The organism is Emticicia sp. C21 (assembly GCF_003418935.1).
Lineage (GTDB): Bacteria > Bacteroidota > Bacteroidia > Cytophagales > Spirosomataceae > Emticicia.
On record NZ_QVMT01000003.1, the window covers coordinates 288,357 to 403,699 of the forward strand.

The 115,343-nt window shown below is 39.0% G+C and carries 107 protein-coding genes, 1 tRNA gene and 3 pseudogenes (2 of these 111 cut by a window edge); 68 read left to right on the top strand and 43 right to left on the bottom strand.

What is annotated here, in order from left to right:
• A protein-coding gene (locus D0T08_RS08850) for an amidohydrolase family protein (protein WP_116982261.1) crosses the window boundary here: on the top strand, positions 1 to 424 show its 3' portion. The gene continues 857 nt to the left of window position 1, outside the view; 424 of the gene's 1,281 nt are visible here — the last part of the coding sequence; its start codon lies beyond the left edge, outside the window; the stop codon is at positions 422 to 424.
• Between the two features lie 76 nt (positions 425 to 500).
• On the opposite strand, the pseudogene D0T08_RS08855 reads toward D0T08_RS08850, so the two are convergent.
• From D0T08_RS08855 to D0T08_RS08865, 3 genes and pseudogenes are all read right to left on the bottom strand, one after another.
• Positions 501 to 1,405, bottom strand: a pseudogene (locus D0T08_RS08855) (helix-turn-helix domain-containing protein).
• A gap of 11 nt (positions 1,406 to 1,416) precedes the next feature.
• Positions 1,417 to 1,770 (bottom strand): hypothetical protein, encoded by a 354-nt coding sequence (locus tag D0T08_RS08860; RefSeq protein ID WP_116982262.1) that lies wholly within the window; start codon positions 1,768 to 1,770, stop codon positions 1,417 to 1,419.
• 26 nt (positions 1,771 to 1,796) lie between these two features.
• Positions 1,797 to 2,576 carry an SDR family oxidoreductase gene (locus tag D0T08_RS08865; protein WP_116982263.1) on the bottom strand — a complete coding sequence of 260 codons (780 nt, stop codon included), beginning with the start codon at positions 2,574 to 2,576 and terminating at the stop codon, positions 1,797 to 1,799.
• Positions 2,577 to 2,811: 235 nt separating this feature from the next.
• Here D0T08_RS08865 and D0T08_RS08870 point away from each other — a divergent pair, with 235 nt between their 5' ends.
• Entirely contained in the window at positions 2,812 to 5,043 is a 2,232-nt protein-coding gene (locus D0T08_RS08870) for a sensor histidine kinase (protein ID WP_116982264.1), read from the top strand.
• On the opposite strand, the gene D0T08_RS08875 is transcribed toward D0T08_RS08870, so the two are convergent.
• Together D0T08_RS08875 and D0T08_RS08880 are read right to left on the bottom strand one after the other, a co-directional pair.
• Complete coding sequence (locus D0T08_RS08875) at positions 5,030 to 6,220, bottom strand: hypothetical protein (protein ID WP_116982265.1); 1,191 nt, start codon at positions 6,218 to 6,220, stop codon at positions 5,030 to 5,032. The two genes, D0T08_RS08870 and D0T08_RS08875, sit on opposite strands and share 14 nt — an antisense overlap.
• A 152-nt stretch (positions 6,221 to 6,372) precedes the next feature.
• Positions 6,373 to 7,140, bottom strand: coding sequence for an H-type lectin domain-containing protein (locus D0T08_RS08880; RefSeq protein WP_116982266.1), 768 nt, complete (start codon positions 7,138 to 7,140; stop codon positions 6,373 to 6,375).
• Positions 7,141 to 7,470: 330 nt separating this feature from the next.
• Between D0T08_RS08880 and D0T08_RS08885 the strand changes: the two genes are divergently transcribed.
• The 3 genes from D0T08_RS08885 (at position 7,471) to D0T08_RS08895 (ending at position 10,008) form a co-directional block, all read left to right on the top strand.
• Positions 7,471 to 8,385 carry an ABC transporter ATP-binding protein gene (locus D0T08_RS08885; RefSeq protein WP_116982267.1) on the top strand — a complete coding sequence of 305 codons (915 nt, stop codon included), beginning with the start codon at positions 7,471 to 7,473 and terminating at the stop codon, positions 8,383 to 8,385.
• Positions 8,382 to 9,149 (top strand): ABC transporter permease, encoded by a 768-nt coding sequence (locus D0T08_RS08890; protein WP_116982268.1) that lies wholly within the window; start codon positions 8,382 to 8,384, stop codon positions 9,147 to 9,149. The genes D0T08_RS08885 and D0T08_RS08890 overlap by 4 nt, the downstream gene beginning before the upstream one ends.
• Positions 9,150 to 9,240: 91 nt before the next feature.
• Positions 9,241 to 10,008 carry an ABC transporter permease gene (locus D0T08_RS08895; RefSeq protein ID WP_116982269.1) on the top strand — a complete coding sequence of 256 codons (768 nt, stop codon included), beginning with the start codon at positions 9,241 to 9,243 and terminating at the stop codon, positions 10,006 to 10,008.
• 259 nt (positions 10,009 to 10,267) lie between these two features.
• Here the strand turns inward: D0T08_RS08895 and D0T08_RS08900 are convergent, their stop codons facing one another.
• The gene (locus tag D0T08_RS08900) at positions 10,268 to 12,205 is read right to left on the bottom strand and encodes a M1 family metallopeptidase (RefSeq protein ID WP_116982270.1); all 1,938 of its coding nucleotides are present in this window, start codon (positions 12,203 to 12,205) and stop codon (positions 10,268 to 10,270) included.
• A gap of 194 nt (positions 12,206 to 12,399) precedes the next feature.
• Between D0T08_RS08900 and D0T08_RS08905 the strand changes: the two genes are divergently transcribed.
• From D0T08_RS08905 to D0T08_RS08915, 3 genes are all read left to right on the top strand, one after another.
• Positions 12,400 to 13,236, top strand: coding sequence for a hypothetical protein (locus D0T08_RS08905; protein ID WP_116982271.1), 837 nt, complete (start codon positions 12,400 to 12,402; stop codon positions 13,234 to 13,236).
• A gap of 152 nt (positions 13,237 to 13,388) precedes the next feature.
• A complete protein-coding gene (locus D0T08_RS08910) occupies positions 13,389 to 13,808 on the top strand; it encodes a TlpA disulfide reductase family protein (RefSeq protein ID WP_116982272.1) in 420 nt (139 codons plus the stop codon).
• Positions 13,809 to 13,955: 147 nt separating this feature from the next.
• Positions 13,956 to 14,633: a hypothetical protein gene (locus D0T08_RS08915; RefSeq protein WP_116982273.1), complete on the top strand. Its 678-nt coding sequence runs from the start codon at positions 13,956 to 13,958 to the stop codon at positions 14,631 to 14,633.
• A gap of 2 nt (positions 14,634 to 14,635) precedes the next feature.
• Here D0T08_RS08915 and D0T08_RS08920 read toward each other — a convergent pair whose 3' ends face one another.
• The 5 genes from D0T08_RS08920 to D0T08_RS08940 all read right to left on the bottom strand — a co-directional run bounded on the left by D0T08_RS08920 (position 14,636) and on the right by D0T08_RS08940 (position 19,365).
• Complete coding sequence (locus D0T08_RS08920; protein WP_116982274.1) at positions 14,636 to 15,430, bottom strand: oxygenase MpaB family protein; 795 nt, start codon at positions 15,428 to 15,430, stop codon at positions 14,636 to 14,638.
• 11 nt (positions 15,431 to 15,441) lie between these two features.
• Positions 15,442 to 15,831, bottom strand: a complete 390-nt coding sequence (locus tag D0T08_RS08925; RefSeq protein ID WP_116982275.1) for a DUF2809 domain-containing protein — start codon at positions 15,829 to 15,831, stop codon at positions 15,442 to 15,444.
• A 196-nt stretch (positions 15,832 to 16,027) separates the two neighbouring features.
• Entirely contained in the window at positions 16,028 to 17,146 is a 1,119-nt protein-coding gene (locus tag D0T08_RS08930) for an FAD-dependent monooxygenase (protein ID WP_116982276.1), read from the bottom strand.
• A gap of 102 nt (positions 17,147 to 17,248) precedes the next feature.
• Positions 17,249 to 18,421 carry a pectin acetylesterase-family hydrolase gene (locus tag D0T08_RS08935; protein ID WP_116982277.1) on the bottom strand — a complete coding sequence of 391 codons (1,173 nt, stop codon included), beginning with the start codon at positions 18,419 to 18,421 and terminating at the stop codon, positions 17,249 to 17,251.
• Between the two features lie 86 nt (positions 18,422 to 18,507).
• Positions 18,508 to 19,365 carry a helix-turn-helix transcriptional regulator gene (locus tag D0T08_RS08940; RefSeq protein WP_116982278.1) on the bottom strand — a complete coding sequence of 286 codons (858 nt, stop codon included), beginning with the start codon at positions 19,363 to 19,365 and terminating at the stop codon, positions 18,508 to 18,510.
• A 144-nt stretch (positions 19,366 to 19,509) separates the two neighbouring features.
• Here D0T08_RS08940 and D0T08_RS08945 point away from each other — a divergent pair, with 144 nt between their 5' ends.
• The gene (locus D0T08_RS08945) at positions 19,510 to 20,415 is read left to right on the top strand and encodes an SMP-30/gluconolactonase/LRE family protein (RefSeq protein WP_158561224.1); all 906 of its coding nucleotides are present in this window, start codon (positions 19,510 to 19,512) and stop codon (positions 20,413 to 20,415) included.
• Between the two features lie 13 nt (positions 20,416 to 20,428).
• Entirely contained in the window at positions 20,429 to 20,815 is a 387-nt protein-coding gene (locus tag D0T08_RS08950; protein WP_116982280.1) for a DUF1398 domain-containing protein, read from the top strand.
• Between the two features lie 133 nt (positions 20,816 to 20,948).
• On the opposite strand, the gene D0T08_RS08955 is transcribed toward D0T08_RS08950, so the two are convergent.
• The 10 genes from D0T08_RS08955 to D0T08_RS09000 form a co-directional block, all read right to left on the bottom strand.
• The gene (locus D0T08_RS08955; RefSeq protein ID WP_116982281.1) at positions 20,949 to 21,809 is read right to left on the bottom strand and encodes a hypothetical protein; all 861 of its coding nucleotides are present in this window, start codon (positions 21,807 to 21,809) and stop codon (positions 20,949 to 20,951) included.
• The gene (locus D0T08_RS08960; protein WP_116982282.1) at positions 21,793 to 22,935 is read right to left on the bottom strand and encodes a hypothetical protein; all 1,143 of its coding nucleotides are present in this window, start codon (positions 22,933 to 22,935) and stop codon (positions 21,793 to 21,795) included. The genes D0T08_RS08955 and D0T08_RS08960 overlap by 17 nt, the downstream gene beginning before the upstream one ends.
• Positions 22,936 to 23,175: 240 nt before the next feature.
• Positions 23,176 to 24,045 carry a hypothetical protein gene (locus D0T08_RS08965; protein ID WP_147322736.1) on the bottom strand — a complete coding sequence of 290 codons (870 nt, stop codon included), beginning with the start codon at positions 24,043 to 24,045 and terminating at the stop codon, positions 23,176 to 23,178.
• A gap of 377 nt (positions 24,046 to 24,422) precedes the next feature.
• Positions 24,423 to 25,241, bottom strand: a complete 819-nt coding sequence (locus D0T08_RS08970) for a hypothetical protein (RefSeq protein WP_116982284.1) — start codon at positions 25,239 to 25,241, stop codon at positions 24,423 to 24,425.
• A gap of 157 nt (positions 25,242 to 25,398) precedes the next feature.
• On the bottom strand, positions 25,399 to 26,124 hold the full coding sequence (locus tag D0T08_RS08975) for an SDR family oxidoreductase (RefSeq protein ID WP_116982285.1): 726 nt from the start codon (positions 26,122 to 26,124) through the stop codon (positions 25,399 to 25,401).
• Positions 26,125 to 26,187: 63 nt separating this feature from the next.
• Entirely contained in the window at positions 26,188 to 26,415 is a 228-nt protein-coding gene (locus D0T08_RS08980; RefSeq protein WP_116982286.1) for a DUF3820 family protein, read from the bottom strand.
• Positions 26,416 to 26,607: 192 nt separating this feature from the next.
• Positions 26,608 to 27,981, bottom strand: coding sequence for a Gfo/Idh/MocA family protein (locus tag D0T08_RS08985; RefSeq protein ID WP_116982287.1), 1,374 nt, complete (start codon positions 27,979 to 27,981; stop codon positions 26,608 to 26,610).
• A gap of 181 nt (positions 27,982 to 28,162) precedes the next feature.
• Positions 28,163 to 28,546 (bottom strand): DUF3037 domain-containing protein, encoded by a 384-nt coding sequence (locus D0T08_RS08990; RefSeq protein WP_116982288.1) that lies wholly within the window; start codon positions 28,544 to 28,546, stop codon positions 28,163 to 28,165.
• Positions 28,524 to 29,321 (bottom strand): HipA family kinase, encoded by a 798-nt coding sequence (locus D0T08_RS08995; protein WP_116982289.1) that lies wholly within the window; start codon positions 29,319 to 29,321, stop codon positions 28,524 to 28,526. Before D0T08_RS08995 ends, D0T08_RS08990 begins: the two co-directional genes overlap by 23 nt.
• A 183-nt stretch (positions 29,322 to 29,504) precedes the next feature.
• Positions 29,505 to 30,176, bottom strand: a complete 672-nt coding sequence (locus D0T08_RS09000) for a TatD family hydrolase (RefSeq protein WP_158561225.1) — start codon at positions 30,174 to 30,176, stop codon at positions 29,505 to 29,507.
• A 36-nt stretch (positions 30,177 to 30,212) separates the two neighbouring features.
• Here D0T08_RS09000 and D0T08_RS09005 point away from each other — a divergent pair, with 36 nt between their 5' ends.
• Entirely contained in the window at positions 30,213 to 30,680 is a 468-nt protein-coding gene (locus D0T08_RS09005; protein WP_116982291.1) for a GNAT family N-acetyltransferase, read from the top strand.
• Positions 30,681 to 30,683: 3 nt separating this feature from the next.
• On the opposite strand, the gene D0T08_RS09010 is transcribed toward D0T08_RS09005, so the two are convergent.
• Positions 30,684 to 32,324 (bottom strand): CotH kinase family protein, encoded by a 1,641-nt coding sequence (locus D0T08_RS09010; RefSeq protein ID WP_116982292.1) that lies wholly within the window; start codon positions 32,322 to 32,324, stop codon positions 30,684 to 30,686.
• A 26-nt stretch (positions 32,325 to 32,350) separates the two neighbouring features.
• Positions 32,351 to 33,739 carry a DNA/RNA non-specific endonuclease gene (locus tag D0T08_RS09015; RefSeq protein WP_116982293.1) on the bottom strand — a complete coding sequence of 463 codons (1,389 nt, stop codon included), beginning with the start codon at positions 33,737 to 33,739 and terminating at the stop codon, positions 32,351 to 32,353.
• 299 nt (positions 33,740 to 34,038) lie between these two features.
• On the opposite strand from D0T08_RS09015, the gene D0T08_RS09020 reads away from it, so the two are divergent.
• Positions 34,039 to 35,568: an SBBP repeat-containing protein gene (locus tag D0T08_RS09020; RefSeq protein ID WP_147322737.1), complete on the top strand. Its 1,530-nt coding sequence runs from the start codon at positions 34,039 to 34,041 to the stop codon at positions 35,566 to 35,568.
• Between the two features lie 54 nt (positions 35,569 to 35,622).
• Here D0T08_RS09020 and D0T08_RS09025 read toward each other — a convergent pair whose 3' ends face one another.
• Both D0T08_RS09025 and D0T08_RS09030 read right to left on the bottom strand, forming a co-directional pair.
• Positions 35,623 to 38,391: a 3-coathanger stack domain-containing protein gene (locus tag D0T08_RS09025; RefSeq protein ID WP_147322738.1), complete on the bottom strand. Its 2,769-nt coding sequence runs from the start codon at positions 38,389 to 38,391 to the stop codon at positions 35,623 to 35,625.
• A gap of 71 nt (positions 38,392 to 38,462) precedes the next feature.
• A complete protein-coding gene (locus D0T08_RS09030; RefSeq protein ID WP_116982296.1) occupies positions 38,463 to 41,228 on the bottom strand; it encodes a 3-coathanger stack domain-containing protein in 2,766 nt (921 codons plus the stop codon).
• A gap of 158 nt (positions 41,229 to 41,386) precedes the next feature.
• Between D0T08_RS09030 and D0T08_RS09035 the strand changes: the two genes are divergently transcribed.
• Positions 41,387 to 41,800: a DUF6157 family protein gene (locus D0T08_RS09035; RefSeq protein WP_116982297.1), complete on the top strand. Its 414-nt coding sequence runs from the start codon at positions 41,387 to 41,389 to the stop codon at positions 41,798 to 41,800.
• 95 nt (positions 41,801 to 41,895) lie between these two features.
• Here D0T08_RS09035 and D0T08_RS09040 read toward each other — a convergent pair whose 3' ends face one another.
• Positions 41,896 to 42,903 carry a hypothetical protein gene (locus D0T08_RS09040; protein WP_116982298.1) on the bottom strand — a complete coding sequence of 336 codons (1,008 nt, stop codon included), beginning with the start codon at positions 42,901 to 42,903 and terminating at the stop codon, positions 41,896 to 41,898.
• A gap of 30 nt (positions 42,904 to 42,933) precedes the next feature.
• Positions 42,934 to 43,932, bottom strand: a complete 999-nt coding sequence (locus tag D0T08_RS09045; protein WP_116982299.1) for an RHS repeat protein — start codon at positions 43,930 to 43,932, stop codon at positions 42,934 to 42,936.
• A gap of 288 nt (positions 43,933 to 44,220) precedes the next feature.
• Here D0T08_RS09045 and D0T08_RS09050 point away from each other — a divergent pair, with 288 nt between their 5' ends.
• The 5 genes from D0T08_RS09050 (at position 44,221) to lptC (ending at position 48,299) form a co-directional block, all read left to right on the top strand.
• Positions 44,221 to 44,565 (top strand): hypothetical protein, encoded by a 345-nt coding sequence (locus D0T08_RS09050; RefSeq protein ID WP_116982300.1) that lies wholly within the window; start codon positions 44,221 to 44,223, stop codon positions 44,563 to 44,565.
• A 216-nt stretch (positions 44,566 to 44,781) separates the two neighbouring features.
• On the top strand, positions 44,782 to 45,573 hold the full coding sequence (locus D0T08_RS09055; RefSeq protein WP_116982301.1) for a ThiF family adenylyltransferase: 792 nt from the start codon (positions 44,782 to 44,784) through the stop codon (positions 45,571 to 45,573).
• Positions 45,574 to 45,575: 2 nt separating this feature from the next.
• Positions 45,576 to 46,418 (top strand): type III pantothenate kinase, encoded by an 843-nt coding sequence (locus D0T08_RS09060; RefSeq protein ID WP_116982302.1) that lies wholly within the window; start codon positions 45,576 to 45,578, stop codon positions 46,416 to 46,418.
• On the top strand, positions 46,393 to 47,691 hold the full coding sequence (locus tag D0T08_RS09065) for a hypothetical protein (protein WP_116982303.1): 1,299 nt from the start codon (positions 46,393 to 46,395) through the stop codon (positions 47,689 to 47,691). Before D0T08_RS09060 ends, D0T08_RS09065 begins: the two co-directional genes overlap by 26 nt.
• A gap of 5 nt (positions 47,692 to 47,696) precedes the next feature.
• Positions 47,697 to 48,299, top strand: a complete 603-nt coding sequence (gene lptC, locus D0T08_RS09070) for an LPS export ABC transporter periplasmic protein LptC (RefSeq protein WP_116982304.1) — start codon at positions 47,697 to 47,699, stop codon at positions 48,297 to 48,299.
• Positions 48,300 to 48,438: 139 nt separating this feature from the next.
• Here the strand turns inward: lptC and D0T08_RS09075 are convergent, their stop codons facing one another.
• The 5 genes from D0T08_RS09075 to msrB all read right to left on the bottom strand — a co-directional run bounded on the left by D0T08_RS09075 (position 48,439) and on the right by msrB (position 52,398).
• Entirely contained in the window at positions 48,439 to 48,843 is a 405-nt protein-coding gene (locus D0T08_RS09075; RefSeq protein ID WP_116982305.1) for a cytochrome c, read from the bottom strand.
• Positions 48,844 to 48,850: 7 nt separating this feature from the next.
• Positions 48,851 to 49,456, bottom strand: coding sequence for an SCO family protein (locus tag D0T08_RS09080; protein WP_116982306.1), 606 nt, complete (start codon positions 49,454 to 49,456; stop codon positions 48,851 to 48,853).
• 58 nt (positions 49,457 to 49,514) lie between these two features.
• On the bottom strand, positions 49,515 to 49,907 hold the full coding sequence (locus D0T08_RS09085) for a hypothetical protein (RefSeq protein ID WP_116982307.1): 393 nt from the start codon (positions 49,905 to 49,907) through the stop codon (positions 49,515 to 49,517).
• 49 nt (positions 49,908 to 49,956) lie between these two features.
• Positions 49,957 to 51,615 carry a DNA repair protein RecN gene (recN, locus tag D0T08_RS09090; RefSeq protein WP_116982308.1) on the bottom strand — a complete coding sequence of 553 codons (1,659 nt, stop codon included), beginning with the start codon at positions 51,613 to 51,615 and terminating at the stop codon, positions 49,957 to 49,959.
• Between the two features lie 279 nt (positions 51,616 to 51,894).
• Positions 51,895 to 52,398, bottom strand: a complete 504-nt coding sequence (msrB, locus tag D0T08_RS09095) for a peptide-methionine (R)-S-oxide reductase MsrB (RefSeq protein ID WP_116982309.1) — start codon at positions 52,396 to 52,398, stop codon at positions 51,895 to 51,897.
• A 338-nt stretch (positions 52,399 to 52,736) separates the two neighbouring features.
• On the opposite strand from msrB, the gene D0T08_RS09100 reads away from it, so the two are divergent.
• From D0T08_RS09100 to D0T08_RS28215, 5 genes are all read left to right on the top strand, one after another.
• A complete protein-coding gene (locus tag D0T08_RS09100) occupies positions 52,737 to 53,330 on the top strand; it encodes a C40 family peptidase (RefSeq protein ID WP_229238929.1) in 594 nt (197 codons plus the stop codon).
• 92 nt (positions 53,331 to 53,422) lie between these two features.
• Positions 53,423 to 56,548 (top strand): PD40 domain-containing protein, encoded by a 3,126-nt coding sequence (locus D0T08_RS09105; protein WP_116982310.1) that lies wholly within the window; start codon positions 53,423 to 53,425, stop codon positions 56,546 to 56,548.
• Positions 56,549 to 56,614: 66 nt separating this feature from the next.
• A tRNA-Ala gene (locus D0T08_RS09110) sits at positions 56,615 to 56,688 on the top strand.
• Positions 56,689 to 56,758: 70 nt separating this feature from the next.
• Positions 56,759 to 57,349, top strand: coding sequence for a phage integrase SAM-like domain-containing protein (locus tag D0T08_RS09115; protein WP_158561226.1), 591 nt, complete (start codon positions 56,759 to 56,761; stop codon positions 57,347 to 57,349).
• A 27-nt stretch (positions 57,350 to 57,376) separates the two neighbouring features.
• Positions 57,377 to 57,661, top strand: a complete 285-nt coding sequence (locus D0T08_RS28215) for a tyrosine-type recombinase/integrase (protein WP_116982312.1) — start codon at positions 57,377 to 57,379, stop codon at positions 57,659 to 57,661.
• 338 nt (positions 57,662 to 57,999) lie between these two features.
• Here the strand turns inward: D0T08_RS28215 and D0T08_RS09125 are convergent, their stop codons facing one another.
• Complete coding sequence (locus D0T08_RS09125; RefSeq protein WP_116982313.1) at positions 58,000 to 58,395, bottom strand: hypothetical protein; 396 nt, start codon at positions 58,393 to 58,395, stop codon at positions 58,000 to 58,002.
• A 767-nt stretch (positions 58,396 to 59,162) separates the two neighbouring features.
• On the opposite strand from D0T08_RS09125, the gene D0T08_RS09135 reads away from it, so the two are divergent.
• Positions 59,163 to 59,468 (top strand): hypothetical protein, encoded by a 306-nt coding sequence (locus D0T08_RS09135; protein ID WP_116982315.1) that lies wholly within the window; start codon positions 59,163 to 59,165, stop codon positions 59,466 to 59,468.
• A gap of 307 nt (positions 59,469 to 59,775) precedes the next feature.
• Here the strand turns inward: D0T08_RS09135 and D0T08_RS09140 are convergent, their stop codons facing one another.
• The gene (locus tag D0T08_RS09140; RefSeq protein WP_116982316.1) at positions 59,776 to 60,162 is read right to left on the bottom strand and encodes a carboxypeptidase-like regulatory domain-containing protein; all 387 of its coding nucleotides are present in this window, start codon (positions 60,160 to 60,162) and stop codon (positions 59,776 to 59,778) included.
• A gap of 416 nt (positions 60,163 to 60,578) precedes the next feature.
• Here D0T08_RS09140 and D0T08_RS09145 point away from each other — a divergent pair, with 416 nt between their 5' ends.
• Complete coding sequence (locus tag D0T08_RS09145; protein WP_158561227.1) at positions 60,579 to 64,175, top strand: M12 family metallo-peptidase; 3,597 nt, start codon at positions 60,579 to 60,581, stop codon at positions 64,173 to 64,175.
• Positions 64,176 to 64,296: 121 nt separating this feature from the next.
• On the opposite strand, the gene D0T08_RS09150 is transcribed toward D0T08_RS09145, so the two are convergent.
• The 4 genes from D0T08_RS09150 to D0T08_RS09160 form a co-directional block, all read right to left on the bottom strand.
• On the bottom strand, positions 64,297 to 64,941 hold the full coding sequence (locus tag D0T08_RS09150; RefSeq protein WP_116982318.1) for a hypothetical protein: 645 nt from the start codon (positions 64,939 to 64,941) through the stop codon (positions 64,297 to 64,299).
• 4 nt (positions 64,942 to 64,945) lie between these two features.
• Positions 64,946 to 65,455 carry an RNA polymerase sigma factor gene (locus D0T08_RS09155; protein ID WP_116982319.1) on the bottom strand — a complete coding sequence of 170 codons (510 nt, stop codon included), beginning with the start codon at positions 65,453 to 65,455 and terminating at the stop codon, positions 64,946 to 64,948.
• Complete coding sequence (locus tag D0T08_RS27560) at positions 65,452 to 65,628, bottom strand: hypothetical protein (RefSeq protein WP_158561228.1); 177 nt, start codon at positions 65,626 to 65,628, stop codon at positions 65,452 to 65,454. Before D0T08_RS27560 ends, D0T08_RS09155 begins: the two co-directional genes overlap by 4 nt.
• Before the next feature lie 193 nt (positions 65,629 to 65,821).
• Entirely contained in the window at positions 65,822 to 67,519 is a 1,698-nt protein-coding gene (locus tag D0T08_RS09160; RefSeq protein WP_116982320.1) for a serine hydrolase, read from the bottom strand.
• 349 nt (positions 67,520 to 67,868) lie between these two features.
• On the opposite strand from D0T08_RS09160, the gene D0T08_RS09165 reads away from it, so the two are divergent.
• The 5 genes from D0T08_RS09165 to D0T08_RS09185 all read left to right on the top strand — a co-directional run bounded on the left by D0T08_RS09165 (position 67,869) and on the right by D0T08_RS09185 (position 74,983).
• A complete protein-coding gene (locus D0T08_RS09165; protein ID WP_116982321.1) occupies positions 67,869 to 68,966 on the top strand; it encodes a PQQ-dependent sugar dehydrogenase in 1,098 nt (365 codons plus the stop codon).
• A gap of 199 nt (positions 68,967 to 69,165) precedes the next feature.
• Complete coding sequence (locus tag D0T08_RS09170; protein WP_116982322.1) at positions 69,166 to 69,807, top strand: DUF1080 domain-containing protein; 642 nt, start codon at positions 69,166 to 69,168, stop codon at positions 69,805 to 69,807.
• Between the two features lie 206 nt (positions 69,808 to 70,013).
• On the top strand, positions 70,014 to 72,896 hold the full coding sequence (locus D0T08_RS09175; RefSeq protein ID WP_116982323.1) for a PVC-type heme-binding CxxCH protein: 2,883 nt from the start codon (positions 70,014 to 70,016) through the stop codon (positions 72,894 to 72,896).
• A 134-nt stretch (positions 72,897 to 73,030) separates the two neighbouring features.
• Positions 73,031 to 74,197, top strand: a complete 1,167-nt coding sequence (locus tag D0T08_RS09180; protein WP_116982324.1) for a VCBS repeat-containing protein — start codon at positions 73,031 to 73,033, stop codon at positions 74,195 to 74,197.
• A gap of 96 nt (positions 74,198 to 74,293) precedes the next feature.
• A complete protein-coding gene (locus D0T08_RS09185; RefSeq protein WP_116982325.1) occupies positions 74,294 to 74,983 on the top strand; it encodes a DUF1080 domain-containing protein in 690 nt (229 codons plus the stop codon).
• A gap of 92 nt (positions 74,984 to 75,075) precedes the next feature.
• Here the strand turns inward: D0T08_RS09185 and D0T08_RS09190 are convergent, their stop codons facing one another.
• Positions 75,076 to 75,552 (bottom strand): hypothetical protein, encoded by a 477-nt coding sequence (locus tag D0T08_RS09190; RefSeq protein WP_116982326.1) that lies wholly within the window; start codon positions 75,550 to 75,552, stop codon positions 75,076 to 75,078.
• A gap of 270 nt (positions 75,553 to 75,822) precedes the next feature.
• Here D0T08_RS09190 and D0T08_RS09195 point away from each other — a divergent pair, with 270 nt between their 5' ends.
• Complete coding sequence (locus D0T08_RS09195) at positions 75,823 to 77,331, top strand: hypothetical protein (RefSeq protein ID WP_116982327.1); 1,509 nt, start codon at positions 75,823 to 75,825, stop codon at positions 77,329 to 77,331.
• Between the two features lies 1 nt (position 77,332).
• Positions 77,333 to 79,537 carry a hypothetical protein gene (locus D0T08_RS09200; RefSeq protein WP_116982328.1) on the top strand — a complete coding sequence of 735 codons (2,205 nt, stop codon included), beginning with the start codon at positions 77,333 to 77,335 and terminating at the stop codon, positions 79,535 to 79,537.
• A gap of 81 nt (positions 79,538 to 79,618) precedes the next feature.
• Here the strand turns inward: D0T08_RS09200 and mnmE are convergent, their stop codons facing one another.
• A complete protein-coding gene (gene mnmE / locus D0T08_RS09205) occupies positions 79,619 to 80,989 on the bottom strand; it encodes a tRNA uridine-5-carboxymethylaminomethyl(34) synthesis GTPase MnmE (RefSeq protein WP_116982601.1) in 1,371 nt (456 codons plus the stop codon).
• A gap of 170 nt (positions 80,990 to 81,159) precedes the next feature.
• Here mnmE and D0T08_RS09210 point away from each other — a divergent pair, with 170 nt between their 5' ends.
• The 3 genes and pseudogenes from D0T08_RS09210 to D0T08_RS09220 all read left to right on the top strand — a co-directional run bounded on the left by D0T08_RS09210 (position 81,160) and on the right by D0T08_RS09220 (position 87,789).
• The gene (locus tag D0T08_RS09210) at positions 81,160 to 83,877 is read left to right on the top strand and encodes a hypothetical protein (protein WP_116982329.1); all 2,718 of its coding nucleotides are present in this window, start codon (positions 81,160 to 81,162) and stop codon (positions 83,875 to 83,877) included.
• A 138-nt stretch (positions 83,878 to 84,015) separates the two neighbouring features.
• Positions 84,016 to 86,877, top strand: coding sequence for an NB-ARC domain-containing protein (locus D0T08_RS09215; RefSeq protein ID WP_116982330.1), 2,862 nt, complete (start codon positions 84,016 to 84,018; stop codon positions 86,875 to 86,877).
• Between the two features lie 226 nt (positions 86,878 to 87,103).
• Positions 87,104 to 87,789: pseudogene (locus tag D0T08_RS09220) on the top strand (DNA/RNA non-specific endonuclease).
• Positions 87,790 to 87,811: 22 nt separating this feature from the next.
• Here the strand turns inward: D0T08_RS09220 and D0T08_RS09225 are convergent.
• Together D0T08_RS09225 and D0T08_RS09230 are read right to left on the bottom strand one after the other, a co-directional pair.
• Positions 87,812 to 89,296 (bottom strand): TlpA disulfide reductase family protein, encoded by a 1,485-nt coding sequence (locus D0T08_RS09225; protein ID WP_116982331.1) that lies wholly within the window; start codon positions 89,294 to 89,296, stop codon positions 87,812 to 87,814.
• 122 nt (positions 89,297 to 89,418) lie between these two features.
• Complete coding sequence (locus tag D0T08_RS09230) at positions 89,419 to 90,312, bottom strand: thioredoxin family protein (protein ID WP_116982332.1); 894 nt, start codon at positions 90,310 to 90,312, stop codon at positions 89,419 to 89,421.
• A 262-nt stretch (positions 90,313 to 90,574) separates the two neighbouring features.
• Between D0T08_RS09230 and D0T08_RS09235 the strand changes: the two genes are divergently transcribed.
• The 33 genes and pseudogenes from D0T08_RS09235 (at position 90,575) to D0T08_RS09395 (ending at position 115,108) form a co-directional block, all read left to right on the top strand.
• A complete protein-coding gene (locus D0T08_RS09235; protein WP_116982333.1) occupies positions 90,575 to 91,807 on the top strand; it encodes an exo-beta-N-acetylmuramidase NamZ domain-containing protein in 1,233 nt (410 codons plus the stop codon).
• A 779-nt stretch (positions 91,808 to 92,586) separates the two neighbouring features.
• Complete coding sequence (gene rplC, locus D0T08_RS09240; RefSeq protein WP_116982334.1) at positions 92,587 to 93,207, top strand: 50S ribosomal protein L3; 621 nt, start codon at positions 92,587 to 92,589, stop codon at positions 93,205 to 93,207.
• A gap of 121 nt (positions 93,208 to 93,328) precedes the next feature.
• On the top strand, positions 93,329 to 93,955 hold the full coding sequence (rplD, locus tag D0T08_RS09245) for a 50S ribosomal protein L4 (protein WP_116982335.1): 627 nt from the start codon (positions 93,329 to 93,331) through the stop codon (positions 93,953 to 93,955).
• 35 nt (positions 93,956 to 93,990) lie between these two features.
• On the top strand, positions 93,991 to 94,278 hold the full coding sequence (gene rplW / locus D0T08_RS09250; RefSeq protein ID WP_116982336.1) for a 50S ribosomal protein L23: 288 nt from the start codon (positions 93,991 to 93,993) through the stop codon (positions 94,276 to 94,278).
• A 75-nt stretch (positions 94,279 to 94,353) separates the two neighbouring features.
• Positions 94,354 to 95,178, top strand: a complete 825-nt coding sequence (gene rplB, locus D0T08_RS09255; RefSeq protein WP_116982337.1) for a 50S ribosomal protein L2 — start codon at positions 94,354 to 94,356, stop codon at positions 95,176 to 95,178.
• 26 nt (positions 95,179 to 95,204) lie between these two features.
• Positions 95,205 to 95,483, top strand: a complete 279-nt coding sequence (rpsS, locus tag D0T08_RS09260; protein WP_116982338.1) for a 30S ribosomal protein S19 — start codon at positions 95,205 to 95,207, stop codon at positions 95,481 to 95,483.
• Positions 95,484 to 95,503: 20 nt separating this feature from the next.
• Positions 95,504 to 95,863 carry a 50S ribosomal protein L22 gene (gene rplV / locus D0T08_RS09265; protein ID WP_116982339.1) on the top strand — a complete coding sequence of 120 codons (360 nt, stop codon included), beginning with the start codon at positions 95,504 to 95,506 and terminating at the stop codon, positions 95,861 to 95,863.
• An 80-nt stretch (positions 95,864 to 95,943) separates the two neighbouring features.
• Positions 95,944 to 96,828 carry a 30S ribosomal protein S3 gene (gene rpsC, locus D0T08_RS09270; protein ID WP_116982340.1) on the top strand — a complete coding sequence of 295 codons (885 nt, stop codon included), beginning with the start codon at positions 95,944 to 95,946 and terminating at the stop codon, positions 96,826 to 96,828.
• Positions 96,829 to 96,922: 94 nt separating this feature from the next.
• Positions 96,923 to 97,351 carry a 50S ribosomal protein L16 gene (gene rplP / locus D0T08_RS09275; RefSeq protein ID WP_116982341.1) on the top strand — a complete coding sequence of 143 codons (429 nt, stop codon included), beginning with the start codon at positions 96,923 to 96,925 and terminating at the stop codon, positions 97,349 to 97,351.
• Between the two features lie 77 nt (positions 97,352 to 97,428).
• Positions 97,429 to 97,611 carry a 50S ribosomal protein L29 gene (gene rpmC, locus D0T08_RS09280; RefSeq protein WP_116982602.1) on the top strand — a complete coding sequence of 61 codons (183 nt, stop codon included), beginning with the start codon at positions 97,429 to 97,431 and terminating at the stop codon, positions 97,609 to 97,611.
• Positions 97,612 to 97,653: 42 nt separating this feature from the next.
• Positions 97,654 to 97,911 (top strand): 30S ribosomal protein S17, encoded by a 258-nt coding sequence (rpsQ, locus tag D0T08_RS09285; protein WP_116982342.1) that lies wholly within the window; start codon positions 97,654 to 97,656, stop codon positions 97,909 to 97,911.
• A 52-nt stretch (positions 97,912 to 97,963) separates the two neighbouring features.
• Entirely contained in the window at positions 97,964 to 98,332 is a 369-nt protein-coding gene (gene rplN / locus D0T08_RS09290; RefSeq protein WP_116982343.1) for a 50S ribosomal protein L14, read from the top strand.
• 103 nt (positions 98,333 to 98,435) lie between these two features.
• The gene (gene rplX / locus D0T08_RS09295) at positions 98,436 to 98,774 is read left to right on the top strand and encodes a 50S ribosomal protein L24 (RefSeq protein ID WP_116982344.1); all 339 of its coding nucleotides are present in this window, start codon (positions 98,436 to 98,438) and stop codon (positions 98,772 to 98,774) included.
• Positions 98,775 to 98,848: 74 nt separating this feature from the next.
• Positions 98,849 to 99,403, top strand: coding sequence for a 50S ribosomal protein L5 (gene rplE / locus D0T08_RS09300; protein ID WP_116982345.1), 555 nt, complete (start codon positions 98,849 to 98,851; stop codon positions 99,401 to 99,403).
• Between the two features lie 38 nt (positions 99,404 to 99,441).
• Complete coding sequence (gene rpsN / locus D0T08_RS09305) at positions 99,442 to 99,711, top strand: 30S ribosomal protein S14 (protein ID WP_116982346.1); 270 nt, start codon at positions 99,442 to 99,444, stop codon at positions 99,709 to 99,711.
• Between the two features lie 193 nt (positions 99,712 to 99,904).
• Complete coding sequence (rpsH, locus tag D0T08_RS09310; protein WP_116982347.1) at positions 99,905 to 100,306, top strand: 30S ribosomal protein S8; 402 nt, start codon at positions 99,905 to 99,907, stop codon at positions 100,304 to 100,306.
• Positions 100,307 to 100,434: 128 nt separating this feature from the next.
• Positions 100,435 to 100,995, top strand: a complete 561-nt coding sequence (rplF, locus tag D0T08_RS09315; protein ID WP_116982348.1) for a 50S ribosomal protein L6 — start codon at positions 100,435 to 100,437, stop codon at positions 100,993 to 100,995.
• Between the two features lie 55 nt (positions 100,996 to 101,050).
• On the top strand, positions 101,051 to 101,398 hold the full coding sequence (gene rplR, locus D0T08_RS09320) for a 50S ribosomal protein L18 (RefSeq protein ID WP_116982349.1): 348 nt from the start codon (positions 101,051 to 101,053) through the stop codon (positions 101,396 to 101,398).
• Positions 101,399 to 101,416: 18 nt separating this feature from the next.
• Complete coding sequence (gene rpsE / locus D0T08_RS09325) at positions 101,417 to 101,920, top strand: 30S ribosomal protein S5 (RefSeq protein ID WP_116982350.1); 504 nt, start codon at positions 101,417 to 101,419, stop codon at positions 101,918 to 101,920.
• An 87-nt stretch (positions 101,921 to 102,007) separates the two neighbouring features.
• On the top strand, positions 102,008 to 102,187 hold the full coding sequence (gene rpmD, locus D0T08_RS09330) for a 50S ribosomal protein L30 (RefSeq protein ID WP_116982351.1): 180 nt from the start codon (positions 102,008 to 102,010) through the stop codon (positions 102,185 to 102,187).
• A gap of 111 nt (positions 102,188 to 102,298) precedes the next feature.
• Positions 102,299 to 102,736, top strand: a pseudogene (rplO, locus tag D0T08_RS09335) (50S ribosomal protein L15); the annotation flags it as partial.
• Positions 102,737 to 103,176: 440 nt separating this feature from the next.
• Positions 103,177 to 104,511, top strand: coding sequence for a preprotein translocase subunit SecY (gene secY / locus D0T08_RS09340; RefSeq protein ID WP_116982352.1), 1,335 nt, complete (start codon positions 103,177 to 103,179; stop codon positions 104,509 to 104,511).
• A gap of 17 nt (positions 104,512 to 104,528) precedes the next feature.
• On the top strand, positions 104,529 to 105,350 hold the full coding sequence (map, locus tag D0T08_RS09345; RefSeq protein WP_199538141.1) for a type I methionyl aminopeptidase: 822 nt from the start codon (positions 104,529 to 104,531) through the stop codon (positions 105,348 to 105,350).
• Between the two features lie 55 nt (positions 105,351 to 105,405).
• Positions 105,406 to 105,624, top strand: a complete 219-nt coding sequence (gene infA / locus D0T08_RS09350; RefSeq protein WP_116982353.1) for a translation initiation factor IF-1 — start codon at positions 105,406 to 105,408, stop codon at positions 105,622 to 105,624.
• A gap of 158 nt (positions 105,625 to 105,782) precedes the next feature.
• Complete coding sequence (rpmJ, locus tag D0T08_RS09355) at positions 105,783 to 105,899, top strand: 50S ribosomal protein L36 (RefSeq protein WP_015027349.1); 117 nt, start codon at positions 105,783 to 105,785, stop codon at positions 105,897 to 105,899.
• A gap of 6 nt (positions 105,900 to 105,905) precedes the next feature.
• A complete protein-coding gene (gene rpsM, locus D0T08_RS09360; RefSeq protein ID WP_116982354.1) occupies positions 105,906 to 106,280 on the top strand; it encodes a 30S ribosomal protein S13 in 375 nt (124 codons plus the stop codon).
• Positions 106,281 to 106,393: 113 nt separating this feature from the next.
• Entirely contained in the window at positions 106,394 to 106,789 is a 396-nt protein-coding gene (gene rpsK / locus D0T08_RS09365; protein ID WP_116982355.1) for a 30S ribosomal protein S11, read from the top strand.
• A 228-nt stretch (positions 106,790 to 107,017) separates the two neighbouring features.
• On the top strand, positions 107,018 to 107,623 hold the full coding sequence (rpsD, locus tag D0T08_RS09370; protein ID WP_116982356.1) for a 30S ribosomal protein S4: 606 nt from the start codon (positions 107,018 to 107,020) through the stop codon (positions 107,621 to 107,623).
• Between the two features lie 120 nt (positions 107,624 to 107,743).
• The gene (locus D0T08_RS09375) at positions 107,744 to 108,733 is read left to right on the top strand and encodes a DNA-directed RNA polymerase subunit alpha (protein WP_116982357.1); all 990 of its coding nucleotides are present in this window, start codon (positions 107,744 to 107,746) and stop codon (positions 108,731 to 108,733) included.
• Positions 108,734 to 108,890: 157 nt separating this feature from the next.
• Positions 108,891 to 109,484, top strand: coding sequence for a 50S ribosomal protein L17 (gene rplQ / locus D0T08_RS09380; protein ID WP_116982358.1), 594 nt, complete (start codon positions 108,891 to 108,893; stop codon positions 109,482 to 109,484).
• Positions 109,485 to 109,723: 239 nt separating this feature from the next.
• Complete coding sequence (locus D0T08_RS09385; protein ID WP_116982359.1) at positions 109,724 to 110,854, top strand: hypothetical protein; 1,131 nt, start codon at positions 109,724 to 109,726, stop codon at positions 110,852 to 110,854.
• 123 nt (positions 110,855 to 110,977) lie between these two features.
• Positions 110,978 to 114,064, top strand: coding sequence for a T9SS type A sorting domain-containing protein (locus tag D0T08_RS09390; protein WP_116982360.1), 3,087 nt, complete (start codon positions 110,978 to 110,980; stop codon positions 114,062 to 114,064).
• 183 nt (positions 114,065 to 114,247) lie between these two features.
• Complete coding sequence (locus D0T08_RS09395) at positions 114,248 to 115,108, top strand: glycosyltransferase family 2 protein (RefSeq protein WP_116982361.1); 861 nt, start codon at positions 114,248 to 114,250, stop codon at positions 115,106 to 115,108.
• Between the two features lie 128 nt (positions 115,109 to 115,236).
• Here the strand turns inward: D0T08_RS09395 and D0T08_RS09400 are convergent, their stop codons facing one another.
• Positions 115,237 to 115,343 carry the 3' portion of a hypothetical protein gene (locus tag D0T08_RS09400; protein ID WP_116982362.1) on the bottom strand. The gene runs 1,135 nt beyond the window's last position, so 107 of the gene's 1,242 nt are visible here — the last part of the coding sequence; its start codon lies beyond the right edge, outside the window — the gene reads right to left on this strand; it ends in the stop codon at positions 115,237 to 115,239.

Below are 115,343 nucleotides of genomic sequence, written 5' to 3' on the forward strand. Positions count from 1 at the left end.
TTATGTGCCTACTATCATTGCCGGAAAAACGGTGGGCGATTCAGCAAAAGTACCGGGATATTATCACCCATTGGTAGTTCCCAAAGCCATTGAGACATCCAGACAAATTTCTGAAACTTTTGCCAAAGCTTATAAAGCAGGAGTAAAAGTGGCTTTCGGAACAGATGCCGGGGTATTTATTCATGGCTACAATGCGAAAGAGTTTCAATATATGGTAGAGGGTGGCATGCCAATGATGGAAGCCATTAAATCTGCCACGATTGTGAATGCTGAAATTCTGGGCATGAAATCGGAATTAGGCTCAGTAGAAAAAGGAAAACTAGCTGATATTGTAGCAGTAGAGGGCGACCCATTGAAAGATGCTAAAGCGATGATGAATGTAGCATTGGTGATGAAGGAAGGGAAGATTTATAAGGAGAAATAGGATAATAAGTATTCAATTATATATAAAAACTCGGCCCTATGCCGAGTTTTTTTTGCCTGAAACTGAACATTTACCTTCAATTAAACGACTGCCGGAATTCCAAAGGCGATTGATTGGTTTTGCTTTTGAACATTTTGCTGAATGATTGCGAATGTTCAAAGCCCAAATCATAGGCAATCTCACTGACGGTCAGGTCGGTAGTTGATAGCTTTTCTTTAGCTTTTTCAATCAGTTTTTCGTGTATATGCTGTTGGGTGGTTTGTCCTGTTAATTGTTTGAGTAAGCTGCTCAGATATTTGGTTGAAATGTTCAGTGTATCGGCAATATATTGCACGGTCGGGAGTCCCTCTGAGAGCAAATCTTCATTATTAAAATAGTCGGTTAAAACCTCTTCCAGACGGTCCACGATTTTGCTATTGGTGATTTTACGGGTCATAAACTGGCGTTCATAAAAGCGATGCGCATAGGTGAACAGTAATTCCAGTTGGGCAATGATTACATCCTGACTGAATTTATCCATGTTTGCATTGTATTCCTGTCTGATGTTTTCCACAATGCCATTAATGACGGTTTCTTCTTTCTCCGAAAGAAACAGAGCTTCATTGGCCGAATAATGAAAATACTCGTATTGCTTGATTTTTTTGGCAAGCGGTGTATTCCATAAAAATCAGGATGCAGGAATAAAATCCAACCTGAACGCTCGGCGCCTGTGGGTTGTTCGGGTGCTTTTATTAACTGACTCGGCGCTATGCAAGCCATTACACCTTCGTCAAAATCATAGGATTGTTGTCCGTAAAACATTTTATCAGCCCCTCTTTTGACAGATATAGAATAGAAATCGAACAATACACTTATTCCGGGTGCATCTTTTGTTTTGCTGTAATCGATAATGCTGATTAAGGGATGCGCGGGCTTTGGAAATTCCATATGCCGATGCAATTCGGTAATGGTTTTTACTCTTATGGGCTTTTTATATTCCATGATTGATAAGGTTAATTTTTAAAAGGGTATTTCAGCCATATCATGAGCAATGGCATAATCAGGAATGGAATTTCCATCAATGTCATTGTTATGTTTCCGGCACGTAAGGCTAATGCCATAATGGCAACGATAGACATAGCATTTAGTAAATTGCCAATGAAAAACGTTTTTGGAAACAGAACCAATAGACCTACAACAAACATAAATATACCTAAAAATGGTACAATTGTTTGAGGAATGCCTAAATCTGCCATCATTTTTGCAGATTCAGGATTGTCTTTGATAGTAAATGTGTCCCAGCCGTGTTTGAACGACAGGAAAACAGAGATTAGTAAGAGTGCTAATGAAATTATATTCTTTATCATTTTGGGGTTTGTTTTTATTTTTATTTTTATTGGTTTTTATACATAGTTGACGCACCCATTTTGGCTGCTTGCGAAAGCATAAATTCAGGAGCAAGTCTACTCATGACACGCATAAGTTTGGCTAGGCCGGGATAAATCTCCTCTTTATCGTTTTGCAATCCTTTGATTGCAGCGTCTACAATTTTATCAGGCGCCATCAAGGCGTTTGCACTAAAGCCATCTTCATTCTTGAATTTGTCGTTGAGTGGGGTTGAAGAACCAGGGGCTACCAATTCAATCACTTTAATATCAGTATTTTTTAATTGTACCCTTAGTGCCTTCGTATACGAGCGAAGACCAGATTTACTAGCTCCATAAATGGGCGATATTGGGAATGGCATCAGGGCGATACCAGAGGTCACGTTTAGTATGGCAGCCGATTTCTTTGTTTTCAGATGGGGTAAGAATTGCTGAACCATGCGGATAGGGCCTATCAGGTTAATTTCTATTTCGCGGGTAATGTCTTGCAGGTCGTGGTTTTGGTGCAAACTCAGTTTTCGCATTTCTCCGGCATTATTGATGAGAATATTTAGCTCAGGGAATTGCCTGGTAACCACATCATACAAACTAATAATATCTTCAGCTTTGCTTACATCGCTTTGTATAGTATGTACAGCCGGGAGCTTAGTTTTTACCTCCTGCAATTTTTCAGCATTTCGGCCTGTGATAATTACTGTATTACCTAAAGCAATCAGTTTTGAGGCAAACTCTAAGCCAAAACCTCCGGTACCTCCTGTTATTAAAATCGTATTGTTTTCTAGTTTCATTGTTTTCGTTTTTGTTGGGGCAAAGTTCAGGAGTAATCAGAAAACAGATGTAGCTGAATGTCGCAATGTTGTAGCCGAAAGGGTGAGTGTGGGTTGAAGAAGCGATTTGAAAAGGTTGATATACAAAAACGTTCAATAACTTTTTTAAAAAAATCTACCGATAAATGAATAATTAGGGTAGTTATGGTTTAAATTTACCTACCTATTGGAGTTTTATCCAACGCAACAGCATGCTATGAAAAATGCGGCCTTATATTTTTCTGTTCTTCTGACTATCGTATTTGCCAATAGTTATGCCCAATCTGTTCGTTTGCCTAATCTGAATGATACTTTCAAGGCAGCAGACCTTGCCCGCAAACCTGTGAATGCCGATAGTATTTTTGCAGCTACCAAAGGATTGTTTTACTCGCTTGAATCTAAAACCAGAAATAAAAGAGAAGATACGCTGATAGTGTTGGCAGCCGAACGAATTGCTTATATGTATTATAATAACCGGATAGCGCAGAAGAACCCGGATTCGATGATGCATTATGCAGAGAAACTGCTCAAATATGCTACGAATATCCAGTACAATACCCAGATTTTTAAGGCTTATGATTATATAGGCATTGCCTATACTATTAAAACTGATTATCAGAAAGCATTGGATATCAGTCTGGAAGCATACAAGAAAGCTTCTGATCTGAAAGGGGCCGATTTGATATTGTCGACTTATGCGTTAACCCGTATTGCCAGTAGCTATCAGCTTTTGCGTGATTATGAGAACTCGTTGATTTATCATAAAAAGGCTTTGGAGATTATCGGTATTTGCAGGGCTAATGATATGAAAACGGGCGTTACGCCTGAGAAAGTCAGTAAGTGGGCGTTGAGTTATGCCTATAAATATGATGATATCGGGGTGGTTTATGCCGAGCAAAAGCAGTATGCCGAAGCCTTGAAAAACTATCAGCAAGCGCTTGATTATATTCATGAAGGGAAGTTATCTACTTCTATTGAAATGGTTACATTGATGGAAATCGGGCGTTGCCAGATTCATCTAAACAAGATTGACGAAGGGGTAGCTAATGTCAGGAAAGCACTTAAATATTTTGAGGAAACCAATAATAGATTTTATCCTTTTGCTTGTTATACTTATCTGGCAAAGGCAGCTTATTTAAAAGGTGATTACCCGTTAGCGATTCAGTATGCCGAGAAATCGGAAGAATGGGCGCAGGCGGCAATGGCGATAAAACACGAGGCAGATAATTATGAAGTGAAGTATTTGTCGGCCAAAAAAATGCAAAAATATGATATGGCGCTCAATGCCTATGAGCGATACAATATCATGAATGATTCGATCAGTAATCGTCGGAAGTTGACACAAGTATTGAGTTTGCAAAAGAAAATGGAGACAGAAAGAGCCAGGGCAGAATTTGAACGGCAAGAGCTTTTGCAAAAAGCCATTATTGACTCATCATTACGAGCCAATGAAATATTATTGCTTAAAAACCGGAATGCCGAGGCTGAAAGACTGGCGCTATTTGAGAAGAGCGAACGAGACGAACTGGAAAGGAAGTTTCAGATAGAACAACTGAAAACTTCTTCGGAAAAAACACGATTGGTGCAACAGAGCCGTATCAGGAATTTATCTGATGAAGCTGAAAGAAAGCAGCAAACCCAACAATTTTTATGGATTGGGCTGGGGATGCTTGGTTTGCTACTTTTATCATTGGCCTGGAACTTCAGGAATATTCAGAAACGAAAAAGAGAAACCGAACTGATTAATGAGCAACTGGAACAAAAGGTAAGAGAAAGGACGGCAGAATTGCAGAAATCGTATGATGAAATTAAGGAGGCTATGCAACGTGGACAAACCATTGAGCGGAAACGCATGGCAGCCGATTTGCACGATAATCTGGGTAGTTTGCTTACGGCCATTAATATTTCTCTGGATAATATCAGTCCTGAACATTTGTCGGAAAGGGAGCAGAAGATTTATGCCAATATATTGTCAATGACTGAAAACGCTTATTCAGAAGTAAGGATTCTCTCGCATAACCTGATGCCCGAAGAACTGGAAAAAGAGGGACTGGAAAATGCCCTGAAACGCATGCTTCAGAAAATCAATCATAACCAGCGAATCCATTTCGATTTGGTGATTGATGAATTGACCTATCACAATAAGCATATAGATTTGAATGTCTATTCTATTTGTCTGGAACTGGTGCAGAATATCATCAAGCATTCAAGAGCTACCGGAGCTACTATTTATGTGGCACAAAAAGGGAAAGATTTGCTGTTGGAGGTAACAGACAATGGTCGGGGAATACAGGAAAACCAACAAAAAGGTATTGGCCTGAAAAATATTCAGGGCCGCCTGGAAGCCATAGGAGGGGAACTATTTATTAATTCAGAAATAGACAAAGGCACCAAGTTTACGATTCTGGTGCCTTTGATGCAGAACGAATTGCTGGTTAATAGCCGATAGCTATGCAATTCCAGGTAATGTTATAATCTAGTGCTGAATTATCAGTATTCACGATTTTGGCAGTACAAGAGGTTGTTCCACCCGAAAGATTGCAACCGCTTAATATTAATATTACCCTGTCTAGTTCTCCTGCCGTTCCTGAGGAAGAGGCAATATCAGCCACCATTACATGAGGTGTTGAAGTAAATCCACCATTAAATGCGATGGCTGTTACAGCAGAACCATGCGCTGGTAATATAGCATGAAAGTTAGCTGTCGTAAATTTATATATTCTTAGATTCGAGCTATTACTGGCATTATAGGCTACGCCTTTACCATTATTAACAGTAAGAGTGCCATCAACTGTTGCATTGCTACCCATCGTAACATTTCCATCTAAAGCACTGGTTCCGGTGACATCAAGGTTACGGCCTACTATTGCATCCCGATTAATATATCCGTCGAGATCTACATCAAAATTATTATTTACATATAAACTACCATTGACTTCGGCCTGACCTGTAGTAAAAGTGCCACCATCAAAATAGCTTGAACCAACTACATGAAGCTTACCTCCAGGACTAGTCGTACCAATCCCAACTAAGCCTGAACTTGTAATAGTTAACCTATCTGTATTACCTATAGCCAGATTCCATTTTGAGGTATATCCATCAAAATAATGGTAGGCTCTTGAACTATCATTGACAGAATAGCCATAAAAAGCCTTCCCTGTATTGCTGCTGGCATCAACATACATGCCTTCCAGATTAGTGCCTCCCAGATTACCTCTTACCGTCAGAAAGGTATTGTTGTTGGTCATATTCGCTGTACCAACCCCCACCTGACCGCCATGATGCAGGATGCTACCGTTTACTCCCCATTGATTGCCAAAAGAAGCTGCCTGCCATGAGGAACCATTATGATAATTGAACTGATTAGTGGAAGTGTTGTAAATTAATAAACCTGCTTGAGGAACACTAATAACATCCCGGTTGGCGGTTGTCATGCGTGGGAGTAAAACACCTTTATTGGTACTTCTTATATCCAGAATTGAAGTAGAATGTGGTATTTCATTACCTCCGATAGTGCTGATGACTGTTCCTCCAGGAGTATCAACAACTTTCGTGGTCTGAGCGAAAGCTATAGTAACTGACAAATAAAAAGCAAGGCTCAGATAAAGTTTTGTAGATGTTTTCATGAATATTTTTTTTCTACAAATGTCAGTGCCTGTATTATTCGAGTCAATCACGGTTTGCCGTGATATTTCTTCATAGAAATAACGAGTCGCAAAAGCAGTACAAGTTTATTACCCTTACTTTTGAGACAAGCCTTAAGTTTTGAAACGTTTGCTTAATTACCGATACAGATAATATTCCAGGTAATATTACAAGCTAAGTTATCCGTACCTGTATTTATTATTCTGGCTTTACAACCGGTAGTGGTGCACCCATATATAACTAATTGAAGATAGTAAGGTTGACCTACATCGCAACTAAACGAAACCATGTCTCCTACATACACTTTAGGAGGGTTAGTAAAACTCTCTGAAAATGGGATTGAGAGTTCTCCTGATATAATACCAGGCCCTATTCCCATTAGCTGGGTAAATTGCAGGGTATAATATTTTAGCTGAGAATCTCCACTCGAATTATATAGTATTCCCTTACCATTGTTTACGGTTAGCGTTCCGCTAATTGTAGCGTTTCCATTGACTGTCAGGAAAGTATTTGCATTTGTCATGGTTGAAGTACCAATCCCCACTTTTCCACTATGATAAAGGATACTTCCGTTTACACCCCATTGATTCCCGAATGAAGCTACTTGCCATGATGAACCGCCATAATAGTTGAATTGATTGGTAGAAGTATTATAAACTAATAATCCCGCCAGCGGGGAGCTGATAGCATCCCTGTTAGCTGTGGTCATGCGCGGGAGCAAAATACCTTTGTTAGTACTTCTGATATCTAAAATAGAAGACGAATGTGGAATATCTGCTCCGCCTGCATTACTAATAACTGTTCCACCAGATGATTCGGCAATTTTTACATTTTGAGCAAAAGCGCAGCTTCCTATGAACAAAAATGTGAGAAGAAGGTAAATTTTAGTTGGGGTTTTCATGAGAATAAGGTTATAATGAGTCTTCAAAAACTCTTCAAATTAGTTACCTTCTGCTTGTTTTTATAAATTGGAGTCGACTTTTTATTCTAAGGTACCCAAGCTATAAGCCAAAAGTGAGCTACTTTTAAGCTTTCAACTGACCATATTCTAATATCGATGAGCCTTCTATAGGGGATAAGTATTTGAATTCCTTGTTTTTATATCACTTACACGCTCATACCTTATTTTTAACCGCTCATCAAATAGTATGCATAATACCTTGCTTTGCCAAGTATTATGCACTACATTCGAATTCTTCAAATTCAGTAACTCTAAACAAAATCACCAATTATGATGAGCAATTACGTTTTACAAACAAAAGACCTTTGCTATAACTACGCAAAGGATGTTCAGACACTCTTCGACATCAATCTACAGGTACCCAAAGGAAGCATTTACGGATTTATCGGGCCGAATGGCTCCGGCAAAACAACTACGCTAAGCCTGTTACTTGGATTGATGCGGATGCAAAAAGGCAGCATCAGGATATTTGACAAAGAGTTGAAGGATGACAGAATTAATATTCTGAAAAAAATCGGCGCTTTAATTGAAAATCCGTCTTTTTACGGTCATCTGACGGCCAGAGAAAACCTGGAAGTTTACCGGAATGTATATGGCGTAGACAAAGACAGGATTGAGGAGGTATTACAGTTGGTAGATTTAAGCGATACAGGCAACAAGAAAGCTAGACATTTCTCTCTTGGTATGAAACAAAGGCTGGCTATCGCCTTAGCACTTCTGCCAAATCCTCAATTATTGATTCTGGATGAACCCACCAATGGTCTTGACCCTAATGGCATTATAGAATTACGCGAGCTGATCAAAAAACTGAATCAGGAACTGCATATCACTATTATTATCTCAAGTCATATTCTGGCAGAGGTTGAGAAGATGGTAACGCACCTGGGTATTATTTTTAAAGGAAAGATGCTGTTTCAAGGGACTTTACACGAATTGCATAGCTTTCAACACAATCAGGCCAGATTGAACCTGAATACTTCTGATAATGCAAAAGCGGCAAAGGTTCTACAGGCATTCAGCCCTGAATATACCCATGAGAGTTTTTCTTTAGCTTATAGTGGGATGAAGCAGATAGCAGAGATTAACCGGACATTAATGCACAACGACATTGATGTGTACCTCCTGCAACCTAAAGCAAACAACCTTGAGGAATTATTTATTGATATGACTACCCGACTATCATGAGCCTGGCTATTACCTTTCGTTCTGAATTACTGAAGACCAAACGTACTTCAGCTATTTACCTGACTGTTTTGGGCGCATTGATAGTTCCAGCCATAAAACTGGATGAGTTGCTGACAGTAACCGAGCCTCTGGCAAAAATGTATACTTATCCCTGGGAGTTTTACTATAAAAATGGTCTGCATATAGTGATGGGCTTATTACTACCATTCTATATGATACTTATGACTACTCTGCTGACACAGATTGAATACCGCAACAATACCTGGAAACAGGTATTCAGTTCTCCTCAATCTGAATTTATGGTTTTTCTCGGTAAATTCCTGAGCCTGCAATTGCTGATTGTTTCATTTCTGCTACTGAATGCGGTGTTGTTATTTGTGGTGATATTATTGGTGAATGTGATTGATCCACAGCTTGGTTTAATGAGTCAATCTTTCGACTGGCAACATTTGATTAAAACGCTGGGAAAAACACTTCTTTTAAGTACGACCGTCAGTTCGATACAGTTCTGGATGAGTCTGAGATTCAGGAATTTTATTCTTCCATTGGCCATAGGTATTACCTTATGGTTTGTGGGGCTTATGTTTATATTCGAATATAAGACACTATCAAAAGAATGGTTCCCGTATTCTTACCTGATGATGCTTGTTTTTCCGGACTATGCACATTTGCATGGCACACTATTGCTGAACGCGCTTCTTTTCACAGGTGTGTTTCTGTTAATAGGTTTTTTTGATTTCAAACGCAGAAAAGGGAAAGTGTGAATTAACCCTGACATGGTTATCAACCAAACCTTCTCAAATCTAAAGCGACCAAGCTTGAAGAATTATTTATTGACATGACAACCAACCTCTTATGAACTTAGCTATTACCTTCCGTTCTGAACTACTGAAGACCAAACGTACTTCAGCTTTTTATCTGACTGTTTTCGGCGCATCATTCATTACATTGATGGAGTTACTGGAGATGTTAACCACGAGTGATTCGGTGGCAAGATTATATCCTGACCCCTGGCAGATTTATTTCAGAATCAGTCTGCAAATGATGATTGGGATGATACTTCCCTTGTATATGATACTCATCTGTACCTTATTGGCTCAGATAGAATTCCGGAATAATACCTGGAAGCAGGTATTTGGTTCGCCTCAATCTGAAGTGGCTGTATTTATCAGCAAGTTTCTGAATCTACAATTTCTGATTTTTTCCTTTATACTATTGAATGTGATATTCCTGTTTCTAGGGGCATTTTTGCTTAATAGTATTGATCCGAAGCTTGACCTGTTCCATAAATACCTTGACTGGCAGCATCTTTTAACATTACTATCAAAAACATTTGTCTGTAGTCTGGCTATCAGTTCTATACAATTCTGGATGAGTCTGCGATTCAGGAATTTCATTCTCCCTCTTGCTATAGGTTTTGTCTTGTGGTTTGCCGGCATTATGATGACCTTTGAATATAAGACCATTTCAAAAGAATGGTATCCGTATTCCTACCTGATGATGATTGCTTTTCCCGGTTTTGAAGATAAGCATTCTACTTTAATACTGAATGCGCTTATCTTAACTTTTGGCTTTCTAATAGGAGGTTTTTGGGATTTTAAGCGAAGAAAGGGGAAGGGGTGAGAATTATTGTGGCACGGGTATACTCGTACGAATACGCCCGTGCCACGGTTAAGCGCTTAGTAGCCTATAACATTTACCTCAAAATTGTTTCCTGAATGATTTGCTTATTTCTCTGAGCGCATTAACTGTGGCACGGTTAGGTACTTGGTAGCATATAGTATTTATCTTAAAACTGTTCATTAGCACCTGTTTATTTCTCTGAGCGCATTAACCGTGACACGCGCCTTCTCGGACGAGTATACGCGTGCCACGGTGGATACTATCTTGGCCAAATGTTATCCTTTGTTTCGTTATCAGGGAAGCGGCCGTTGGGGTCTAGAGTGATTTGTTTGATTTTTCGTTTACCGAAGTTCATTTCAGCATCAAATGTACGGCTACCATTAAACCATACTGAAACCGGCCAGGTTACTATTGCCGTGTTAGCATCAATCATCTGGGCATTAGATAGGGTTTTGATTGCCGGGCCTTCTGCTTCAAATTCTACTTTCAATACTACCGGAGAAGGCATTTCTCCTGCCTGATGAACGGTCACAATGGTTTTATCTTTATTGGTTTTTACATCTTTAATTGAGCCATTTACCGAATCGGTGGTAAATAACCAATAGTACCAGAACCAGTCGAGGTTTTGCCCCAAAGCATTGTTCATGAAATACATATAATCCCAGGGTGTGGGGTGTTTGAAACTCCATACTCTGGCATACTCTTTCATAGCTTTTATCACGGCTTCGTCACCCACAATACCACCTAGCATAGAAAGCATCAATGGCGCTTTGCCATAGGTCTGGAAACGGTAGCTCTCTCCGGCATCGTTGGCGCTCCACATCATAGGTGCTTCATCTTCTGCACCGCTTTGTTTGCCATAGCGTTGGCCAAGACCATCCAGTTTATAAGGAACTCCCTTGCTATCAGCTCCCGAAAGAATATTCATATACTGATTAAAGCCTTCATCCATCCAACTGTAGCGGGTTTCATTATTACCTACTACCATTGGCCACCATTGATGAGCAGTCTCATGATCAGCTGCTCCCTGATTTGAATTAATTACCATCGGATACTCCATTCCGGCACTTGGGCCATCCTGCAAAGTCATTTGCGGGAATGGGTAAGGAGTCCATAGCGCAGAGTAAAACTCTAAAGCATGGCGGGTGATTTCTCCTGCTTTGGCAAACAATTTAGCTCTTTCGGGTAGGTAATACATATAGATAGGGATAGGCCCTTTGCCCGGAATAGTCGCTCGTGTAGCTTTCCAGACAAATTTTCCGGCAGTAGCCCAGGCAAAATCGTTTACCTTATCAGCTACAAAATGCCAGGTCAATTTATCACCCGGTGCAGTGGCTTTGCCTGCTTCGTCTTCGCTTACAATGGTTACTTCTTCGTTACTGTCCAAAACGGTTGTCAGACGTTTTCTGGTTGTTTCGTTCAATACCTGCTCAGGGTTTTGTAGTACACCAGTACCACTCACAATCCAGCCACCTGGTACGGTAATTTTTACGTCAAACTTACCGAAGTTATTATAAAACTCTGCTGGCCCAAGATATGGACTGGTTTCCCAACCCCATAAATCATCATATTTAGCCAGACGCGGAAACCATTGGGTAGGCTGAAAAAGTTTATCATCAAAACGTTGGGTCATGCGATGTCCTACTCCGGTTGCTCCACCCGGTAGCTTGGTATGCCAGGCTATTTCTACTTCAGCCGTACCTCCGGCCTTGATAGGCTCAGGAAGGGTTATATTGGCAATTGTCCGGTTCAATCCTCTCATGGATCTTTGGGCAATCTCTGTTCCGGCTACCTTAATGGCTGTTACTACCATTCCTTCGGTAGTTTCTGCAGGCGTTGAAAAACCACGAGGCACATCAGCACGGAAGATATTGTGATCGAGGCGGAGCACAATCGTTTTCAGTTCATCTTTGCTATTGTTATGCACCAGTATTTTTTCAGTACCGGTAATGACTTGTGTAGCAGGGTCAATACTTGCCTGAATGGTATAGTCGGCTTCCAGTTGCCAGTAATTCGGGCCGGGTTTACCAGTAAAATCTCTCGTACCTGCAGCAAAAGCCTTACGAATGGCATTAGTCATAGGTACGTCTTGACGGATACTACGCCTGGTAGTTTCGATGGATGTTCGCTGAGGAATAGTTTGCTGGGCAAAAAGAGATGAGGTCGTTAATAATAGAACGGCTGATAGGGCTCGCATGAGTTTGTTGAGGTTTATGAGACCCTAAATAAAGAAAATAATGGGAAAGAGGCAAGTTAAAAGTGATGAAGCTCACCCACTTACCTGATTAACATTTTTTAACTAGCCCGATTTTTTATTTCTGGAATATATATACAAGTTTGTAGCTAGTAAAGAATTGATAGAGAGGTTAAACTTTTAATCTGCATAACTATATGTTTAAATATATTTTAATTCTTCTTTCAAATACGCTTCTGTTTGTCAGTGCTTCCGGACAGACTATAATCAAAGGTAATTTCCAATCTTTTCCGTCAACTGACTACAGAATAGTTTTTAATCAAACTGGTAAGAATGATTTTCAGGGGGAAATTCTGGCTACCGGAAAGACCAATGCCAATGGCGAGCTTTCTGCCTCATTTCAATTAAATGCTGAACAACCTATCCTGCTTTTTATTTCAAATCAGTTTCTAAGACTTTGGGCCATACCTGATGCAACTTTAATTATAGAGGAAACCCATAAGAAAGAATTTCTTTTCTCGGGACCTACAGCAAAACAGAATAATTTTTTATATCAGTCAGGAATTATGAGATCCATGGGGGTTTCTCCGACTGTAACGGCAGACAGCTTTGCTCCTTTAAAACAACTGGAACACCTGGATAATATTGAACAGAAAAGATGGGAATTATATAAGACGAGCTTTGGCAAAAATGAAGCTTCGAAAGCGTTTTCTGACTATTGTAAAGGAGAAATATCGCATTTTTCGAATTTTAATAAAAACCAGTATATCTTACAGAACATATTCGGACAAAGAAAAATCAAGCAGGAAGACATTCCCTCAGGTTATTATGATTTCTGGAATAAATTTGAGCTTTTAGATGATAATTGTTTAAGTGATTTTTATAGAAATGCTATCGTTGATTATATTGGTTATACTGCGACTAAACGGCTACATCTTTTTAATGACTACTCTGATAGAGAAAAGTATAGTAAAACAGAGTTTGAAATTTTAGACTCATTACTGGCTGATAGTCCTTTGACAAAGAGAAAATAAAAGGCGACCAACTGATTTTTCTGATAAATTATTTTGACTTACCCCAATTAGTTGAATCGCAATTTAAGAGTTATAAGAAAGAATTTCCGAATTCTAAGTATATCAGCGTCATTCAAAAGAAATGGGATAAGAAAAATAAAAATACGCTTTCAATGCCTGAATTTGTTTTGAAAGATGATTCAGGTAGACCATTCGATATTAAGTCTATCAGAGGCAAGGTTGTTTATATAGATTTTTGGGGAAGTTGGTGTAAGGCCTGTATAGCTCAAATGCCAAACTCACTTATACTACAACAAAAATACAAAGACAAAGATGTGGCATTTCTTTTTATTGACTTTTACGATACAAAAGACAAATGGCTGAAAGCCATTAAAGATAAAAAAATAACAGGGTTACATATAAAGGCTGAAAAAGAAGATGAAAAATACTTCGACGAAAAATTTGGAGTAGATCAGGGGTTTCCACGATATGCGCTACTCGACAAAAACGGAGTTCTGATAACAAGCTCTGCCCCTCATCCAAATGATAAAGCCGTTGTGACTTTAATTGATAAGTATCTGAATGAGAAATAAAATCCTGTTTAGTTATCAAAGTATTGTAAAATCGTAGGCCGACAGTTCCACCTTATTCCGACAAAGAGAGTCCGGGAAAGCTTGGCAAAGCTTTATTAAAATTCTTATATTTGAATCAATAAGTGATTTTGCCTAATCTCTCAAGTAATGACTAAAATCCTGACCACTCTTGCATTATTTGCCTTGCTACTTCATTCGGTTTCTGCTCAGAAAGTCACTTATACTTTCGATTATCAGATTGATATGAAAGAAAGCAGGATATATACAGACTCGGTTCAATTTCCCAATGAACGATATATTAAAAGCACCTGGCTTAATAGTAAAGATCGGAACTATGTAGCCATGCTGCGCCATGACAAAGATTCAAGCCAAAGCAGACTGATTATATATGATTTTAATGCTTTAGAAATGTACGTTACATATCCTCATAGGCCTTGGAGAGCCATAGAAGTAAAGCCAATGGAAACCATGGGTTTAAACCTTGCTCAAGTAGAAACTCCTCTTTATTTCCGTCCTAACCTTGGCAGAAGAAAGAAAATTGATGGATATTCATGTAGAAAGATATGGGAGAAGAACCCGAGTTATTCTGATGAACTCTGGTTTACCAAAGATATTCCTGATGCGCCGGAACATTCTTTTCATGCTATTTATATGTTTGCTCTACACCAACCTAAGTATAGTGGCGTGGCTGTTGATTATCGTATGGATGATAAGCTATCTCGTTCACAAAAACACTTGATTGCCGCACAAAAAAGCATCAGGAAAGTTGTATTGGAGAATAATGTACTAATTGAACTTGAGGGTGATTTAAAAACTATAAAATAATATCAAACCAATTCCTCCTTCCTTTCCGGTTTTCCAATAGGTTTATAATTCAAATCATATATCTGCTGACTGTATTCGGCTGGAAGAAGAATAGTCTTTACCAGACCATCTAACCTGAGTTTTCGGGCTAATAAATACAGATCCAGTAATATTTTTCCTTTCGTTGAGGTACCAAATTTCAATAGTTCAGCTACTCTGGTTGGAACAACTAATTTCTGGCATTCTAATAAAATAAGGTAACGAGTTAAACCCAGGTGTTTTTTGTATTGCTGGTATAGGTCGGCCGTATAACGGCCATTCAGTAAATCTTCTTGCAGATGCACCTGGCGGTCATATTGCCAGCTTGCATAATCTTCAGGCAAATCTTTCAGTCCCATTCTTAAGCCTACCCGATTGAAAACGTTGAAAACCTCTGCTTTTTCTTCCTCACTCATTTTCCTTTCGAGCAATTCATAGGCGACAATGGCATAATCAATCAGCATGTATAACACATCCCGATAAGCCCAGTCAGGAATACGCGCACCACGGCTTTGCTCAACTCCCTGGTGGATACTATTGATTTTGTCAATGGCTTTGAAAGCAGTTTCGGTATCTGAAAAAACAATCCACTGGGCGTAGCGGACAGTTGAAAAAAGCCGACCTAGTGGATCAGAGGGTATCTTTCCGGTAAAATATAGCCAGTCTACTGCTTTGTTCAGTGCAAATTCTGCAGCCGATCCGGCAAAGATGAATAAAATCACATCTGAATTGCCCCATATCTTTCTCACTATTGAATTTTTGTCAACAAAATCGTTCATATCAATCTTATTTAGATACCTTGTTTTTGTGAAAATTTTACCCGTGGATATTCTACCAGAAGTATCGTCAGAAAGCCTAAAGTATAGGCCAGCATATCAACCCATGAGAAACCTGTGCCCAGGGCAACGGCTACAATTCTATATTTCTCCCAACCCATATAATATACAAAGTGGAAATATTGTAATGTTTCAATCAGATAGGCGAACAGGAGTGTGGCAGTAGCTGCTTTCAGGAAATGAGTATTCCAGAAAGTAAAAACCGCACAATAAACCAGAAACACCACCAGATAATCTCCGAAAATTGGCCTGAAGAAAGAATCATGTACATAGAGCGCAATCAATACTTCTATAATAAAGAAAGTAACCGCAAGTAAGCCATATCTAGGTCTGAAGATAAACATTAATATAGTATTAAAAGTACTTTGTATTGCAAAGTTAATTGATGATTTTAAAATAGCAAACAGATTGACTTAATATTTTTGATGTAAAATGATTTAATGATGGCAGGAGGAAACGCCAAGTAGGGGTTCAAAATTTTGAACCCCTACTGTCTCGTATTTTTTATATATTTCTGCAAAATAACCCGATAAATGAATATCAGAATCCTTCCAGATTTCTTTTACGAATGGCTTCTTCGGTAGCAGGCAAAAGCGATTCTAAACCCATTCTTACGGCTTCTGCTTGCACTTCTTCAATAAAAGGGCGAAAACTTTTATTATAATCCTGAAATGCACGTTCAAAATCTCCATTGTGTTTTTGAAAAGCATCAGCTAATGCGGCGGCGCCATCAATAGCCAATGAACCACCCTTTCCTGCGGCAGGAGAAGCACAATAGCCAGCATCGCCAACTAAAGCTACTCTTCCTTTAGTCCATGATGGCATTTTTATCTGGCACAATTTATCGAAATAAAAGGTCTTTGAATGCATTGCTTCCTCCAGTAATTCAGCGGTTCGCCAGCCCTCTCCGGTAAATTGCTCCAGAATAATCTTTCTTTGTTGTTCCTCATTCCGATAGTCATAAGGAATTTCTTTTTCTGAACGGAAGCAAAAAATGATGTCGGTCTTGCCATTGTAGGCATTCAGCATAATGCCCTTGTTGGGTACATTATAGAATTGCGTGGTATTCTCCCTAATCAGCAATTTGTTGACAATAGTGATAGAGAAGTACTGTCCCAGAAAATGTGAATATTCCGCTTCGTGACCAAACCAGATTCTTCTTACTGCTGAATGGATGCCGTCGCACCCGAACACCAAATCAAAAGCTTGTTTTGAACCGTCTTTAAAGGTAACTTCGATACTATCTTTTGTTTCGTCTAAGGCTTTGATACTATTGTTGAACATGAATTCAGTATCATGTTGCACGGTTTCAAATAACATATTGAGCAATACATCTCTTTCAATCTCAAAGGAATCGTCCGGCAATTCATCTCCAGCTTCTCTTAATACTGTTATTCCTTCGGTTATATCGTCTGCATTTTTAAATTCCAGCATTTCCATGCTTATTCTATTGGCTTTTATTGACTCAAAAAGCCCCATCCGCTTCACGGTGCCAACGGTATCCTGCTCTATATTTACAGGCGTTCCGCCTCTTTTAAGGCCGTTCCCAATTTCTACAATTGTTACTTGATAGCCTAGTTTATTCATCCAATAGGCCGTGGATAGTCCGGCGAAACTTGCCCCTGATATGAGTACTTTTTTATCTTTTAATGATTTCATTTTTTTACGTTTTTTTTGACATTGAGAAACAATTGTTGCAGGGTATTACCTGCGACAATCTTTAATTTGGAGATAGAATTTATCGTTAGAAGAAATACTGCTTTACTTCCCTAGCAATTTTTTACCAAGTGACAAATCCTTATCATCTATTACATTCTTTTTGAGCCATTCGGCGTAAGAGATTCCATCGGCTTTGGTGCTGTAGTAAAATTCGTTGGTGGTTATGGTATGCTGGGTGGCATGTCTGAGTGAGTCGTATCCCCAATCGGTTATGAAATAGTTATAATTGATACCGGATTGATGAAGACGGTTCATCGATGCCCGGGTATTGATTGACCACTCGTCGATAAAATGATTTGATTGGGTTGGCGTATGATTAAGAGACGCACTGAACCGTGGGAGAACTTCGTCATAGAGCGTATTGCTATGTAAATATTTTATCTGCCTTTTTGTAGAATCAGTGCGATCCATGAGGGCATCTTCAAAAATATCTTTACCAATTTGAAAGCCCAGGAAATGCGTGCTTTCACTTTGCCAGACCCTATCTAAAATCTCTTTCCATCGGTTAGAGGTGAGTAAGGCTCCGTCTGACAATTGATAAATCTTTTTACCTGAATAATGGTCAGCTACGAAGGGTGTCCAGAAAGCAGAACCATAGGCGCCTGCGCTTTCGCCTGCTACCATGACTTTATCGGGCTCTTTAAAATTAGCAAACACCCAATCTAATGCCGATAAACTGTTATTGCGACCATTATGATGAATTTCAAATTTTTTACCATCGAAAGTATAGGTATTTGTTATATTACCAATATGTAAGTCGGCCGTGCAATAAGGAATGAAGACAAAATTCCAGTCGCGAAACGCATTTGCCGGATTATCAGTATCTCCTATACCACCTACGGCCTTTGGAAAAAACCTGAGTAGTGAGGGTAAATAGAATGATTTCAGGTCTTTTGAATCGCTATCAAAAGCACTCATCAATGAAATAGGTTCTCCACAAGTGGTATCATCCCAGCAGGCACCTCCGCCTGAAAAGTAAATCACTAAATTTTTTGATGTACCTTTTCTTACAAAAATGGCAAATTCTGAGCCATCGCTGCATAGGGTATTTCCTTTAAATGGGATAGTATGCCACCCCATATCATGTACTTCATCTACTTTGGCAATGGCATCGGGGCGGGCGAAATAAATGAAGTAGAGGTAAAGAAACCCAATAATTAAAATGCTGATAATACTTAAAACAACCCATCTAAGAATCCCCAGGAACAATTTCATCGTCTTCTTATTTTTAGAAATTTAACGATACAAAATTGCATGATATAGCCCGAGAGGGCAATGGCAATAAGAAGGTAAGTATTGGACTAATCGAGGTTTTTGTTGCGAAAGGTCAGCGCAGACATTCCTGTAACTTTGGTAAACAGGCGTGAAAAGTAAGGGTAATCATCGTAGCCTAATGCAATGGCAATTTCTTTGACCGATTTGTCGGAATGATAGAGCAGGCGTTTAGCTTCCAGAATAATACGTTGCTGAATATGATAGGAGACCGGATGTCCTGTGGTTTCTTTGATACATTCGTTCAGGTATGGTGTAGATATATTTAATAATTGTGCATAATCTGTGGGACGTTTGAGCTGTGTATAGTTACGCTCCAAAAGTTCTCTGAATGATTTACCAACTATCTCAAATCTTGAAAGTTTGTCGGTAGATTTAGCTTGTTCTACATATTGAGAAATACCTATAGCCACTAATGCATTGCAGCTATCTTTGAGTATAGAATGATAGAGCCTGTCATTTCTCCGTTTGGAAAATCTGATGGATAAGTTTATCATTTCCGAGAGGATAGAGCCTGTTTCTTTGTCTAATACTAAAGGTTTGGCAGGTGTAATATCTTCCAGCAATTTCAGGTATTCGGCATTCAGGTTTTCATTACTGATGGCCCAACTGCTTACAGTGACATCTTCAAAGGCTATGGTACGATGCACTTGGTTTGGATGCATATAGATGAGAGTGGAGGGTGTGATAGTATACTTTTGAAAATCAATTTCCATAAAAACTGTACCACTCTCCAATAAGAAGAATGAATGCCGGTCGTGCCTCTCTGCATGATTCCATTCTTCCAGATTAGGTAAATCTTTAAAAGAAATTCTTTCAATGAGAATCCCGGTGCCGGAATCGTCATTCATCGTATTTACAGGAATAGATTGTCTTTTTTTACGCATTGTTTGTCAACTCAGTAGACAAAGATATGGGGAGTTTTTACAATTATTATTAATTATTATTCAGGTACACTTTGGGTTTTGTATCTTGCATAAAGAACTTACAAAATTTAAAAACCTGAAATGTTGCAAAAATTAACTCTATTCATGCTCTCAATTTCGCTGATGGGTAGTTGTACTCAATCAGATACTGTTAATCTGACCTTTGAAAAAGACCTGATACCCGAAGGGATTGCGGTAGATGCGAAATCGGGTAGATTCTATTTGAGCAGCCTGAGAAAGAATAAAATTGTAACAGCCAATATTGATGGCAGCAATCCGTCAGACTTTATCGGAAGTGGGCAATATGATTATCTTTCAGGCTTTGGTATGACAATTAAAGGTGATACTTTATATGCCTTAGGCAATAGTTTACAAAAGCAGAATAATTCATCGGTTTTGCTTTTATTGAATATAAAATCTGGGCAACTCATTGCCCGATACAAAGCTAATATACCTCCGTACGCATATCTGAATGATCTGGCGGTTAGTAAGAATAATGAAATTTTTATTACAGATTCAGAAAGCGATAAGATTTACCATATACAAAGACCGGGCAAAAAACTGGAAGTTTTTCTGGATACATTTGAGGTAGAACATTCGAACGGAATTGCTATTTCAGATGATAATACAAAGCTTTATCTGGCTTCTGCAAGAGGAATCAGAGTGGTTGATATAAAGACCCGGAAAGTGCTCAATCAACCCAATAAGGCATCGTCTGGTATTGATGGCATGAAATTTTACAAAAATAGTTTAATAGGGATTGTGGATAAAGGTGTGATGAGGTATTTCTTAAATGAGAATGGTACTGAAATTACAACCATTAAAGAACTCATTAGATTTGATGATACCTATAAGTCGCCGACAACTTTTGATATCATAGATGATACCATCTATTTTATTAAAAATGTGCAATTGGATAATTTTAATGATAGTACCAACGTCGTAATTGATCCAGACAAACTGGAATCGTTGGTTTTGATGAAATATCAGATAAAGAACAAGATTAAGTAATTAGATAAAGTTTATGTTCACGCTAGATCAGATAGACGAAATCCATAACACCCTTGGCAAGCGGGCATCAATACCTGAGTATCTTCAGGCCTTGAATGCTATTGGTGTTATCAGATATGATTCCTTCATCACTGATGGACACTCAGAATATTACGGGGCAGATAATCATAAACTGGTTTCACCACCTGTGCATGAAGCATATGTAATAGCCGAAATAAGCAATCTTGAAGCATTGCATATCCATCTAAAGTTGCATGAACAGGGTGAAACCGATTATTTTCAAATGTCGCAAGGGCTGGCAGATAGTGGCGTTGAAAAATGGACATTTGATACTGAGCAAATGACCATTGCCTACTACGATAAAGCAGGCAATGAATTATTGGTTGAGGAGATTCACTAATGCTATTCTCACTCTGGACCTACAACTAAAATGCTCCAGAAAGCATTACATGTAATAGCATTATTACCTACATTCACTATTCTGTTAGTTTTTTCATGGTTATATAAATTTGAAGAGAAGAAATATCCGGTATTTATTTTACACCGATAATAACAAAATGCCAGGTTGCATTAAATGTAATAGCAGCACCCGAAGTATTATAGAGCCTTATCTGGCATGAATTTGCCGTAACATTGATAGGTATGGCCAGAACTTTATACCAGTCTCCGGTGGAAACTCCGTTCATTATCTGTCCAACCGTTACAGTAGGTAGAGCACCAAAGTTTTCGTAGTCTAAAGTCATATCTTTATAGGCTCCGGCAGCTAGGCTAGTAGCACTGTAGGTATCTGTCATTCTCACCAGTTTTTGTTGTTTATCAGTATTACTGGTTACAACTCCTTTACCATCCACGGTTAGTTCCTCTCCGATATCAGCACTGCCGTTTACATCAAAATTATCACTGACAGTTACGTTGCCTATAAATTGTGCTGCCCAACCCGCATAAACATAGTTCTCAACCTTCAGCGCAGGATAATTGCTATTGGTACGAAAATAACCTCCAAAAAACTCGTCACTTATCCCGGCTACACCTGTACCTGAGTAACTTCGGCCATAAACACCTGTATCTGTATAGCTTTCGCCTATAATCGCCTTATTATTTCTGTTTTCTAAATGTAGCAAAGTCTGTTGGGTATTCGTAGAGTCCCGGTAAGGTAGGGTAAAGCCCCCACCTGTCATTTCCTGCCAGTTGACACCATTACAGTAGTACATTTTATTGTTGGTATTATGAAATATCTGCTTGCCTTTTTCATTGGTATTGCAGACTGGCAAAGACGCAACTTTGGGTATTCCTACGGCACTAGGCAGAATGGTAGATGATTGAGCAAAGCCTGATAGCGGAACTACAAAGCTGAATAGAAAAAGTAGTTTTTCATGGTTATCTATAAATAACAAAGTAGAAAGCCTGATTAACCGGGTCGAAACGGTTTTCGTTACTAAAACCATCTTTCAGATGAACAGTACAATCGCCGGTACCACATCCGGCTGAGGCTATTATCTGAGCATTGGAACTGTTAAGGGTTACGATAATAGTAGAAGTGTGTAAAATGCTGGGGTGGTAAATTTTATACCTGCCTGTTGCAGTGTTTTCTGAGGTAAAATTGCTTGAACCGGAAGCACGCTCTCCACTGAAACCTACTTTACCATAGCAAAGCGGTAGAAAACTCCCTTCTTCCACATTAGTTTTGGTAATCTCGCCTGCCATCGCAATGCTGCCTATTATTCTTACATTGCCTCTTACTTCAAGCTTTTCTGCCGGTTCGGTTGTGCCAATACCCACACGTTCGCCATTGGTGACAAAAAACTCATTATTGATTCCAACAAAATTGGAAGAACCCGGAGTGGTTATATGCAGATTCCCACCTGAAGAAGCTGAAATTAAACCAACATTGGTTCCTCCGGCATTGAAGTGCATTTTAGCTCCGCCATTGGTTTCCAAAACCTCTATCTGGTCGGCTCCTTGGGTGCGAATGATAAATCTTCCGGCAGTGTTGCTGCTGTTTACGCCAATTCTCAGATTGTCATCTGCTAACTGGATAAAGCCTTTATCGGTATAAGTGGCACTTGATAGCTCTCTTTGTCTGAACTGAAAAGTAGGGTTGGTACCCTCAAAAGTAATACCTGCTGATGCAGTAGAAGTACGAATGTGCAATTTGTCGGTAGGCAGGGTAGTGCCAATACCTATATTCATAGTACCCTTACTATGCACGTTGCCATTGTATACTTTCCAGCCTAAATCATCATCACCTGCTAAGCGATACCAGGCAGTGTCATTCCCATCGTACCAGTAAAATCCTTTGGCATAGTTGGGAATAGTAGGGCTCTGGAAAATCATCAGACCATTTACCGGGGTTACAATGGCATCTCTTTGGTTTTTTGACATTACAGGCGCCAGAAAACCTTTAGTGGTACTACTTGACTGAATAATGGCAGAAGGAGCGGAAGGCGAAATAGTAACGCTTTGGCCTATCAGCGGCAGACTACAGCAACTGTAGAAAAATAGAGTGAATATTCTTTTCATGGACATTTTTCTGCAAATGTGCCATGAAAAGCAATCAGAATCAATCACGGTTTGCCGTGATATTTATGGAGAGGGAGTCGTTAATTATTATGATATGCGCTTTTACCTATTCAATTTAAAAAATCTGATGAATCTGACGTCAAAATGGACATTTGATTCCAACCAAATGTCCATTTATAATGTAACCGATAAGAAATGTTTTACTGTCTAAGCATATTTAATAAAGGTTTTATCTTGTTATCACTCTGGTCCGACAACTAAAATGTGCCAGTTGCCTGCCATGGTAACGGCATTGCTTGATAAATTAACAATTCTCAATTGACACTCGGTGGGGGTAACATTGATTGGGATAATCATTACTTTAAACCACTCTCCGGTAGAACTTTCATTAATAACTTGTCCGATAGTAACCGTTGGTGTTCCACCAAAATCTTCATAATTCAGATTTCCACTGTCTTTGAAAGCTCCCACTGCCAGGTTGTTCACACCTAAACCTGCTGTCAGGCGAACCACTTTTTGTTGAGTACTTGTATTACTTCTCACAATTCCTTTATTATTATCTACAGTTAATTCTTTTATTATTTTGACATTCCCCTGGAAATATGCCGCCGCTCCCTTATCATTAACTACATATAGTGCTGGCTGAGTACTATCAGATTGAAAATAACCTGCGTTTCCATAAGCACTATAACCATAAATACCACTTCCTGAATTACTAATACCTACAACACCATTCTGAGAATCACTTGAGCCGCCAATGCCCGGGCCAGATATGCTTTCGCCTCTTACAGCAGTATGGGTAACACTTTTACCATAAATAGCTCTTCCTACACCGGTATTCTCTAAATAGAGCAGATTTTCTGCCGAATTGTCTGTTTTGATATAAGGTATGGTAAAGCCTCCTCCGGTCATCTCCTGCCAGTTGGTACCATTGCAGAAATACATTTTATTAGTGGTACTATGAAATACCTGCTTACCTTTTTCCACGGTATTGCAGGTAGGTAATGCTGTAACTTTAGGGATACCAATGCCATCTGGTAAAATGGTAGCCGATTGTGCCAGGCTCCACAATGGAGCGGCAAAACTGATTAAGAGAAAAAGTTTTTTCATGGTTAATGAGTACCCAAACAGACCTGTTTTTTTAAGATTTTGTAACAATAAAAAAGGATAAAATGGAGAAGTTGTCATGAACTTTAATTGCGTTTTTATAATGATAACTCAAAAGTATAGAGCGCAAACTCCTTGAAAAAAAATATCGGATTTACTGGACAAAAAGAGAAGTTAAGTGGTGTATAATTAAAATGCAATGGTTTAGCAGAAACACCACGCAGTGCTGCCAGTGGTAATGTATTACTGGCAGTATAAAACTTAGATATAATGCAGGGAGATAGTATTGGCTATTTTAACTAAATAAATAATGAGATTAAAGTTCTTCAGGAAAGCTTAATTCAATTTCTGATGTAAAAGAAGCAGAATGATGAATCTGATTAGCGGGAGTGGGTTTCAAAAATATCGGCCAAATCTTTTTTTACTGTTTTCAACGATATGACAAATGCGATTCCGCAGAACGCCAGCGCATCAAAGCAGCTTGATACTTCATTGCCTCTTAAAGTATAGGGTTCTTTGATAGCTCTTGGAAGATGCAGGAAAATCACCCAGAGAAATAAGGCAATACTGAATAGCATCGCAATAGCACCACGTCTTATTTTTAAACTAATGGCCAGACCCGAGGCAATTAAAATTACTCCTGCCAGATACGTCCAGAAAACGGGGTCAGGAAAATAAGATGGGACAAGTGTTGATACGCCCTCGGCATACAGAAAGTGGGCTGTGCCGAAGCTAATCATGGTTATGGAGAAAAATAAAGGCCCGAAAGGAATGAACTTTTCTGAAAGTCTAAAGAAAGGCGACTGTTGTGAATCTTTTTTAGCAAATGAACCTGCCATAACAAATGCTCCTCCTGCCAATGCTAATCCTTTTAATGCATTTGTCCATACACCCAGATGCAGGCTACTATTGGGGTCACCAAAAATTTCGTAAGGAATCTGTACCAATAGAAACAGGAAAAGAAAGATACTACCTGTTATTAATGAAGCTTCTCTGGCTTTTCTGCCTGATATAATCGCAGCTCCTGCTATGATTAGTCCAACTCCCGTGAGGTAAGCCCAAGCCGGAAGTAGTGGCAGATAAGTTTGCCAGGCAGGTAATTGAACTGTACGGAAGTTGCCATACCACAGTTGTTGTATGCCATAGACAATTATGGCTATTCCATAAAACCAGTTACCAATCCGGGCGGGTGTGTTCATCGTGATATTAGATTAGATATCCGATAAAGGTATAGGGTAATGAGGCGTTTTTTGTAGTCAAAAACCAGCCAAAGTGTGGCAAAAGTCGGTCAAAGTGTTTTTTGGTATAGACGTATTGTAATCATGCGAGAACAATACGTCTATATAAAGAGATTTTTTATTTAGATGGAGGCATTGACGGCCTAACCTCAACCTTGCTTGGAAGGGTGCGAGCTGGCATTTTGATTAGGTCAGATACAATCTGGCCGATGTCTTCCGGTTGGATTTTCCAGGCGTCTTTTTCGCTTGGGGTGTGGTTATTGAAATAAGTAGCCACAGAACCTGGCATGATGGTAGATACCTTGATGCCCTCGTTGCGTAAATCGAGCATCAGGGCTTGGGTGAAACCTACCAGACCGAATTTACTGGCATTGTAGGCGGTTCCTTTATCGAAGAAATTTGCACCTGCCAGACTGGCGATGGTAATGAAATAACCTTTTGAGGCTTTGAGAGCATCTAAAGTTGTTTTGGCTGTATAGAATACGCCCGTCAGGTTAATATCTATGGTATTATGCCATTGTTCTAAGGTAATATCCTGAAATGGCACCAGATGCCCTACACCTGCATTGGCGATTACGTAGTCGAGCCTGCCCCATTTTTCTATAATGGCATTAACTGCTTGTTGCTGTGAAGTGAAATCTCTTACATCAGAGACAAGCGGGAGTACATATCCCTCTTTGATTTTGTTTAATGCTGCAGCTGCTTCGTCGGCAGCTTCCTGTGTACGGCTGGTGATGGCTACTCTGATTCCTTCTTTGATTAATACTTCGGCCACACCATAGCCAATACCTTTTGAACCTCCGGTAACAAGAGCTGTCCGGATAATTGTTGTGTTGTCAGACATAAGAGAATGATAAGTTTTATTAGGCTATAACAGCCACTAAGTGCAGATAGTTTGTGAGGACTTCTAGATTTTTCTTTCTTTCAATGGTTTCAACAGATATTCCAGGCCATTGAGTTTGATTTCATACATAGTAGCCAGTAAAACGCCTAGTTTTCCCTCAGGAAAACCCTCTCTCTGAAACCAGAGTAAGTAATGTTCGGGTAAATCGCAGATGAGCCGGTCTTTGTATTTACCAAATGGCATCCGGAAAGTGACTAGTTCTTTAATTATGGCTGAGTTTGCTTCGTTCATGGTTGGTGGTAGAATTGCATATTTTTAATCCCGTAGGGATGATATATCGGTAGAAAATTAAGCAAGAAGTCAGTATAAAGTCCTGTAGGGACGATATATTAAACAATATACTATATACTATCCCTACGGGATACCAATTTTTTTACATCAATATTTTCTACCGATATATTATCCCTAAGGGATATTTTACTATTACTTCTTCTTCAATTTCATTGTAATCGGGTCCCAGTACACTATTTTATTTTCAAAATAGCTCAGATTACAGGCTAATGCCGGAGCAGCCGCGCGGAAACCGAAGATTGGGTCTTCGATGGTTTTCTGGCTATTGGCACGCATATTATCAAAGAAATTTTTGAAGTGTTTCGCATGTGCATCATCACCTTGCGGGGTGTCAAATTTCACTTCTTTTACAGGCTCTGCTTTTCTGTCGGTTTCTGAATATTTGGCGTCATACTCTTTTAAAAACTCTTTTTGCGTTGCCTCTGCAAAGGTCGGGAAGCTCTCACCATTGCCATAGCCTGGTGCTTTAGGCAGTTTGCGTTTAGTCAGGGTCAATCCCTGAGCACTCCATTGAATTTCTCCTTCAGTGCCTACTACACGGGTTACGTTTTTAATAGCTCCTGCATTGGCGAAATTTACACGTAATACCGCCTGGAATTTCTTATGTTTTTCGGTTTCAGGATAATCTAATACGGTTACCATCACATCTGGTACATCACGGCCATCTTTCCAGTAGCTCAATTCGCCTGACGAGAAGATTCTGTTTGGCCCGATAGCACCTGTAGCATAATGCATACCTGTGATTAAGTGTACGAATAAATCTCCGGCTACACCTGTGCCATAGTCACGGTAATTTCTCCAACGGAAGAAACGGGTGGCATCGAACGGTCGTTTAGGGGCATCGCCCAGGAATCTATCCCAGTCAATGGTTTGGGCCGAGGCGTCCGGTGGAATCGAATATGTCCAGGCACCTAAGGCGCTAAAGCGGTCGTAGGTTGCTTCGATGAAATTCAGTTCACCGATTTCGCCTGACTGCAATAATCTTTGCGCTTCGGCATAAGCTGCTCCACTGATAGGCTGGCTACCTACTTGCATGGTTTTACCAGTTTTTTGCCAGGTTTCTATTACCTTCCTGCCTTCATCTATATGTTGTACCATTGGTTTTTCGCAATAGACAGCTTTACCTGCATTCAGAGCAGCTATCGAAATATGGTCGTGCCAATGGTCTGGAGTAGCAATAATAACCGCATCAATGTCTTTGCGGTTGAGTATTTCTCTGAAATCTCTGGTAGTGAAGAGGTCTTTGTTATAGACTTCTTTTCCTCTTACCAGACGGCCATCGTATAAATCGGCGGCAGCAACCAATTCTGCTTCCGGATTACGTAAAGCTGCTTTGGTATCAGAGTTCCCCTGAATACCTAAACCGATGGTCGCAATACGGATTTTGTCGTTTGGACTTACTTTGAGACTTTTAATGATATTGAAAGGTTTGGCAAAAGAGTCGGCTGCCATCAGCACTGAGGCTGCACCAATTCCTTTGATAAACTTCCTGCGTGAAGGTGTCATAGTGAATGATTGTTGGGGTTAAATACGTGAAGGTATAAATTTAGGAGTAGATTGGGTTTAATGCAAATAAATAACGTGGTGATAGCGATTAAAAAGGATAATTTGTGGATTTATGGGAATCTATATGTAGTACCAGCGACTTCAGTCGCTGATACTGGTAGGTGATTGAAAGGGATTGTAATTACAACACCAACAACCCATACAATCGGTCCAATGTCTCCTCCGGCTCAACACAAAACCCTGGATGAATTTTTGATGTTTGAATGATAGTACTACGGGTAGCAGTGAGCCAACGGAAACGAGAGGCAATGGGCAAAACCCCAATAGGGCCACCGTTCTTGCCACCGATGCAGATGCGTTCCAGGGTGCGTAGGTATTCTTCCAGTTCTGCTGCTTCCAGATTGCAGGAAAAGGCTTTCAGGCGTGCCGCATCCAGTTGATACCTGACTTTCAGAAAGCCTTTTTTAGGGCAATAGAGAATCACCCCTACATTGAGGAATTCTTCTCTTTCGACCCGTGGTACAATACGGACTACGGCATACTCATATAAGTAATTTTCTTGCATTCTGCGCTTCGTTAACAAAGTTTTCGGAGTGAGACACTCTTGATTCTAAAAATTGAGCATATACGGCTCGTCGTTCTTCCGGTGATTCTTCTGACGAAGGCTCTTCTAACCATTCCTCAGGTACTAAAGCCACAATATTCTGTATTAGCTGTGGGGTGATTAGCTGACGGTATTCTTCATCTACTTCTGCTATTTCGGTGGCAAAAGGGAGTAGTACATGGTCTTTTACCTGTACAAATGGCCGGAGTGATTGTTCTTTCCAGTTATCCCATGAATGATGGAAGTATAAGGATGCTCCGTGGTCTATCAACCAGAGTTCTTTGTGCCACATGAGCATATTGGTATTGCGTGCAGTTCGGTCTACATTAGTAAGCAGGCAATCTAACCAGACAATCTGAGAAGCCAGCCGGGGATCAACAACATTAAGCACAGGGTCGAAAGTAATAGCACCTGAGAGGTAATGTACACCCAGATTCAAACCTACGCTTGCTTGTAGCAAATCCTGTATTTCTTCGTCGGGTTCGGTTCTGCCAAAGGCTTCGTCGAGGTTGGCGAAGACCATTTCGGGCATACGTAAACCTAAGGCACGGGCGAGTTCTCCACCTATCAGTTCGGCTATTAAAGCTTTTACCCCTTGCCCTGCTCCCCGGAATTTGATTACATAGAGAAAATCGTCGTCAGCTTCAGCAATAGCCGGCAACGAGCCACCCTCACGCAGGGGGGTAACATAGCGGGTGATATTGACGGTTCTTAATTGAGCTTCGGCTGTGTTCATTGTATTTCTTTTAACTCGTGTGGCAAAAGTAGTGAAAATGTATCACGATTTTTTAAATCGTACTGGCGACGAATCAGAAAATTCTGCTGAGGTTTACATCCCGTGAGAAGTTGATTAAAATGTCTGTAAATGTTTATTATTGTAACATTCCGAACGGTTGTCGAGGGACGATTTGAAAAATCGTCATACATTTAACCCCAGATAATTATCAAAAACCACCTTCTCCAACTCCTCCATTGATAAATCCTTTACCTCCACTGCTTTCTGATAAATGTCTATAATCGAAATATCTTTGTCATCGGTTTCAAGAAAAAGTCTTTCTAAGGGAATCTCCTGTAAAACTTTCAGGGCGTTAGATTCTTCGTTTAATAATGCTCCGCCTAACGATAAATAGAAACCTTTGTCGAGCAATTGACGGGCTATTTCAATTTTGGTATTAAAGCCATGCACCACGAATGGCACTCGGGGCCTGACTATTTTTTTGATGGAGATTAATTCATTATAGCATCTGACACAATGGATAATGACAGGTTTTTTCAGGTCTTCGGCAATACGGATTTGCTTGATAAAGATTTCTTCCTGCAAGGGTAGGGGAGCGCCTTTTAATCGGTCAAGTCCGCATTCTCCGATGAACTTAATGGCCGGATCTTTGGCTATACCTGCCAGTTTTTTTAACTGGAGATTATACAGTTTTTCGTTGATATACCAGGGATGAATACCAGCGGATAACCAACTTTCGGTGTTTTGGATCTCAAAATTTTCTAAGCCTTCTTCTGAATCAGGGATTATCTCGTTGAAAATAATCTGTTCGTCGGCTTGTTTTTTCAAAAGATGTGTATGTAAATTGAGCAGCATTTTTATCAACATTATTTATAAGCTCTGCAAAGATATATGCCCGATTTATCAATTACTATCAAATGTGTACCTTTCTCCGAACTCAGCCTTGAAGAATTATATGCTATTATGGCTCTAAGGCAGGAGGTTTTTATCGTAGAACAAAACTGCCCGTTCCTTGATGCGGATGGCAAAGATAACGTTGCATTACATTTGATGATATTTGATGAAGACGAAAACCTACTGGCTTATACAAGGCTTTTTGATAAAAATGTCTATTATGAGGGCTATACTTCTATAGGTAGGGTAGTTACTTCTCCGAAAGCCAGAGGTGGGGGTTTGGGTAAGGTGCTCATGCAACACTCTATAGAAAAAGTGCTCGACCTCTTCGGCCAAGCACCTATTAAAATCGGAGCACAGAAATACCTCGAGAAATTTTATCAGTCATTAGGGTTTGAGTTGACTGGTAATGATTATATCGAAGACGGAATCCCACATACCTATATGATCTATCCGGCTAAATAATACCTATTGCTGCATCATCTTTTTGACTATCGTTCGGCCGTTTGCTTCTAATTGCAGTAGGTTGATGCTACTCAAATGCAAACTGGATGGTACCTGTATCATCACCTTATTTTCGCCCACCTGCAAGGTTTCCTGGATCTGAGTCAGAACCTTGCCATTGGTATCATAGAGTACCAGATTAGCTTTTTCCGATTTCGGTGAATGAATGTTTATATAAATCCGGTCGAGGAACGGGTTGGGATAAGCATTCATGGAGAGTATATTTGTAGCGTTTTCTTCGTTGGCCGTAATCTTTAAATCGGTGGGCTGTTTGATATTCGCATCGAGCCAGTTTAAGCGATTGGCCACAAACTGCTTCAGTTCATCAATTTCGCCAAACCAGGTATTCGAGATAGGATTTGGTTGCGGCCATACATAAGTTCCCAAAATGGGCCATCTCTGGAAATTCCGGGAAGCAGGGGCTTGTAATTGTGCCGTTAAACTATCAATATATTTGTTGATTTTATCTAACTGAAATGCCCCTTTCCTACGCTGAAAAGCGTATTCTTCACCCAATTCCCGCACAAAAGCAGAATCTTCCATCATTCGTTCCCACCAGAAAGGGACCTGAAATCCATCGGTTGGACAAACGTTGTTAAACTGATAAGCAAAACCCGTATAACTTTGGCCTTCGCAATAATTCCCGTTGCCATAAGTAAGGTCATAGTCCCACGGTGGGCCGGCTTTTATTTTACCGCCTTTACTATCTTTGTCTTTATAAAAATAGGTACTGATACGATACCCATCCAGATTTTTAGCAATCTCGTTGGTAAGAAATAATTTAATAAACGATTGAGTGTCGAAATACTTCCGGTAACCATTTACTTTATCTCTGAAATTATTGCTTTGCAGTGCCGTTTCAGCTGTAATAAAATAACTGCTGATATAACTTTTTTGCTGGGATGTGATGGTTTTAGGGGCCTCATACTGATAATAAGTCCGGTTATTACCTGAATTATTATTATAGTATTGCGATGTCCAGCCACCTAAAGTGCTGCCTGTTGTTTTATCTACCTTTATAATGTATCCGCCTGTAATATCATCCCCTTTCAGGTCGTCTTCTTTCAGTTTTGAAATATCAACTCTGCCCGGTGCGCGTTTAATCTTCTCCATAAAGACATACACACCCATGTATTGATTATTGATGAAAACCTCTACATATTGTGTTCGACTGGCATAAATTCCCATTTCACGCGCCAGCTTCATGGTTACTACGTTATGCATCAGGCTTTTTTCATTGTAAGAAGCATAGAGAATCCAGTCTGATTCTTCGGGCATACCAAACAAACTGGCATCTTTCGAATTATTTTTATCGTCCCAAAGTTCAATACCCAAACTTTTTTTAGGAAACATCTGCGATGAGGAACCACGGTATTCGATTCCGATAAAACCACTGTAATGATTAGGTTTATCAGTCATATGATTGACTTTGCCTGGCCCATTGTAGATAATATCCATTTTAGCTTTAATCTTTGGGTCGTCAGCAATGGTTCCCCCCTGCGTATTGATAAAAATGATGGGCAAATTTGAAGAATCGAAGTTTTGTGCCAGTGCAAAAGCCGAGTAGAAACAGAGCACTAGCAGGTTAAAGTAGAATTTTCTCATAGGTTCATCTGGTGTTAAGCATAATTTTATTGGCGGGTGGCCGATACCTTTACAGTCGGGCCATTATCCATTCTACTTTCTAACGTTTTCTGAATGGCCGTTGGTACATTTGACAGGAAGTCGTATCCGGTTATTTTCTCCAGATCATCTACACTCAACCGGTACTCGCCCCACTTGGTATTAGTTATAGTTTGTTTGTTCGGAATATTTACGGCAATCACACGTGTTTCTTCGTTAATGCGGTTTATATCATCTGTGCCAATCGGTAGAATCACTATCACTTTCCAGACTGATTCGGGTACTACCATCTTGCCGTTGTCTAAGGTAAAACTCTTGCCACCGTTTGAGCCAATACCTGCTTTGCCGTAAACCCCTGCCATGATGTATAATTCATAACCAGCTTCGGCTATTTTGCGACAATAAGCTTCCAGATCGGCCCATGCACCTCTGTTATTGTTAGGCGCTTGTGGAATAATGTTCGTCATCAGAAATGTAGCATCATTGTCGGCCACTGTTCTGTCTCTGTCTCCTGATGGACACAAGTGTCCTCTATCAAATCCCGAGCCGCTGTACTCCTGGTTTTGTACTTTATACCATCCGGCAGGTAGGGTATCGTCAGGTCTGAAATTATCACCTCTGTCTACGTCTCCTAACCATGCTGTACTTAAATGCCAGCTTACCCAGTTCGCCGAATTACGCGTACGGCTATAAGACAAAACATATTGAGGTTTTGTGATCAGATAATTATTTTCATCTTTGGGAGTGGCATTGCTTGGGTTACCCAAAGCCAGATTATCATCGCGTGTGGCTTTCGCTGAAGTAGTAGTAGGGATATTGGTTGAAGTGATGATAGCAATATCATCAATATTCAGACGATTGCTTCCACCTGATACTTTTCTGATTTCAAAACGGGCTTTATTAGGTTCATTGACTGTTACCTGCATAAAGCTGAGTTTACCGCCATCGGTCTGGAAACGATTGTCTAGCTTTGTCCAGTTGGCACCACTATTTCTCGATATATATAGCTCCCATTCGCTGTCTCCATCGCCTTTATACGCACCGTATGCTATCTTTATTTCTCGTACGCCAGTGATGTCATAATTCATCCGTACGAAGCCTTTTTCTCTGATTCTGATGGCCTTCTCACCATTTCGGGTGTCATTATTTGCTCCACCTATCAGGGCATCATCAAAATACCATTCTCCACCTGCTAGCTGTACCGTAGCTCCGGCATAATTACCTTTTGAGATATCTTCCAATCCTTCAGGAAAACCTTTAGCGAAGTTTACCTTATTGTTTGTATTGGTAGTCGTGTTGGTATTAGTAGTGTTAGTAGGTGTTTTACTGGGTAAACATGAACTGACAACAACCGAAATAAATACAAAAAGTATGGATTTTCTTGAAAAAGCAGGCATAGAAAAATTACATTTTTTCTCAAAAATAGCGAAAAAATCGGTAGAGTGTGCCGTAATGTTATGAAGATGTTAAGAGATGTGGCTGACATAAAAAATAAGCCTCTTTAACACTCGGCGCATACCCTAACAGACTTACCTCATTTTTATGTCTTATAGGGCTAATAGTCTTCTAAAAGTCATCGTTTGCTCCGACTAATAATTTTTTGCCGTATTATAAAATTAAAAATTTTCGCTTGGCAGCCACCTCTATAGCCTTTTACTTTTGCGCATTATTTCTATTAAAACTTTCTTTTTTTGCCATGAAACCAGTACTTTTTTTCTGTTGCTTCAGCCTTTTTGCTTTTACGACCAAGGCACAACATGTAACCATTCTACCAGGCGGAATCACCCCGAATAATAATAGTTCTTTACCCAGATTAGCGTATGAAGCTATTCTGGCGTTACCCTCACCGCAAGGGGGCGACACAGCCTACGACATTACATTCAATTGCCTGCGTTTGTATAATGGCAGTAAATGGGTAAGACTCATCAGCGACCAGGATATGAATATGCCAGCTGTTACCGGCTGGAAAGAGGGAGGAAATGGGGAAGATAGAGGTACCAACATTGGAACAGACGCGGCTGGCAATGTATATCTGTCAGGCAACTTTAGCAATACAGTCGATTTCGGTGGTATTTCTTTGACCAGTAGTGGGGGTACTGATGTTTTTGTTGCCAAATATTCACAAGCAGGTGCATTAGTGTGGGTAAAAAAGGGTGGTGGGATAGTTGGAGACACACCATCTGATATGGCTGTTGATGCAGACGGAAATGTAATTATAGCAGGCAACTTTAATTATCCTATTACTTTTGATAATTATATTATTAATCCTGCAGGCTATTTTGATATTTTTCTGGCTAAGTATAATACTAATGGGGAATTACAATGGATGAAAAAAGAAGGTGGCAGTGATACAGAGAGTATTACAGGACTGACATTTGATAATGATGGTAATATATTTATGACGGGATACTTTTATGAAACATCTCCCTTTTCGGGTGGTGCGATTATCAGCGCGGGTAAAAAAGACATATTTCTGGCTAAATATAATAGCAGTGGTGGTGCAGTTTGGGTAAGGAGAGCTGGAGGCACCAATGACGATTCTGCGAGTGGTGTAACTGTTGATGAATACGGAAATTCGTACATAACAGGCTATTTTGTAGGTTCAACTACCATTGGCAATACCAGTTTTAATAGTTATGGTGGCAATGATATTTTTGTTGCGAAGTATGCAGCTAACGGTATTTTTCAGTGGGCCAGACAAGGTGGTGGTACCGGTGATGATGAGGGAAATAGTATTACTATAGATAATGCAAATTATATCTATGTATTTGGAACTTTTGAAAATTCTTTAACTTTTGGAGGTTCAAGTGCTACAAGTAAAGGAGATAAAGATGTTTTTCTGGTAAGATATACAGATAACGGCGATGTACATAGTTACGAAGTAGCCGGTGGGCCGAATGCTGAGGAGGCAAGAAAAGTAAGGGTTGATACCAACAAAAATGTTTACCTAACCGGAGAGTTTTATAATACTACCAATTTTGGACCGATTAATCTCATGAGTTCGGGAAGTGGAGAAATATTTATTGCCAAATATAGCGGTAGCCTGACATTTCAATGGGTTCAGAAAATGGGTGGTACAGGTTCAGATAAGGTGTTTGGGCTGGGTGTAGATACTAATGGAAATATCTACCTGACTGGTATGTTTTATACGAACGCTACTTTTGGTTCAAAAACTTTTACAAGTAGTGGATATACTGATATTTTTGTGGCGAGGGTAAAGGAATAATGTAAATTTTGTCCTGAAATAGATTTATACCAACCTGGTTCATGACGAAACTTATTATTGCCTGAGTGTGCAGGGCCGGTTTTTGATTTCGGCTCTGAATACACTCGTATTATCTACACTGAAGCCTGCTTTAAGGGTAATACTTTTTGGGGCAAAATAGTAGACCCTGCCATCACCAGTTAATTTTTCAGAAGATTCTATAAAAGTGGCTGAACTCTGGATTTTTGAGTCTGCGGTAGTACCGGTCAGGTTTGTGGGGTTATCGCATCGCCTGAATGTGAACAATTCTGAATTATAAAATGTATCATTGAAGTTGGCAAGTAGCTCTTGGTCATTTAATGGATAAAAAAAAGCAGGAAAATCACCAGAGGTATAATATTGCCTGGGGTCTATTAAAAAAGCATCTTTGGTACCGGCAGATGTGCCATCGCTAGTATAGAGGAAATATTTATCATAGATTGTCCGGGTCTGATTGCCATATCCAAAAAAATACAATTGATTTTTAAGGCAATATAAGGTTCTTCGAAAATCAAATGGTGATCCCACCCTATTTAAAACAGAGCTTGTGTTGTTGGTATTATCTTGTTTATATAAATAAGTAGATGAGTTTGTAATTTTATCTACGTTAAAAAAAACTGCATTATTGCACTCGCAAAATTCATATATATCATTAGAGACGTCTGTTAAATCTGCAATTAATGTAGTGCCCGAAGATGTCCCATCTGTTCTCCAGACTTTAGCTCTTTTGTCTGTATAGGGTGTATATTCGGAATAATAGATAAAACTCGTGGTAAAATAAAAGTTTTTCAGAGCAAGATTACTTCTGGGGGGAAATGATTTTTGAAAGCTTGTACCCCCTGATGTACCATCTGTTACCCAGAGTTCCATACTGTCAGTTGCATCAATCAGAAAAGCCAGTTTGTTTCGAAAGTTTGAATAAGTGGTTTTTATGCTTGAGCCATTGAAAGTTTTTAAAAGAACTGGAGGGGTAGCATCATTGGTGAGTTTCCATATGCTGAGCGTATTTGGCGTATTCACTGATTTGGTAAAGAAATAAAGTTGCTGGTTATGAACTGCAGCATATATAAAAGTATCTGATACGTCAAATGTGCTGAGCTTGACAGTCCCGGCATTTGTGCCATCAGTAACCCATATTTCTCCGGAGCCAGCTCCCCCCACCACGAAATAGGCCTTGTTATTCCGTTGAACAGGATTGAGTAAATTTACATTATTTGAGAAAGTCTTAATCTCGTCTGAAGTATTGGTAGAAGTATTTATTTTTTTTAGCTGATTGCCACTTAGCAGGAATAAATCTTTGTTCAAGACAAAAAAACGGTAGGAAGAGCCTAAATTTCCAACTTCAATTTTTTTTGTACCCTCAGGAGTTCCATCTGTCTCAAAAAAACTGAGGTAAGCAGGTCCTCCATCATTTGCTGTAAAATAAGACTTTCCATTGGCATTCAGCAGGAATAGCGGTTCGGCAGATTTGGTAGTGGAGTCCAGATCTTTTACAATTTTTATGGTATCTGCATTCACTTCGTAAATCTCACGGCCAAACCTGTTATTGTTTTTAGGTATGCCGTAGGCGAAAATCCTGTTGTTTGTCATACCAAAGGGTATTCTGCCTCTGGAATCTTGAGCGTAAGCGAGTTTATCAGTAATAAATTGTGTTCCTTCAGTTGTACCATCTGTTTTATAAAATTTTGTAGCAATATTAAAATACAGACTATTATCAAAGGGGTTTTTTATCAGTCTCGGAGTGCCCTCATATTCATAATAGAATGAAAGCTCTGATAATTTCTTTACCGTATTACCATCTGTCTTCAATAACTGATAGTTATCGTTAGTAATAAATACAAATTCATCTTTTGACACTACTCCTAAATCTGCATCATAAAAAAAGCCTCCCGAAAAAGTAACAAATCTGGTATTGGCTGCCGTTCCATCTGTAACCCAAAGCTGATAGTTAGCATTCACCCTGATTAAGAGAAAGGCTTTATTGCCTAAACCAAAAATTTCGGATATGCTAACCTGATCAGTGGGATTAGATTTAAAATTGCTTAAGCTAATGAATGGATAAGTACCTGCCTGTGTTCCGTCTGAAATGTATAAAGACTCATAAGCCTTAAAGATTACCCGGTTCCCAAATTTGCGCATATTTTTGCCTAAAATGGTTTGCTGAGTAGCGTCTTTTAATTTGTGCGTTCCCTCAGGAGTGCCATCCGAAACCCATGTATATAATATGTAGGGAGGATAATCATAGTCTAATGCATTGAAATAGATAAGACCACCTGTTGCTTCGGTAATACCAGGGCTAAAAAACTCAACATTTTCCGGCTGAATCTTTGTGCTTTCATTGGTAAGTTCATTGTAATAATAAACTCCACTCATATGATCTGAATAATAAATTCTGGTGCCGGTTTTAACTATTTTCGGAGGGTATGATGCGTTTATCACTTTCCTTATATCCGGAGAGTCTAACTTTACAACATATAAGGCAAAAGGGTGCTCATTGTCTATATGAAAGAATATATAATTATCAATGATTGTACACTTTGTAAAGCCTGCATTATCGTGAGAAAGGCCCATTGAAGCAAAGTTTTTCAGTGTTGTACCATCATAACTCCAGATTCTCAGCTTGTATGTATTAGTAATATAATCTTTATCCTGTTGAAAAATAACAATCTTGTTACCCACATTCTTAATGAATTTTATATTAGCATCATTAGTAGTGGTATTAATATCTTTCAGGAGATCGAAATGATAGCTTGGTTGTGCCATGAGGGCATTAGCAAACAAAAGTAGCAGTAGTACTTTTTTCATCACAAAGCTTTGTTTCAGATTTTTACTTGAAATAAATAAGAAATTCATAAAATGACAAGAAATTGCTTGTATCACTGCCTGAATGAACAAGGCCTGTTACTGATTTCTGCTCTGAACACACTACTATTATCTACGCTAAAGCCTGCCTTGAGTGTGATACTTTTGGGTGCAAAATAATAAACTCTGCCATCACCCGTTAATTTTTCGGATGATTCTAAAAATGTCGATGAACTCTGTATTTTTGAGTCTGCGGTAGTACCGGTCAGGTTTGTGGGGTTATCACATTTTCTTAGGGTAAACCATTCCACACCATAAAATCTATCATCTGTTTTCATCAACAACTCATCGTCGTTTAGTGGGTACAAAACTCCGTCTCTATAATACTCATCTTCCTGTTTTTTTTCCAATAAGAGAATAGATTTGGTTCCTGTCTGAGTGCCATCGCTTGTATAAAGCTTTTTCTTATCTTCCCGCCATCCACCACCATAGGTCGTAAAAAATAGTTGTTGATTAGCACAGTAGAAGTTTTTGTAGACATTAGTTGGTACAATTTCCTCAGTTTCGCGTATCTGGGTAGTAGTATTATTGACAGGGTTATGTTTATACAAAAACGATTTTCCATAGTATTCCTCCTGATTTAATCCAAAAAAGACTTCGTTGTTGCATTGGCAAAAATCCTTTATATCAGAAGTAGCGTTTGATACATCAAAAATCGCCACTGTCCCGGCAGTTGTTCCGTCTGATTTATAAACTTTGATTTTTCCATCACTAAAGGTATAATCAGAATAATAATAGTGGCTATTGGTGAAGTATATTTTTTCCAGATTTGAATTGGACGAAAATGGCAGATAATAATGTCGGTTTGTTCCAGCTTCTGTCCCATCGGTTGTCCAGAGTTCTACTCCGCCTGAAATACTGGCGATAAACGCTAATTTGCCACGAAAGTTGGCATATGTACGCATTATTCCATAAATATTAATGCTTTTTACGAGCGTAGGCGAAGAAATGCCACTTGTATATTTCAAGATTTTTGTACCGGTATTGGTGCCATTGAAAATGTACAGCTGCTGATTATACACAGCAATGCCCATATACCTATCAGATTGATTGAATTCCCTTATCGGAATTGTGCCTTCGGCAGTACCATCAGATTCCCATAATTGTCCGCCGTAAATCGAATTATCTGAAGTTAAAAAATAGAACTTATTATTAGTTTGTACAGTCTTTTGTGTAGTTAAAGAGCCGGAATAACTGGTAATAACCTGATATGTACCGGTGGCGAAGTCGATTTTTCGAACCTGATTATTCCTTAATAAGTATAGATTATTCTTGAAGGCAATGAAATTATAATAATATCCCAGGTCTCCTATTTCTGCACCTCTGGTTCCTTCGGCCGTACCATCAGTTTCAAAAACTTTCCTGTAAGTACTGTCCAGGTTGTCGTAGGCTAGAAAATAAGATTTCCCTTGAGCATTCAGTAAAAACTCAGTTCTCGTACCCTTAGTAGTAGAATCCAGGTCTTTTACAATTTTTATGCTATCCTCTGTAACGGTGTATAACTCCTTACCATATTTACTGCTATTTGAAGGATTGAAACAGGCGATAATTTTATTGGCACTAAGGGTATACAGAATTGGCTCTGATACCGACGTCATTTTATCTGTTACCATTGTAATGCTCAGCCCATCAGTTTTATAGATTTTTCCGGACAAAAGATAATAAAGACAATTATCGTGGGAATTATATACCATTCGGGTATCTTGCGGGAAACCGTTTCCTATTACTGTTCTGGTAGTGCCATTGGTTTTTATCAATTCTCCTGCCCAATTAGTATAATATATAAATCCGTCTCTGATAGCTAATTGGCCGTTATCTAAGAGGCCCAGACCTCTGTAGGTATCCATGAATTTAGTATTGGCATCGGTACCGTCTGTTATCCATATCTGGGTCTCTTGACGGTTGGTTAATAAAATCAGGACCTTATCTCCAAATGAATAAAGGTCATTAATTATAACTGAGGGACTAGGGGAGTTATCAAAGCTTAGGACATTTCTAAAGGCATACGTCCCAGCCTCGGTTCCGTCAGATATAAATAAATAAACCCCACTATTATTATAGCCCTCATATATAATCCGATTGCCTAGCCTGGTCTTGTTGTCGTAGATTGAGCCCGTTACTCCTTCCTCTTTTACTTTACGAGTACCAGCACTGGTACCATCAGAAACCCATAGTTCGTTCCTATTATATTGGTCTGCTGCCAGTGCAGTAAAAAATAACTGGTTATTTATTATTTGCAGGTAGGTTGGATTCTTAAAACTCTGGGTACCTCCCTGAATCTCAACACTTTCGTTTGTGATTTCATTATAATAGAAAAGTTTTCCGCTACTGTAATCAGTTCCGGCAGTGTAGTAAATTTTATTATCAAATTTAACTATATCACCCAGTTGTCTGGCACTAGCCACTTTTTTTATATGAGGTGAGTTTAAATGAGCTACATATAGACCATTATTGGCTGATCCATCGTTAGCAGTGCCATAAAAGAATAGATAATCATCAATTGAAATAAATCTGGTGAAGCTTGAGTATTTACCAAAAAGGTCGGACGAAGCGAAGTTCTCCATCTTGAGTCCATTATATTTCCAGAGCCTCAGTTTATAGGTTTCATCATTATAATTTCTATCAGCCTGAAAAACAATGGCTTTGTCTCCTGCATTTTGAATAGATATAATTCTTGAATCATTGGTTTGGGTATTAATATCCTTCAGCAGGTCAAAATGGAAGCTTGGTTGTGCCACCAAGGCATTAGAAAATAATAGTAGCAGCAGTACTTTTCTCATCACAGAGGTTATGTCAGGTTCAAGTCTTGAAATAAATAAGAATTTTGGAAAGAGGCAAGTAAATATACGTATAGAAGAATATTAATGAAAGCGCCAGTAAATAAACTTGTGAAAATGGAAATTGTATTAAATTTGAAAAAACATAAAACCACAAGCTAATGAAAACCCATACTGCAAACTATTATGATATATTCATAGAAATTGCTGATGATTGTCCGGTTGCTAATGGAGAAGTACCTCCCATAAAAGGTGATAACAAAACCGTAGCCAATATGCAGTTTGAAATGATTAGTAAGAATCCATACAAATATACTTCTGACGATGTTTTGTTTCAGGTTTTTGCTGATAAAAATGATTTGACAGAGTCAGAATACGCCGAAGCCAGAAAACAGTTTTTTTCAAAAGGACAAGCCTGTCTGCGAGCCTCACCACTAACCAAAAGATATGGTTGGGGTTTGCATAGTAACCATGAAGGTAAAATTGCCTTATATGCCAGCGACTCGCCGGAGTATGAAAAGTTTGTGAATGACAAAAGCCTGAAAGTGGTGAAGGCGATGAGGTCTAGTAGGTGAGAATGCTTATCTCTGGTTCTGAAACAGCTTTACACAAATTGAGTTCAGAACCAGACAAGCTAAAGCGACAATTGCAGTTACTCTAAAAGTAGTTATTAATCACATTGATAAGTCCATTCTGCACGACGGGTCAATGCTGACTTATCATCAAATGATTCCTCCTTAATCATGTTCTTATGGCCATCATAAACGTAGACTGTGTAATACGATAATTTATTATCCCGATAAGAAGTTCTTTTCATAATCAGCCCATTCTGCACTTCAACTATTGAATAGCCTGTCAGTATATTCTGACCATTATAATTACTGATTTTATAACTCTCACCTGTATATTCAAGGATTGACTTCGACATTAGTGTGCCATCACCTTTATATTGCATCCCATTAAGTTGCTGGCCTTTAGAATTATATTCATTGGTAGAATAAATGTCAAGCACGCCATTGACAAATTGGGATGATTTGGTTACCATACTCTGAGAATTATACTCATATAGATCTACTACTGTATTGCTGTTATCAAGATTGTACTGTATTTGTTTATAAGGTAAATTTGCTTCATTGTATTCTGTCTTTCTATAAGGCTTCCCATCAAAATGAGATAAAATTTCATAACCTTTCTCATTATAATCAGCAAAGTAGTAGGGTTTGCTAAAATCATAAAAAAACCATGTCTTTTTCTTCATTTTTCCATTGGCATAGTATTCATAAATAAGCTCTTGCTCTTTATTGAATACCCCTCCCGGTTGATTAAGCACATTTGACACCTGTCTGATTACCTGATTGTTGGCATTATAGGTATAGTCTGTTTCTGACCATTTTATATCCGAGCCCTGATACTTTGAATATCCAATAGCTTTCAACAGATTACCTTTCGCATCATACTCGTACTTAATAGTACTGAACGGCGTTTTGAATTCAATCAGTTGACCCGTTTTATCATATAAATAAGTCTCATTAGCCAAGGTTTCATTGGTTCTTGCGTTGAGGTAAGTATAAGATAACTTTTTACAGGCAATCTCTGCTATTGGTTGGATGTCCGCAGATTTCGGTTTGCAGGCAAAAACAAATACTGCCAGAAATAGGGTGGTAATAATTTTATTCATTTTTTGAGGAACTGTTCTAGTAGAGTTGTTTTAATCACACTGATAAATCCATTCCTGACGCTCAGTCATTGCTGAATTATTATTAAATGTTGTCAGTTCAATCAGGTTTTTATGACTATCATACGCGTAAGTCATATAATACACCAGCTTATTATTCTGATAAGCACTCCATTTCATTAATAAACCATTCTGTATTTCATTAATTTCATAACCTAAAAGCTGGCTCGGTCCATTATAGGTACTAATTTTATAATTCTCTCCTGTATATTCGATAATATATTTCCTGCCAATAGTACTGTCACCATTATACTGAATCTGCATAATTAACTTGCCCTTGGCATTATATTCGTAAGTCATATAACTATCGCGTACGCCATTGATAGATATAGTATATTTAACCTCAAGATTCTGGGTGTTATATTCATGAATTACTTCTGTTGTCTGATTATTGCTAGGATAGTACCCTGTTTGTTTAACAATCAAATCGGCTCCATTATATTCCGTTTTCAAGTATTGTCCGCTCCTATATTGAATTAAAATTTCTTTGCCTTTCTCGTTATAGTCAACAATACTGTCAGGTACAGGAAGTGTCAGATTAGTGGTGGTCTTCTTCTTCATCTTGCCGTTGGCATGGTACTCATAAAGAACCTCAGTCTCTTTATCGAACATGCTTTGATAGTTATAAACATGAGTTATTTGCTTCACAAGCTGATTAGTGGCATTGTAGGTATTTTCTATTTCTGACAATTTTACCTCCCCATTCAGGTTCTGTGTATATTCAGTAGTTTTTAGCAGGTTCCCTTGGGTATCGTACGTATATCTGATAGTTTTGCCTAAACGATTAAATTCAATCAGTTTACCTGTAATATCGTATACGTAATTTTCGCTTATCATTACTGTACTACCAATTATATCTTTATAAGATAATTTTCTACAGGCGGTTTCTTCTTGGGGTCTTATATCCTCCGATTTCGGTTTACAGGCAAAAACCAATCCTGCCAGAACTAAGGTGGTAATAATTTTATTCATTTTGAAGAACTGTTTTAGTCAGATACAAAGCATTAAGTGAGGTATTGAGAGTAATCAAGGTACAAAAATAATAAAATGTCTGATTCTGAAAAATTGCTCAAATCAAACCTATGGGTACACAGCAGCCGTTTCCGGGATGAATCAACCTGCGTGGAGATTACGTCTATAGTCTGATTCTACCAGAAACCTGCCTGAATGCTTTGAAAACAGAATGTTAAGCCGGAAATTTAAGGAAAGCCCGGTCGGGGACACCTAGTCTTGGGTGTTATTCACATAACGACTAATGCAATGGAGGAAGAGAAAAGAAATGTCAATGCAGGTGGTAGAGGCATAACCGTCTATATACCGGAGTACGAAGAGCAAGCCTACAATTACTGTTTATTAGGGGCAACCAATGAAACTCTCGCTGAGTTTTTCGGGGTGTGTCCCGCAACCATAAAGAAATGGATGAAGAAATACCAGGGTTTTGGGGAGTCTGTCAGAAGAGGCAAATTAATGGCCGATATGAAAGTAGCAGGAAACCTTTATATAAGAGCGGTTGGGATCCTTACCAGCAGGTGGTTACACACGGAATTAAAATGCCGACAAAAAAACAAATTTTTTAGTTACTATGGACGAAACCTTTTTGAATAGGGGTAGCGATGTTTTGCCAGTAAGAGCTACTGAATCTGCGTCAGAAAGGTAGCCTCTACGGTGGCTACCTTTTTGGATGAGGGCCGTGATGGGTTAAAGATTATCAGAGTCACGGCTAAGGAGATGTTAAGCCCACCACGATTTGAAAAATCGTGATACATTATTCATTTCTGCTTACCTTTGAAGATTATTAAACCTTACTACTCTTTAAAGAATATGCCTGCCTGGTTGTCTCGTTCCGAGTTGTTGGTCGGAAAAGAAGGAATTGATGCTTTACAAAGTGCTCACGTATTGGTTGTTGGCTTAGGCGGTGTAGGCTCGTTCGCAGCCGAATTTATCTGCCGCGCAGGTATAGGTGAAATGACTATCGTTGACGGCGATGTAGTTGATCCAAGCAACCGAAACCGACAATTACCTGCCCTTGCTACCAATCATGGGGTATCGAAAGCTGATATTATGGCCGAGCGTCTGATGGCTATTAACCCGGAATTGAAACTGCATGTAGTAAAGGAGTTTCTGACACCTGAAAAATGCCGTGAGATTCTGACCGTAAAATATGATTATGTGATGGATTGTATTGATAGCATTACGCCTAAGCTGACTTTACTATCAACGGCCTACGAGCAGCAACAGAAAATTGTGAGCTCGATGGGCGCAGGCGGGAAACTAGACCCAACCAAATTGGTAGTGGCCGATTTATATGATACTTACGAATGTCTGTTTGCGCAGTATGTACGCAAACGCATTAAGAAAATGGCAGTGAATTATGGTATTAAAGCAGTTTTTTCAACTGAAGCCGTGAAACGTAATTCGTTGATACTGACTGATGGCAGTAATTTTAAGCGTTCGGCCTATGGCACCATTTCGTATATCCCTGCAGCCTTTGGCGGAGTTTGTGCGTCTGTAGTTATCAGGGAATTGTTGGGGTATCCGATTGACATGGTGAAACGCCCGAAGAAAATCCGGAAGAAATCTAAAAAAGAGGGCATCAAAAAAACGGAGGAATAGCCATGTTTGGAGTAGTTGACATCGGAAATACTTTTGCCAAAGTTGGCCTTTTTAAAGGCGATGAACTGATAGAAGTCAGCACAGGTCTGGAGATTGATGCCTTAGACGATTTCCTCACGTTAAAAAAAGTTAAAAAAGCCCTGATTTCGTCGGTTACGAAAAATCAACAGGAATTAGAAGCTATCTTTGAAGAAGTTACGTTCGATAAGCTGATTCTGAACCCATCGACCGCCTTACCGATTGAGAAAGATTATGAAACCCCACTGACTTTAGGGTCGGATAGACTGGCAGCGGCTGTAGGCGCTAATTTTCTGTATCCTGATACTCATTGTCTGATTATAGACATGGGTACAGCCATTAAATATGACTATGTGTCTATTGATAACAAAGATGTGTATATAAGTGGAGAAAAGCCGAAAGGAGCGTTCAGAGGGGGGATAATTTCTCCAGGTATGCGGATACGATTTGAGTCGTTGCATACGTTTACAAAAAGATTGCCTTTAGTAGACACTGAGGGGATTCCACCCGGTGAGGCTCCACCTCTGATTGGTAAGAATACCAGAGCCTGTATACAAAGTGGTGTAGTGAACGGAATCATTGCCGAAGTACACGGAATGATAGAAAATTACAGAAAATTGGGTAAATGTCAGGTAATCTTGTGTGGTGGAGATGCTTCTTTCTTTGAAAGTCAAATAAAAAAGTCGAACTTTGCGGGCTCATTTGAGATTGGCTCCCTGGAAAACACGCTGACAGCTCATACAAAAATTGAATTGATACCAAATTTAGTCCTGATCGGGCTAAACCGAATTTTAAGATACAATGTTGAAAAACTTACTACTCCTTAATTTTTTTCTCGTTTGCACTTTCGTACTTACTGATACTTACGCTCAAAAAGAATCCAGACTGACAGGTAATTCGCCTTATTCTGCTTTAGGCATCGGCGATATTAACTCTCCGGGGGCAATTGCCAGCGATGCCATGGGTGGTACGGGTTTAACTTTCGGCAATGGTATATATGTAAACACCCTTAATCCTGCCATGTTAGTGAAAACCCGTTTTGTGGCTTTCAATACAGGGATACGTGGGCAATACAGAACGATTTCGGATGGTACTAATTCGCAAACTGATTTCGGTGCTAACTTAAGCCATATAATGATGGCTTTTCCGTTAAAGCCTAAATGGACGATGTCGATAGGTTTAAGACCACATTCAAGTGTAGAACACGAAGCACGTTATACCGCACCTATTCAGGGAACAACCAATACAGTACAATACATTTATAAAGGTCAGGGTGGTTTTTCAAAAGCTTCGGTAGGCAGTGGGCACATGATCGGGAAATCGTTGTATGTGGGTGCTGAAGGATATTATTATTTTGGTAGTGTAAGCCGTGATACTACTTCGAGATTATTGCTGAATGATGGGGAGGATTATTACCTGCAATATAGAGACCGTATTAATGCGAATGGTTTCGGTCTGAAAACCGGATTTACCTGGAATCAGAAGATAAGCAAAAAATGGTTTCTGAATGTTGGCGGTACCTATGAATTACAAAGCAAACTGAAAGGTAGCCAGTTACGCAGCTTAACTACTTTGATAGAAGGCCAAAATGGTCCGACGATTCTGAAAAAACCTGATACTTTAAGTATGGGAACAGGTGGATTGACTTTACCGTCGTCATATACTTTAGGAATCAGTCTTGAAAGCCCGTTAAAGTGGATTTTTGCTGCAGAATACAGTAAGCAGGACTGGGCGCAATACCGCAATTTTCAGGGTAGAGCCGAAAGTAATCTAACCGGAAGTGAGAAAATATCAATAGGGGTAGAGTTTCTGCCTAAAGTTACTTCAACTGCTTATTTCGATCAGGTATTTTATCGTATTGGCTTCCAGCAAATCAAGACGCCATATCTGATAAACTCTACTCAGGTAATGGACAGAAGTTTCACCCTCGGATTATCTACACCCTTGGGTTTCAGGAACTTAAGTTATATTGATTGGGGTTTCGCTATAGGTACCAGAGGAGTAACAGGCAATGGATTGATAAAGGAAAACTATTTCAAGGTTTCTTTAGGATTTTCACTGGTTGACACCCGCTGGTTCATTAAACCTAGAGTTGATTAATAGCTATGGCTATCAAAAGTATGTCTTCATTCAGTATCAGAAATCTGATTCTCTGCTTGCTTGTACTCGGCAATGTATTACTTATCTCGTGCGAGGATAAGAAGAAAACAGGGCCGCCACAAAAGTATAACGGGCCGCTGATGGTAACTGATAATCTGGCGTTGATGATGAGCGACTCAGGCAAGACTACGATACGGGTTACCACCGCCCAACAAATAAAACTACAGAACGAAGACGAGATTTATCCGAAGACGGTATATGTTACTTTTTTTGATAAAAATGGCGTTGAATATTCTTCTTTAAGGGGAGATTCGGGACGTTTTTTTAAAAATGAGGGGTTGTATCGGGTAATGGGGAATGTGTTCTTTTATAATCGTCTGCAACAACAAAGCCTTTCTACAGACCTGCTCAACTGGAGCTCAGTCAAGAAAAAAGTCTATACCGATCATGCATTCATTATCAAAACCAAATTTGATGAGATACACGGGGTAGGTATGGAAGCTGATCAGGATTTTACGCACTTCACTATCCGCAATGGCAAAGGTGCCTTTGCTATCGACTCATTGGCTACGAGCAATGAAGCTGAAGTAGATACCACTAGTAATTGAGCGGCCGCGCGGTGAGTTAGTGATTGTGTGAATGAGTGATTAATCGTGAATTGCAAATGGAGAATTAGTGAATAAATTAATCGTTGCTAATTATCAGATTTTTATTCTACTATACACTTAATTTTATGTAATAACCAGTTTACTTTTTATTCAGCACCTTCTCCACCTCTTCTACAGTTGTAATCTTCTGTTCATTCCCCCATTCGTTATAGATATAAGTAACCACCTCAGCAATGTCTAAGTTTTGCAGGTGGCTGTTGGCTGGCATCGGTTGGTTATAAGTCTTTCCATTAACTTTGATTTCACCCACCAAACCGTTTTTAATGGCCAGAATTACTGCTGATTTGTCTTTTAGATAATCACTCCCTGCGATAGGTGGGTAGAGATTTTGTAGCCCTTTTCCGTCTTTCTGGTGGCAGTTGGCGCAGTTTGTTTCAAAGATTTCTTTTCCACCAATATAGTATTGCTCTAATTTTACCTTTTCTGCCGATTGGCAAGAGGTTAGGAGAAATAGGAGAGGAAGGTATTTTAGATTTTTAATCATGAATTTATTAATCTGTCTCTTTCAACAACGCATCCATATCTTTCATCAAACGGCTTACGTCGTCCTCTTTGGTGCCATCATACATGCCCCTTACTCTACGTTTTTTGTCCACTAATATAAACGCACCGCTGTGGATAATACCTCCTGCAGCAGTAGAATCTTCCCCTGCGGTTACATAATAATCCTTTTGTCCGAGTTCATAGATTTTCTCTCTTTCACCTGTTACAAAATGCCAGAAACTGCCAGAAACGCCCAAACGTTTGGCATAGGCTTTCAATACTGCCACAGAATCATGACGAGGGTCGATAGTATGCGACAAAATACCTACCTGCGGATTGTCTTTGAATTTATCGTATATCCGTAGCATCTGCGTTTTCATTATCGGACAAATGGTAGGGCAGGTGGTAAAGAAGAAATCAGTTACATAGATTTTGTTGTCGTAAGTCTTGTTTGTGACCTCGTTGCTATCCTGATCTACAAATGTAAAATCAGGAATCGTGTGGTAAACCGAATCGCCGTTCACAAATTCACGATCGCCTAAAATCGGCAGTTTTTTAGGCTGGCAAGCACTTATGAGTATTGCCAGACCTAATATAGTAAGTAGGTGCTTCATATAGTAAAAATCCCTCTCATTGCGTTGAGAGGGGTATAAATAAAAAATCTTCTTTAGTTTACTTCAAAAAGTCCTCTGCTTTTTTCTTGGCATCAAGGGTTTTTTGCTTGATTTTATCGCCCTCGGTTTTCAGTTCTATCAGGGCATCTACTTTTTCCTGACTGTCTTTCATATCGGCGGCATCGCCTAATTTTGGCATCCATGCTTCCATATCGTTATAGGCCTCATCAAGCTGTTTCGAAATTTCCAGAGCCTGTTGTTTAGCTGTGGTGTCCATCGTTTCGGCTTTTGCCATTACTTTCTCACGAAATCCCTCTAATTCCATACTCACAGGCATGATTTCATCGTGTAGTTTGAAAGTTTGCTCTTTTAATTTGATGGCCTCGTCTGCAAACTTATTAGCGCATGAAACAGTAAAAATAATGGTAAATACATATAATAACGTCTTCATTGTAATTGGTGTGTTGGTTTAAAATCTTATACTCCGTTGGTTTATACTCTTATACATTAACTCCCAAAATCTCTATAGCACTATGAATCGCGCTTTCTGACGGGTTCTCGCCACCTATCATTTTGGCTATTTCGATGATACGCTCATCGGCTTTCAGTTCGCGCATTCTACTCACTGTTCTTGTCGAACTATTGTCTTTATACACAAAGAAATGGCTTGTGCCCCGCCCTGCTATCTGATGAAGGTGGGTGATAGCAATCACCTGTAAACTCTGGGCCATTTCACGCATCATTTTACCGACTTTAATAGCTACTTCGCCAGAAATACCCGTGTCGATTTCGTCGAAGATAATGGTAGGTAATGAGCGTTTATCGCCTAAAACATATTTAATGGCCAACATCAGACGAGAAAACTCACCACCCGAGGCTACATCTTTCAATTGTCTTGGAGTGATACCCTTATTGGCGCTGAACAGGAAGTTTATCTGGTCTATACCTTCGTTGGTCAGTTTGCCGGTAGTATGATTGATTTTCAGCGTGGCATTTGGCATGCCTAATTCTATCAGCAAGCCTACTACACGTCTTTCTACCTCCGGTAGTACTTTCTGACGCGCCTTTGATAAGACCTCTGCTGATTTAGTGGCTGTTTCAAAGGCTTTGTCGACACGCTCTTTAGCTGCTGCCAGATTTTCGCTGAGGTTCAGTACTTTACTAACTTTCTCTTCAAGAATGGCCTGTATCTCTAATAATTCTCCGTTCGATTTAACCGCGTGTTTTTGTTGGAGTTTATAAAGCAAATCCAATCGGGCCTGAATGGTCTCTATCTGGCTACTATCTAATTCAATACCCTCTTCTTCCGATTCAATATCACGGGCAACATCTTTTAATTCAACCAGACAAGACTGGATACGGTCTTTGTATTGCTGATATTCAGGCGAATAGCCGGATATAGGATTCAGATTGGCTACTGTACTTTGCAGTACTGACAGCACCGATTGCTCAGTATCTGTCAGGTAAGCATGCGCTGTACGCAGGCGTTGTTTTACTTCTTCGGCATGTTCCAGAATGTTCAGTTCCTGCTCCAGTAGCTCCTGTTCGTTGGCCTCTAATTTGGCTTTTACGAGTTCATCTAACTGGAAACTATTGTATTCAAATTCTTTCTTGTTCTGGTCTGACTCAACCTGCAATTGCTCGTAGGCATCCTGGAGTTTTTTATAGGTACGATATTTATCCTGATACTCTACCAGTTTATCATGAGATTGCGCATAGGTATCAACAATAGTCAATTGATATTCGTTGGAGCCTAACTGAATAGAGTCGTGCTGTGAGTGAATATCCATCAACTGAGAAGTAATTTTACGAAGCGTTTCAAGCGTGACTGGCGTATCATTGATAAACGCACGGGATTTACCGCTTGGCGCGATTTCGCGGCGGATAATGCAAGGGTTTTCGAAATCGAGCTCTTCTTCGTCGAATATATTTTTTACGTAGAAGCCATCCATAGAAAAAGTACCTTCAATGATACATTTCTCGGCTTCGTTGTAGAGTGTTTTTACGTCAGCACGATTCCCTAGCAGTAAACCTATGGCGCCGAGCATGATAGATTTTCCTGCACCGGTTTCGCCTGTGACAATATTCAGATGAGCATCAGGAGAAAGTTCGAGATGCTCAATCAGGGCATAATTCTTAATCAGAAGATGTGAAAGCATGAAAAAAGCTTTGTTTGAGTGATTAAGCTATTAAATACTACTAATGCTTTTAAAATAGCTAATAATAACGATTAAAAAAGGTTTTTATTGGCGCAGTTTTATTCAGAATAATTGATTCAGAACAGAATAATATATACAAATTTAACGCCAAAATGTTTTAAAAAATTTACCGGGTTAATTGGGCAAATTTAGGAGTAAAAAGAAGAAGGTATCAAGGTTTTACATAAATTTTTTGTAAAACCTTGATACCCCTCGGATATTACTAAGCATCGGTTTTTCCTACTTCTTCACAAACTTCATAGAAACTGAATTCATGCAGTAGCGCAAGCCTGTGGGTTTTGGCCCATCGTCAAAAACGTGCCCCAAATGGGCTTTGCAACGATTACAAACTACCTCGGTACGCACCATGCCGTGGCTGGCATCTACTTTATTTTCTACAGCACAATCATTGAGTGGCTTATAGAAACTTGGCCAACCTGTGCCTGATTCAAACTTGGTATCTGAACTGAAAAGGTCTAAATCGCAACATACGCATTTATAAATGCCTTTCTCATGGTTGTCCCAGTATTCGCCGGTAAAGGCTCTTTCTGTACCTGCTTTGCGGGCTACAGCAAATTGTACGGGGCTCAATTGTTTTTTCCATTCCTCTTCCGATTTCTGCACTGTAGCAATCTTGCAATCGGGTTTAGCAGTTGCTTTAGTTTTATTTTGTGCAAAGGTTTGACCTGCTATTAATACACATATTATTACTGCTATACTCTTCCAAACTGTTTGTTTTTTCATGGTTTTTATGAATAGAATTGATTGTATTAAATGTTTTTGTTTTTCGTAGAGACGTAACGGTTCGCCGTTGCGATGCAATACGTCTTCGTTGGCTTGTAAATTGGCAGAAAAATATCTTGTCTTTCAAAATTTTCTACCAAAATAAATCTATTTGTTTGCATAGTCCTTTGGAGACGTAATGCATTACGTCTCTACCAGATATGGCAATATTTATTTTATAAAATTCAATTATTTGGTAAACATTCACATTTATAATTACGAAAAATTAAAATAAAAAGTTTTGAATTTTTATACTTTGGCATAATTTTAACGTTAGAATTAAAAAATGCTTTCCAAACGTGCTTAACTCAAAAAAACTAATCAAATTACTATGCCTGATCAGTATATGGTCGAGCGTTTCGTCTTGCGAGGTTTTGCGATCTAAAAGCAAAGCAGAAGAACTGGCCGCTAAAAATAAGCCCAAATCTACTTACGAACGAAAAACATCTGAAAAACGTATTGCCGAGAAACACACAGTCAGAAAACCCGAAGTGTATGTATCAGCCAATACCCGAAATCTGATTAAAATAGCGCGCTCGTATACGGGGGTACCGTATCGCATCGGGGGCAATGACGAGCGAGGTCTTGATTGCTCGGGCCTGTTATGCAATACTTTCAAAGAATTTGGCATTCAATTACCTCGTGTTTCGTGGCAGCAATCAGAGTTTTTTCCGGCTATTGACATCCCGAATATCCGTACAGGCGACCTCGTTTTCTTTTCCGTCAACGGAAAAATAGTCAATCATGCAGGGATTGTTACGGAAGTACGAGGTGAAGACGAAGTGATTTTTATTCATGCCTCTACGAGCAAGGGCGTGATTGAAGATAATATGATGACCAACTACTGGAAGGCCAGATTTGCCAGTGCCTGTCGCCCTGACTTCGCTAAATAAATTTTCAGGCCGAATGATAATTTTTAGATAGGCTTTTAAGCTATTTTCTCTTAAATTTCGTTATAAAGAGAAAATAACACTACATCGTGGGTATGAGAAAAGCTTTGGTGATAATTATAAGTCTGATTATCAGTAACTTATCGTTTTCGCAATCACAATATTTCGGACAAAACAAACCTCGTTATAAATCATTTGGATTTAAAGTTCTACAAAGCCCACACTTTGAATTATACCACTATTTTAAAGATAATACCGTACCTAGCGATCTCGTAATTAACAGCGAGCATTGGTACAAGATTCATCAGGAAGTTTTCAAACTGGCATTTATCAAGCCCAATCCCATCATTATCTATCAGAACCATCCCGATTTTCAGGAAACAACGGCTATCAGCGGACAAATTGGAGAAGGAACTGGTGGTGTAACCGAAGGACTACGAAACAGGGTAGTGATGCCCATGATGTATTCGAAACGCCAGACAGACCATGTATTAGGGCATGAATTAGTCCATGCTTTCCAATACCAGTTAAGGACCGCCGGAGATTCTACTACCTTAAGCAATATCCAGAACTTACCGCTGTTTATGGTAGAGGGTTTGGCTGAATATATGTCACTCGGTAGGGTAGATGCACACACGGCCATGTGGATGCGTGATGCAGTATTGAGCGATGACATTCCCACCATTAAAGATCTGGTTACCAAAGAGTATAAATACTTTCCGTATAGGTGGGGGCAGGCTTTTTGGGCATATATAGCCGCTACCTATGGCGATGATATGATTCGACCATTGTTCCGTGAAACGGCTAAGTATGGCATTGAGGCGGCTTTTAAGCGCAACATGAAAATGGATATTGAGCGTTTTTCTACCCGATGGAAAAAAGCTCTGATTGATGCCTATACACCTTTGCGTCAAGGTACTTCTTCGATTCCAACGGGCAAAGAAATTGCTTCTGCTAAAAATGCAGGTGAAATGAATTTATCGCCCACTATTAGCCCGGATGGTAATTTTGTGGCTTATATCTCTTCTAGAAATGTTATATCTTTAGATATTTTTATTGCAGATGCTCATACAGGCAAAATAGTCCGGAAGATTGAAAGCAGCTCTTTTGGTTCCCATGTAGATTCCTATAGTTTTCTGGAAACGGCCGGGGCATGGTCGCCAGATAGCCGGAATCTGGCAATGGTGATTCAGAGTAAAGGGCGTAATAAATTATCTATCATTGATGTAGGCACAGGTAGCAAACGTACTTTTGAGTTAAAAGGTGTTGATTCATTTTCAAATCCAGCCTGGTCTCCAGATGGCACTACCATTGTAGTTTCGGGACTGATGAATGGTACAAGTGATTTGTATGCTTTTAATATTAGAGAGGAAAGTGTCAGAAATCTGACGAATGATGCTCATTCTGATTTACAACCAACGTGGTCACCTGATGGGAAATGGATTTATTTCGTATCCGACCGTGCACAAAACTTCGCCCGTTTAGAAAAAGCTGATTTTTCTATTTCAAGATTAGATGTCAGTACTTCGAAAGTTGAAACCTTTGCGTTCTTTCAAGGCGCTGATAATCTGAATCCATTGATTGACCCTACCGGCAATTTCATCTATTTTTTATCTGATGCTGATGGATTCAGAAACCTGTATCGTTATTCACTGGCTGAAAGCAGTATCGAAAAACTGACCAATTATTTTACGGGTATCAGTGGTATTACCATGTATTCTCCTGCGGTGAGCATCGCTTCTAAAACCGGGCAATTGGTGTATTCGTATTTTCAGGGAGGTAAATACAACCTCTATACAGTAAAAGAGGGAGAGTTGTTGAGCAAGCTCGTTGATAATAAGGTTGATAAAACCGCTGCGACGCTAGCACCTATTGACTGGAAAGAGGGGAGGAATATTGTGCAGAATAATCTGAATAAACCGAATATTTTAAGCAGAGTAAAAACCGATAAACTGAAAACGCTTAGATATAATCCTAAATTCAAGTTAGATTATCTGGGGAGCTCAGGCGTGGGTGTTTCTACCAGCCGTTGGGGAACAGGGCTTGGCGGTGGGATAGTAGGTTTAGCCAGTGATATGCTCAACAATAATCAAGTATCAGGAGTATTGGCATTGAATGGTGAATTACAGGATTTCGGTGGACAAGTGGCTTACCTGAATCAGAAGAACCCTTTACAATGGGGCGCCAGCTTTTCGCGCATTCCTTACCGTTTTTCTGATTATCAAATGACCAATAAATACATTACTGACCCCAAAGTAAAAGCAAGTCTCGGAATTCCAGCTACTGATTCTTTGATTCAGTCGAGTTATAATTTGTATCGTTTGTTTATTAATGAAGTCGGACTTTTTGCTTTTTATCCGTTAAGCAGAAGCAACCGCATTGAGGTAGGAGGGAGCGCCAACTGGTATAGCTATAGCGGACGTATCTATAGCGATTATTATGGCGCCAACGAAACTGTAGGTAGTTATTATCGGGGCAGCGAAACACCTCGTCGTATTCCGCAGTCTGAGCTATTGGAGAAAGGATTCAAGCCTTTCAATCTTCAACAATTGTACGTGGCCTATGTAGGCGATAACACTACTTTTGGTACAACAGCCCCATTGAATGGGTATCGTTATCGGTTTGAGTTTTCGAGATATTTTGGTGATATTGGCCATAATGCCATTACTGCTGATTATAGACGATATAAGTATATGAAGCCGTTTACACTGGCAGCAAGGCTCTATTATTATGGTCGGTTAAATGCTAAAAACATAGCCGATTATAATAGGCTCTATCCAATGTTTCTGGGGTATCCGTGGTATATGCATGGATTCTGGGGTAAGGCGCTAGGAAATCAGACATCAACACTGGCTTTGAGTGAAGAACAATTGAAAGGCTCACAAATGGGCTTGACTAATATTGAACTAAGATTGCCTTTTACTGGCCCGAAAAAACTAGCACTAATAGATTTTGCCTATGTGCCTACAGACCTGAATTTCTTCTTTGATATGGGCATGGCATGGGATGACAACAAGACCCCGGGGCAGGAAAAAGAGTATATTTTTAATGATGGAGAAAAACAGACATTGAAAGTGAAACCCATCGTAAGTACAGGTTTGAGTTTGCGTATAAATGCCCTGGGCTATCTGATATTAGAGCCTTATCTGGCTTTTCCGATTTATAATGGAAAAATGCAAAGGGCGGTTACAGGAATTAATTTTATGATACCGGGCTGGTAATATTTGTAGTTTTAAGAAAAATTCGCATTTTTGCGTACGCTAAAAAATAGCGGTTCTTTTTTACCTGGGGATGTAGCTCAGATGGCTAGAGCGCTTGACTGGCAGTCAAGAGGTCGTGGGTTCGAGCCCCATCTTCTCCACAATTAGACGCAAGTCTCTGAATATCAGGGGCTTGCGTCTGTTCATTTAGAGAAAATTGATACAACTAATTTGAAGAAAGTCAAACTTTGCAAACTTAATGATTGCGGAGGCGATGTGAAGAAAAGGTGGTTCATTGATTACGGAATATATAACCCATTACAAAAAAGGTTAGAAACGAAGCGAATATGGCTGCCAACCAATCCCCCAAATGCTGATTATCGGTATCAGTTAGCCAAAGACTTATCCAACGAAATTGACAAAAAGTTAAAGAGGGGCATTTTACATTCTACGCCTAAAAAAGAGAAAAAACTAACTCCTACAAATTTTCTCGAAATCACAGAAAATATTCTTACAAAACTTGTCGCTGAAAAGGTGTTGAGGAAAAAGTCTAAACAGAGGTACTACACTGCTTGCAAGCATCTTGATAATTTCCTACTCAAAACATCAATTCATTTTACCGACATTACAAGTATTATTGTACAGGACTTTATAAAGTATCTAAAGGTGTCTGATAGGCACAAGAAAAATATAGTAGGTTTTTTAAAGTCAGTATTTGGCTATTTAATTGAAAATAACTTCATGCCATATAATCCTTTTTTTGGAAGTGATGATAAAATAAAATATGAGGACAGCGAATTGAACTGTCCGTATTCAGACTAGGAAAAAAAGAAGATTGAAGATTTTTTAATGGTTAATAATCAGCCACTTTATTTATTTACTCGGTTTATATTCTATTCCTTCATCAGACCCAAGGAGTTATTGAATTTACAGGTAAAAGATATTGATTTGACAACAAGAACTATAAAGGTTAAAAGCGATGTTTCAAAAAATAAAAGGACTGAAACTGTGCCTATTTTAAAGCCGCTACTCAGCCTTATAATTGAAAATAAGGTTTTAGAAACCCAAGCGATTACTACATATTTGGACAAGGTTTTAAACCTGCTAAAACCATGCAAGGTGGGAATACACTAACTAATCAACACAGAGACGCATTAAAAGAATTAGGATTGTACGTGGAGAAAAAGACGGTTCTTTATTCATGGAAGCATACAGGTAATATATTCGCCTACCTTTCGGGCTTAGATATTAAGATTATTCAAAAGATGAATAGCACAAGTCTTTAGAAACAACAGAGATTTATCTCCGAAAGTTAGGTTTGTTCTTAGACGAAAAAGCGTATGATGCAAGTTGGTAGATTAAAGAAAAAAACATTAATATCTCAAATGCTTAAAAAGATTTGAGATATTAATGTTAAATCCGACAAACCAGGGTAAAAGTCACCGCTCTGCGCAATCTATTCAATCCCTTCGTTACTTATGTTTACTTGTTGCTATTTCAATTCCTTTATCTACAGAATAATTTAAACTACTTTCTGAAAACTCTAATTGATTCTCAAATACTCTTAAACTAGATGCAGCTATATAGTATTTTTCATTATTGCTTTCAATTTCAAACAAATAGTGATTTTCATATCCTAAATACTTTTTAACAGTGTCATAATTTATAACATCTATAGAGCCCTCCACTCTACTTATTTTTATCCCCCATAACCTACTGAATGATTGAATGTAGGTAGCATTTAAAAATATGATGTCAATGTTATTTGTTAGCTCATCAGTCTTTTGTGATCTCAATAATAGTTGTCCATGGCTAACCACAATATCAAAAAATGTAAAGTATCTATCTGATTTGAATATTTCGCTCATATTAATGAAATGGATTTGGTATAAATTTACACTTTTTAATAACAATATAATAAGCCTCATCGGGCTGTAGAGTTAAACTGAAATTCATTTTAAGGATGTAATAGGTTTTTATACTGAATATACTGAGCATATTCTTATTTTGAAAAATAACATGAAAAGTTTCATGATTTAATCTCATTGGAAAAGACTCATTTCTAATCAAATCTTAATTTCTCCGCGAAATAAAAATAAAGCCTGGTACGTTTTATTCCTTTGGGATGATGAAACATTTGCCCTGAGCATCAGGCGTATCATCATTCTACTTAACAAAATCATAAACGTGTAAGATAGACTTATTGAGAGGCTACATTAGTAGTAAACCACAGAAATGTATTTGGGTACTTTGGTAGAAGAAAGATAGAAAACAGTTGTGTGCCCTAATTTGAGAACATAGGTAATGCTTCTGAAATCAGGTTGGTTGTGGAAATAGAATGTTTCCAAATAGCAATTGACCAATAAAATAAATCGTTTGTTTTCTTGCTATTTGTCAGCATTTGCGCTTATTTGCAAACGGAAAGTATGATAAAGACCTATGATTAATGTTTCGGAACCTTCTGGGCTCTAGCTTCATCTTTTCCAAAAGGCAAACTTTTCCTGCCACTAGAGCAGAAAAGTTGTTCACCCAAAAACATCTTGCGCTGTTCCTTTCGATGTCTCTTCGATTGTGTTTTTGTCTAAAAAAGAACAAAACATGTACATTTTTTTTATCAACCAACTTTTTTAATACCATGAGTACAGAAGAAGAAAAGGCCAAAAAAAGTCGCGAGTATCAAAGGGAATATCACAAAAAATACCGTGAGAAACATCGTGACCTCCTGAATCAAAGATCCAGAGATTATGCACTTAATCATCGGGAAGAATTAAGAGAAAAATCCAAAGAGTATCGTCAAGAGAACAAAGCAAAACTAGCTGCCTATGAAGCTGCCCGTTGGCCTAAAAGAAAGGAACAACGCAGATTAAAGAGAGAAGCGCTAAAACAACAGAAATTGAATGCTTTAGCCTCGCAAGAAGCAGCCACAACTTCAAACAATTAATAGCATGACGACAAAATTACTCTCATCAATTAGTAAAATAGAATCTTCGGGCGAAAGCGCGTCTATTTATCACAAAATTAAGGGTAATGATGTCGTTCTGGCTTTAATAAAACTGTTGAAAAACCGGAAAGTGTTCTTCTTGACACTAATAATCGTTGTGCTGTTATCAGTCTGGTATTGCTTTAATTGAACCATTTGGATTTGTGTTCTCTTGTATCAGTAATGGTATAAGCGTGTATGGCTATTCAAGAATAGCCATACACGCTTTTTGATTTTTGGATTACACACCCCATTGGGTAACAATTAATTATATTTCATACGTAATCATAAAATCGATTTTCATCAAATGCCCTTTTCTGACCTTAATCTGTTGGGTTGTGAGTTCATGAATACCTATTCTACTGATATTTATGATATAACTTCCCTCGTTAAGTTCAATTGAAAACTTGCCATATTTATTAGGTTTCAGTTCTTGCTCAAAGTTTGTTCCTTTAATGATAATCCGGGCATTTGTAACAGGAGAATTATCTGCAAAATCGAATAATCTTCCTTTGATTTCACCACTCTCTCTGAGTTTAGAATTAGCAGAATCTTTTAGTATCTGATAGCAGTTTCTAATACAACCGGAATTGACTAAACTTTTTCTGTTACAGCCTACCAGTAAGAGAATATATAGAATAACGAGTAATTTCATAAATCAGGATAATTTAACTAAAGTAATAGAATTAGGTCAATTATTCTATGTCACACCGCTACAAGTTTACTCTCCCCATTATGCTCCTCAATTTGTTTCAACACTACAATTGATTTCAACAAAGATATTCATTCTGACTATTGCAGATCTGCAGGAAATATTTTTTATGCCGTGGGGTGTGGTCGTTTTTTGCTTCTACGGAGTTATTAACTCTAATCCCACAGATTATTCTTATAAATTATGTTTGTGTTTTCTATGTTCATTCAGATTTTCTTCAATAACTTGCCGTTGCTATTATTTCGGTACTTTATGAGTACCGCTCAGTGATCAGCTCATATAAAATTGCGAGTTTAACTGCTTATAATTGAACTAACCAATACCTTTTTTAAATCTAAACATATTCTAAAATGCTGTCTATGAAAAAAGTTTACTTATTTGTTTTTTGTTTCCTGTCTGTGATAACTGCTGTAAATGCTCAACAAATCCCCGATTTCAAATGTGGGGTAAATGATGATGCCCAGATGACAGAGAAAATCCGTCGGATGATGCAGAACCCCAATCTGAGAAAATATTCCGGCTTGCGCACCAATGAATGGCCATTGCTCGAATGTCTGGTAGCAGTAACTATTGATAAGCGTTTGTTTGATTTTTACAAAGGCGATAAGGAATTGATTAAAAATCGGGTATATGATCTATTCAGTCAGGTATCTAAGCTTTATGAGAAAGAATTACGTGTTAAGCTGACGGTTTCTCATATCGAATTCTGGGAAAACCGACAATACACCAATCTTTATAATTTTGATGAGTATTGGGACAAAATTGATCAGAGCAAGGTTAAAAGGCATCTGACACACTTACTTACTCTTAGTTCTGTTGAGGCAGGTGCATCTGGGATGGGTTATCTTGGAGGAAACGCTGCATCATCAGGTTATGCTACGCAAACTAGTCAGGTCATTAACACCATTGCTCATGAAATCGGTCACAATTTCGGGTCACCTCACACCCAAAGTTGCTTCTGGTCAGATGGCCCCATTGATTTATGCGCTACAGTAGAAGATGGCAACTGCACAGTAGGAGATATAACTGAAGCCAGAGTAGGAACAGTAATGAGCTATTGTGGATGGCGTGTGTTCACTTTTCATGCTTTATGTATTGATTTAATGCGTAACTACATTGATGAGTGGCTGGTACCAATTAATGCTGTTCCTACTATACCTGTAATTCCTACCGGAAATCTTCATCTGACAGAAACTTCGCTTACCCCCGTTTTAAACTGGAATTATAGTGACGGTATGCAGAAATATCAGATTCAGCTTTCAGAAACGCCTGCTTTTGATGCGGTCTTTATAGACTCTACCCTAACATATAATCAGTTTCAGGCGTTTAATTTAAAAGAAGAAAAAACGTATTTCTGGCGGGTAAAGGCTATTAATGATAAGGGCGCAAGCCAATGGTCGGCAAATGGAGAACTTAAGACCAGGAAAATTCTGGGTGTGCCCGATACTCCGGTTCAACGCTTTCCGATGAACCATTCAGAAGATATTAACGTAGCGAATTTTTCTTTTTATCCTTCTCCAACCGCAACTGAATATGATATTCAGATAATGAATGAATGGTATAGTTTTGCTGCCGATGAAAGTACTCTTATTACTGTAAAAGATCCATTTTTAACAATTGATCTTTATAAAGATGCTGAGAAATATAATCTGTCAACCAATACGATGTATATCTGGAGAGTTAGAGCAAAAAACAGTACAGGCACCAGCAAATGGTCAGGGTTTTATCATCTTAAAAGAGGCATGGATATGCTCACAATGTATCCGTTACCTTATAAAAACGATGTTCCTACTAATGCTGTATTTACCTGGCAAGCAAGAGACCTTCCTTTTAATAAGCGTGTTGAACTGGAAGTTTCGACAGCAAGCGACTTTTCTACTAATTCAATCTCCAAGATAATAGCCCTTAATCAGTTAAATACCATCGGAATTGTAGGAAGACAAGGGCTGGGAATGATGGATTTAAAACCCAATACTCAATATTATTATCGGTTAAAATCTTCTGAAGATAAAAGTAAAATCTGGGCGAGCAGTTCCTTTAAAACAGTAGGTGATGAGGAGGAATCAAAAAAGTGGAAATTCTTTAATTCTGAGAATAGTATTTTAAATGCCGGCAGACCTGTTTCGGCTTTTTACATGCAACCCAATACGAATAATATCCTGATTGCGGAAGGTGGTATAAAAACAACTGATGGTGTAAACTGGAAAGATTTATATAACTCTCTGAATACAAAAGGTGCTATCAATTATGAAATCAGTGGGCTTGTGCATGATAATAAGGGGAATGTTTGGGCTACGAGCGCTCAGAAAATTATAAAACTGAATGAGAAAGGGTCTCTCGTCTTTAATGCCGACAAGTCTATTTTTACTAATTATATCAATAAACTGGTGGTAGATAAAAAGGATAATGTGTATGTGTCTGTTTCGAAAGATTATAACTGGGGAACTGCCTGGGGAGTTGACTTTTTTAAGTTTGATGGCACTAGCTGGGAGCAATTCAATTCACCGTTTAGTACCGGCGGTAGCTCTTACTTTGGGGTTGATTCAGACGATAATCTCTGGGTGTGTAATCAGACCCAACTTGCCAGACGCATTAATAATACATGGACCTACTATAACTTTAACAAAATCACCTATGAATACATAGAAGGTGTTTATCCGGATAAAGCAGGTAACCTTTGGGTTATCGGTAATATGAATATGGGGATACTTCATCCTGATGGTAGTTTTAGCTCTGCATCAATCGGTTATCCAACCGATAATGCTTATCTGGCGTTTGATAAAGATAATACTCCGTATCTGGTAAATAACAGTAATAATGGTACCAGGCTATTCAGATATGAATATAACGACTGGACTCCCGTTACAAAAAATACATTGGCATTAGAAGCGAACAGAACCCAGTTAATGGGCATGCAATTCGACCGTTCTAATCGCCTTTGGATAGTACCGCAACACAATGGTATTTTCGTGTATGACCCTAAGGGAACTGTCAGATCTCAGACAATCAGTACAGAAACTGTTCCAGCTAAATTCGTTACAGATGTCCCTTTTCTTTTAAACACCACTGCTTCCTCTGGGCTACCTGTAAAATTTACAATTTTGTCTGGCCCTGCTAGTATTGCAGGAAACCAGGTATCACTCAATGGTACAGTCGGAAAAGTTGTGGTGAGGGCTTCGCAAGATGGAAACGAAGACTTTGAACCTGCTAAATATGTAGATTTTTCTTTTGAAGTAAATGATAAACAAACTCAGTCAATCACTGTTAATGCGGTTATGACCAAAACAGTTGGCGATGCTCCATTCCTTTTAACTGCCATTAGTAGCTCGGGTTTGCCTGTTATGTTTTCTGTTGTTTCGGGGCCAGCAACCATTAATAATAACACTATCAATTTAACAGGAGCAGGTAAGATAACTGTAAAAGCTGTTCAGACAGGAAATGAAGCTTATTTTGCTGCAAAAGAAGTAGTCTTTGATTTTTGTGTAAAACCAGCTATTCCTGGTATTACGGCCGATAGTTCTAATCCATTTCTATTAAAAACCAATGGTTCAACCAATAACCAATGGTACCTAAATGGACAAAAAATTGTGGGTGCAACCGGGAATTCTTATTTATCTGATAAAAATGGCTCGTTTACAGTAGAAGCTATAAACCCTGATGCTACATGTCCTTCTTCTGTTTCAGAGGTGTTTAAATTATTGGTATTAGCTAATGAGGAGGCATGGACAAAAGAAATTAAGATTTTCCCTAACCCTTTTTCATCAAGAATGTCTGTTACTTTACCTTCGGGAATTTCATTACAAAAATTGACTATTTATAATGTGTCCGGTAAAAGGGTTTATGAAAGCAATAAGGCCGATAGCGAATACGACACTTCAACATTGCCTTCAGGCGTATTTTTTATAGATATTCAAACCAACAAAGGCAGAGCCTTGAAAAGAGTTGTAAAAGAGTAATAAATAAAAGCGAATAAAGGGTTGAAAGTTTAATTGTATCAAGATTTTCAGCCCTTTATTTGCATAAGTTATATCAATCGTCGAACTATACTTTTAAATTTGCTCTTAATTGGTTTCTGCATTAGTTTTTATAGGTCTCAATCTGTTGTAGCATTTCCATTGATTTTATCACGGGTGTCCATTCTTTGCCGTTGAAAATCCACTGAAACCATTTCTTGTTTCTGTTTTCATAGCTGATATTGATAAATAGCCAGATGGCCAGATAAGTAAAAGCGGCTGTCAATGGAATTTGTATCAGATAGACCCAGATATTGGCATTCGCCCACAGGCCTTCAGTCCAGTAAAAAGTATTCCAGACAGGAATCTGGAGAAAGAGCAGTCGTGCTATCCAGATGGTAGTAGATTTCAATCTTGCGATTTTTCCCTGCGTTGCCAACACAGAATCATTAATGTCTACATTATTAATCAGAATTAGTTGATACACATAGATACCAATAGCTACCTTGGTTAATATCACCTGAATAAGTGCTGAAATTAAAAGGAAAATACCTCCGGCCTGATAGGCTACAAAAATTACCCCATCTATAAAAGCTACCCACACAATACCCACAAGGATTGTGAAAACTTTAAGCGGTTTCATAGAAGAGAGAAACGACTGTACCTTTAGCTTGGTAATATCTTCGGCGTTCTTTTTATTGAGCGATAAGTTCTCTTCGAGCTTCTTATCATAGGCTTTCCAGAGATTAATGAGTTCTTTATCTTCCATTGTTTTAATGATTTATCTTTAAGAATCGTTGTTTGATTGATGCTTTAATGCGCCCCAGTTTGGTGGCTACATTGGTTTCCGTAATTCCGATTATGTCGGCTATTTCTTTATAGCTTTTTTCTTCCAGATAAAGCAGCATGAGGGCTTTATCCAGTTCTTTTAGCTCTGCAATAAACTGGTGCAGAATACTGATGTTTTCTTCTGTTGCGTCATGTGCCGGTGCGTCAGTATAATTCAGAATGCTTTCGTTGATGGGATTGGCAATCTGTTGCCTGCGACTTTCTTTACGATAGAACGAAATAGCTACATTGAGCGCAATCTGATAAATCCAGGTCGAGTATCTGAATTGTTCATTATAATTATTGAACGATTTCCAAAGCTGAATCATGATTTCCTGCACCAGGTCGTTTCTGTCTTCTGCATCTTTGCAGTAGGCATTGGCAACCTTATAGATAATGCCTTTATGTGCCTGTATCACATGCAGGAATTTCTCCGATTTCGGGTCAGTTGTCATAATTCATTTCCTGTTTGCTTATCCTGCACCTGAATAATTGTTTCTGTGCGCATCAGTTGCTGTTGCGGTGTGCTATAATAATAATTTTTGGTGATAGTTACATGGCATCTGATTGACAGGATAGTAATAATCAGCAATGCAAAGGCTATTAATCGTAATTTTTTATAAGTCATTTCGATGAATCATTGTTTATGCAATTATTCGTGGGAGGGGTAAGAAAATCACAGGGGAGAGGAATAATTTTTTCGAATATTGTGGCGTCCACACTATCGAAAGCTCCTTTGATTAAATAAAAACAAAATCAGTTAAGGAAAATAAAAAAGCTACCCTTTAATGAAGTAGCTTTCATTTTATAAACAATATTCATCAAAATAAATCATATTCCGGCCATTCTTTGATGGCAGAGATGATATTCCAACCTAAATTATCTAAATCAGTGAAGTAATTATCGTTGGTGCCCAATACACCATAATTGGTAATAATTGCCCAGGAGAAACCACTGGGTGACCTCACTAACTCTGAAGATGTTCCAACAAGCAAGCCTGTATGCCACCAATAATTTAATTCATTTACTGACCAACCGAGCGAATAGCGATTTGCAGCATTATATTTGGTCATGGCAGCAATAGTTTCGGGCTTTAGTATATCCCGCTTAGAATCAAAGCCATCTACATGGCTTAATAGCTTTAATAAATCAATGCTTGAAGCTATAAGGCCACCATGGGCATCCATACGAGCTACATTATAGGCATAAGGACTGGTAGTTTGGTTATAATACACTACTTCATCATCCTTTCTTGCGTTGATGGTATTACCAGTTACCTGAATTTTCTCTGTTCCTGTAGGTATCAGAATTTCTTTTTGTAGATATTGTTCATAAGTCATGCCCGATACTTTTTCAATGATTCTACCTAACACAGAGTAGCCAAAATTTGAATAGGCATATTTGGTGCCCGGTGTAGCATATAGATTCCGGTTCTTGACTACGTTCTCAATAATCTGGTCTTGTGTCAGGTTAAAAGCCGAGAACATAGGGTCGTTGCCATCGTTAGTGGCTAGTCCGGCAGTATGTTCCAGAATATGTTTTACTGTAATATTTTCATAACCATTTCTATAAGGTTTACCTCCATATTTATTGCCCAGAATGCCATTATCTCCAAAAACCTTATCATCAAGAGATAACTTGCCAGCCTCTGTTAATTTCAGGATAGCTATGGCAGTAATAGGTTTTGAAACACTGGCTATTCTGAAAAGTGAGTTGGTGGTAACAGGGGCATTGTTGGCCTTATTGGCAATGCCATAGCCTTTGGCGTAGGCCAGTTTTTCCTGATTTGTAATGGCAAATGTCAGCCCCGTAACATTATACTTGTTCATAAAAGCATTAATGAGGTTATCTATTTCCTGATTAATAGATTTGGGCGTAATGGTATAATTTTGCGTGCTTTTGTCTTCTGCTATTACTGTGAGCGTGATCGGGGCACTTAAATCGAGAGTATCACCGCTAACTACTGTTTTATTGTTCTGGCTTACACCTGCTTTTAAGGAAGTAGTAAAAATCACTTTTACCATTTTAGGATTAATATGAGGCGGCATAAAAACAGTAAAGCTATTCATCCCGGATACTTTTGCCTGTGAAATGGTAGGTGCTCCCGAAAAGGTTTTAAAATTGAGATAAAAACCTGTTAACTGTTTTTCTGACGAAGGAATTTTGTTGATAGTGACGGTATAGTCTTTTGTACTTCCATCTTCGGCGGTTACTTTATAAACAACCGGATTAGTAAAGTCGTTGGCAGAGGCATTACTTACCTGATTTAAGCCATTGACAGTTACAGTGGCTAATGGCGAAGTTGTAAAAGTAGCTTTTAGCCCTTTTAGAGTGGTACTGCCTGGCAGGGAAACTTTTATTTCATTGCCCGTAATTACCCCCTCAACATCCATATTAACAGGGTTAGCCGCTTGTTTGAAAGAGAAAGTCAACATGTCTTTGGCAGATGATTTGGGTTCTTCTTTCTGACACGAGACAAGGGTAAGATATAGCACAACAATAGCAAAGATGTGTTTCATGGCATTTAATGAGTTTGTAGATTTTATAACGAATATAAAGAAAATTAAAGAATGTAGAACGATTTTTTAAATCGTTTTTAAATCAGGCTATTGGTTTAATAATTTTTAAGCAGAGATTATATTCTTGATTTTCTAAGGCGAAGCGACGATTTAAAAAATCGTTATTCATAAAATCCAACCTTCCGATAAAAAACAGGCTTTTGTACTAAAAATTCTTTGGATAATTAATAACTTTGAGAAACGGCGTATGTGTAAAATTCTTAAGCGTATTTTTCTTTAAAAAACTCCTGCAGATTTTAAGCAGTACTCCGTACGTTTATAAATACTCAAACCCTATCTATAACCTCAAATGAATCAAAAGACGCTTTTACTTTTTACCTTTTTCTTTACTATTACAAGCCTTTTATTTGGGCAACCTAACGCATCATTTACTTCTGAAAAATTATACGAGGGTTTTAATAATCCCTGGGGAATGACCTGGTTGCCGGATGGACGAATGCTGGTAACCGAAAGAGCCGGGGATATATTGATATTTAAAAACGACAAGTTTACGGGAGAGAAACTCGTGGGCGTGCCAGAAGTAGTAAGTAAAGGTCAAGGCGGATTGCTTGATATTCAGATAGACCCTAATTTTAAAACGAATGGTTGGATTTATATTTCTTACTCGAAACCAATCGAGGGTGGGTCTTCTACGGCTGTTACCCGTTTCAAGCTGAAAGGTAGTCAGGTAGTGGAGAAAAAAGATGTATTTGTTGCGAAACCTGCATTAAAAGCTGACTTCCACTTTGGTAGCCGGATTGTATTTGATAAGGCCGGATATATGTATATAAGTGTGGGCGAGAGAGGTACGCAACCTAAAGTGCAGCAACTAGACAATGACCACGGCAAGATTCATCGCATTTATCCCGATGGGCGAATCCCGACAGATAATCCGTTTGCAGAGCAGGCTGGGGCGAGTGCCTCTATCTGGACATTCGGCCACCGTAATCCGCAGGGAATGGTGTATGATGCTGCCAATGACAGAATCTGGGCAGTAGAACATGGCCCGAGAGGTGGTGACGAGTTAAATCTGATTCAGAAAGGTAAAAACTATGGATGGCCTAAGACTTCATATGGTATCAACTATGATGGCTCGATTCTGACAGAGTTTAAGGAAATGGAAGGCGTGGAAAATCCGACACGGTATTGGGTGCCATCTATTGGCCCATGCGGAATGGCGATGGTGACAAGCGGCAAATACCCCGATTGGAAAGGAAATCTATTAGTAGGTGCTTTGGCTTTCCGCCACGTGGCTCGTGTGCAATTGGATGGAACGAAGTATGTGACAGAAGAGAAATTATTGCAGGATATTGGCCGTGTACGCCATGTAGCCCAAAGCCCTGATGGATTTATCTATGTGATTACCGAGGGCCCGGGATTATTGTTGAAATTGGTACCTAAGAAATAAATATAGCTTTAACCACGGAGTTTCACTAAGTCTGGCACGGAGTTGCACAGAGTACTAACTGCGAAACTAAACTATGGCCGCGTGGAGAGAAGCCCTGTCACACTCCATGGTATGGAATTTCTGAACGGACTTTTACAGGATATAATGAATAAAAGAGTCTCTTAAAAAAGAAGGATACTTTAGCCCTAAACAGATTTGTATGAAATCTTTATTATTCTATTCAACTGTCATCAGCTTTTTTCTGATGAGCTTCTTACCTCCGTCTGCCGTAAAACCTGTCAGGATTTTTGATGGCAAGACCTTTAAAGGCTGGTCAGGCGATACTATTAATACCTGGCATATCGAAAATGGTATGCTTGTTGGTGGCTCAACAGAAAAAACAGTGCCTCATAACGATTTTCTGGTTACTACCCGTACATACGCCAATTTTATCATGAAACTCAAAGTTAAGCTGACGGGAAGCGAAGGCTTTATCAATTCAGGCATTCAATTCCGTAGCAAGCGTCTGACAAATCCTGCGCACGAAATGGAAGGCTATCAGGCCGATTGGGGAGAGGGTTATTGGGCAAGTTTATATGATGAATCCCGCAGAAACAAAACTCTGATAAAACCTGATTCTGTTCAGATACTGAAATGGATAAAAATCAATGACTGGAACGATTACGAGATTCGTGCAGAAAAACGCCGTATCCGGCTCTATATTAATGGCAACCAAACCGTAGATTATACTGAACCTGACACCAGCATTCCTCAGTCTGGCCTTATCGGCTTCCAGATTCACGGGGGTGGCAAGGCGAAGGTATATTTTAAAGATATATTTTTAGAAGAATTGAGTGAATGATTGATTTAGTGAATGAGTGATTGTTTTTGTCTAAACTTTGCCGCGATGGCGTATCGTTTTACCTGATTTATATGATTATAATTATTTTTTTATCAGTACAATCAACTAAATCACAGTTCAAGACAAATTACATTCAAAAATAAATCACTCATTCACTCATTCACTCAATATAATTATTCAACCAATTACAATTTCAACCTTTAACTATGAACAAATCCCATTTGCTCTTACCATTACTGGTTCTCCTACTGGCTATACCTAATCTGTATGCCCAGCAGGATACCGAAAAAGCTGATTTTGAGTACCGGCTGGACGCCAGTATGCTGGGTTACTTTGCTAAAAATGGTGCCCGTAATCCTACATTAAAAGCGTCTAAAGGCAGTATAGTGCGTATTACGATTGTGAACACCGAGTTAATGACGCACGACATTGCTTTAGAAAAATTAGGTCTGAAAAGTAAGGCTGTCAACGAAAAAGGACAAAGCACCAGTATTACTTTCAAAGCCGATAAAAATGACACTTACTACTGTACCGTACCGGGCCACCGCGCTGCAGGAATGGTGGGTAAAATAGAGGTAATAGACGGCCCGATTACAGAAATCACTGTGGCAGGAAAACTACCCACGAAAGACGGTCAGCCACTGAATCTGAATTTTGAAACCGGAACATTGAAAGACTGGACAGCCACAGGTACAGCCTTTGCCAACCCAGTATATAATACTGACCCATCGCCTGTGCATGAGAAAGAAATGAGTATTGGGTTTGAAGGTAAACACTTCCTAAGCAGTGGTGGTACAACCAATTATCAGCAGGTAGGAACACTGACTTCAGTACCTTTCAAAGTAACGCAACCTTATGCAGCTTTCAGTGTATCTGGTGGTGCTTTGCAGGATACCCGCGTGGAGATTGTGCAGGCCGATACAAAAAAAGTAATTTTTCATTCAACAGGGCAGGGACGCGCTACTTTGCAGCCTGTGGTGGTTGATTTAAGACCTTACCTGAACAAGAATATCTTCATCCGCATTATCGATAACGAAACTGGTATTTCTCAGATTCCTTACATTCCGAACGATAAATGGGCGCATATCAACTTCGATAACTTCCTGTTTTATCCATCTCGCCCGGACTTTCCGAATGAATTAAAACAAAAAGATATTATCATTCTTCCTCCGCTTGACCCTGTAATCAATGCGGGCTTGTCTGGTACAGAAGCCGCTAAGGCCATGACTTTGCCTAAAGGGTTTAAGATTAATCTGGCAGCATCAGAGCCTGAAGTTATTCGCCCGATTTGTTTTACAATTGACTGGAAAGGCAGACTTTGGGTTGTGGAAGGTCATACTTATCCTGTACCTGCTCCGGCTGGACAAGGAAGAGACCGCATCCTGATTTTTGAAGATACCAACGGCGACGGAACGCTTGATAGCAGAAAGGTTTTTATGGAAAATCTGAATCTGGTGAGTGGGATTGAGTTAGGTATGGGCGGTGTATGGTTAGGCGCAGCACCTTATCTGATGTATGTGCCGCTTGATGCTGCCAATGATAAACCAGCCGGCCCTGCGCAGATACTCCTGGACGGTTGGGGAACACAGGATACCCACGAAGTACTGAACAGCTTCCGTTGGGGACCAGATGGCTGGTTATATGGTACACATGGGGTATTTACACATTCAAAAGTGGGTAAACCAGGTACACTAGACGACCAGAGAGCTAAAATAAACGGAGGTGTATGGAGATTCCATCCGACTACGCATGAATTTGAAATATTTGCAGAGGGGTCAAGTAATCCCTGGGGATTGGATTTCAACGATTATGGACATCCATTCATTACTGCCTGTGTGATTCCTCATATGTACAATACGGTGCAGGGAGGGCGTTTCTTCCGTCAGGCTGGCAAACACTTTAACCCGTATATTTATGATGATATTCCAACTATTGCCGACCACCGTCACTGGTTAGGAGAGAGAGGTCCGCATGCGGGTAATTTCAGGTCTGGTGCCGCAGGTGGTGGACATGCCCATGCCGGAGCGATGCTATATCTGGGTGGTAGCTGGCCGCAGGAATATCGTAATAAAATTTTTATGAATAATATCAACGGTGCCAGAATGAACGTTGACCAACTGACGCGCTCAGGGTCTGGTTATAAGGCATCGCACAATAAAGATTTTGTGATTATGAATGATTCATGGTCGCAATGGTTGAATTTCAAATATGATCCAAGTGGTTCGGTATTCGTTATCGATTGGTACGACAAAAACCAATGCCATAGCCCGAACCCTGATGTGCACAATAAAACGATGGGCCGTATCTTCAAGATTACCCATGAGAACGATAAATGGGTGCAGGTAGATTTATCGAAAGCTTCCGAGATGGAACTGGTAAACTATCAATTGCATAATAACGAGTGGTATGTCAGACAAGCCAGAGCCATTCTGCAAGAGCGTGGCGCAAGCCCGAAAGCACAGGAAGCATTGAAAGAAATCCTGGCCAAAAATCCTGATGTAACGCGTAAGTTAAGAGCCTTATGGACATTGCATGTAATTAAGGGTTTAACCGAGAAAGATTTGGTTGCTTTATTAAGCAACCCAAGCGAGTATATCAGAGGTTGGGCTATTCAACTTTTGGCTGAGGGTAAAAGCGTTTCTCCTGAAGCTTTGAAACGCTTTGGAACAATGGCAAAAACTGATGCCTCGGCTTTGGTGAGATTATATCTGGCCTCAGCCATGCAACGCATCGACCCGAGCCAGCGTTGGGAGGTGGTAGAAGCATTGTCTCAGAAAGCCATAGATAAAACAGACCATAACCTACCTGTAATGGTATGGATTGCAGCAGAGCCATTGGCTACTTTAGATGCCAAACGTTTTGTACAAATGGGAGAGAAAGCCAAATTGCCTAAATTCATGAATTATACTATTCAACGCACGGGTGCTTTAAATACCACAGAAGCTAAAGGCATATTGAAAGATCTGGATGCACGTTTGGGCAAAGTACCATCAAAAGAAAATCAGGATAAGCAGGCATTGATTGCAAAGATATTAGCGCCTGCGGCACCTGCACAAGATGCACATGCCGGGCATGGGGGGAGTCATTAAATCTATTGAGTGAATGAGTGATTTAGTGATTGAGTGATTTATGGCGAATTAGTTAAATAATTTACCAAGACACAATTAATTAAAATAATCACTAAATCTCTTATTCACTAAATCACTCAATAAAACATATTGATATGAATAAAAATATAAAACTAACAACGATACTACTAGGATACTTAAGTGCCAATATCGCCTCCGCCCAAACCTCACCTGGCTGGAAGAAAACTACTCTTACCAGGGATTTTATTTCGGAAGGAGTGGCTGTAGCCGATTTGAATAAAGATGGAAAAATGGATATTGTGGCAGGGTACTACTGGTTTGAAGCCCCAAACTGGACACGCCATGAAATGGCACCCTCTCGTACATTTGACCCGCGTAAAGAGTATAGCGAGTCCTTCCTGAATCTGGGGATGGATGTAAACCTGGATGGTTGGGAAGATGTTGTGATTGTGGATTTTCCCGGCAAAGTAGGGTTTTGGTTTGAGAATCCTAAAAACAAACCGGGACAATGGGCCAAACATATTATTGATGAATCGGTGGGTATATCCAATGAATCTCCTGGTTTTATTGATATTGATGGGGATGGCCGATTGGATATTCTTTGCGGAGATAAAAACAAAAAGCAGATTGTATGGCTGCAAGCGCCTACCAAAAAAGGTGAAACAACATGGAAACGCCATAATATTACCAAAGAAAATGTAGCCGGAACAGAGATATTTTCTCATGGCATTGGCTTTGGGGATATCGACAAGGATGGTATCAAAGACGTGGTAGTACGCGAAGGTTGGTATAAAGGGACGAAAGACAATAGCGCTGGTAATTGGGAATTTCATCCGGCCAATTTGGGCGAGCCTTGCTCCCATATGCAGATACTAGATGTAAATGGCGATGGTAAGAACGATGTGGTGAGTGCTTCTGCCCATGCCTTGGGCATCTGGTTTCATGAACAGGTAGAAAAAGACGGTAAAATAGATTTTGTGACACATACCATGAGCAAAACTACTGCGCAAACCCACTCATCTATTATGGCCGATTTGACTGGTGATGGCAAGAAAGAGTATATTACCGGAAAAAGATTCCTGGCTCACCATGGTCGTGACCCTGGTGATGCTGATGCCGCCTATTTGTTATATTTTGAATTTACACCCGGCAAAGAACCTTATTATACTGAACACGTTATCGACAATGATTCGGGTGCCGGGCTAAATATCGTAGCGCAGGATATCAACAAAGATAAAAAAGTAGACATCGTGATTGCGAATAAAAACGGGGTGTTTTTGTTTGAGAACTTAAAGAAATAATTGAGTGATTTAGCGAATGAGTGATAATATTACTAATACCATTCTTTAATCATTCATTCACTAAATCACTCATTCATTCAATTATTAAATCTATTCATGAAAAAAATCTTACTAATACTATTAGCTACCTGCTATACCATAGCATCCTCAGCGCAAACACCTGGTAAATGGATTACGCTGTTTGATGGGAAAAGCGCAGATGGCCTTAGAGGCTACAAAATGGATAAATTCCCTGAGGGAGTGTGGGTTATTAAAGATGGTACACTCCAAACGATTCCGAAAGTAAAAAATGTTGATTTAGTGACTAAAGAACAATTCGGCAATTTCGAATTAGAATTGGAATGGGCGGTTGATACTGCCGCTAATTCAGGTATATTCTTCCATTTGCAGGAAGATAAGGCCATGGTTTCTAACAATGGCAATAGCCCGAACTGGCTGGATAATTTTGAGATTCAAATATTGGATGATAAGTATTTCAACGATACAGCAGCCGTTCGTTCAGCAGGGTCATTATATGATTTAATCAGACCGGTTAACAAGAAACTGATGCCCATTGGTCAATTCAATAAGGCACGGTTGATACAAAAAGACGGTCACGTAGAATATTGGCTGAATGGTGCCAAAGTACTGGATTTTGAAATAGGTAGTCAGGCAGTGAGAGAGCTGCTTATCAGAAGTAAGTATAGCAAGAATCCTCGTTTCCAAGCCTATAAAGAGGGGCATATTATGTTGCAGCATCATGGACAGCGGGTGTATTTTAAGAATGTGCGGGTGAGGAGGATATAGAAATTTCAGATAGAAAATTGTGTTATTAGTTTTAAAATATGCAAATAGGTCAGGTGCCAATCTGACCTATTTTATTGAGTTGTTAAGTTTAACTATTTTGACATCAACTGATATTCCCAATTTCTTAAATCCTGTTGCCAATATTCACGGTTATTACTAAAGTACGTATACGGAATAGCAGGATTATCGGTGTTGCCAAAGTAAAGATTGTAGCCTTCCATATTGACTTCATTTTTATTTAATTCCACATCAAAATAAAACGGCTCTACCCATTGTTCGGTTGTATCTCCTTTGCCCCAAATCATTACTCCGTTGATTGACAATCTTTCTTCATAAAGATGGAAATCTTCAATTAAAGCATCATCCATCCATTTGCCAGATTTAGTACCCCAGTGATAAGATTCATTTAATAATTGCTCTAAAATGCCAGCCAGAATAAATGAGGCATCACCAAAAATAGCATTGTAGTAATAATCAGGATAGGTGCTCTTTTTTAAAGAATGAAGTGTTTTAAGAGTCTCATTCAGTTCTGAACTTAATATTTTCTTTAGTTCATGTGTGGTTTTCATTTTGATTATCGCTTAAAAATGATTCTGAAAGTTAAACTTCTTCATTTTTTGTTGTCGAAAACAAATTGACTATAGTCTTTTTTGCTATATCTCATTTGCACATAGTACTGTACGTATACCCTTCAGAGATAGAACATATCAATAAATTTAGCGGTATCATTAAACAATTTTTCTTAAAAGGAACCGAATAATAAAAATGTTCGTATCCCTTTGATTTACTTGTTTTCGCTAAATATATTTGATTGAACACTGCATTTAATCAAAAACATTATGAACGCTACCGATATTCTTATTGTGGTCTCAATTCATCTTTTTGTATTGAGTATCATCAACGAAAAGTTTACCAGTTTTCTTAAACTCAATTTACAAAGTTTATATGAAAATGATAGAGATTTCTGGATTATAAAGGTTATTATCTGGCGTTCGTCAAAACGCAGAAAATTCAGAAAATTTCTTAGAAGAAATTTAAAGAATTTCAGAAATCATGAAGCAGATGATGGAAAAGAGAAGCTTAGAGAGAGGGGTGTAATTAATCTTACTATTTTTTGTGGAATAGTAACTGCCGCGTTCGCCGGAGCAGATTTATTCCATTTACTGAAAAATGCTGATAATGAACAAGCTATTGTTCTGCTTGACTGGACAGGTTTTCTTAATAAACTTCATTGGAATTGGCGGGCACCCTGGGAAATCCTAGGTCCGATAGGGAATGCGATTTCTAAGCATAGTTTTGGGATTATTTTTTCCGGTTTGTTTCTTAGTCTCGGCTCAAAATTCTGGCACGATCTGCTTGATATGCTATTTGAAGCCAAACGTCTTCGGAGTAAACTAAACAACAATGAGGTTTTTGAAAGCAGAAGTATGGCAGAAGTAGAAGAGTTCATCAATGCCGATATTGCGCAATTAGCTACTCAACAACTTTCAGTTAAGTATAATAAGAAAGAAAACGTACTTTATATAGGGCCTGCTTTAAGAAGAATAGACGGAATTTCGCAGGAAGTATTACTAATCTATTTAACAGATGACGACGATAGCCAGATAGCCAGGCAAGAGAGAGTTTTACTACCAAGTGGGCGTGTAATAAACATTAAAACTATGATTGTGAAAGGGCTTACAAGACCTAAAGCAAGTACTGCCATAGAAGAGCATCTGAGACAAGCAGATATACCTGATATATTTGGCACAGCTTGTTGTATTCTGACACCCAAACTTTTTAATACCAGAGTCAGGTTCTTATTGACATGTAATCATCTTTTTACACAGAAAGCAATAGTGAATCAAGGCGGGTGGATTGAGAATCCTGAGGTAGATGTTTTACTTGGGGATGAAAATATAGGTAAGTGGAGTTATGGGGTGTTAGATAAGGATTTTGATATGGCACTAGTTGAGCTAAATGAAGGTATTGAAATTGTGGGCCCTAACCTGACGAGCAAATCACGCCAAATCGGAGGTAATGATGTAAATACCAAGGTAATAATGCTTGGTGCTAATAGCAAAGAAAAAACAGGGTTTATTAAGGGAGTGTTGAGGCAAAATCTGAGAATAGAGTATAACGATAAAACTCATGAGATTGGAGAACTGATAGAAATTGCGAATAGTACATCAGAAAATCATAATTCAATTTCTGACGAGGGAGATTCGGGTGCTATAATATATGATGCAAAAGACCGCACACCTCTTGGAATGGTCATCGCATTTAATAATCGGTTCACCTATGCTATTTCAATGCATAAAATATTAAAAGAGTTAGAAATGAATGTTTTACCTACAAACCTTGCTTGACATGAACGCATCCAGAATTTTCCTTACTTTAGTATTAGTGCTGTTTACACAGATGGCTTTTTCGTTACCACAAATTCTAGATTTAAATAAGAACGACAGTATTGCAATTAATCCGGCAAATGGAACCTTTAACTTAACTTGCAGAAACTTCAATAAAAACAATTTTGATGAATTACGCTTTTTTACGGAAGATGGCATAAGTACGAAAATCAGTGCTCAGGATGTTGGAACATTAAGCAACGGGAATACCGATTTCACGATTGAGATAAGAGATAACAGGATAATTGTATTGAATAAATTTATCAGAAATCCAATTGCATCAGTAAGAGTATTAACAAAGGATTTAAACCCTGTTGTTGTTGTCCCTCCAGCACCAGCTGCAAAAATTAATCTAAGTGGTTTTCCGCTAAATGATGCTATTATTATCAGTAAAGTAGGCTTGGCCGAGTATAGAGAAGAACTAATAAGCAATTATGGAAACGATGTTTTGGGTAATAGTTGGTTAGCATCAGTAAATATTAAGAAGGCTGCTGATAGTAAAAGTACTCAGCCAGGTGCTACTTCTTCTTCCGCAATTGATGCCAAAGCTTTAGATGCTTTGGCAAGACTTATTGCAACTAGATTTAAACAGGAGTTAACTATAGCATATCTGAATAAATTTAAAAAATTTATTGAAGATAAGACCGCTCATTATAGTGTGGATGCGCTTTTACCCTTAACTTATGAAATGCTTCTGCAAATTGATAAAGATGGCGTTGCTTTTAATTCTTATTTACCTACCCTAAGAGATGCTTTCCATCAGGATTTTCAGGCATTGCCCGAAAATTCAATAACGTTTCTCACTTCACTACAGCAAAAAGGCCGTCTGGCAGGAGTTAACGATAACCTATATGTGGGGTCGCTGGCCAGCCTCCATATTTTTAAAGAATTCTACAGAAAGAAAAAGCCTGTGCAGGTATTAGGTGCATTTGATAAGCCGGATTATTTGATTAAAAGCCCGGATAATGACGTAAGAAGAGCTTTATTCAGTTTGTCTATTCTGTCAAGAAGCCTTCAGACTAACGAAACAGAATGGGTGGGAAAAACAGATGCTTTGGCTGCCATTAAAGACGAAAATGTCTTTAAGCTCTTTATGGGGTTAATGATGGAGAAAGAAAAACAGGAGTTAGTAAATATACAATACACTGGTATAAATTTGTATACCAGATTGGAAAACCTGGCAGGTTCGGCAGATAAAATTGCAGAGACACAAAAACAAATAGGGGTACTGATAAATAATTTTTCAGAATTAATTACTGAAATTAAATCTTTAAAAAGCGAAACAGATAAAGCTAAAATGGAAAGTTTTAGCACGGTTTATTCTATAGTTAATCATACAATTAATTCAACGGCTGTAGCATTGGATATTCTTAATATCTGGGGAGTAGCAAGTGCAGGTAGCAATAATTTTAGAAAAGATATTCTGCCCATTGCAAAAGCCTCTGCCAATCTTGTAAAGGCCGTATATGACAAAGAATATGGTACTGCGCTTAGTCATGGTTTATTTATTTATGGAAAACTTGATGCTTCAACCTGCGCTGAAGCAGATGAAAATAGTGCCTGTAAAACCAGAAAAAAAATACTCGATTATGGAATGTTTATGTACAATGTAGTTACTGCTGAAAATAGTGCTGACTTAGAAAAAGTTCTGGATGCAGTTATTTTACCAGTTGGTAGCTATGCGGTAAAACGCAATAGTAATTTTAATGTATCTTTGAATGCCTATGGCGGCGCATTTTTAGGATGGGAGACCATTTCGATTTCAGAAAATAACAAACCTATTCGCAAACAAAGAGGAACTATCGCTCCCTCAGCGCCTATTGGTATTTACTTTGGTTGGGGAGGTAAAGTAAAGCAACAGCTTACTGGCCATTCATTTGGTATTTTTGTTCCTGTTATTGATTTGGGTTCTCCATTTGCTTTCCGGCTAAAGGATTCAGAAACGGAAACTTTGCCTGAATTTAACTTGAATAATGTAATTGCTCCGGGTATATTTTTTAGTTGGGGGATAAAAAAATCACCACTTTCAGTCGCATTTGGGGCGCAGAAATCTCCTGAATTAAGAGGCTTTAAAGACGAAAAGGCTGATTTAGGATATTTGAACGCCTGGCGATTTGGTTTCAAAATAGCGGTGGATATTCCGCTTTTTAATATTATAACCCGATAGTTTGTAGAGAATTGTAATAACAAACCTGTTTAGTGAGTATTTGCTTTGCAATAAACTCAAACAGGTTTGTTTTTTTCTTGATTACTTTCCAATACAAAACTTACTAAAGATATTTGCTAGCAAATCATCTGTAGTAATTTGACCTGTTATTTCTCCTAAGTGATACAACGACAAACGAATATCCTGCGCAAGAAAATCTCCGGTGATGCCGAGGCTTAGGCCATTCAGTACCTCTCCTAAGGCATTGTGGGCTTTTACAAGGTGTTCGTAGTGGCGTAGGTTGGTGAGCATCGTGTCTGATTGCTTCTTTATCTTCGCTTTGGCAACTATGGCACTTTGCAGGTCTTCGATGCCTATGTTGTTTTTGGCTGAAATGTGTATAGCAGAAATAGGAGTGGAAGCTGCCTCTGCTGAATTGAAAGCAACTGCCAAATCAATCTTATTCCTAACCCATATCACCTCCTTATCTTTCACCATTTCTTTAAAAGTATCAGCCAGAAACAACCGATCAACCTCATTTTCAAACAATAGTATCACAATTTCAGCCTTTTCCATTGCCTGTTTTGAACGCTCTATGCCGATGGTTTCTACTACATCTTTGGTTTCGCGGATCCCTGCAGTATCGATAATTCGGAATTTGATGCCGCCGATGAAAAGAATGTCTTCGATTACATCACGGGTCGTGCCCGCAATATCGGTGACGATGGCTTTGTCTTCGTTTAGCAGGATATTGAGCAAAGTAGATTTTCCGGCATTTGGTGGACCAATAATCGCTACCGGAATACCTTCCTTAATCACATTGCCTGCATCAAAAGAGTCTATTAATTTTTTCAGAAAATTCTGAATTTTCAATATTAATTGTCTTAAATCGTCTCGTCCGGCGAATTCTACGTCTTCTTCGCCAAAATCAAGTTCTAGTTCTACCAATGAAGCAAAGTGTACTAACTCTTCACGCAAGGCTTTTAATTGGGTCGAGAATCCACCGCGCATCTGGTTTAAGGCGGTTTTGTGGGCGGCCTCTGAGTCGGCAGCTATGAGGTCAGCTACGGCTTCGGCTTGCACCAGGTCGAACTGTCCATTCAGGAAAGCTCTTTGGGTAAACTCACCCGGCTTAGCCATCTGGCAACCGTTCTGGATGAGTAACTTGAGGATGTATTTAATGATATAGTCGCTGCCATGACATGAGATTTCTATTACATCTTCTTTGGTAAAGCTACGCGGTGTTTTAAAGACAGATAGCAGAACCTCATCAATAATTTTTCCTTCCGGGTTATCAGTATAGTCTCTGATGGTACCAAAATGAATGGTATGCGATTCAACTTGGGTTAAATCCTTGCCCTTAAAAATCTTGTTAACGATTGCAAAGGTCTTTTCGCCTGATACCCGGATTACTCCGATAGCCCCCACGCCTTGTGGTGTGGCTAAGGCACAGATTGTGTCTAACTGAACCATTTTTTTTGTTTGAAAACAGACCATTTAATCATATATGTAGAGTAAATTGGCCTGATTTCAAGGAAATTTGATTTAAATTTATTTATTTTTGCAAATCTACCTTTAAACTTTCGGTCTTAAAAGTAGTTAATGCTGTTGGCGCCCCTATAAAAGAATTACGTTGCTTTCTTATGATAAAAACTAAGTACCTGTGGTATCTCAATGCCTTTCTGGCATTGATAGCACTGTATATAGCTTACCGCATCTGGTTTGCTCCCCGAAGAGACGCCTGGAATTATATTCCTGACAACGCTTTTCTGGTGGTCGAAAGTTCGCAAATTCAACGTTCGCTTTTCAATGAAAAGGGTGTTGACTCTACACAATTAGCCGATATTCCGTTTTTTTACGATGCCCTGCAACCACTCAAACTCATTGCCCAAAGCATTGATGATTCTATAACAGCTAAGAAATTTTTATCCAGAAAAAGAATTACCTATTCGCTCCATCGTGAAACCAAAAAGAACCTTGAATACATCATTTATATTCCAACAAATTCTTTTGGTGATGCTAGTTTTCTCAATAAAATATCTACTCCTGACCCAAGTAAAAGAAAAGCCTACGGGCGCACCTATAAGGGTATCAGATTGGAGGAACTCTATACATCTACTAATAAATTACTCTTTAACTTTCTGGTTTATGACGATTTTCTGATTTGCACTGGCTCAAAGGTTTTGCTGGAAGAAGTGGTAAACCGGATTAAATCGGGTACACCACTTGAAGGGATGCCTTTTAAAGAAAGTCGTCGGGGTATAGCCCATATTTATTTCAAGAGTCGGAATCTGCAGGATGTGGCTGATATTCTGCCTTCGCAGTTATCGCCTAATCTGATTGAGTTTTTTAGTGATATTACGCCCCGAAACCCTGATATTGTTTTTGAGAAGCCTAAAATGCCTAATACGGTTTCAGCCTATATTTATTCACAAGGCACTAATACGATACCATTTTTAGGAATTTTCGGTCAGCAGATGCCACAGCCTTTTACCTGTACTGACCTGATTCCCGAAAATACTGCTATTACTTTCCGCATCAGTTTTAAGAATAAGACCAAACTGGCGCAGGATTATAATAATTATTTCAGAGGAAACGAGCAGACACTTTTAAACGAGCGGGATAGTCTGAATCGTTTTCTGGGAATTAATCTGACTAGCCTCTATACCATCTTAAAAAATGAGGTAGTATTGTGTGAAATGGAAACTTCAACCGATGAACCTGCGAAGAAAATCTTGCTGATAAAGACCGAAGACCCTGCTGAGGCGCTGAATATGTTTGATGATCTGGCTGATAATGCCGGCAAACTCTCTTCATATTTTAAGCCTAAGCCTTTCAGTTATCTGAATAACTATGTGCGCAATATTCAGATAAGTCAGTTGCCTGCCTTGTTGTTTGGGTCTATTTTCAGAGGTTTTGCCGATTGTTATTATACTCAGATTGGCGATTACATGATTTTATCGAGCGATGATGATGCCATGAGGGAGTATCTGAATAGCCTGAATTTTGGGCAGACCTGGGCAAAGTCAAATGTGTATACTGATTTTGTGAAAAAATTACGCCCTCAGGCACAGGTTACGGCTATCATTAGTCCACAAAGAATCTGGAATAACCTATATTATTCATTACCTCAGAAATGGCGCAGTACTACGAGCAAACACGAGCAAAGAGCCAAAGCCTTGCGTTTTGTGGCCGTTGAAAACTTCGTGATTAACAATACTTTCGGTACAAAACTGCTGATAGAAAAGATTCCTCAGACGCAGAAAGAAGTACTGGTCAATCGTTTCTTTTTGCAGGATAGCCTGAGCACCACCACACCGTTTGCAGGCAAGCCTTTTATTATCAAAAACGCCTATAATACCTCAGAAGAGATTCTGCTCCAAAGAGAAGATCATCAGGCAGTCTTATTGAGTAATGCAGCAAAGGAGATTAATAAGATTCCACTAAGTCAACCGCTGACAAGTGCTTATTTATTGCCGACTGATTATTTCCAGAATGGTACTTTACATTATCTGGCTACAACGGCTGATAAACTCCTGTTTTTTACAAGAGAGAATCCTACGGGTTTGGTGGCCAATTATGCCGATATTAATTTTAGTGGGTCAATAAGAGCAGTAGCTGCCAGTGAAACAAAAATCTATGTGGCGGATGATGGTGGGAATGTCTATTTAATTGATGAAGAAACACAGAAGATTAACCGCATCAGAACCGGGGTACACCTAACAGATATTATGCGGATTAGTCCCGTCAAGTTTAAGAATAATACCTATCTTGCTATACTGCAAAAAGATGGGACACTCAATGTGATTTATGAGGATGGACCTTTCTTGAAAGGTTTCCCGAAAGTGCCTTTATCTGCACGTCCTGTAGAGATGATAGTTGAGGAGGGGAGAGGAACCAACTCTATTATCACGTTGATTTCGGAAACCGGAGAAATCAAGAAAGTGGATATGAATGGTAATTCGTTGAGCGAGGAAAATATTCAATTAGAACGCCCGAATAAAGCCACTGTTTTTGAAGTGATTTTCGACCAGAATCATAAAGACTGGCTCATTGCCCGCCGGACACCTACGTCTCTACTTATCATGAATAAGTTGGGTAGCTCAGTCATTGAAATTGGTAGTACAAACTTCATGAAATCGCAATTACGTTATTTTGATTTAGGTAATGACCTCCGCTTTGTAGGCATCTTCGATGGAAAGAATAATACCTTATTCGACCTGAAAGGCAGAATGTTAGGCGATAAACCGCTGCCTGCTACAGCTTTGCCAGCCATATCATATTCAGAGGCGTATAACAAACTCTTTATTTATAATGCTAACAAGGCAAGATTTGAGGTTTGGTCAGTAAAGTTGAAATAATAGGTAAACAGCAATTGTGCGGATGAGTGAGCCCGCGGAAATAAATATACCATATTTAAGTTGACAAGAATTGTACTTTGACTATTCCATTCAGAGATTTTGACTAAAGAAACGATTAACCCAAGTTATAAAAAAAGCATGAAAAAGGAGCTGCTTGACTTGATTAATATTAACAGAAATGCTATTGCTACGAACCGTGGGTTTTATTATCAATATTTGAATGTAGTTCTAAAATGGATAAACAATTACGTAAATGCCAGAAATGTTGATGTCTATACAGAAGTTGATGATGATATCAAAGAAGTTGGAGACGAACTCATTTTTACACAGCTAAAATGTTATTCTTCCGCATTTAGCTTTAATTCTGTTGAGATTCAGAAAACACTACTAAATTTCTTCGCCCTTTATCTTCAATATCAAGATTTCGAACTTACATTCTACTTTACAACCAATTCAAGCATAAGTAAAAATGAAGAAATACTGAGTAACTGGATTGTTGAGCAGCCACCACTAAATAAAGAAATATTAAGCCTTTGTACTTCGAAAGTTTCAGAGGTTCTTGCTGATGAGATTAGAAAAATCAAAATCAAACGACTCAGTAAAGAAGATAAGAAGCCGAAAATGAAGCAAGCTCTAATGAAAGACTTTGAACAATTGAACGGTTTAGTTTATGATAAATTATTGATTACGGATTTTGTAAATAAAATCCGGTGGGAATTTGGAGAAGTTCAAACCGAAAGGGCAGTCGAAAAATTAGTGCTTGAGATTTTGGATCAATTAAGAAATCCAATATTTGGAGGAAGGCCAGTTACATTACTCCTTGATGCGATGTTGAGTGAAATCTATAGAAGGTCACAGTTGACGGATACTGAACAACGAAAAGTAAACAATAAGCTATTAAAATCAATATTGGCACTTAAAGACGAAGAACTTTACTCATATATTGACACTAGATTATCGAACCTTTTTAATGTACGTCTTGAAAATTTAGAGAACAGAATTAATACCATTGATGATGTCTTGAAAGAAACGGTCAATGCACAAAAAGAGTATAGTGAAGCATTAGAAACACTTATTAGGGATAAAGTTTCCTCAAAACATGAAATTCCAAAAAGAATAACTAAAATCCCATATATAGATACTTCTTCTGTCTTCGGTCGAGAAGATATTTTAACCAGCCTGCACAAATTATTGTCAGAGGTCCGCCATATCAGTATCAACGGGAATGGGGGAATGGGGAAATCTACTATTCTAAAATTATATATACATTCTTATAAAGACGATTATGACCATATTATATGGATAAATGCACAAACAGGATTAGTCAATAGCATCACTATCAACCAAGAGATTGCTACAAACTTGAATATTCCAATACTGGATGCCGATAAATTTTCAGAGCGTTTCGATTTGATATTAAATAAACTTCACCAAATAAGTGGTAATAATTTACTGATAATAGACGGATATTCCAAAACAGAACTCCAATTATCGGAACTAAGAACTCTAAATCAATGGCGGATTATTGTTGGAACCCGTCTACGTCTACCTGGTTGGAAACTTTTACCTATAAGAGCCTTGAGCTTCGAATCTGCAAAAGCTTTGTATCATTCTTTTGGCAATCAACAAACAGTGGATGATACACAACTAATAAATTTATTCAATTATGTAGAATACAATACACTTATCATTGCTTTAGTGGCAAAGACAATCTACTATAGTTTTGACTTGACATTAGATATTTTAATTAAACATTTTGAAGAGCAGAGTTTAGATGATGATCATTTGAAAATTGAATTAGTGGATGAAGAAGGGGATTCTTCACATCTGTTAAATATCCTTAATAAGACCTTTGATTTAAGCAAAGTCGATCCTATGGAAAATTTCTTTATGAGTTTTTTTGCATTAATATCTATAGAGGATACTAATTTTGAAGATTTGATAGATTGGTTTGGAATAGAAGCAGAAAAAGAAAACAGAGTACTATTGACTAATGCGATTAATAGTCTTCATGCTAAAGGTTTTATAGAGCGTTCAGGACAGCAGATTAGTATGCACAAAATGTTGCAAGATTCGATTTTATATCAAGAAAGAAAGCGTGTAGGTGCTTTTTCGGGTCATTTTATTAATATAGAGAGTTTAACTAATCGAATCAAAGAAGGTGCCGAGCATAGCATATCTAAAGCACTTCGTTTCCTTAAATTTGGAGAAGCTATATTAACTAATATAAAGGAGCCTTACAGGAAGAATATTTATAGGTCTTTACTTTTATTAGAAAACGAAGTACTCAACATTTATAATTGGCTAAAGACAGACAGTGATTTAGTGTCAAAATGGAGAAATCTAATGGGGCGTGCTGAGAAATACCTTTCATCGGAAGATGGATTATTGGGTGTCATTTCGAATAACTTTGGACTCGCTTTGGTAGCAAAAGATGAATTATTAGAGGCTACGAAAAGGTTTGAAGATGCAATAACTATTCTTCAATCACAAGGTACAGGCATCCTGCCAAAATTAATCACTTCTCTTTGTAATTTGTGTCTACTATTTATTCAACAGAGAAGAATGAAGCGCTTCAACGAATGTTTTCAAACCATCATGAGTTTAAGGAAAAAGCATAATTTGTATGATGACGTTTCGATGCCTATTCAATCGCAAGTACTAGGTGAGGCGTACCAAAAAATCGGCAATTATCCTGAAGCAATTAAACTTTATAATATGGCAATAAGTTTACATGTTGAGCTACCTATAGAAAGTAGGAATGATGTTAAATTGGCTTATTACTATATTAAACTTTGTGAATCTTACCTATCTAATAAGGAATTAATTAAAGCTGAAAAAGCAATAATTATTACGATTGATATACTTTCAAGGCAAAAGGCAAGTGGCTTGACTCATGTTGAGGCCGCTATTAATCTAATGATTATTATTGTCGAATTGAAAGGAGATTACGAGGATGCGGAAAAATTGAGAGAAGCATTGAGAAATATGAATGCTTAATATGTAAAAGAAAAAATGTCTCGACTCGAGATAAGGTTACACAAATCTATTTTAGGATGAGACAAAATATCCATACAACAAAATCATGTTTAAAAGAGTACTCATACCTGTTCTCCTAAGTATTGCTGTAATCTCCTGCGAAAAGGACAGTATAATTCCGGGTAGAGATAATAATCTTGCTATGGGAAATCCGTCTGATGCGGGTAAAAACGAGAATAATTACCTGATGAACAAAGCGGCCTATACCTTATCTTATAACCGCCCGAGAGGAACTGCCAACTGGGTGGCCTGGCATTTATCTATGGCATGGAAAGGTGATGTGGCAAGAGCAGAGAATTTCAGGTCTGATGATTCTTTACCGGAAGGTTGGTATAAGGTTAAAACGAGTGACTATGTGGGGTCGGGTTTTGATAGAGGGCACCTATTCCATCGGCTGACAGAGACGGTTCTGTAGCAGATAATGAATCTACCTATCTGATGACGAACATTGTTCCACAGTCGCCAAACAGCAATAGAGATACGTGGGTGGCTTTGGAAACTTATTGCCGGAAATTAGCTTCAGCAGGGAATGAACTGTATATTGTGGCTGGAGTCTTGGGGCAAGGCGGCTCAGGCAGTAACGGCGGTACCACTAAAACACTGGCTGAAGGGAAAATCGTAGTGCCGGAATCGCTTTGGAAAGTAATTGTCATTTTACCTGTTGGAGATAACGATATAGAAAGAATAGACAGCGGAACCCGTGTAATTGCCATAAAAATCCCCAACCGCCAGTCCATCAAAAGCAATTGGGGAGAATATCGGTTGAGTGTAAACGAATTGGAGGATTTGACCGGCTATGATTTTTTATCTAATGTTTCTACTTCTTTGCAGAAACAATTAGAAAGCAGGGTGGATAAGGGGGAGACTTATTAGTAATTGGGTCCGGCTATTTATTCTACCGCTTCAATGCCTCTTCTATCTGTACATTTAGAATCCCTTTTTCTTCAAGAGATTCAGCTCTGGTTTTCTCAATTTTACCGTATTTATCAATAATCGCATAACTCGGATAAGAGGTGCTTTTTAAAGCTTTCATTATTTCCTGCGATAATTCCCGCGAAGCGAAAATATGATATCCTTCCAGTTTATAGAAAGCTATCAGCTCTTTCCACTTGGCTTCCTTATCGTAGTTGGTAATGTAGAGAAACGTCAACCCTTTATTTTTATACTGTTTTTTCATGGCAGCCGCATATAGGCTAATCTGTTCCCGACAAGGCCCACACCAACTACCCCACATATCTACAAATACTGTTTGTCCTTTAAAGTGCTTCAATATCTCATCCAGATTTTGCATGGTTAAAAAGAACGTTTTCTCAGTGAGTGTGCGCTTAGTATTTGAAATAGCTTCTTCCAGCGGTTTTTTAAAGTATTTAATGAATCTGCTGTTGGGGTATTGCTTCCTGAAATCATTATAAATGGTTTCTACATTCGAGTAGTCTGTATAATTAATCATTGACTCAAACAAAAAGGCATACATTTGCTCTTTTACTTTTCCTTCAAAATAACGCTCGATGATTTTTTGTCTGAATTGATTTCTAAAGTCTTTTCGCATAGCTGTCTCTGCTGTCAGGCTATCTCCATTATACCATTCTTTATAAAACTTTTCCGGTTCATCAAAATAATCATCATAGGCATCAATAAATTTTGTTTCGAGAAACAGACTGATATAGGTATGATAAGCGGGAGCTACCAAGGCTTTTTCGTCCGATAAAGGGGCTTCTTTCTGTAAAGTACTAAACAGGTTTTGCCAGCTTTGTCTATTGCTTTTGAAGCCTTCTTTCTGAGTATTATTTAAATCGTCGTAGATATGATATAAGGATGCCTGACGAGCATATTTTAAATGATAGTTCCAGATTTCGTTGAAATCATTTGAAGAGTTTTGTGAGATTATCAGCGAATCGATGATTCGTTTATCGTTTTCATAAAATTTGTTGACGATTAGGTTGATTCTGTAAGGTAAAGAATCTTGTTTGGTTTGTCCATAATTATAGAATAACGATACGCCCTTTAACTGATTGTTTTTAGCTCCCGTGCCGCTGATGGTAACGACTTTATTGTCATCTTCAGCAAGCAGAATATTATCGCCTTTGGTAATAAAGAAATACTGCTCAAATAACTTTACATCTTTTTGCATATCTCTGATAGTAAGAATAATAATTTCTTTATTCAGAAAATCGGCATTGAAACTAAAACTTCCTGTTTCGCTGATAACAGTTCTGGTAGAAGTTCCTTTAGAGATATTGTTTACCAATAGCTGCGTAGGTCGGGTAATGGAAACCCATGCACCTTTCATGGATGGAATTTCGCCCTTGATATTTGTTTTTTGTGCAGATGAATCAATGATTACCAACAGATACAACAAAACGATAAAAGATATTTTCATACTTTCAGAAAGTCAGATAGATAAATACTATTTCATTAGCTAAAGGTATTAAGTTTTCTTTCTTTAGCTATAGTTGCCCTGATATTGGTGCAGATTATTTTATCCAACGTTATACAAAAGATTCATTGGCTCAATTTTTCTGCCATTTCTCGGGCGCTTTCCAGATTACCGTCTATTTGTAAAGCCTTTTCATAATAATACAAAGCCTTTTTCTTATCTCCAGCTATTAAATACGCCTCAGCCAGGCTATCAAATGTATTGGCCTCTTGTGGATATACGTTTGTGTTGAGTTCCAATACAGCAATAGCTTGTTGGTAACGTTTTTGCCCTAACAATACATAGCCATAGGCATTTAGTTCACTAGCGTTTCGGAGTAGAGGTTTGATTTCCTCACGAATATTCTCTAATTCTTTAACCAATTGTTTGACTGAGTTGGTTTCAACTATATGAGCTACTCTGGCTTGCGCTTTATAGGCAGGTTGATAAGGTTGTTGAGCGATGATTTTTGCTAAATCTTTTTCGAATGATTCAACTTGGCGTTCAATGATTCTGCCTATTTCTTTGCCATTTTGAAGAATGATAAAGGTTGGTACTCTGAAAATATTCCAGTTGCTTTCTTCATGCGTTGGGCTTTGTTTATAACGTTCCTGTGCGTTGTCTACCATTACCATAGTCAGCTTTGCATTCGGAGCTTCGGCTTTTTCAAGGATTTTCAGGAAACGGGGTAGGTTCTGTTGGGTGTCTCCACACCAGGTGGCACCGAAAATCAGGATTTCTATGTCTTTCATTTCGGATTTAAAAGATCGTGTAGAAATAGTATCAACTGTATATTCACTATAAAATTTATCGTACCATCGGTTATAAGGAAAGCGCATAAGGGCTACTTTAGAGCATGGGCCGAGCAGCATAGTATTGCCACGGGCATCGAGGCTTTCCTGATTGATAAAAGGGTTTGAGTTTTGCGCAAAAGCAGCAAAACTCAAACATAATAAAAATAAAGTGTAATGCTTTTTCATAAATGTGTATTTTGTTCAAAAGAGACTCAAAAGTAGTGCAACTACGTATAGGCAGGTGTTAAGGATTTCCTAACGATTTGTGAATATTTGTTAATGGTAATTGGTATTCTTTGCCGGATGGGTTCAATAACTGTTTTGAGTAACAATGCATTATTTAATTGAGGCTGATTATCTTCTTTATTAGCTACTTTTTAAAATATCATCAATAAGCTATATATTGCAAGGGTGTTAAATGTTAACATTTTAATTTGACTTTCTAACAATGATGAGACTTTTTTCTATACTTTTTTTTACGCTGATTGCCATTACCCATAGTAGCTGTACCGCACAAATGGCGTCGACAAACCAGAATATATCCAAAAAATCAGGGATTATTACAGGTGCAGACCAGACTGAAAAATATTTGTCTTATCTGAAAGGGAAACGCATTGGTCTGGTTGCCAATCAGAGTTCCATAATCGACAAGAAAAGTAGCGTAGATAGTTTATTGAGCCTAGGAATTAACATTGTGAAAGTGTTTGGGCCTGAGCATGGTTTCAGAGGCAATGCCAGTAATGGGGCTGCGGTAAGCAATGAGACAGATGCTAAAACGGGCATTCCCATCATCTCTTTATATGGCAAAAACCAGAAACCAACCAAAGAGCAGCTGGCGGACGTTGACCTGATGGTCTTTGATATTCAGGATGTAGGTTGCCGCTACTATACTAATATTAATACGCTTGAATATATCATGGAGGCCTGTGCGGAAAATAATAAAGAACTGCTGATTCTGGACAGACCTAATCCAAATGCCTATGTAGTAGACGGCCCCGTAATGACTGAGGACAGATTTAAATCTGCTATAGGAATCCATTATACACCCATGACACATGGTATGACTATCGGTGAATTTGCTCAGTATCTTAATGGTGAGGGATACCTACAAACACCCTGCAAACTCAAAATTATAAAGGTTGCCAACTATAGTCATGAAATGCCTTATGTATTACCGATAAATCCATCACCGAATTTGAATACACAGCAAGCAGTGATGCTTTTCCCGAGTTTATGTATGTTTGAAGGCACAGCTATCAATGAAGGTCGGGGAACTTATATGCCATTTACTATATTGGGCGCACCGAAATTGAAAGACAAATATTCATTCTCATATAAACCGGTAAGTATTCCCGGCATGAGTGAGAGACCTAATCACAAAGATTCTGTTTGTTATGGTCTTGACCTTCGTACTTATGATGTTAACAACCTTCGGAAGAGCCGCCAGATTAATTTAAAGTGGGTAATTGAATTATATAATGCTTATCCGGATAAAGCGCATTTCTTCACTCCCGGAAGACCGGGGCAGGATATATCAGCTTTTGATTTGCGCATAGGTACAGATCAGTTAAGAAAACAGATTATAGCAGGTGTATCGGAAGAGGAAATCAGAAAAAGCTGGGAGCCGGGATTATCGAAGTTTAAGGCTATACGGGCTAAGTATCTGCTGTATCCTGATTGATTAATTGGGCATTTTCTACGAAGGAGAAATCTGGTATATTATTCTGCTTATCATCGAGTGTCAGCGAATAGAAACGGTCCGCCGTCGCGGTCGCCGTCTAAGGTAACAAAGGACTATTTGCATACATCGCCGGACTCAAGTCCGGCTTATATATATTCAAATCGTATAATATAAAGCCCGACTTCAGTCGGGTTTGCATACAAAAACAGTCCTTTGTTATCTTAGCCACCGAATTCATTCGGTGAACAAGGGTTTATGCGAATCTCCAACCAAACTCCCAAATCCTCCTTAACCCCCTGATTACAAGAAAAATAATTGAAAAATATTTAGCTATTATTTTGTAACACAGAAAAAACTCGTACCTTTGCACCTCAATTGAAAAACGGAGTACTTCTCATACGGTTAAATGAAGTCTCGACTCATTCGGGAAACCAGTTTAACTTTGACTGTAAGCAATAACGAATTCGATTCGTACATACTCATTCAGAACAGTCTCCGAAAGCTATGAATTTTACAGGAATCACTGCAAGGTAACAAGGAATCGTCCTGCACCTTTAGTTTTTTTTGACCTTACCGAAGCGGATTATCTGCAACGGTTTGCAGTGTAATGAACAAGTTGGCAGTTGCTAACCTCTGGGAATAGTAAATAATTTTTTGACCGACGTTTGGTTTCGTGCATAATTTTTCGGAATTTTGCACCCCCGTTCGCACGCCGAAAGCAATTTTGGCCGAAGAAGAATCAAAATAGGTTATAATAGCAAAATAAAGCGTAAAATACCATGTCTGGAATTATCGGAAAGAAAGTTGGAATGACAACTATCTTCAACGCAGAAGGTCAAGCAGTACCATGTACTTTGATTGAGGCAGGTCCTTGTGTTGTTACTCATGTTCGTACTGAAGAGAAAGATGGCTACAGTGCTATCCAATTAGGTTACGGCGAGAAAAAAGAAAAAAACACCAGCCGCCCGTTGGTAGGTCATTTCAAAAAAGCAGGCACAACGCCTAAACGTAAATTAGTTGAGTTTAAAGAGTTTGAAAAAGAATACAGCCTTGGCGATACCATCCGTATCGAAGATGTTTTTGCTGAAGGCGATTTCTTAGATGCAAGCGGTAACTCAAAAGGTCGTGGTTTCCAAGGGGTTGTAAAACGCCACGGATTCGCCGGTGTTGGTGGACAAACCCACGGTCAGCACAACAGAGGACGTCACCCGGGTTCAATCGGTGCATGTTCATTCCCATCAAGAGTATTCAAAGGTATTCGTATGGCAGGTCGTATGGGTAACACTCGTACCACTGTACAAAACCTTAAAGTATTGAAAGTGTTAGCAGACCAAAACTTAATCGTGATCAGCGGTTCAGTTCCAGGCGCGAAAAACGGCTACATTACTTTACATAAATAGTTGGTGTTTTGTGATTCTGTTATTTATTCACTCAATCACTAATTCACCGCAACGGCGGACCGTTCATTCACTAATTAGGAAGGTCGAAACCGGACGACATCGAAAAAATACGGCAAGCAAAATGGAATTATCAGTATTAAGCAAAGACGGTAAAGATCTAGGTCGTAAGGCAAGTTTGTCTGACGCCATCTTCGGAATCGAGCCAAACGAACACGTGGTTTACCTGGATGTAAAACACTACCTGGCTAATCAGCGTCAAGGTACGCACAAAGCAAAACAAAGAGCTGAAATTGCACGTTCAACCAAGAAAATTGTTCGTCAGAAAGGTTCAGGCGGTGCTCGTCACGGTTCAACCAAAGCTCCAACCTTCGTAGGTGGTGGTCGTGTATTCGGACCAGTTCCACGCGATTACGATTTCAAATTGAATAAGAAAGTAAAAGTTTTAGCTCGTAAATCGGTATTCTCTGCAAGAGCTAAAGAAAATAACATCTCAGTTATTGAAGACTTTACATTCGACTCTCCAAAGACAAAATCTTACTTAGCATTTTTGGGTGCATTGTCATTAACAGGAAGCAAAACGCTTTTCATTTTGCCTGACTACGATAGCAATGTGTATTTATCAGCTCGTAACATTCCTAAAACTAAAGTTTTGAGTGCAGACGAAGTAAGTACTTATGACTTAATCAATGCTGATAAGTTGATCATTAGCGAAGGTGCTTTGTCGAAAATAGAATCAATATTGAACTAAGAAGCTGCAAGCAGCTTTGCTAATAAATTAAGAAAATGAGTGTACTTAAAAGACCAATCATCACCGAGAAATCACAAAAAAATACCGCTAAAGGTAAGTTTGTGTTTGAGGTAGCTATCGATGCGAACAAAATCGAAATCGCAAAAGCTGTAGAGAAGATGTACGGTGTATCAGTTACTGATGTAAACACTATCCGTCAGATCGGTAAAAAGAAATCAAGAATGACTCGTAGCAGAGCATCTTCTGGTGTTACTTCTACTTTCAAGAAAGCGATTGTTTCTTTGAAAGAAGGAGAAATGATTGATTTCTACGAAAATTTATAAGAATCGGTTCCCTAAGAATCATTCCATCATTAAATTTCAAGTATAGCCTCTTAAGGCTGCAAAAGAATAAGTAAAATGGGTATCAAGAAATTAAAACCAATCACCCCGGGTCAACGTCATCGTGTAGCTCCAGATTTCTCTGAGATTACTGCAAGTAAACCTGAGAAAAGCTTAACTACTACGATTAAAAAATCTGGTGGTCGTAATAACGAAGGACACCGCACTGCACGTTACATCGGTGGTGGCCACAAACGTAAATATCGTATCATCGATTTCAAAAGAAGCAAAGTAGATGTTTCTGCTGAAGTAAAAACGATCGAGTACGATCCAAACCGTTCAGCACGTATCGCTCTGGTACAATATACTGACGGCGAAAAAGCTTATATCATTGCCCCACAAGGCTTGAAAGTAGGCCAGACTATCATCGCAGGTAAATCAGTTGCACCAGAAATCGGAAACTCGCTTCCATTAGGTAGCATGCCGCTTGGTACAATTGTCCACAACATCGAGTTACACCCTGGTAAAGGTGCGCAAATGGCACGTAGCGCAGGAACTTACGCTCAGGTGTTGGCGAAAGATGGTAAATATGTAACCTTGAAAATGCCATCGGGCGAAATGAGAATGGTACTGGCTACTTGTATTGCTACAGTAGGTACTGTATCTAACGCCGACCATATGAACGTAACTTATGGTAAAGCTGGTCGTAAACGTTGGTTAGGTGTTCGTCCACGTGTAAGAGGTGTTGCTATGAACCCGGTTGATCACCCGATGGGTGGTGGTGAAGGTCGTGCTTCAGGAGGTCACCCACGTTCTCGCAATGGCTTATTAGCTAAAGGTAAGAAAACGCGTGACAAAACTAAGCCGTCAACTAAGCTAATCGTTTCAAGAAGAAGTAAATAATCATAATAAAGGATATATAAGTATTTATGGCACGCTCACTAAAAAAAGGACCATATATTGATTACCGCCTTGACAAAAAAGTTGTTGACATGAACAACTCTGGCAAAAAATCAGTCATCAAAACATGGTCGCGTCGCTCAATGATTTCTCCGGATTTCATTGGACATACTTTCGCAGTACATAACGGTAATAAATTTATTCCGGTATATGTAACTGATAACATGGTAGGTCACAAATTGGGTGAATTCTCTCCGACTCGTAACTTCCGTGGTCACATAGCAAAGAAAGATAAAGGAAAAAGATAATAATTGTACATTTGTAAAAAATGGAAGCAGTAGCAAAATTAAGTGATTATCCTACCTCGCCACGTAAGGCAAGACTGGTTGCAGACCTGATCAGAGGTAAAAAGGTAAGTTATGCTTTGGGAATTTTAAGTTTCCAACCGCAACACGCATCGCCTGTTATCAAGAAGGTCTTGTTATCAGCAGTAGCCAACTGGCAACAAAAAAACGAAGACCAGAAAATTGAAGACGCCGAATTAGTGGTGAAATCAATCTTCGTTGATGGTGGTCGTATGATCAAACGTTTAAGACCAGCACCTCAAGGGCGTGCTTACAGAGTTCGTAAACGTTCTCATCACCTGACTATCGTAGTTGATAGTGCCAATACAGCAAGTGCAGTTTAATCAATCATAGCGAACGATATACTACTCGTACCGCATTTTACCTACGGCGTTGATGCCGTAAAATCAAGAATTAAAAACTAATGGGACAAAAAGTAAATCCTGTCGGTCTTAGACTTGGATATATCAGAGGATGGGAATCTAACTGGTATGGTGGCAAAACTTTTGCCGAAAAACTTGTCGAAGATCAAGAAATCCGTAAATACGTTGCAGCACGTATTCCGAAAGGAGCGATCTCGAAAGTAGTTATCGAGCGTACCTTAAAACGTATCACGCTTACTATTCATACAGCCCGCCCGGGTGTGGTTATTGGAAAAGGTGGTAACGAAGTGGACAAGATTAAAGAAGAGTTGAAAAAACTGACCGGCAAAGACGTTCAGATCAACATCTACGAAATCAAACGTCCTGAGTTAGATGCTAAACTAATCGGTGAGTCTATTGCTCAACAATTAGAAGCTCGTATTTCTTACCGTCGTGCCATGAAACAAGCTATTCAAGCAGCTGTTCGTGTTGGTGCACAAGGTATTAAAGTGAAATTAGGTGGTCGTTTGGCTGGAGCCGAGATGGCCCGTAATGAAATGTATAAAGAAGGACGTATCCCGCTTCATACACTTCGTGCTGATATTGATTATGCAATCTCAGAAGCCCTTACGGTATACGGTAAAATCGGTATCAAAGTATGGGTATTCAAAGGCGAAGTTTATGGCAAACGCGATTTAACTCCTGCGGGTGGTGCACAATCTCAAGGCAACGAAAGAGGCAATGAAGGTGGTGGACGTGACGACAGAAGAGGTGGCGGACGTGATGATCGCAGAGGCGGCGGACGTGACGACAACAGAGGCGGTGGACGTGGTGATAACAGAGGAGGAGATAACCGTAACAATCGTGGTCCGAATAATCGTGGTGGAAATAACAACAACCGCGGTGGTGGAAACAACAATAATAGAGGTAATAATAATAGAAGATAATTTTCCGGGTTTCAGGTTCAAGAGTTCATACCTGAAACTAAGAATTTTTGAAACCTGAAACAAAGCACAACAGTGCTGAAAATATAATAGCGTCATGTTACAACCAAGAAGAACCAAATTCCGTAAGCAGCAAAAAGGCAGGATCAAAGGTCTCGCAACACGTGGGCACGAGATCGCTTTCGGAACATTCGCTATCAAAGCTTTAGAGCCGGGTCGCATCACTGCCCGTCAGATTGAAGCCGCTCGTATCGGGGTTACCCGTGCAATGAAACGTGAAGGCCAGGTATGGATTCGTATCTTCCCTGATAAGCCAATCACTAAAAAGCCACTCGAAGTACGTATGGGTAAAGGTAAAGGTGCCCCAGAGTATTGGGTAGCTAGTGTAAAACCAGGTACTATTCTTTTCGAAGCAACAGGTGTGCCATTGGCAGTTGCTACTGAAGCTCTTCGTTTGGCAGCTCAAAAATTGCCAGTGCAAACAAAATTTGTTGTACGTAGAGATTATCAGGAAGAAGCAGAATAAATCAGAAGGCTTAGCCTTTTGAATTAACCTGAATGAGAACCTTTATTTTTTTACTCATTCATTCATTCAAGATCAAAATGAAAAAGTCAGAAATCCAAGCATTGTCAGTTGAGCAGTTACAGCAAAACATCGCTGTTGAGAAAGACAGAATCAACAAATTGAAGTTTGCTCATGCTATCACGCCTATCGAGAATCCGATGCGTATTCGTCAATCTCGTAGATTGATTGCTCAAATGTTGACAGAATTGAATGCCCGTTAATATTTAAATACCCTGAGCAATCAGGACATTAAGAAAAAGACAATGGAAGAAAGAAATCTTAGAAAAGAGCGTATCGGAACAGTAGTTAGCAACAAGATGGATAAATCTGGTGTGGTAGCTGTAGTTCGTAAACTGAAACATCCGAAATACGGAAAGTTCATGCTCAAAACCAAGAAATTCATGTTCCACGACGAGAAAAATGAAGCTGGTATCGGTGATACTGTGAAGATTCAGGAAACTCGCCCATTGAGCAAGAATAAGAATTGGAGATTAGTAGAAATCGTAGAAAAAGCGAAGTAATTTAAAGCTAATAGCTGTTAGCTTTATAGCTGATAGCCAACAAATCAAGACAATGTTACAGCAAGAATCAAGAGCAGGTGTTGCCGATAATAGTGGAGCAAAAGAAGTGCTTGTTATCCGTGTATTGGGCGGAACAGGCAAACGTTATGCTTCTATTGGCGACAAAGTTGTCGTATCCGTAAAATCGGCCCTATCTTCTTCTAATATGAAGAAAGGAACAGTATCTAAGGCTGTTGTTGTGAGAACCACCAAAGAGGTTCGTCGCAAAGATGGTTCTTACATACGTTTTGAAGACAACGCAGTAGTATTATTAAACAACCAAGACGAGCCACGTGGTACTCGTATTTTCGGACCTGTTGCACGTGAACTACGTGAGAAACAATTCATGAAAATCGTTTCTTTGGCTCCTGAAGTTCTTTAATTTGAAAGCGGTTCGTAGTTAATTCTACACCCGCCATCAGGACGAGTTGCCCGGTGCAGCTTTGTCTGATGCTTAACTATTCAAATTTTCAAATTTAAAAGTAATGGAAAGAAAATTCAATAAGCAAAAGAAACAACACGTACGCACAGGCGATACAGTTGAGGTTATTGCAGGTAACTCTAAAGGCAAACGTGGTAAAATCACTGAAATTCTTGCTGAAAAACAACGTGTAGTTGTAGAAGGTGTGAACATTCAGAAAAAACACGTGAAACCTTCGGCACAAAACCCGCAAGGCGAAATCCGTGAGTTTGCTGGTCCGATTCACATCAGTAACGTACAGTTAGTAGACCCTGCAACAGGTAATACTACACGCACTGGCCGTAAAGAAAACGACAAAGGCAAATTACAACGTTTCTCTAAAGAAACCGGTAAATTTATCTAATTTACAATATCTGGTTGTGAAACCGGAACAACTAAAGAGGGTCGGAAATCCTCCTAAAAAAGCGATTCAATAAAATGGCACGTTTAAGAGAAAAATATACACAAGAAGTAGTACCGGCTTTGAAAGAGAAGTTCGGATACAAATCGGTAATGCAGGTTCCTGTATTACAAAAAATCGTAGTGAACCGTGGGGTAGGTGCTGCAACAGGCGACAAGAAATTGATCGACAGCAGCTTAGAAGAGATTACGAACATCACAGGTCAGAAAGCAGTAGCAACACTTTCTAAGAAAGCGGTATCAAACTTTAAACTTCGTGAAAATATGCCGATTGGTGTAAAAGTAACGTTACGTGGAGAGAAAATGTACGAGTTTCTGGATCGTTTGACTACAATCGCGCTTCCACGTGTGAGAGACTTCCAGGGTATCAGCGATAAAGGTTTTGACGGACGCGGAAACTATACCTTTGGTGTGAAAGAGCAAATTATTTTCCCTGAGATTTCAATCGATAAAATCGCTAAGATTCAGGGTATGGATATAACTTTCGTAACATCGGCACCAACTGATGCTGAGGCTTACGAATTATTAAAGGCAATGGGTCTACCATTCGCTAGCAGCAAAAAGAAACAATAATCAGCATTAAGTAAAAACAGCTTAATCAAAGTCATACAATGGCAAAAGAATCAATAAAAGCAAGAGATAGAAAAAAAGAGGCAACTGTAGCAAGATATGCAGCTAAACGTGCCGCTTTGAAAGAAGCTAACGACTATGCCGGATTGGACAAATTACCTCGCAATGCATCACCGATCAGATTACATAATCGTTGCAAATTGACAGGTCGTCCGAGAGGTTATATGCGTAAGTTCGGTATCAACCGTGTTACTTTCCGCGAAATGGCAGGTAAAGGTTTGATTCCGGGTGTTACTAAAGCATCTTGGTAAGATAAGTGATATTTTTTAGGAGAATTCCTTGAATAAATAGCCTTTATTTAAGAATCGTGGATTCTGCTAAATAATATTTGCTTATACATACACTATTTATTAAAAATATTTTCTAATTTTGCAGCCCAATTGAGAAAGTCGCGCTCGCGATACTGCTCAATGTTGGCTTAGGTATCCAAAATTAAACAGCAAAATGATTACAACGGATCCAATAGCAGACTTCCTTACCAGAATCAGAAATGCGATCAAAGCGCGTCATAGAGTGGTAGAAATTCCTGCTTCGAACATCAAAAAAGCGATTACACAAGTTCTGTACGATAAAGGTTTTATTCAAAGCTATAAGTTTGAGGAAACAGCTCCACAGGGTGTTATCAAAATTGCGTTAAAGTACAATCCAACTACGAAACAATCGGCAATTGTAGAATTGAAACGTGTTTCTAAACCAGGTTTACGTAAATACGCAGGTACAACTGATATTCCACGTGTATTAAACGGATTAGGTATTGCTATCGTGTCTACTTCTAAAGGAGTAATGACAGATAAAGAAGCCCGTGCGTTGAAAGTAGGTGGTGAAGTATTGTGCTATATCTATTAATAGGAAATAAGCCTGTTAATATCTTAAATCTCCCGTTGCAGTATCTGCAACACAAATTAAATAAGTTGTTGACCGCTCTTGATAACTCGCGCTCGCGAAAGTGTCTTGAAGCCTTAAACTAAAAAAAAATGTCAAGAATTGGTAAAAAACCAGTTGCTCTTCCGGCAGGAGTAAGTATCACAGTAGATGATGCGAATGTAGTAACTGTAAAAGGCCCGAAAGGAACGCTCACTCAAAAAGTTGATTCTGATATCAAAGTAGGTGTTGAAGACAACGAACTGAAAGTTGAAAGACCAACTGAACAAAAACGTCACAAAGCATTACATGGTTTGTATCGTTCTTTAATCAATAACATGGTTATTGGTGTAAGCACAGGTTACAAAACTACGATGGAAATCGTTGGGGTAGGTTACAAAGCGGCTAATAACGGAAACGTATTAGACTTAAGCTTGGGTTTCTCTCACAACGTATATTTCGTGGTACCAGAAGAGTTGAAAGTAACAACTTTGATGGAAAAGGGTAAAAACCCGATAGTAACGCTTGAAGGAACAGACAAACAATTGATTGGTTTGGTTGCTTCAAAAATCAGGGGCCTACGTAAAGTTGAACCTTACAAAGGTAAAGGTATCCGTTTTGCTGGTGAAGTTGTTCGTCGTAAAGCAGGTAAAACCTCAGGTAAGAAGAAATAATCATTAGACATACTGACTGCGAAATCTGTTTCAAAGTCTCAAAATATTTACAGCAATGTCAAGTGTAAAAACTGATAGAAGACAAAAAATAAAGTGGAGCATCCGTAGCAAGGTTTCAGGAACCCCTGAAAGACCACGCTTATCGGTATACCGCTCAAATACCGCCATATACGCTCAGTTAATCGACGACACTCAAGGAGTTACTTTAGCGGCAGCTTCAACAACCACTTTAGGGTTGAAAGGTGTGAAAGTAGATAACTCTAAAGAAGTGGGCAAGAAAATTGCCGAAATCGCTTCTGAAAAAGGTATCGAAGCTTGTGTGTTTGACCGTAACGGTTATTTGTATCATGGTAACATTAAAGCCTTGGCAGACGGTGCCAGAGAAGGCGGTTTGAAATTCTAATCTTGCAATTCTCAATCAATGAATAAAGCAAAAGTAAACGAGGCAGAACTTAAAGAAAGAGTTGTAGCCATTAACCGTGTAGCCAAAGTGGTGAAAGGTGGTCGTCGTTTTAGTTTCTCGGCAATCGTTGTGTTAGGCGACGGTAAAGGTGTAGTAGGCCAGGGTTTAGGTAAAGCAAATGAGGTGACTGATGCCATTGCAAAGGCTATCGAAGATGCAAAGAAAAACTTAGTGTCTGTGCCGGTTATCAACGATACTGTACCTCACGAAATTCACGGTAAATTCTCAGGTGGTTTTGTGTTTGTAAAACCTGCAGCCCCTGGTACTGGTATTATCGCCGGTGGTGCGATGCGTGCTGTGTTAGAAGCAGCTGGTATCCACAATGTATTGGCGAAATCGAAAGGTTCATCAAACCCTCACAACGTGGTAAAAGCAACAATCGATGCTTTGGCTCAAATGCGTGCACCACATGCAGTAGCGTTCCAACGTAGTGTGAAAATGACAAAAGTATTTAACGGATAATAGTTTCTAGGCTTTCAGAGTTGCACCACAAAAGGTTACCTTCATGGTGGGAACCTTTAAGCCAACGAAACATACCTACATAAAACAATGGCAAAGGTAAAGATTACTCAGGTAAGAAGTACGATTGGCAGACCAGAAGTACAAAAGCGTACCATCGCTGCTTTAGGTCTTGGCAAATTAAACCGTACGGTAGAAAAAGAATTAAACCCTGCTATGCAAGGTATGATCACCAAGGTTCAACACTTGTTGGTTATCGAAGAAGCATAAGACAATTCTCCCACTCGTTGGGTTAATGGGTAGGCGCAAGCCAGGCACAAGCCGAGTGATTCCGAAAATCGGAATTGCGTATGTTTAACCGATTAAAATAATCGAATTACAATGAAATTAAGTTCATTACAACCTGCAAAAGGTTCAGTAAAAGCAAATGATAGAGTAGGACGTGGACACGGTTCTGGCGGTGGTGGTACTGCAAAACGTGGTCATAAAGGTGCAAAATCTCGTTCAGGATATAGCCAAAAACGTGGTTTTGAAGGTGGTCAGATGCCATTGCAACGTCGTGTACCTAAGTTTGGTTTCAAAAATATTAACAGAGTAGAATATAAAGCTATCAATCTGGATACTATTCAGGCTTTGTTTGACAAAACAGGCGTGAGTGCTATGGATTTAGGCTTCTTATATAACAACGGTTTGACGCAAAAATCTGACCGTGTGAAAATCTTAGGTCGTGGAGAGTTGACAGCAGCAGTTAATCTGAAAGCCAATGCATTCTCAGAATCAGCTATTGCAGCTATTGAGAAAGCAGGTGGTTCGGCAACTGTTGATGCTACTTTTGACCCGTCTGCTTCGGCAGGTGCGGTTAAAACTGCAAAACCAGCTGAGAAATTAGTAGCGCAGGAAGTTGTAGCAGCTCCAGTAGCTGCCGCAGTGGAAACTGAAGCAAAACCTAAAAAAGCTAAGAAAACAGCTGAAGGAGACGATTTAAAAATAATCGAAGGTATTGGTCCGAAGATTGCAGATTTGCTTATTAACGAAGGAATCGTTAGCTTTGCAGATTTAGCAGCGACACCTGCAGAAAGAGTGAAAGAAATTCTTGATGCAGCGGGTTCAAGTTATGCAATGCACGACCCAACTACTTGGGCACAACAAGCGGAATTAGCTCGTGATGGCAAGTTAGATGAGTTAAAAGAATTGCAGGATAAACTTAATGCAGGTAGAGCTGAGTAATTTCACCCAAAAGCCTTGTTTTTCCTAACAAAATGAACAAATTTTTAACAACACTCAAGAACATTTGGTCAATCGAGGAATTGAGGAAACGTATTCTTCAGACTCTTTTGATAATCGTTATTTTTCGTGTCGGTTCCCACGTAGTTTTACCGGGTGTTGATGTGTCTAAATTAAAAGATTTAACCGCTGATAATGGTTTGTTAGGTCTTTTGAATACATTGGTCGGTGGTGCGTTCAAGAATGCTTCTATCATGGCACTGGGAATTATGCCGTACATTTCGGCATCAATCGCCATCCAGTTATTGACATTAGCGTTGCCGTACTTCAGCAAATTGCAGAAAGAAGGAGAGTCGGGTCGTAGAAAATTAAATCAGATTACGCGTTGGTTGACTATTGCAGTGGCCGCAGCACAAGGATTTACCTACGTTCAGACAACGATCCCTACCGATGCAATCATGGTAAGCCAGGGTCTATTCTATGTTAGTTCGGTTGCATTAATTATTGCCGGAACCATCATGTGTATGTGGATGGGCGAGAGAATGACCGAAAAAGGTATCGGAAACGGGATTTCCATGATGATTATGATTGGAATCGTGTCAAGATTCCCGGGGGCTATCATTGGTGAGGCTAATTCAAGAGGTGGAAGCGGACAGATTCTGTTCTTCATCATCGAAATCGTAGCTTTATTTATGGTGGTATTGTTTGCCGTAGCTATTACACAAGCAACCCGCAGAATACCGGTACAATATGCGAAACAAATAGTTGGTAATAAAGTTGTAACAGGCCAACGCCAGTATTTGCCTTTGAAACTGAATATTGCAGGGGTTATGCCTATCATCTTCGGACAAGCATTGATGTTTATTCCGGGTTTGATCTTGACTTACCTTGCAGAGAGCACTAAGAGTGATACTTTCCAGAACTGGGCAATTATCATGAATAGTCCAACCTCTTGGCAGTATTGTTTAATTTATGCAGTATTAATCATAGGTTTCACGTTCTTCTATACCGCTATCTCGATTAACCCTAATCAGATTGCAGATGATATGAAACGTGGTGGTGGATTCATTCCAGGGGTAAAACCAGGCCAGCCAACTTCTGATTATATCGCCAATGTATTAGACAGAATTACACTTCCGGGTGGTGTGTTATTAGCAGTAATTGCTATCTTACCAGCACTTGCAGGATTATTAGGAATGACTCAGAACTTTGCTTCATTCTTCGGTGGTACATCGTTGTTAATCCTGGTGGGTGTGGTGTTAGATACATTACAACAAATTGAAAGTTACTTGTTGATGAAACGTTATGAAGGCTTGATGCAGTCAGGACGTATTCAGGGCCGCCAGACGGTTTCAACAGTATCTATCTAATACAAGGAGGTAATACCATGAGCAAAAAGGATAGAATCATATATTTGAAATCGGAAGAGGAGCTGGAGATTATCCGAAACAATGGCCAGATTTTAGGCAAGGCTCAGGCAGAAGTAGCGAAAGTAATAGCGCCGGGTATTACTACCAAAGAATTAGACAAAATAGCTTACGAGTATATCAAAGACCAAAAGGGTCATCCGTCTTTTTTAGGATATGATGTTGGCGGTCTTAAGTTCCCCGCTTCGTTATGTATCTCTGTCAACGATGTTGTTGTACATGGTATACCAAGTAACAGAGTATTGAAAGAGGGAGATATAGTTTCGATTGATTGTGGTGTTTACAAAGATGGGTATCATGCCGATAGTGCTTATACTTATGCTGTAGGCGAGATAGCCAAAGATGTAGCTGATCTGCTAAAACGTACTTACGAATCTCTTTTCAAGGGTATCGAACAAGCAAAAACAGGTAATAGAATTGGTGATATTAGTTTTGGTGTACAAGACCATGCCGAAAAACACGGGTATGGCGTTGTACGCGAGCTGGTGGGGCACGGTGTAGGTAAATACTTACACGAGTCGCCAGAAGTACCAAACTTTGGCAAACGTGGTAATGGCCCGAAATTGCAGGAAGGCATGGTATTGGCTATAGAACCCATGATCACGCTGGGCAGAAGAAGTGTAGTACAGGAAAACGACCAGTGGACCATACGCACCGAAGACCGCAAAGCAGCAGCGCACTTTGAGCACACAATAGTTGTAAGAAAAGGAGCTGGTGAAATACTGACAACCTTTGAGCATATTGAAGAGGTATTAGCCAAAAGAAATTTAGTAATTGCATAGAGTTTAGCGCGGAGAGACAACAAACTAAAAACATTTTTTCTGCGCAATAGAATATATGGCAAAACAAGCAAATATCGAAGTTGACGGCATCATTACAGAAGCTCTTTCAAACGCCATGTTTCGTGTGCGTCTGGAAAACAAGCATGAACTGATTGCCCATATCTCCGGCAAAATGAGAATGAACTATATTCGTATTCTTCCGGGTGACAGGGTGAGATTAGAGATGTCGCCGTACGATTTAACAAAAGCAAGAATTACTTATCGTTATAAGTAAAGAAGCCCACCCCTAACCCCTAAAGGGGGATACGGGTTCGACGACTTACTATGACAATTGAATTATTTATAGAAAATTCATGTTTATTCTTAACCCCAGAACATGAAGACTTTCGTACAAAAATTCCCCTTTAGGGGTTAGGGGTGGTTTTAATCATTATGAAAGTTAAAGCGTCAGTAAAGAAGCGTAGTGCTGAATGTAAAGTTATCCGTCGTAAGGGTAAAATTTACGTTATTAACAAAAAAAATCCGAAGTTTAAACAAAGACAAGGTTAATTATCTATGAGGATTGCAGGTGTTGACATCCCGGACAAAAAAAGAGGCGAAATCGCCCTTACGTACATCTACGGTATTGGTCGTAGCGCGTCAGTAAAGATTTTAGAAAAAGCAAACATTAGCTTAGATAAAAAAGCTGGCGAGTGGAACGATGCTGAAGCGAATGCTATTCGTGGTATTATCAGCGAAGAATTCACCGTAGAAGGTCAGTTGCGTTCTGAAGTGCAGCTTTCTATTAAGCGTTTGATGGATATTGGTTGCTATCGTGGCGTTCGCCATCGTAAAGGTTTACCACTTCGTGGTCAACGTACCAAAAACAATTCACGTACGCGTAAAGGTAAGCGTAAGACTGTAGCAAACAAGAAGAAAGCTACTAAGTAATCCCGCGTATCTGCTTAGGAAGATACTAAACTGGATTTTACGATTCACGGGAGTAAAATCGAACAGAATACAGGTATTTCTGTATTGCCAATCATTAAACACTGTTTGTTACAATGGCACAAGCTAAAAGAAAAGATAAAGCCAAAAAAAGAGTAGTAATCGTAGAGCCGGTAGGTCAGGTACATATCAGAGCTTCTTTCAATAATATCATCATCTCAATTACCAACAGCCAAGGCCAGGTTATCTCTTGGGGCTCGGCAGGTAAAATGGGATTCAAAGGTTCAAAGAAAAACACTCCATATGCTGCCCAAATGGCGTCACAAAACTGTGCGCAGGTAGCTTACGACGCAGGTATGCGTAAAGCAGAGGTTTTTGTAAAAGGCCCGGGCGCTGGTCGTGAGTCAGCTATTCGTACGGTACAAAGCACAGGTATTGAAGTTACTTCAATCACCGATGTGACTCCACTTCCGCACAATGGTTGTCGTCCTCCAAAACGCAGAAGAGTATAGTATTAAACAGAAGAGTGAAAAAATTTAAACTAATGCCAGATAAATTTTGTTTATTTAGGCAATAATCTTTAAAATTTTCATTCTTCTGTTTCTTAATTTTTATAAATCAACCAAAGTCCTTTAAAACAAAGGCATCAGAAGTAACACATAGCAGTGATTGCTATACATAAATTGATAGTTTGGACATTGGGGCTAATCAATTTGTTACTTCACTTAACTCAAACAAAAATGGCAAGATACACAGGTCCGAAAGTACGTATTTCGAGAAAGTTTGGCGAGCCGGTAATGGGCCCAAGCAAAGTTCTTAGTAAGAAAAATTATGCTCCTGGCCAACACGGCAAAGGACGTAAAGGTAAAAAATCAGAGTACGGTCAACAATTGATTGAAAAACAAAAAGTAAAATATACTTATGGTATATTAGAGCGTCAGTTTGCTCGCTTTTTCCATATGGCTTCGGTAAAACAAGGACGTACAGGTGAAAACCTATTGAAATTGTGCGAAGCGCGCTTAGATAACACCGTATATCGTTTAGGTATTGCTCCAACGCGTCGTGCCGCGCGTCAGTTGGTTACACACCGTCATATCACTGTTGATGGAGAAGTTTTAAACATCCCATCATTAGTATTGAAACCGGGCCAGATTGTAGGTGTTCGTGAAAAATCGAAAGCCTTAGAAGCAATTACTACAAGCTTACAAGCACGTAATGCGAAACGTTACAACTGGTTGGAGTGGGATAGCGCAGAATTCGCTGGTAAATTTATTAACTTCCCAGAGCGTGATCAAATTCCAGAAAACTTCAACGAGCAAGCAATCGTCGAGTTATATAATAAATAATATTAGTATAGTCAGTTGTGCCATTGCCGACAAAATCGGTGGTGGCACAGCTACGTTTTTTTATTGGTGGGTATAGCTAACCACCTTTTTCGTTAACGAAAACAAACACACTGCATACGTATGTCAATATTAGCATTTCAAATGCCTGACAAGGTCGTCATGGAAAAAGCTGACGACTTCCATGGCTTTTTCGAGTTTAAACCACTTGAAAGAGGGTATGGTGTGACCATCGGGAACGCCTTACGTCGTATTCTTCTATCTTCACTTGAGGGTTATGCAATTACGTCGGTGAGATTTCCGGGGGTACTACACGAATTTTCGAGCATTGATGGGGTTGTAGATGATGTGACGGAAATCATCTTGAATCTCAAAATGGTTCGTTTTAAAAAAGTTTCTGATTATGTAGATAATAAGTTCACCGTCAGAGTAAAAAATCAAAGTGTATTAACTGCAGGTGACCTGGGTAAATTCACTCAAAGTTTTCAAATTCTCAATCCTGATCTGATAATTGCCCGTTTGGACGACCAGAAGGAAATTGAAATTGAAATTATAGTAGATAAAGGCCGTGGTTATGTTTCTGCAGAAGAGCATAAATCAAACGACCTTCCAATCGGTTTTATCTCGGTTGATTCCATCTATACACCTATCAAAAATGTGAAGTATAGCATTGAAAATACCCGTGTAGAACAACGTACTGACTACGAAAAATTGTTGCTTGAAATCAAAACAGATGGTTCAATCCACCCTGAGAGAGCTTTACAGGAAGCTGCTCATATTTTGATTCAGCACTTCTTGAAGTTTACAGACGAAAATATGGTATTTGATACCAAGAAAGATGACGAAGATAATATCGTTGACGAAGAATTCTTACATATGCGTAAGCTATTGAAGACTTCTCTTCAGGATCTTGATTTGTCAGTTCGTGCTTACAACTGCTTGAAGTCGGCAGATATTCGTACATTAGGCGACCTGGCAAGATTAGAGGTGGCCGACATGATGAAATTCCGCAATTTCGGTAAAAAATCATTAACTGAGTTGGAGCAATTAGTAGCTGATAAAGGTTTGCATTTCGGAATGGACGTGCAAAAGTATAAATTAGACGAAGATTGAAATTAAATTCTTCCCCTCCTTATGCTAGTCGTATCGGAGGGGAATTTTTTGTATAATCGAAACCGCAGTATTCGAATAAAACAATTATCAATCGTAATAGGTGGAGTATCCAAGACTGCGTAGGCTATTCTGACCGTTACTTACGAATTTTATTACAATGAGACACGGTAACAAAACCAATCATTTAGGTAGAACACATTCGCACAGAGATGCGTTATTGAAAAATTTGGCGATTTCGTTGATTCAGTACAAACGTATCGAAACAACTTTAGCAAAAGCTAAAGAATTGCGTAAATTCGTTGAGCCTTTAATCACAAAAGCTAAAAGTGACACTACGCACTCACGTCGTACAGTATTCTCTTATTTGCAAGACAAAGAGTCAATCAAAACTTTGTTTGGTGAAATTGCAGAGAAAGTAGCTACCCGTAACGGTGGATACACTCGTATCATCAAATTAGGTAATCGTTTTGGTGACAACGCCGAAACAGCTTTGATTGAGTTGGTTGATTACAACGAAGCTTTATTGACAGCCGTAGAAGAAAAAACTACCAAAACCCGTCGTAGCCGTCGTGGTGGTAGCAAAACAGCTGCAACTACAGAAACTACTCCGGTAGCTGTTGCAGATGAGTCGTCGGCAGAAGTAGTAGAAGAAACTCCGGCAGCTGCTGAACCAGCAACTGAAGAAGTAGCAGATGCTACGCCAGCAGAAGACGAAACTCCGGCTTCTGAAGAAGATAAAAAAGAAGCGTAAGATTTGTTTCATACGTATACAGAAAGCCCCTGAGCAATCAGGGGCTTTTTTGTTTGGTTTAGGCATCAGTCTGCGTGGTACGCATATACTCGTCCGCAAAAGCGCGTGTCACGCATAAAAGCGAAGAGGATTCAATTAGCAATTAAATTTTTCTCCACCCTATTCCAACCTTTCAAACGTATAGCCAGTCAATGCGGTATGTTGAATTGCAAAGCTGTGCTGACACACAAAAGAGAAAGATGGAGACAATCAATTTATGGTCATTATTTAACCCACTGGAATCATTTTTAGAGAAGTCAATTCTCAGTAGTAAATACTGGAAAATCAGAGTGCTGTTGTTTTCATGTTTAGTTAGTTTTACCTGGTTGTTTGCTTTGAATAGGGGATATATTTACGAGAATTTCAGGAGTTTTTATGCCGATGTGATTCTGCACAACCCGCAGCCTTTTTTCTTCTGGAATAGCATTATAGAACAAGGAGATGCTCCATTGAAGTTCCATCAGTTTGAATCAGGCTCGCATGAGGCCAACCGTATTTTCAGATTAACTATTCCGCTGATTGCGCATTATTTTCACCTGAATAGTCTGGGACTTTATTTGTTGCAGGTGGTATTAGGCGTAGGGTTTCTCTATTTGTTAGTGAATATACTAGCCAGAATTCTTGTTGATAAGTTGCTGACTTTCTACCTGTTTTTTGCGTTTGTGAATGTGTATGTAGGGTCTTGCTTTTTCTTTAATTGTTTTGGTCATGGCGATGGTTATACATTTTTCTTTATGCTCTGTGCGTTAGTAGTAAGAAGACCTTTGGTGATGACCCTGTTTTGCCAGTTAGCTTTCTGGTGCGACGAGCGTAGCGTGGTGATGGCCGTGGCTTTATGGTTGTTTCATCACTTTTATTATCAGCTGAGCAGAAAAGGTTCAATGAAAGTTCTGTGGTTAGTAATAGGCAATGTGTTATTGTATCTGGTGGTGAGGGTTTATTTATCAAAGACCTACCATTTGGTATCAGAAGACGTAGAGAATTTTAGTTTCGACCGATATCTCTATTTTATTAAATTCACAAGCTTGTGGTATGGTAAACGCAGCTCTGTTTCGTTAGAAGGTTTTGCTCTCGTAATTATGGTAGTATTTATCATTTTGTATCGCGACAGGCAATATCTAAGATTATTACTATTGGCATTGGGTAGCTGGCTGCCTATTGTAGCTATTAGTTTTCTGGTAGGTGATACAGTAAGAACGCTTTCGTTTACCTTTGTATTCTGGTTAATAGCCCTGATTATTATAAAAGAACGTATCAACCCGGTACAATTGAAAGCATTGGTATTAATCATTTCATTTGTTAATTTGTTAATTCCGGTTTCATTTCCATAGAGATTAATTAAAAGATTTTAGATAAAGAATATTTAGCAAACCCCACACCCTAACTCACTTCCCATTGTTGGGGATGAGGCTGGACGGTCGCCCGTTAGCGTGGGATTGAAGATTTATAAGCCCATGAGGATAGTTTTATTATTGATTCTTTTATTGAATGTCTGTTTTTTCAGCCTTGCGCAGGATGATAGTAATATTACTTTTGGTATAGGTGAAAGAATAAGTGCCGATTATGCCATAACCGACGCGCAGGATAACCTCATCACAAGTGGCAGTTATACAAAAGACCATATTGAAAGCGATTTGATTATCGAGTCGAAGCGCTATGTAGTACCTAAAGAGGGAGCGAGTTTTATTGTGAAGTTTGACTCGAAGAAAGTTGTGCAGTGGTTTCATTATATAACGAGCTATAACAAACCCAAAATAACACTCCTGAGCGATGATAGCAGCAATGTATATATGGTTGGGGTTTATGAACGCTATCTGGGTTTTGATGGTAAATCAACTTTTCTGGGGGAGCTTGACAAAGAGATTTTTGTAGCAAAATACAATGCTGCTGGAACATTGAAATGGACGAAAAGATATGGAGGCAACTGGGATGAATCTATAGGTAAACCCAGTATTGATAAAGAAGGTAATCTATATGTGGTAGGACGGTTTCAGGGGAATTTTATGGCCGATGGAAAGAATGTGATAGTAGATGCCGATGGTGTGAGTAAATCTTTCCTGCTGAAATTAGACAGAAATGGTGGATTAATCTGGATTCATAAGTTTGATGATGCTAAGATTATAGCAAATGCCGTTGAGGTAAATCAGCAAAACAAAGTGTTTATCAGTGGAGCATTCACTGAAACTGCTATTTTTGGTGCAGGTCTTAGTTTGCAGTCAAAAGGGAAACAGGATGTATTTTATACCCAATGCGAGCAAAATGGAGCAGTAAGTTGGGTAAAGCAATTAGGAGGGATATTTGACGATGAGTGCAACGATATAGCAGTTGATAACAATAACCATGTATATCTATCGGGTATTACTGGCGATGTAGGCCAACGAAGTCTTTTCTTACTAAAAACCAATGAAACTGATGGAAGTGTAGTGTGGTCTAAATCAATTATTACCAACAAGAATCAAATCCCAACCTGGCTTTTGGTCAATGATCTGGCCGTAAATAAAGCAGGCGAGCCTTATATGCTGGGTTTTACTGAAGGAACCGAACTAACTTTTAATGCACAGATTAAACTATCGCAGCCCAACGAAAGGTTTATCTTTCTGGCAAAATATTCGACTGAGGGTAATGTATTATTTGTAGATAAAGAACCAATCTTTGGTCAGTTTGGCTATGCTACTTCTATGGCATTAGATAGCCGTCGGAATATCTATCTCACCAATTTTTACAATTTCAATAATTTTACCTATTCAATCCTGAAACGAAAGACTGAATTAGATGCCAGAAACTGCGTTAGTACGAGTGTAGTTATTGCCAGTGAAGAAAGCTGTAACGGACAAGCGATGAAGCTCTCAGAGAACGTAATTATACCCGAAAACGACTTTACTATACAATGGTATAAGAATAATGAAAGAATCAGGCTGGCTACACAGCTAAGCTACCAGGCTTCGCAGGAGGGGTATTATAGTTTAAAGCTGATTAACAAGAATAATAAGAATTGTGAGGTAAAGTCGGCAAACAATATTCTGGTATCTTCGAAAGAAATGTATGCTCATAAGACTACCGATATTGTATTTCATTATGATATAAACAATCCGAAACTTTCTACTAATGGAGATAAAGACCAGTGGTACCGAAATAATGAGTTAATTACTGTGACAGGAAATGTCCTGATGAATCCACAAGATGGTGTCTATAAAATAAAGAGACCCGTACCCGGCTGTGGCGTAACAGTAGAGTCAAAAGAAATTATTGTTCAGGATGGTTACGGAATAGAGTTGCATAAAGAAAGCATCGACGGCCTGGGCAATCACTGCGAGCCGTTTCCGTATTTTAGAATTTCTACCAACATTACTGGTTCAGGCTTATTATATCGATGGTTTCTGAATGACCAATTGATTGCTGATTCTACAGAAACGCATTTGATGGCCGTAGCATCGGGTGATTATCATGCCAGTGTCATCAATCTCAATACAGGCAAAGTGTATGCATCAGGCAAATACAGACTAGACCGTAAAGATTATCTGCAGGCATTACCGCTCTCGAAGGTTGAGAATGGTTGTGGTACGGCTGCAGTAATTAAGATAGACGATGCCTTTGCCAATAAATACCTGATTGAAGATATAACCTGGAAACTGAACGGAGTAGAGTTACCCAATGAAAAGAACAGGTTTATTAGGGCCACCGCCAGCGGAGACTATACATCTTCGGTGCGATATACGAGTTTTTATTCTGATAAGGCTTCGTGTAAATACAACTCTTTTACGCATTTTGAGAAGAAGCCCGATTTTAATGTAAACATCGGCTATGGTTATGCGGGTTCAGGCTGTAAAGTAGATTCGTTTAAAGTTTTTGTAGATGCCAATCAGCAATATACCTATCAATGGACAAGAAATGATACAATAATCAGTAAGAAAACTTCCAATGAATTATTTGTTAAAGATAAAGCGGTCTATCGGGCTTATATTAACAGGGGCGATGGGTGCATTATAGAGACGAATGATATAAGCCTGACAGGCTGTGCTTCCGATGCTTTTAACCAGTTTGTTTTGCTGAATCCTCCCGTGATTAGTGCCGAAAAAACAACGGTTTTAGCCAACGATAAAAGTTTTATCAAGGCGGAGGGTTGCACAGATGTGAATTTCCAGTGGTTGAAAAACGAAATGCCTGTCACAGGTGCTAATCAGGCCAGTCTTGAACTTCAGCAGACCGGAACTTATGCTTTACAGATTGAGAAATTCGGTTGTAAAACTGTCTCAAATGCGATAAATATTATTGTAGAAAATATTTTATCAGAGGAAGGAACAGCCGAAATACAAATCAAAGCTTTCCCGAATCCGACTTATGAAACCTTGCAGATAGTGCTTCCTGCTGGCAGTAGTGGAAAGGCTTTATTAAACCTGCTCAATACCAAAGGTGAAGTCATTAAAAAAGGCTCTTTCACAGATTCTACCACTTTGGATTTAAAAGACATTCCTGAAGGTGTTTATTTACTTACCATTGATGCAGACAGACAACGGTTTGTAAAGAAGATTGTGAAGGAGTAGAGGGGGTGTAAGACAAGATTGAGCATGGTATTATTTTCATTATTTATCTTCCAATTGCGCTAGCGCTGCCTAGCGCCATATACAGTCTATCCGAAACATTATTCTCTCCTTTCTACAAATACCCAACCATATTCACTAATTTTACGGCTGATTTCTAATAGTAGCTACCCGTATTCCATTATCATGAGTGATATTTCTATTGTTATTCTGACCTACAACGAGTCTGTTCATATCAGAAGATTATTGTCTAAAATTGCCGGATTGCAAGCACCCATATACATTATCGATTCTGGTAGTACTGATGATACAGTAGCAATTGCGGAGCAATATGGGGCTATTGTAAAGGTGAATAAATTTGAAAATCACCCAAAGCAATGGGATTTCGGGTTGAGAAATACTAATATTACTACACCCTGGATTATTGGCTTAGATGCCGACCAGTATCCGTCAGATGAATTATTAAGTAAGCTGAAGTCTTTTTCTGATGCCTCGGTTCCGGCTGATGTGAATGGAATATATCTTAACCGTCATAATTATTTTCAGGGCGAAAGATTAAAGTATGGCGGGTATAGAAATTTCTATATGCTCAAGATGTTTAGAAATGGAAAGGGATGGTCTGATCTGAACGAAAATATGGATCATCGCTTTGTGATTGAGGGCAAAGCGATTATCTGGAAAGACGAGATTCTGATAGAAGATAACCTGAAAGAACATGACCTCGATTTCTGGTTACATAAACAAATCCGCTATAGTAACCTGACTGCACAGGAAGAATTTCAACGCAAAAGAGGATTAAGAGGACAAACCCTGAAGCCTAACCTTTTCGGAAGCCCTGATGAGCGTAAGGCAGTGTTCAAAAAAATATGGTGGAATATGCCGCTATTCGTAAGGCCCATGATCTACTTCTTCTATCGCTTTGTTATCAGATTGGGTTTTCTGGAAACTACGTCCGGACGCACATTCCACTATCTGCAAGGCTTCTGGTTCCGTTTTCTGGTTGATGCTAAAATTAATGAATTAGAAAGGAAGGAGAAGAGAAAGTAATCTATATATTTTGCCACAATGTACACGATTAAAAAACACAATGTTACACAATTTGACTATATCAATTGATTGTGTAACATTGTGTACTTAGTGTACATGGTGGCAATTTCTTTGTTGCAAAATATACTTTACTTCCCAATCGATGGCGTTTTGATTTTTCCTGATGACAACTGACTCAGGAAATACACAAAGTAAATACAAAGCCCCAGATAGACAATCTGCAAGAGATATTCCA

What these genes read in the sequence shown, in the direction of transcription:
- D0T08_RS08985 (WP_116982287.1), bottom strand. Translation starts at nt 27,981, where the DNA reads ATGACACCTTCACGCAGGAAGTTTATCAAAGGAATTGGTGCAGCCTCA.
- D0T08_RS08905 (WP_116982271.1), top strand. Translation starts at nt 12,400, where the DNA reads ATGTTTAAATATATTTTAATTCTTCTTTCAAATACGCTTCTGTTTGTC.
- D0T08_RS08860 (WP_116982262.1), bottom strand. Translation starts at nt 1,770, where the DNA reads ATGATAAAGAATATAATTTCATTAGCACTCTTACTAATCTCTGTTTTC.
- D0T08_RS08980 (WP_116982286.1), bottom strand. Translation starts at nt 26,415, where the DNA reads ATGAACGAAGCAAACTCAGCCATAATTAAAGAACTAGTCACTTTCCGG.
- D0T08_RS08875 (WP_116982265.1), bottom strand. Translation starts at nt 6,220, where the DNA reads ATGAAAACATCTACAAAACTTTATCTGAGCCTTGCTTTTTATTTGTCA.
- D0T08_RS09105 (WP_116982310.1), top strand. Translation starts at nt 53,423, where the DNA reads ATGAGAAAAGCTTTGGTGATAATTATAAGTCTGATTATCAGTAACTTA.
- D0T08_RS09020 (WP_147322737.1), top strand. Translation starts at nt 34,039, where the DNA reads ATGAAACCAGTACTTTTTTTCTGTTGCTTCAGCCTTTTTGCTTTTACG.
- D0T08_RS09175 (WP_116982323.1), top strand. Translation starts at nt 70,014, where the DNA reads ATGAACAAATCCCATTTGCTCTTACCATTACTGGTTCTCCTACTGGCT.
- rplD (WP_116982335.1), top strand. Translation starts at nt 93,329, where the DNA reads ATGGAATTATCAGTATTAAGCAAAGACGGTAAAGATCTAGGTCGTAAG.
- rpsD (WP_116982356.1), top strand. Translation starts at nt 107,018, where the DNA reads ATGGCAAGATACACAGGTCCGAAAGTACGTATTTCGAGAAAGTTTGGC.
- D0T08_RS09230 (WP_116982332.1), bottom strand. Translation starts at nt 90,312, where the DNA reads ATGAAAAAGCATTACACTTTATTTTTATTATGTTTGAGTTTTGCTGCT.
- D0T08_RS09010 (WP_116982292.1), bottom strand. Translation starts at nt 32,324, where the DNA reads ATGAGAAAATTCTACTTTAACCTGCTAGTGCTCTGTTTCTACTCGGCT.
- D0T08_RS09385 (WP_116982359.1), top strand. Translation starts at nt 109,724, where the DNA reads ATGGAGACAATCAATTTATGGTCATTATTTAACCCACTGGAATCATTT.
- rpsM (WP_116982354.1), top strand. Translation starts at nt 105,906, where the DNA reads ATGAGGATTGCAGGTGTTGACATCCCGGACAAAAAAAGAGGCGAAATC.
- D0T08_RS09170 (WP_116982322.1), top strand. Translation starts at nt 69,166, where the DNA reads ATGAAATCTTTATTATTCTATTCAACTGTCATCAGCTTTTTTCTGATG.
- rplR (WP_116982349.1), top strand. Translation starts at nt 101,051, where the DNA reads ATGTCAAGTGTAAAAACTGATAGAAGACAAAAAATAAAGTGGAGCATC.
- D0T08_RS08965 (WP_147322736.1), bottom strand. Translation starts at nt 24,045, where the DNA reads ATGAAAAAACTTTTTCTCTTAATCAGTTTTGCCGCTCCATTGTGGAGC.
- D0T08_RS09150 (WP_116982318.1), bottom strand. Translation starts at nt 64,941, where the DNA reads ATGGAAGATAAAGAACTCATTAATCTCTGGAAAGCCTATGATAAGAAG.
- D0T08_RS09125 (WP_116982313.1), bottom strand. Translation starts at nt 58,395, where the DNA reads ATGAGCGAAATATTCAAATCAGATAGATACTTTACATTTTTTGATATT.
- recN (WP_116982308.1), bottom strand. Translation starts at nt 51,615, where the DNA reads ATGCTTTCACATCTTCTGATTAAGAATTATGCCCTGATTGAGCATCTC.
- D0T08_RS09145 (WP_158561227.1), top strand. Translation starts at nt 60,579, where the DNA reads ATGAAAAAAGTTTACTTATTTGTTTTTTGTTTCCTGTCTGTGATAACT.
- D0T08_RS09215 (WP_116982330.1), top strand. Translation starts at nt 84,016, where the DNA reads ATGAAAAAGGAGCTGCTTGACTTGATTAATATTAACAGAAATGCTATT.
- rpsQ (WP_116982342.1), top strand. Translation starts at nt 97,654, where the DNA reads ATGGAAGAAAGAAATCTTAGAAAAGAGCGTATCGGAACAGTAGTTAGC.
- D0T08_RS08990 (WP_116982288.1), bottom strand. Translation starts at nt 28,546, where the DNA reads ATGCAAGAAAATTACTTATATGAGTATGCCGTAGTCCGTATTGTACCA.
- D0T08_RS09165 (WP_116982321.1), top strand. Translation starts at nt 67,869, where the DNA reads ATGAATCAAAAGACGCTTTTACTTTTTACCTTTTTCTTTACTATTACA.
- D0T08_RS08925 (WP_116982275.1), bottom strand. Translation starts at nt 15,831, where the DNA reads ATGTTTATCTTCAGACCTAGATATGGCTTACTTGCGGTTACTTTCTTT.
- D0T08_RS09180 (WP_116982324.1), top strand. Translation starts at nt 73,031, where the DNA reads ATGAATAAAAATATAAAACTAACAACGATACTACTAGGATACTTAAGT.
- D0T08_RS09060 (WP_116982302.1), top strand. Translation starts at nt 45,576, where the DNA reads ATGTTTGGAGTAGTTGACATCGGAAATACTTTTGCCAAAGTTGGCCTT.
- rplB (WP_116982337.1), top strand. Translation starts at nt 94,354, where the DNA reads ATGGGTATCAAGAAATTAAAACCAATCACCCCGGGTCAACGTCATCGT.
- D0T08_RS09055 (WP_116982301.1), top strand. Translation starts at nt 44,782, where the DNA reads ATGCCTGCCTGGTTGTCTCGTTCCGAGTTGTTGGTCGGAAAAGAAGGA.
- rpsC (WP_116982340.1), top strand. Translation starts at nt 95,944, where the DNA reads ATGGGACAAAAAGTAAATCCTGTCGGTCTTAGACTTGGATATATCAGA.
- D0T08_RS09140 (WP_116982316.1), bottom strand. Translation starts at nt 60,162, where the DNA reads ATGAAATTACTCGTTATTCTATATATTCTCTTACTGGTAGGCTGTAAC.
- rpmD (WP_116982351.1), top strand. Translation starts at nt 102,008, where the DNA reads ATGGCAAAGGTAAAGATTACTCAGGTAAGAAGTACGATTGGCAGACCA.
- D0T08_RS09225 (WP_116982331.1), bottom strand. Translation starts at nt 89,296, where the DNA reads ATGAAAATATCTTTTATCGTTTTGTTGTATCTGTTGGTAATCATTGAT.
- D0T08_RS28215 (WP_116982312.1), top strand. Translation starts at nt 57,377, where the DNA reads ATGGTTAATAATCAGCCACTTTATTTATTTACTCGGTTTATATTCTAT.
- rplE (WP_116982345.1), top strand. Translation starts at nt 98,849, where the DNA reads ATGGCACGTTTAAGAGAAAAATATACACAAGAAGTAGTACCGGCTTTG.
- rplF (WP_116982348.1), top strand. Translation starts at nt 100,435, where the DNA reads ATGTCAAGAATTGGTAAAAAACCAGTTGCTCTTCCGGCAGGAGTAAGT.
- D0T08_RS08945 (WP_158561224.1), top strand. Translation starts at nt 19,510, where the DNA reads ATGCTCTCAATTTCGCTGATGGGTAGTTGTACTCAATCAGATACTGTT.
- D0T08_RS08895 (WP_116982269.1), top strand. Translation starts at nt 9,241, where the DNA reads ATGAACTTAGCTATTACCTTCCGTTCTGAACTACTGAAGACCAAACGT.
- rpmC (WP_116982602.1), top strand. Translation starts at nt 97,429, where the DNA reads ATGAAAAAGTCAGAAATCCAAGCATTGTCAGTTGAGCAGTTACAGCAA.
- D0T08_RS08880 (WP_116982266.1), bottom strand. Translation starts at nt 7,140, where the DNA reads ATGAAAACCCCAACTAAAATTTACCTTCTTCTCACATTTTTGTTCATA.
- D0T08_RS09375 (WP_116982357.1), top strand. Translation starts at nt 107,744, where the DNA reads ATGTCAATATTAGCATTTCAAATGCCTGACAAGGTCGTCATGGAAAAA.
- mnmE (WP_116982601.1), bottom strand. Translation starts at nt 80,989, where the DNA reads ATGGTTCAGTTAGACACAATCTGTGCCTTAGCCACACCACAAGGCGTG.
- D0T08_RS09200 (WP_116982328.1), top strand. Translation starts at nt 77,333, where the DNA reads ATGAACGCATCCAGAATTTTCCTTACTTTAGTATTAGTGCTGTTTACA.
- D0T08_RS09185 (WP_116982325.1), top strand. Translation starts at nt 74,294, where the DNA reads ATGAAAAAAATCTTACTAATACTATTAGCTACCTGCTATACCATAGCA.
- D0T08_RS08930 (WP_116982276.1), bottom strand. Translation starts at nt 17,146, where the DNA reads ATGAAATCATTAAAAGATAAAAAAGTACTCATATCAGGGGCAAGTTTC.
- D0T08_RS09155 (WP_116982319.1), bottom strand. Translation starts at nt 65,455, where the DNA reads ATGACAACTGACCCGAAATCGGAGAAATTCCTGCATGTGATACAGGCA.
- D0T08_RS09395 (WP_116982361.1), top strand. Translation starts at nt 114,248, where the DNA reads ATGAGTGATATTTCTATTGTTATTCTGACCTACAACGAGTCTGTTCAT.
- D0T08_RS08935 (WP_116982277.1), bottom strand. Translation starts at nt 18,421, where the DNA reads ATGAAATTGTTCCTGGGGATTCTTAGATGGGTTGTTTTAAGTATTATC.
- D0T08_RS08995 (WP_116982289.1), bottom strand. Translation starts at nt 29,321, where the DNA reads ATGAACACAGCCGAAGCTCAATTAAGAACCGTCAATATCACCCGCTAT.
- rpsE (WP_116982350.1), top strand. Translation starts at nt 101,417, where the DNA reads ATGAATAAAGCAAAAGTAAACGAGGCAGAACTTAAAGAAAGAGTTGTA.
- D0T08_RS09030 (WP_116982296.1), bottom strand. Translation starts at nt 41,228, where the DNA reads ATGAGAAAAGTACTGCTGCTACTATTATTTTCTAATGCCTTGGTGGCA.
- D0T08_RS08900 (WP_116982270.1), bottom strand. Translation starts at nt 12,205, where the DNA reads ATGCGAGCCCTATCAGCCGTTCTATTATTAACGACCTCATCTCTTTTT.
- D0T08_RS08915 (WP_116982273.1), top strand. Translation starts at nt 13,956, where the DNA reads ATGACTAAAATCCTGACCACTCTTGCATTATTTGCCTTGCTACTTCAT.
- D0T08_RS08890 (WP_116982268.1), top strand. Translation starts at nt 8,382, where the DNA reads ATGAGCCTGGCTATTACCTTTCGTTCTGAATTACTGAAGACCAAACGT.
- rpsN (WP_116982346.1), top strand. Translation starts at nt 99,442, where the DNA reads ATGGCAAAAGAATCAATAAAAGCAAGAGATAGAAAAAAAGAGGCAACT.
- D0T08_RS09080 (WP_116982306.1), bottom strand. Translation starts at nt 49,456, where the DNA reads ATGAAGCACCTACTTACTATATTAGGTCTGGCAATACTCATAAGTGCT.
- D0T08_RS09005 (WP_116982291.1), top strand. Translation starts at nt 30,213, where the DNA reads ATGCCCGATTTATCAATTACTATCAAATGTGTACCTTTCTCCGAACTC.
- D0T08_RS08970 (WP_116982284.1), bottom strand. Translation starts at nt 25,241, where the DNA reads ATGAACACACCCGCCCGGATTGGTAACTGGTTTTATGGAATAGCCATA.
- D0T08_RS09000 (WP_158561225.1), bottom strand. Translation starts at nt 30,176, where the DNA reads ATGCTGCTCAATTTACATACACATCTTTTGAAAAAACAAGCCGACGAA.
- D0T08_RS09210 (WP_116982329.1), top strand. Translation starts at nt 81,160, where the DNA reads ATGATAAAAACTAAGTACCTGTGGTATCTCAATGCCTTTCTGGCATTG.
- rplQ (WP_116982358.1), top strand. Translation starts at nt 108,891, where the DNA reads ATGAGACACGGTAACAAAACCAATCATTTAGGTAGAACACATTCGCAC.
- lptC (WP_116982304.1), top strand. Translation starts at nt 47,697, where the DNA reads ATGGCTATCAAAAGTATGTCTTCATTCAGTATCAGAAATCTGATTCTC.
- D0T08_RS09075 (WP_116982305.1), bottom strand. Translation starts at nt 48,843, where the DNA reads ATGATTAAAAATCTAAAATACCTTCCTCTCCTATTTCTCCTAACCTCT.
- rplP (WP_116982341.1), top strand. Translation starts at nt 96,923, where the DNA reads ATGTTACAACCAAGAAGAACCAAATTCCGTAAGCAGCAAAAAGGCAGG.
- rpsS (WP_116982338.1), top strand. Translation starts at nt 95,205, where the DNA reads ATGGCACGCTCACTAAAAAAAGGACCATATATTGATTACCGCCTTGAC.
- D0T08_RS09235 (WP_116982333.1), top strand. Translation starts at nt 90,575, where the DNA reads ATGATGAGACTTTTTTCTATACTTTTTTTTACGCTGATTGCCATTACC.
- rplV (WP_116982339.1), top strand. Translation starts at nt 95,504, where the DNA reads ATGGAAGCAGTAGCAAAATTAAGTGATTATCCTACCTCGCCACGTAAG.
- rplC (WP_116982334.1), top strand. Translation starts at nt 92,587, where the DNA reads ATGTCTGGAATTATCGGAAAGAAAGTTGGAATGACAACTATCTTCAAC.
- D0T08_RS08910 (WP_116982272.1), top strand. Translation starts at nt 13,389, where the DNA reads ATGCCTGAATTTGTTTTGAAAGATGATTCAGGTAGACCATTCGATATT.
- D0T08_RS09045 (WP_116982299.1), bottom strand. Translation starts at nt 43,932, where the DNA reads ATGAATAAAATTATTACCACCTTAGTTCTGGCAGGATTGGTTTTTGCC.
- D0T08_RS08865 (WP_116982263.1), bottom strand. Translation starts at nt 2,576, where the DNA reads ATGAAACTAGAAAACAATACGATTTTAATAACAGGAGGTACCGGAGGT.
- D0T08_RS09035 (WP_116982297.1), top strand. Translation starts at nt 41,387, where the DNA reads ATGAAAACCCATACTGCAAACTATTATGATATATTCATAGAAATTGCT.
- D0T08_RS09390 (WP_116982360.1), top strand. Translation starts at nt 110,978, where the DNA reads ATGAGGATAGTTTTATTATTGATTCTTTTATTGAATGTCTGTTTTTTC.
- map (WP_199538141.1), top strand. Translation starts at nt 104,529, where the DNA reads ATGAGCAAAAAGGATAGAATCATATATTTGAAATCGGAAGAGGAGCTG.
- rpsH (WP_116982347.1), top strand. Translation starts at nt 99,905, where the DNA reads ATGATTACAACGGATCCAATAGCAGACTTCCTTACCAGAATCAGAAAT.
- D0T08_RS08870 (WP_116982264.1), top strand. Translation starts at nt 2,812, where the DNA reads ATGAAAAATGCGGCCTTATATTTTTCTGTTCTTCTGACTATCGTATTT.
- secY (WP_116982352.1), top strand. Translation starts at nt 103,177, where the DNA reads ATGAACAAATTTTTAACAACACTCAAGAACATTTGGTCAATCGAGGAA.
- rplN (WP_116982343.1), top strand. Translation starts at nt 97,964, where the DNA reads ATGTTACAGCAAGAATCAAGAGCAGGTGTTGCCGATAATAGTGGAGCA.
- D0T08_RS09015 (WP_116982293.1), bottom strand. Translation starts at nt 33,739, where the DNA reads ATGCCTGCTTTTTCAAGAAAATCCATACTTTTTGTATTTATTTCGGTT.
- D0T08_RS09135 (WP_116982315.1), top strand. Translation starts at nt 59,163, where the DNA reads ATGAGTACAGAAGAAGAAAAGGCCAAAAAAAGTCGCGAGTATCAAAGG.
- D0T08_RS09050 (WP_116982300.1), top strand. Translation starts at nt 44,221, where the DNA reads ATGGAGGAAGAGAAAAGAAATGTCAATGCAGGTGGTAGAGGCATAACC.
- D0T08_RS08960 (WP_116982282.1), bottom strand. Translation starts at nt 22,935, where the DNA reads ATGAAAAGAATATTCACTCTATTTTTCTACAGTTGCTGTAGTCTGCCG.
- rpmJ (WP_015027349.1), top strand. Translation starts at nt 105,783, where the DNA reads ATGAAAGTTAAAGCGTCAGTAAAGAAGCGTAGTGCTGAATGTAAAGTT.
- rpsK (WP_116982355.1), top strand. Translation starts at nt 106,394, where the DNA reads ATGGCACAAGCTAAAAGAAAAGATAAAGCCAAAAAAAGAGTAGTAATC.
- D0T08_RS27560 (WP_158561228.1), bottom strand. Translation starts at nt 65,628, where the DNA reads ATGACTTATAAAAAATTACGATTAATAGCCTTTGCATTGCTGATTATT.
- D0T08_RS09160 (WP_116982320.1), bottom strand. Translation starts at nt 67,519, where the DNA reads ATGAAACACATCTTTGCTATTGTTGTGCTATATCTTACCCTTGTCTCG.
- D0T08_RS08920 (WP_116982274.1), bottom strand. Translation starts at nt 15,430, where the DNA reads ATGAACGATTTTGTTGACAAAAATTCAATAGTGAGAAAGATATGGGGC.
- D0T08_RS09025 (WP_147322738.1), bottom strand. Translation starts at nt 38,391, where the DNA reads ATGAAAAAAGTACTACTGCTACTTTTGTTTGCTAATGCCCTCATGGCA.
- rplX (WP_116982344.1), top strand. Translation starts at nt 98,436, where the DNA reads ATGGAAAGAAAATTCAATAAGCAAAAGAAACAACACGTACGCACAGGC.
- D0T08_RS09195 (WP_116982327.1), top strand. Translation starts at nt 75,823, where the DNA reads ATGAACGCTACCGATATTCTTATTGTGGTCTCAATTCATCTTTTTGTA.
- D0T08_RS08885 (WP_116982267.1), top strand. Translation starts at nt 7,471, where the DNA reads ATGATGAGCAATTACGTTTTACAAACAAAAGACCTTTGCTATAACTAC.
- D0T08_RS09065 (WP_116982303.1), top strand. Translation starts at nt 46,393, where the DNA reads ATGTTGAAAAACTTACTACTCCTTAATTTTTTTCTCGTTTGCACTTTC.
- msrB (WP_116982309.1), bottom strand. Translation starts at nt 52,398, where the DNA reads ATGAAAAAACAAACAGTTTGGAAGAGTATAGCAGTAATAATATGTGTA.
- D0T08_RS08950 (WP_116982280.1), top strand. Translation starts at nt 20,429, where the DNA reads ATGTTCACGCTAGATCAGATAGACGAAATCCATAACACCCTTGGCAAG.
- D0T08_RS09190 (WP_116982326.1), bottom strand. Translation starts at nt 75,552, where the DNA reads ATGAAAACCACACATGAACTAAAGAAAATATTAAGTTCAGAACTGAAT.
- D0T08_RS08940 (WP_116982278.1), bottom strand. Translation starts at nt 19,365, where the DNA reads ATGCGTAAAAAAAGACAATCTATTCCTGTAAATACGATGAATGACGAT.
- D0T08_RS09040 (WP_116982298.1), bottom strand. Translation starts at nt 42,903, where the DNA reads ATGAATAAAATTATTACCACCCTATTTCTGGCAGTATTTGTTTTTGCC.
- infA (WP_116982353.1), top strand. Translation starts at nt 105,406, where the DNA reads ATGGCAAAACAAGCAAATATCGAAGTTGACGGCATCATTACAGAAGCT.
- rplW (WP_116982336.1), top strand. Translation starts at nt 93,991, where the DNA reads ATGAGTGTACTTAAAAGACCAATCATCACCGAGAAATCACAAAAAAAT.
- D0T08_RS08975 (WP_116982285.1), bottom strand. Translation starts at nt 26,124, where the DNA reads ATGTCTGACAACACAACAATTATCCGGACAGCTCTTGTTACCGGAGGT.
- D0T08_RS09085 (WP_116982307.1), bottom strand. Translation starts at nt 49,907, where the DNA reads ATGAAGACGTTATTATATGTATTTACCATTATTTTTACTGTTTCATGC.